90 protein-coding genes and 4 tRNA genes are annotated in these 87,039 nt (G+C 51.3%); 57 read left to right on the plus strand and 37 right to left on the minus strand.

The features are described from left to right. From AC9UG7_RS02015 to AC9UG7_RS02030, 4 genes are all read right to left on the minus strand, one after another. Positions 1 to 764, minus strand: a 764-nt coding sequence (locus AC9UG7_RS02015) for a DMT family transporter (RefSeq protein WP_509583584.1), incomplete at its 3' end; no start/stop codon positions are given. After that, positions 761 to 1,594: a thymidylate synthase gene (locus AC9UG7_RS02020; protein WP_509583585.1), complete on the minus strand. Its 834-nt coding sequence runs from the start codon at positions 1,592 to 1,594 to the stop codon at positions 761 to 763. The genes AC9UG7_RS02015 and AC9UG7_RS02020, both read right to left, overlap by 4 nt. Positions 1,595 to 1,664: 70 nt before the next feature. Then, the gene (locus AC9UG7_RS02025) at positions 1,665 to 1,958 is read right to left on the minus strand and encodes a type II toxin-antitoxin system RelE/ParE family toxin (RefSeq protein WP_509583586.1); all 294 of its coding nucleotides are present in this window, start codon (positions 1,956 to 1,958) and stop codon (positions 1,665 to 1,667) included. Next, positions 1,946 to 2,233: a CopG family ribbon-helix-helix protein gene (locus AC9UG7_RS02030; RefSeq protein WP_509583587.1), complete on the minus strand. Its 288-nt coding sequence runs from the start codon at positions 2,231 to 2,233 to the stop codon at positions 1,946 to 1,948. Before AC9UG7_RS02030 ends, AC9UG7_RS02025 begins: the two co-directional genes overlap by 13 nt. A 115-nt stretch (positions 2,234 to 2,348) precedes the next feature. On the opposite strand from AC9UG7_RS02030, the gene AC9UG7_RS02035 reads away from it, so the two are divergent. Then, positions 2,349 to 2,819 (plus strand): GNAT family N-acetyltransferase, encoded by a 471-nt coding sequence (locus AC9UG7_RS02035; RefSeq protein WP_509583588.1) that lies wholly within the window; start codon positions 2,349 to 2,351, stop codon positions 2,817 to 2,819. 263 nt (positions 2,820 to 3,082) lie between these two features. Here the strand turns inward: AC9UG7_RS02035 and AC9UG7_RS02040 are convergent, their stop codons facing one another. From AC9UG7_RS02040 to AC9UG7_RS02060, 5 genes are all read right to left on the minus strand, one after another. Further along, the gene (locus tag AC9UG7_RS02040; RefSeq protein WP_509583736.1) at positions 3,083 to 3,265 is read right to left on the minus strand and encodes a UPF0175 family protein; all 183 of its coding nucleotides are present in this window, start codon (positions 3,263 to 3,265) and stop codon (positions 3,083 to 3,085) included. A gap of 132 nt (positions 3,266 to 3,397) precedes the next feature. Beyond that, positions 3,398 to 3,790 carry a TA system VapC family ribonuclease toxin gene (locus AC9UG7_RS02045; RefSeq protein ID WP_509583589.1) on the minus strand — a complete coding sequence of 131 codons (393 nt, stop codon included), beginning with the start codon at positions 3,788 to 3,790 and terminating at the stop codon, positions 3,398 to 3,400. Beyond that, on the minus strand, positions 3,787 to 4,056 hold the full coding sequence (locus AC9UG7_RS02050; RefSeq protein ID WP_509583590.1) for a hypothetical protein: 270 nt from the start codon (positions 4,054 to 4,056) through the stop codon (positions 3,787 to 3,789). Before AC9UG7_RS02050 ends, AC9UG7_RS02045 begins: the two co-directional genes overlap by 4 nt. 27 nt (positions 4,057 to 4,083) lie before the next feature. Beyond that, positions 4,084 to 5,496: an FAD-binding oxidoreductase gene (locus AC9UG7_RS02055; protein WP_509583592.1), complete on the minus strand. Its 1,413-nt coding sequence runs from the start codon at positions 5,494 to 5,496 to the stop codon at positions 4,084 to 4,086. Further along, positions 5,493 to 5,969 carry a DUF2069 domain-containing protein gene (locus tag AC9UG7_RS02060; protein ID WP_509583594.1) on the minus strand — a complete coding sequence of 159 codons (477 nt, stop codon included), beginning with the start codon at positions 5,967 to 5,969 and terminating at the stop codon, positions 5,493 to 5,495. Before AC9UG7_RS02060 ends, AC9UG7_RS02055 begins: the two co-directional genes overlap by 4 nt. 10 nt (positions 5,970 to 5,979) lie before the next feature. Between AC9UG7_RS02060 and AC9UG7_RS02065 the strand changes: the two genes are divergently transcribed. Continuing rightward, positions 5,980 to 7,185, plus strand: a complete 1,206-nt coding sequence (locus AC9UG7_RS02065; RefSeq protein WP_509583595.1) for a YihY family inner membrane protein — start codon at positions 5,980 to 5,982, stop codon at positions 7,183 to 7,185. A 118-nt stretch (positions 7,186 to 7,303) separates the two neighbouring features. Here the strand turns inward: AC9UG7_RS02065 and AC9UG7_RS02070 are convergent, their stop codons facing one another. The 3 genes from AC9UG7_RS02070 to AC9UG7_RS02080 all read right to left on the minus strand — a co-directional run bounded on the left by AC9UG7_RS02070 (position 7,304) and on the right by AC9UG7_RS02080 (position 10,079). Further along, positions 7,304 to 8,128, minus strand: a complete 825-nt coding sequence (locus tag AC9UG7_RS02070; RefSeq protein ID WP_509583597.1) for an alpha/beta fold hydrolase — start codon at positions 8,126 to 8,128, stop codon at positions 7,304 to 7,306. Between the two features lie 11 nt (positions 8,129 to 8,139). Next, complete coding sequence (locus AC9UG7_RS02075) at positions 8,140 to 9,447, minus strand: O-acetylhomoserine aminocarboxypropyltransferase (protein WP_509583599.1); 1,308 nt, start codon at positions 9,445 to 9,447, stop codon at positions 8,140 to 8,142. 83 nt (positions 9,448 to 9,530) lie between these two features. Further along, positions 9,531 to 10,079 carry a BrnA antitoxin family protein gene (locus AC9UG7_RS02080; RefSeq protein WP_509583601.1) on the minus strand — a complete coding sequence of 183 codons (549 nt, stop codon included), beginning with the start codon at positions 10,077 to 10,079 and terminating at the stop codon, positions 9,531 to 9,533. Between the two features lie 224 nt (positions 10,080 to 10,303). Here AC9UG7_RS02080 and AC9UG7_RS02085 point away from each other — a divergent pair, with 224 nt between their 5' ends. From AC9UG7_RS02085 to AC9UG7_RS02105, 5 genes are all read left to right on the plus strand, one after another. Then, positions 10,304 to 10,759: a CBS domain-containing protein gene (locus AC9UG7_RS02085; RefSeq protein WP_509583603.1), complete on the plus strand. Its 456-nt coding sequence runs from the start codon at positions 10,304 to 10,306 to the stop codon at positions 10,757 to 10,759. 54 nt (positions 10,760 to 10,813) lie between these two features. After that, positions 10,814 to 11,914 carry a chorismate synthase gene (gene aroC, locus AC9UG7_RS02090; protein WP_509583605.1) on the plus strand — a complete coding sequence of 367 codons (1,101 nt, stop codon included), beginning with the start codon at positions 10,814 to 10,816 and terminating at the stop codon, positions 11,912 to 11,914. A 4-nt stretch (positions 11,915 to 11,918) separates the two neighbouring features. Further along, positions 11,919 to 13,112 carry an MFS transporter gene (locus tag AC9UG7_RS02095; RefSeq protein WP_509583607.1) on the plus strand — a complete coding sequence of 398 codons (1,194 nt, stop codon included), beginning with the start codon at positions 11,919 to 11,921 and terminating at the stop codon, positions 13,110 to 13,112. A gap of 88 nt (positions 13,113 to 13,200) precedes the next feature. After that, entirely contained in the window at positions 13,201 to 13,848 is a 648-nt protein-coding gene (locus AC9UG7_RS02100) for a helix-turn-helix transcriptional regulator (RefSeq protein WP_509583608.1), read from the plus strand. Continuing rightward, positions 13,841 to 15,721 (plus strand): sensor histidine kinase, encoded by a 1,881-nt coding sequence (locus tag AC9UG7_RS02105; RefSeq protein WP_509583610.1) that lies wholly within the window; start codon positions 13,841 to 13,843, stop codon positions 15,719 to 15,721. The genes AC9UG7_RS02100 and AC9UG7_RS02105 overlap by 8 nt, the downstream gene beginning before the upstream one ends. Before the next feature lie 8 nt (positions 15,722 to 15,729). On the opposite strand, the gene murI is transcribed toward AC9UG7_RS02105, so the two are convergent. The 3 genes from murI to AC9UG7_RS02120 all read right to left on the minus strand — a co-directional run bounded on the left by murI (position 15,730) and on the right by AC9UG7_RS02120 (position 18,825). Further along, positions 15,730 to 16,554: a glutamate racemase gene (murI, locus tag AC9UG7_RS02110; RefSeq protein WP_509583612.1), complete on the minus strand. Its 825-nt coding sequence runs from the start codon at positions 16,552 to 16,554 to the stop codon at positions 15,730 to 15,732. A gap of 64 nt (positions 16,555 to 16,618) precedes the next feature. Further along, positions 16,619 to 18,181: a fumarate hydratase gene (locus tag AC9UG7_RS02115; protein ID WP_509583614.1), complete on the minus strand. Its 1,563-nt coding sequence runs from the start codon at positions 18,179 to 18,181 to the stop codon at positions 16,619 to 16,621. Between the two features lie 23 nt (positions 18,182 to 18,204). After that, on the minus strand, positions 18,205 to 18,825 hold the full coding sequence (locus tag AC9UG7_RS02120; RefSeq protein WP_509583616.1) for a TIGR00645 family protein: 621 nt from the start codon (positions 18,823 to 18,825) through the stop codon (positions 18,205 to 18,207). Positions 18,826 to 18,992: 167 nt separating this feature from the next. On the opposite strand from AC9UG7_RS02120, the gene acs reads away from it, so the two are divergent. Further along, positions 18,993 to 20,966: an acetate--CoA ligase gene (acs, locus tag AC9UG7_RS02125; protein WP_509583618.1), complete on the plus strand. Its 1,974-nt coding sequence runs from the start codon at positions 18,993 to 18,995 to the stop codon at positions 20,964 to 20,966. Between the two features lie 78 nt (positions 20,967 to 21,044). Here acs and AC9UG7_RS02130 read toward each other — a convergent pair whose 3' ends face one another. From AC9UG7_RS02130 to ilvD, 3 genes are all read right to left on the minus strand, one after another. After that, positions 21,045 to 21,215 (minus strand): hypothetical protein, encoded by a 171-nt coding sequence (locus AC9UG7_RS02130; protein ID WP_509583620.1) that lies wholly within the window; start codon positions 21,213 to 21,215, stop codon positions 21,045 to 21,047. A gap of 293 nt (positions 21,216 to 21,508) precedes the next feature. Further along, positions 21,509 to 21,814 (minus strand): c-type cytochrome, encoded by a 306-nt coding sequence (locus tag AC9UG7_RS02135; protein ID WP_509583622.1) that lies wholly within the window; start codon positions 21,812 to 21,814, stop codon positions 21,509 to 21,511. A gap of 24 nt (positions 21,815 to 21,838) precedes the next feature. Continuing rightward, on the minus strand, positions 21,839 to 23,533 hold the full coding sequence (ilvD, locus tag AC9UG7_RS02140; RefSeq protein ID WP_509583624.1) for a dihydroxy-acid dehydratase: 1,695 nt from the start codon (positions 23,531 to 23,533) through the stop codon (positions 21,839 to 21,841). Between the two features lie 115 nt (positions 23,534 to 23,648). Between ilvD and lgt the strand changes: the two genes are divergently transcribed. Then, positions 23,649 to 24,461 carry a prolipoprotein diacylglyceryl transferase gene (gene lgt / locus AC9UG7_RS02145; protein ID WP_509583738.1) on the plus strand — a complete coding sequence of 271 codons (813 nt, stop codon included), beginning with the start codon at positions 23,649 to 23,651 and terminating at the stop codon, positions 24,459 to 24,461. Between the two features lie 57 nt (positions 24,462 to 24,518). After that, complete coding sequence (locus AC9UG7_RS02150; protein ID WP_509583626.1) at positions 24,519 to 26,069, plus strand: malonate--CoA ligase; 1,551 nt, start codon at positions 24,519 to 24,521, stop codon at positions 26,067 to 26,069. 28 nt (positions 26,070 to 26,097) lie between these two features. Here AC9UG7_RS02150 and AC9UG7_RS02155 read toward each other — a convergent pair whose 3' ends face one another. Then, positions 26,098 to 27,261: a lytic murein transglycosylase gene (locus tag AC9UG7_RS02155; RefSeq protein ID WP_509583628.1), complete on the minus strand. Its 1,164-nt coding sequence runs from the start codon at positions 27,259 to 27,261 to the stop codon at positions 26,098 to 26,100. Positions 27,262 to 27,327: 66 nt separating this feature from the next. Here AC9UG7_RS02155 and AC9UG7_RS02160 point away from each other — a divergent pair, with 66 nt between their 5' ends. From AC9UG7_RS02160 to AC9UG7_RS02180, 5 genes are all read left to right on the plus strand, one after another. Continuing rightward, on the plus strand, positions 27,328 to 28,590 hold the full coding sequence (locus AC9UG7_RS02160) for a mechanosensitive ion channel family protein (protein ID WP_509583630.1): 1,263 nt from the start codon (positions 27,328 to 27,330) through the stop codon (positions 28,588 to 28,590). Between the two features lie 173 nt (positions 28,591 to 28,763). Next, complete coding sequence (locus AC9UG7_RS02165) at positions 28,764 to 29,513, plus strand: electron transfer flavoprotein subunit beta/FixA family protein (RefSeq protein WP_509583632.1); 750 nt, start codon at positions 28,764 to 28,766, stop codon at positions 29,511 to 29,513. Between the two features lies 1 nt (position 29,514). Further along, positions 29,515 to 30,444: an electron transfer flavoprotein subunit alpha/FixB family protein gene (locus AC9UG7_RS02170; protein ID WP_509583633.1), complete on the plus strand. Its 930-nt coding sequence runs from the start codon at positions 29,515 to 29,517 to the stop codon at positions 30,442 to 30,444. 59 nt (positions 30,445 to 30,503) lie between these two features. Beyond that, the gene (locus AC9UG7_RS02175; protein ID WP_509583635.1) at positions 30,504 to 32,297 is read left to right on the plus strand and encodes an acyl-CoA dehydrogenase; all 1,794 of its coding nucleotides are present in this window, start codon (positions 30,504 to 30,506) and stop codon (positions 32,295 to 32,297) included. A gap of 55 nt (positions 32,298 to 32,352) precedes the next feature. After that, a complete protein-coding gene (locus AC9UG7_RS02180; RefSeq protein ID WP_509583637.1) occupies positions 32,353 to 33,309 on the plus strand; it encodes an NAD(P)H-dependent flavin oxidoreductase in 957 nt (318 codons plus the stop codon). Between the two features lie 63 nt (positions 33,310 to 33,372). Here AC9UG7_RS02180 and ppnP read toward each other — a convergent pair whose 3' ends face one another. From ppnP to AC9UG7_RS02195, 3 genes are all read right to left on the minus strand, one after another. After that, positions 33,373 to 33,690, minus strand: coding sequence for a pyrimidine/purine nucleoside phosphorylase (gene ppnP, locus AC9UG7_RS02185; RefSeq protein ID WP_509583639.1), 318 nt, complete (start codon positions 33,688 to 33,690; stop codon positions 33,373 to 33,375). 3 nt (positions 33,691 to 33,693) lie between these two features. Continuing rightward, the gene (locus AC9UG7_RS02190; RefSeq protein WP_509583641.1) at positions 33,694 to 34,995 is read right to left on the minus strand and encodes an argininosuccinate synthase; all 1,302 of its coding nucleotides are present in this window, start codon (positions 34,993 to 34,995) and stop codon (positions 33,694 to 33,696) included. 96 nt (positions 34,996 to 35,091) lie between these two features. Beyond that, positions 35,092 to 35,640 (minus strand): glycine zipper 2TM domain-containing protein, encoded by a 549-nt coding sequence (locus AC9UG7_RS02195; protein WP_509583643.1) that lies wholly within the window; start codon positions 35,638 to 35,640, stop codon positions 35,092 to 35,094. Between the two features lie 94 nt (positions 35,641 to 35,734). Between AC9UG7_RS02195 and folC the strand changes: the two genes are divergently transcribed. The 12 genes from folC (at position 35,735) to AC9UG7_RS02255 (ending at position 45,978) form a co-directional block, all read left to right on the plus strand. Then, positions 35,735 to 37,021 (plus strand): bifunctional tetrahydrofolate synthase/dihydrofolate synthase, encoded by a 1,287-nt coding sequence (folC, locus tag AC9UG7_RS02200; RefSeq protein WP_509583645.1) that lies wholly within the window; start codon positions 35,735 to 35,737, stop codon positions 37,019 to 37,021. Between the two features lie 8 nt (positions 37,022 to 37,029). Continuing rightward, the gene (locus AC9UG7_RS02205) at positions 37,030 to 37,746 is read left to right on the plus strand and encodes an SPOR domain-containing protein (RefSeq protein ID WP_509583647.1); all 717 of its coding nucleotides are present in this window, start codon (positions 37,030 to 37,032) and stop codon (positions 37,744 to 37,746) included. A gap of 3 nt (positions 37,747 to 37,749) precedes the next feature. After that, positions 37,750 to 38,232, plus strand: a complete 483-nt coding sequence (locus AC9UG7_RS02210) for a CvpA family protein (protein WP_509583648.1) — start codon at positions 37,750 to 37,752, stop codon at positions 38,230 to 38,232. Continuing rightward, positions 38,232 to 39,746, plus strand: coding sequence for an amidophosphoribosyltransferase (gene purF, locus AC9UG7_RS02215; RefSeq protein ID WP_509583740.1), 1,515 nt, complete (start codon positions 38,232 to 38,234; stop codon positions 39,744 to 39,746). The genes AC9UG7_RS02210 and purF overlap by 1 nt, the downstream gene beginning before the upstream one ends. 8 nt (positions 39,747 to 39,754) lie before the next feature. Then, complete coding sequence (locus tag AC9UG7_RS02220) at positions 39,755 to 40,966, plus strand: O-succinylhomoserine sulfhydrylase (RefSeq protein ID WP_509583650.1); 1,212 nt, start codon at positions 39,755 to 39,757, stop codon at positions 40,964 to 40,966. 13 nt (positions 40,967 to 40,979) lie between these two features. Then, positions 40,980 to 42,359, plus strand: coding sequence for a glutamate--tRNA ligase (gene gltX / locus AC9UG7_RS02225; protein WP_509583652.1), 1,380 nt, complete (start codon positions 40,980 to 40,982; stop codon positions 42,357 to 42,359). 40 nt (positions 42,360 to 42,399) lie between these two features. Continuing rightward, a tRNA-Ala gene (locus AC9UG7_RS02230) sits at positions 42,400 to 42,475 on the plus strand. A gap of 23 nt (positions 42,476 to 42,498) precedes the next feature. Continuing rightward, positions 42,499 to 42,574 (plus strand) — tRNA-Glu (locus AC9UG7_RS02235). Positions 42,575 to 42,623: 49 nt separating this feature from the next. After that, positions 42,624 to 42,700, plus strand: a tRNA-Asp gene (locus AC9UG7_RS02240). A 94-nt stretch (positions 42,701 to 42,794) separates the two neighbouring features. Beyond that, positions 42,795 to 43,886, plus strand: coding sequence for a BMP family ABC transporter substrate-binding protein (locus AC9UG7_RS02245; RefSeq protein WP_509583654.1), 1,092 nt, complete (start codon positions 42,795 to 42,797; stop codon positions 43,884 to 43,886). Between the two features lie 54 nt (positions 43,887 to 43,940). Next, entirely contained in the window at positions 43,941 to 44,510 is a 570-nt protein-coding gene (dcd, locus tag AC9UG7_RS02250; protein ID WP_509583656.1) for a dCTP deaminase, read from the plus strand. 61 nt (positions 44,511 to 44,571) lie between these two features. Continuing rightward, positions 44,572 to 45,978, plus strand: coding sequence for a DEAD/DEAH box helicase (locus AC9UG7_RS02255; protein WP_509583657.1), 1,407 nt, complete (start codon positions 44,572 to 44,574; stop codon positions 45,976 to 45,978). On the opposite strand, the gene AC9UG7_RS02260 is transcribed toward AC9UG7_RS02255, so the two are convergent. Continuing rightward, on the minus strand, positions 45,975 to 46,823 hold the full coding sequence (locus AC9UG7_RS02260; RefSeq protein WP_509583659.1) for a symmetrical bis(5'-nucleosyl)-tetraphosphatase: 849 nt from the start codon (positions 46,821 to 46,823) through the stop codon (positions 45,975 to 45,977). The genes AC9UG7_RS02255 and AC9UG7_RS02260 overlap by 4 nt on opposite strands. A 37-nt stretch (positions 46,824 to 46,860) precedes the next feature. Here AC9UG7_RS02260 and AC9UG7_RS02265 point away from each other — a divergent pair, with 37 nt between their 5' ends. Continuing rightward, on the plus strand, positions 46,861 to 48,204 hold the full coding sequence (locus tag AC9UG7_RS02265) for a hemolysin family protein (RefSeq protein WP_509583661.1): 1,344 nt from the start codon (positions 46,861 to 46,863) through the stop codon (positions 48,202 to 48,204). Between the two features lie 8 nt (positions 48,205 to 48,212). On the opposite strand, the gene AC9UG7_RS02270 is transcribed toward AC9UG7_RS02265, so the two are convergent. The 8 genes from AC9UG7_RS02270 to ybiB form a co-directional block, all read right to left on the minus strand. Further along, complete coding sequence (locus tag AC9UG7_RS02270) at positions 48,213 to 49,541, minus strand: hypothetical protein (protein WP_509583663.1); 1,329 nt, start codon at positions 49,539 to 49,541, stop codon at positions 48,213 to 48,215. A gap of 65 nt (positions 49,542 to 49,606) precedes the next feature. After that, the gene (locus AC9UG7_RS02275) at positions 49,607 to 50,521 is read right to left on the minus strand and encodes a cobalamin B12-binding domain-containing protein (protein ID WP_509583664.1); all 915 of its coding nucleotides are present in this window, start codon (positions 50,519 to 50,521) and stop codon (positions 49,607 to 49,609) included. 198 nt (positions 50,522 to 50,719) lie between these two features. Next, positions 50,720 to 50,989 carry a hypothetical protein gene (locus AC9UG7_RS02280; RefSeq protein WP_509583666.1) on the minus strand — a complete coding sequence of 90 codons (270 nt, stop codon included), beginning with the start codon at positions 50,987 to 50,989 and terminating at the stop codon, positions 50,720 to 50,722. A gap of 402 nt (positions 50,990 to 51,391) precedes the next feature. Then, positions 51,392 to 52,396, minus strand: a complete 1,005-nt coding sequence (locus AC9UG7_RS02285) for a class 1 fructose-bisphosphatase (protein WP_509583668.1) — start codon at positions 52,394 to 52,396, stop codon at positions 51,392 to 51,394. Positions 52,397 to 52,399: 3 nt separating this feature from the next. Beyond that, positions 52,400 to 55,051 (minus strand): aminopeptidase N, encoded by a 2,652-nt coding sequence (gene pepN / locus AC9UG7_RS02290; RefSeq protein WP_509583670.1) that lies wholly within the window; start codon positions 55,049 to 55,051, stop codon positions 52,400 to 52,402. A 31-nt stretch (positions 55,052 to 55,082) separates the two neighbouring features. Next, positions 55,083 to 56,187 (minus strand): peptide chain release factor 2 gene (gene prfB / locus AC9UG7_RS02295; RefSeq protein ID WP_509583671.1). Its coding sequence is split into 2 segments (ribosomal slippage): positions 55,083 to 56,105 and positions 56,107 to 56,187, totalling 1,104 coding nucleotides; the frame shifts between segments, so codons are not numbered across the junction. Between the two features lie 63 nt (positions 56,188 to 56,250). Beyond that, the gene (gene cobA, locus AC9UG7_RS02300; RefSeq protein WP_509583673.1) at positions 56,251 to 57,060 is read right to left on the minus strand and encodes a uroporphyrinogen-III C-methyltransferase; all 810 of its coding nucleotides are present in this window, start codon (positions 57,058 to 57,060) and stop codon (positions 56,251 to 56,253) included. Between the two features lie 2 nt (positions 57,061 to 57,062). Then, positions 57,063 to 57,983, minus strand: a complete 921-nt coding sequence (gene ybiB, locus AC9UG7_RS02305; protein WP_509583675.1) for a DNA-binding protein YbiB — start codon at positions 57,981 to 57,983, stop codon at positions 57,063 to 57,065. Positions 57,984 to 58,053: 70 nt separating this feature from the next. Between ybiB and tsaD the strand changes: the two genes are divergently transcribed. The 22 genes from tsaD to AC9UG7_RS02415 all read left to right on the plus strand — a co-directional run bounded on the left by tsaD (position 58,054) and on the right by AC9UG7_RS02415 (position 79,261). Beyond that, on the plus strand, positions 58,054 to 59,106 hold the full coding sequence (gene tsaD / locus AC9UG7_RS02310; RefSeq protein ID WP_509583676.1) for a tRNA (adenosine(37)-N6)-threonylcarbamoyltransferase complex transferase subunit TsaD: 1,053 nt from the start codon (positions 58,054 to 58,056) through the stop codon (positions 59,104 to 59,106). Next, positions 59,100 to 60,281 (plus strand): pyridoxal phosphate-dependent aminotransferase, encoded by a 1,182-nt coding sequence (locus tag AC9UG7_RS02315; protein WP_509583742.1) that lies wholly within the window; start codon positions 59,100 to 59,102, stop codon positions 60,279 to 60,281. Before tsaD ends, AC9UG7_RS02315 begins: the two co-directional genes overlap by 7 nt. A gap of 87 nt (positions 60,282 to 60,368) precedes the next feature. Beyond that, on the plus strand, positions 60,369 to 60,632 hold the full coding sequence (gene rpsO, locus AC9UG7_RS02320; protein WP_509583678.1) for a 30S ribosomal protein S15: 264 nt from the start codon (positions 60,369 to 60,371) through the stop codon (positions 60,630 to 60,632). Positions 60,633 to 60,834: 202 nt separating this feature from the next. Then, the gene (gene pnp / locus AC9UG7_RS02325) at positions 60,835 to 62,970 is read left to right on the plus strand and encodes a polyribonucleotide nucleotidyltransferase (RefSeq protein WP_509583680.1); all 2,136 of its coding nucleotides are present in this window, start codon (positions 60,835 to 60,837) and stop codon (positions 62,968 to 62,970) included. A gap of 6 nt (positions 62,971 to 62,976) precedes the next feature. After that, complete coding sequence (tpiA, locus tag AC9UG7_RS02330) at positions 62,977 to 63,723, plus strand: triose-phosphate isomerase (RefSeq protein ID WP_509583682.1); 747 nt, start codon at positions 62,977 to 62,979, stop codon at positions 63,721 to 63,723. A 16-nt stretch (positions 63,724 to 63,739) separates the two neighbouring features. Further along, on the plus strand, positions 63,740 to 64,156 hold the full coding sequence (secG, locus tag AC9UG7_RS02335; RefSeq protein ID WP_509583684.1) for a preprotein translocase subunit SecG: 417 nt from the start codon (positions 63,740 to 63,742) through the stop codon (positions 64,154 to 64,156). A 101-nt stretch (positions 64,157 to 64,257) separates the two neighbouring features. Continuing rightward, positions 64,258 to 64,342, plus strand: a tRNA-Leu gene (locus AC9UG7_RS02340). Positions 64,343 to 64,418: 76 nt separating this feature from the next. Beyond that, entirely contained in the window at positions 64,419 to 64,778 is a 360-nt protein-coding gene (locus AC9UG7_RS02345; RefSeq protein WP_509583686.1) for an NADH-quinone oxidoreductase subunit A, read from the plus strand. A gap of 3 nt (positions 64,779 to 64,781) precedes the next feature. Then, the gene (locus AC9UG7_RS02350; RefSeq protein ID WP_509583688.1) at positions 64,782 to 65,258 is read left to right on the plus strand and encodes a NuoB/complex I 20 kDa subunit family protein; all 477 of its coding nucleotides are present in this window, start codon (positions 64,782 to 64,784) and stop codon (positions 65,256 to 65,258) included. Positions 65,259 to 65,270: 12 nt separating this feature from the next. Continuing rightward, complete coding sequence (locus AC9UG7_RS02355) at positions 65,271 to 65,888, plus strand: NADH-quinone oxidoreductase subunit C (RefSeq protein ID WP_509583689.1); 618 nt, start codon at positions 65,271 to 65,273, stop codon at positions 65,886 to 65,888. Between the two features lie 2 nt (positions 65,889 to 65,890). Then, entirely contained in the window at positions 65,891 to 67,144 is a 1,254-nt protein-coding gene (locus AC9UG7_RS02360) for an NADH-quinone oxidoreductase subunit D (RefSeq protein ID WP_509583691.1), read from the plus strand. Continuing rightward, on the plus strand, positions 67,141 to 67,650 hold the full coding sequence (locus tag AC9UG7_RS02365; RefSeq protein ID WP_509583693.1) for an NADH-quinone oxidoreductase subunit NuoE family protein: 510 nt from the start codon (positions 67,141 to 67,143) through the stop codon (positions 67,648 to 67,650). The genes AC9UG7_RS02360 and AC9UG7_RS02365 overlap by 4 nt, the downstream gene beginning before the upstream one ends. Then, positions 67,647 to 69,017 (plus strand): NADH-quinone oxidoreductase subunit NuoF, encoded by a 1,371-nt coding sequence (nuoF, locus tag AC9UG7_RS02370; RefSeq protein WP_509583695.1) that lies wholly within the window; start codon positions 67,647 to 67,649, stop codon positions 69,015 to 69,017. Before AC9UG7_RS02365 ends, nuoF begins: the two co-directional genes overlap by 4 nt. Further along, complete coding sequence (gene nuoG, locus AC9UG7_RS02375) at positions 69,010 to 71,109, plus strand: NADH-quinone oxidoreductase subunit NuoG (protein ID WP_509583697.1); 2,100 nt, start codon at positions 69,010 to 69,012, stop codon at positions 71,107 to 71,109. The genes nuoF and nuoG overlap by 8 nt, the downstream gene beginning before the upstream one ends. Further along, complete coding sequence (gene nuoH / locus AC9UG7_RS02380) at positions 71,102 to 72,184, plus strand: NADH-quinone oxidoreductase subunit NuoH (protein ID WP_509583744.1); 1,083 nt, start codon at positions 71,102 to 71,104, stop codon at positions 72,182 to 72,184. The genes nuoG and nuoH overlap by 8 nt, the downstream gene beginning before the upstream one ends. Before the next feature lie 13 nt (positions 72,185 to 72,197). After that, positions 72,198 to 72,719 carry an NADH-quinone oxidoreductase subunit NuoI gene (nuoI, locus tag AC9UG7_RS02385; RefSeq protein ID WP_509583699.1) on the plus strand — a complete coding sequence of 174 codons (522 nt, stop codon included), beginning with the start codon at positions 72,198 to 72,200 and terminating at the stop codon, positions 72,717 to 72,719. A gap of 20 nt (positions 72,720 to 72,739) precedes the next feature. Next, positions 72,740 to 73,381, plus strand: a complete 642-nt coding sequence (locus AC9UG7_RS02390) for an NADH-quinone oxidoreductase subunit J (RefSeq protein ID WP_509583700.1) — start codon at positions 72,740 to 72,742, stop codon at positions 73,379 to 73,381. Next, complete coding sequence (gene nuoK, locus AC9UG7_RS02395) at positions 73,378 to 73,686, plus strand: NADH-quinone oxidoreductase subunit NuoK (protein WP_509583702.1); 309 nt, start codon at positions 73,378 to 73,380, stop codon at positions 73,684 to 73,686. Before AC9UG7_RS02390 ends, nuoK begins: the two co-directional genes overlap by 4 nt. 14 nt (positions 73,687 to 73,700) lie before the next feature. After that, a complete protein-coding gene (gene nuoL, locus AC9UG7_RS02400; protein WP_509583704.1) occupies positions 73,701 to 75,707 on the plus strand; it encodes an NADH-quinone oxidoreductase subunit L in 2,007 nt (668 codons plus the stop codon). 43 nt (positions 75,708 to 75,750) lie between these two features. Next, the gene (locus tag AC9UG7_RS02405; protein ID WP_509583706.1) at positions 75,751 to 77,229 is read left to right on the plus strand and encodes an NADH-quinone oxidoreductase subunit M; all 1,479 of its coding nucleotides are present in this window, start codon (positions 75,751 to 75,753) and stop codon (positions 77,227 to 77,229) included. A gap of 34 nt (positions 77,230 to 77,263) precedes the next feature. Further along, positions 77,264 to 78,751 carry an NADH-quinone oxidoreductase subunit NuoN gene (gene nuoN, locus AC9UG7_RS02410; RefSeq protein WP_509583707.1) on the plus strand — a complete coding sequence of 496 codons (1,488 nt, stop codon included), beginning with the start codon at positions 77,264 to 77,266 and terminating at the stop codon, positions 78,749 to 78,751. Positions 78,752 to 78,778: 27 nt separating this feature from the next. After that, on the plus strand, positions 78,779 to 79,261 hold the full coding sequence (locus tag AC9UG7_RS02415; RefSeq protein WP_509583709.1) for a DUF1178 family protein: 483 nt from the start codon (positions 78,779 to 78,781) through the stop codon (positions 79,259 to 79,261). A 92-nt stretch (positions 79,262 to 79,353) separates the two neighbouring features. Here the strand turns inward: AC9UG7_RS02415 and AC9UG7_RS02420 are convergent, their stop codons facing one another. The 3 genes from AC9UG7_RS02420 to AC9UG7_RS02430 all read right to left on the minus strand — a co-directional run bounded on the left by AC9UG7_RS02420 (position 79,354) and on the right by AC9UG7_RS02430 (position 82,152). Then, positions 79,354 to 79,497, minus strand: coding sequence for a hypothetical protein (locus AC9UG7_RS02420; protein WP_509583711.1), 144 nt, complete (start codon positions 79,495 to 79,497; stop codon positions 79,354 to 79,356). A gap of 51 nt (positions 79,498 to 79,548) precedes the next feature. Further along, positions 79,549 to 80,187 (minus strand): NAD(P)H-dependent oxidoreductase, encoded by a 639-nt coding sequence (locus AC9UG7_RS02425; protein ID WP_509583713.1) that lies wholly within the window; start codon positions 80,185 to 80,187, stop codon positions 79,549 to 79,551. A gap of 129 nt (positions 80,188 to 80,316) precedes the next feature. Further along, a complete protein-coding gene (locus tag AC9UG7_RS02430; RefSeq protein WP_509583715.1) occupies positions 80,317 to 82,152 on the minus strand; it encodes a glutamine--tRNA ligase/YqeY domain fusion protein in 1,836 nt (611 codons plus the stop codon). Between the two features lie 90 nt (positions 82,153 to 82,242). Between AC9UG7_RS02430 and AC9UG7_RS02435 the strand changes: the two genes are divergently transcribed. Then, a complete protein-coding gene (locus AC9UG7_RS02435) occupies positions 82,243 to 82,494 on the plus strand; it encodes an antitoxin (protein ID WP_509583717.1) in 252 nt (83 codons plus the stop codon). After that, the gene (locus tag AC9UG7_RS02440) at positions 82,491 to 82,895 is read left to right on the plus strand and encodes a type II toxin-antitoxin system VapC family toxin (RefSeq protein WP_509583719.1); all 405 of its coding nucleotides are present in this window, start codon (positions 82,491 to 82,493) and stop codon (positions 82,893 to 82,895) included. Before AC9UG7_RS02435 ends, AC9UG7_RS02440 begins: the two co-directional genes overlap by 4 nt. A gap of 43 nt (positions 82,896 to 82,938) precedes the next feature. On the opposite strand, the gene AC9UG7_RS02445 is transcribed toward AC9UG7_RS02440, so the two are convergent. Then, positions 82,939 to 83,427: a 2TM domain-containing protein gene (locus tag AC9UG7_RS02445; RefSeq protein WP_509583721.1), complete on the minus strand. Its 489-nt coding sequence runs from the start codon at positions 83,425 to 83,427 to the stop codon at positions 82,939 to 82,941. A 177-nt stretch (positions 83,428 to 83,604) separates the two neighbouring features. Here AC9UG7_RS02445 and AC9UG7_RS02450 point away from each other — a divergent pair, with 177 nt between their 5' ends. From AC9UG7_RS02450 to AC9UG7_RS02470, 5 genes are all read left to right on the plus strand, one after another. Further along, entirely contained in the window at positions 83,605 to 83,886 is a 282-nt protein-coding gene (locus AC9UG7_RS02450; protein ID WP_509583723.1) for a type II toxin-antitoxin system RelB/DinJ family antitoxin, read from the plus strand. Continuing rightward, positions 83,864 to 84,178: a type II toxin-antitoxin system YafQ family toxin gene (locus AC9UG7_RS02455; protein ID WP_509583724.1), complete on the plus strand. Its 315-nt coding sequence runs from the start codon at positions 83,864 to 83,866 to the stop codon at positions 84,176 to 84,178. The genes AC9UG7_RS02450 and AC9UG7_RS02455 overlap by 23 nt, the downstream gene beginning before the upstream one ends. Positions 84,179 to 84,247: 69 nt before the next feature. Further along, positions 84,248 to 84,517, plus strand: a complete 270-nt coding sequence (locus tag AC9UG7_RS02460; RefSeq protein ID WP_509583726.1) for a type II toxin-antitoxin system Phd/YefM family antitoxin — start codon at positions 84,248 to 84,250, stop codon at positions 84,515 to 84,517. Between the two features lie 6 nt (positions 84,518 to 84,523). Further along, a complete protein-coding gene (locus AC9UG7_RS02465) occupies positions 84,524 to 84,838 on the plus strand; it encodes a CcdB family protein (RefSeq protein ID WP_509583728.1) in 315 nt (104 codons plus the stop codon). 55 nt (positions 84,839 to 84,893) lie between these two features. After that, positions 84,894 to 85,745, plus strand: coding sequence for an undecaprenyl-diphosphate phosphatase (locus AC9UG7_RS02470; protein WP_509583730.1), 852 nt, complete (start codon positions 84,894 to 84,896; stop codon positions 85,743 to 85,745). A 6-nt stretch (positions 85,746 to 85,751) separates the two neighbouring features. Here the strand turns inward: AC9UG7_RS02470 and AC9UG7_RS02475 are convergent, their stop codons facing one another. Together AC9UG7_RS02475 and AC9UG7_RS02480 are read right to left on the minus strand one after the other, a co-directional pair. Continuing rightward, positions 85,752 to 86,513 carry an alpha/beta hydrolase gene (locus tag AC9UG7_RS02475; protein WP_509583732.1) on the minus strand — a complete coding sequence of 254 codons (762 nt, stop codon included), beginning with the start codon at positions 86,511 to 86,513 and terminating at the stop codon, positions 85,752 to 85,754. 103 nt (positions 86,514 to 86,616) lie between these two features. Next, on the minus strand, positions 86,617 to 87,039 hold a 423-nt coding region (locus AC9UG7_RS02480; RefSeq protein ID WP_509583734.1), incomplete at its 5' end, for a MutS-related protein.

The following is an 87,039-nucleotide window of genomic DNA, read 5'->3' on the forward strand; positions in this document are numbered from 1 at the left end:
ACGGCCATGATGCTCATGGCGCTGGTCGCAGGCGGCAGGTCCCGCGCCATGCCAAACCAAATGATTTGTGCAAAGCCGTAATTCACAAAAACCGCATATACCAAACTGCCCCAGGCCATGGGAGAAATTTGCCACGTCGGCCAAGTCTCGGTCGCTGAGGCTAAGAGCAAAATCACCGGACTGCTGAGCAACATCATCCACGCCGTCAGAGATTGCACAGGCAGGGTGAAACGGATACGCCGCATCCAAAGCGTGCCTATCGCCCAACTGATGGCACCAAGCTCCATCCACACAATGCCCATGGGCTTGCCTTGCAAAGCAGTGATTTCATGCGAGATGAGAAGCCCTATACCCAGCAGCGCTGCAATGACCGCGATGACGATGCGTTTGTTCAGTTGTTGTCCCATGAACAACACGCCAAACACCACGGTCCACACCGGAAACATGAAGCCTAATATTGACGCGCGTCCAGCAGGCAAAGCCAGCACGCCCAATATAGACAAGGTGTGCCACAAAAAAATATTCGGTATGGCGAGTAGCACGATGTCGCGCCATTCGCGCGGCGTGGCAGGCCATAAACGCAAACCACGGGTTCGAAAATAAAACATCAGCCACAGTGAAGCCAGACCCATGGTGATGCCTCGCACATACAGCGCGGGCAGTTCGCGCACCGCGATTTTCATCATCGGCCAGTTGATGCCCCACATCAAGGTTAAGCCCACCAGCGCGATCAGTTGCGCGCGTGTGATGTGCGGTGTTTTCAAACCGCCACCGGCGCTTTAATGGCCGGGTGACATTGGTAGTCACGCACCTCGAAGTCTTCGAACTCATAATCGAAGATAGATGCCGGTTTGCGCTTGATGTGAAGCGTTGGAGCGGGGAAAGCTGAGCGGGTCAACTGCAATTCCACTTGTTCGTGGTGGTTGCTATAGATATGGCAGTCGCCACCGGTCCAGATGAAGTCGCCGACTTCCAGGTCGCATTGCTGCGCCACCATGTGGGTCAAAAGCGCATAGCTGGCGATGTTGAAAGGCACGCCCAAAAAGATGTCTGCGCTGCGCTGGTAAAGCTGGCAACTGAGTTGGCCTTTGCCGCCTGGGGTAGTGGGTGGTGCCACGTAAAACTGAAAAAACGCGTGGCAAGGCATGAGCGCCATCTTGGACAACTCGGCCACATTCCAAGCGCTGACGATGATGCGTCGCGAATCGGGGTTGGTTTTGAGCGTGTGAATCACATCGCTGATCTGGTCGATGTGTTGGCCATCAGGTGTCGGCCAGCTACGCCACTGCACACCATACACCGGACCCAAGTCGCCGTCGGCGCGGGCCCATTCGTCCCAAATCGTGCAGCCACGCTCGGTCAGCCAGTTGTTGTTGCTCGAACCGGTGAGAAACCACAGCAGCTCGATGATGATGGATTTCAGGTGAACTTTTTTGGTGGTGACCAGCGGAAAACCTTGGCGCAAATCGAAACGCATTTGGTGCCCGAACACGCTGCGCGTGCCAGTGCCGGTGCGGTCGGATTTTTCGACCCCGTGCGTGTACACGTGGCGCATGAAATCTTCGTAGGGGGTGGGGATGGTGGCGGAAGTCATGGGGAGAGTTTAAAGCGGAGCTTCATGGCGCACTCAATCACGAATGAGGACCTGATACCTGAAGATTGGCCTAGTTGAAGTCATCTTCTTTTTGGTGTTTGATTCGGGCAATCAAGATATCGTCGCCGGGAAGGTGCCTGAATCTGGCTATGTAGCCGCTGCTGCCAAAATCAATGATGGCTTCGCGCAAGTAAATTCTGCCTTCTACAGGGCGGAATCTTTCCGGCATGACAGCAATTTTTGTGAGCGCATCACGAATGACAGCAATGGCTCGCTTTGCGACATCTTTGTCTTGTGTAGCCAGGAAGTCATGAAGCCGTTGCAGGTCTGCGATGGCTTGTGCAGAGTACTTTACGGATGGCATACCGGCGGGGGGAGTTCTTTATCCGATCCCCATGAATCTAACCAGGCCATGACTTCATCCTGGGTGGCGTGCAAACCGGTTTCGTCAAAATGTTTGATAGCTGCATCACAGCTTTCATGCCATGCGTGAGCGCGTTCTTGTTGTTCGATTAGCTGAAGAATCGCCTCGGTGGCAAGCGCATGAGGGCTGCGCTTTTGGCGCAGGGCGATGGCTTTGAGTTTTTCCCGCGCGGTCACATCCAAACGGATGGACATCGGTACAGTGGTTGAAGTCATGGTGTTTGGATCTGGCCGGTTACTTTGTAGTGCAAAGTATGGTAACCCACTACATGAAAGTCAAGTTCAATTTGAATTAATTAAAAATAGCTCATAATAAGAAATGGTAAAAAAAATGGACACCACACTTATTCGACAGGCTAACCTTGCTGATCTTGATGCTGTGTCAGTTTTATTTGATGCGTATAGACAGTTTTATCAACAAGCGCCTGACCTAAAACTCGCCAAACAATTCATTGAGCAGCGTATGCGCCGTTCGGAATCAGTGATTTTGTTGGTTCTTGACAGTACGCAACACGCCATCGGGTTTTGTCAGCTTTACCCTACTTTTTGCTCCGTAGAAGCCATTGACATTTATGTCTTGTATGACTTGTTTGTCTTACCTAGTGCAAGGCGTTCAGGTGCCGGCAAAAAGCTATTGCAAGCCGCTGAGCAGATTGCTTTGGAGAACGGCAAGTCCAGGATGGATCTAAGCACTGCGAAAAACAATAGCCCGGCTCAAGCTGCATATGAAGCTTTGGGTTGGGTGAGGGATGAGGTTTTTTTCACCTACAGCAAATATGTGCTTCAAGGCGAATTTTTTTAGCGTTAGCGGTGGTTCTCTGCTGCGTGCGACGCCGATGACTTACTGAAATCACAAGAGCTTCAAGGCATTGTGCAAACTGCAGGAAAAGACTGGTCGGTTAAGTTGTTGCTTGGCATTGGACACATTCCTTTGACCTTGGACCCTGTGGCGTTGAAAGCGGTGGTTGAACAGGTCACACATTGACAGAATCAACGCTCACCCACATTGCGAAGCACGGTCGAGTCCATCGACGATGGCAAGCCCTATCAACAGGCTTGCATCGCTTATGAAGTAGCGAGCCATTGATCCAAAGTTTCCATGTCGCGTGTGACTTCGTGGGCTTCGTGTGTGATCACTGGAATGCCAAGTCTGGATACGTGGGTGATGAAGTTAGCCATGGGCATTTGCGCCATGCGAGCGCCCCGTGCCAGTGACAAACCGTCATCTCGAAATAAAGCCGTTGCCAGTGCTGCACGTGCACCGGGTTCGGATAAAAGTTTTCCAGACTACAGGCCGATCATCACGGCGTCCGGCCTGATCTGCTCATGCCCATTGATTTAAGCCAATCGCATCAAATGTTTATTCTCAGCGCCCGTTGCCTATTTCACAGATATGCCTTGGTCCAAGGTGACAAGACAAGCCTGCTGACGCACCGCGAGTGCCAGCAAATAAGCATCAGTGATGTCCGCAGGGCGCAGCACTTGCTGCCAATCAATGGCGTTTGCATCTAGGGGGTTGATGCCATTCGCCCAGAACTCGTGCATGGGGTGACGCATGGCTTGCTGCAAACCGGCGACCACGGTCTGCATAGGCAAACGGTTGGGGTAGCTGGGTTGCGACATGATGCGTACACAGCCGTTCAAAGTGATGGGGCAACTGGCCCAGCCTGCTGTGTGGGTTGACAGCCATTGGCTGCACAAGCGATGGTGAACATGGTTGGCATCCAGCAATGCAATCAACACACTGGTGTCGAGCAAGGCCCGCAGTTTCATTCGCCTATGTCGTCGCGTATGGCACGCACCATGTCGCTGGTGACGATGTGTTGTCCAAGAGATGTCAGTGGCACAAAACCGTAAACCGCTGGCGGTTCCATGGCAACAACAGATGAAGAATGGGCTTGTGCAGGATCTGCCAAACCGAGTTGAATAGCTCGGCGCATGGTGTCGGAAATGATGCGTCCGGCTGTGGTTTGGCCGGCTTTGGCCAAGGACTTGGCAGCAGCCAGAATGTCATCGTCAAGGTCTAAGGTGGTACGCATGACGGCATTGTATCTGATGCATTCGCATCAGCGCATCAGCAGCCGCCCTGGATTCATCAGGTTGTGCGGGTCCAAAGCTTGTTTGATGCTGTGCATCAGTTGCAGCGCCACCGGGTCTTTGTACTGCGGCAGGCTATCGACTTTCAAACGGCCTATGCCATGCTCGGCGCTGACCGATCCGCCAAACGACATGACGGCTTCGTAAACCATGTGGTTCACCGCATGCTCATGAGTCTTTAAAAATTCTGCGGCATCTGCGCCTTCAGGGCATTGGATGTTGTAGTGCAAATTGCCGTCGCCCAAGTGCCCGAAATTCACCACACGAATGCCGGGCAATGCATTTGCCAAAGCCGCATCGGTTTGTTTCACAAACTCGGCTATCGCTGACACGGGCAGCGAAATATCGTGTTTGATGTTCAGACCTTCGGCTGCTTGCGCCGATGAAATGCTTTCCCGCACTTGCCAGAGTTCGAGCGACTGCGCCAAGCTTTGCGCTATCACCACATCGTTGGCGACATTCTTTTCAAGTGCCGCGCCCAGCAGTTGTTCCAGGCGTTGTTCGGCATGTGCTTCGGATTCGGTGTCGCTGAATTCCAGCAGCACGCAGTAGGGCGCATCTTGCCAAAGTGGCACTTGCAGAGCAGGGAAATGCCTGGCTACCAAGCCCAGCGATATGTGAGACATCATCTCAAAACCTGTCAGTCCCGCACCAAGTTGTTGCTGCGCCATGCCCATCAAATCAATCGCAGCTTGCACGTTAGGCACAGCCGCCCAGGCCATACGTTGCGCCGCCGGTTTGGGAAACAGTTTCATGCTGGCGGCGGTGATGATGCCCAGCGTGCCTTCGCTGCCAATGAACAAATGCCGCAAGTCGTAGCCGGTGTTGTCTTTGCGCAAGCCACTTAAGCCCGCCCACACATCGCCTTGCGCGGTCACCACTTCAAGCCCCAGACAAAGGTCGCGCGTATTGCCGTAACGCAGTACTTGCGTGCCGCCCGCGTTGCTGGCCAGGTTACCGCCTAGCGTACAACTGCCTTCGGATGCCAAGCTGAGCGCAAACAAAAAACCTGCTTGGTCTGCAGCTTGTTGCACGTGTTGAAGAATGCAACCGGCATCTGCGGTGAGGGTGGCATTTGCCGGATCGATGTGGCGCACTTGGTTCATGCGTTGTAAGTTGATCACCACTTCGCGTCCCGAGGTGTCGGGCGTAGATCCCATCACCAGACCTGTATTGCCGCCTTGCGGAACCATGGCTGCACCGGCAGCCGCACATGATTTAACGACGGCAGATACTTCAGCGGTGCTGCCCGGTCGCACCACGCACAAAGCTCGCCCGTGCTCGCGGCCGCGCCAGTCGCGCTCGTAAGCCGACAAGCCTTCGCCTGTGAGTACATTGCTATCGCCACAAACAAGGCGCAAGCTGTCTATCAACTTGTTCATGGTTTGTGGGCTTCTGATGAGGATGCCAAACCAGACACTGGAGCTGATGCATCCGCTGGTTGGCTTTGTTCTGTTTCAAGCTGCTTTGCCAATGCCGCATGCTGTAAACGCCACCTCACGTGCATGGCACTGGCGGCAAACAAAACCAAACACAAACCCACTTCAATCGCTGCATACATGTTGCTGGGCCAGCGGTCGCCGTTCCAGCGGATCACACCTTCAGCGAAATACAACCACACCACCAAGGTGACCCAACGGTAGGTGTACATGCGGTTTTTCAGCAAACCTGCCAATGGCAAACACAAAGGCAAGGCTTTGAGCACCAGCCAAGAGCCGCCCGGCCGCAAAGGTGCCAGCCACAGCTCCCAGGCGAGCGATAAAACAATCAGGCCGAGCAGGCTGCCCACCGCCAATAGACGGGTGAGTTGCGCGTGTCGGTGCGCGAGGGAAGTTGGGGTGTTGTTCAATGGCATGATATAGACCATGATTGTCACGCATATCTCAAACTTTGTGAGCCGGTTGCGGCAGTTTCCCTGGCGTCAAACGGCACGTCGCCTGGGTCAACGGTTTACCGAGGACCGCCTGGGTCAAACAGCTGGCGCTTTGACATTCACCACCACCATTGCGCTGGTGCCATTGATTACCGTGGCATTGGCCGTGATCACAGCATTTCCTTTGTTCGACCAGTTTCAAAACGTGTTGCAGCGTTGGCTGATCGAGAGTTTGATTCCAGACACCATTTCTCGGCAGGTACTGGGTTATTTGACGCAATTCACCACCAAGGCCAGTCGACTTGGCGTAGTGAGTTTCGCGGCGCTGATGTTCTCAGCCTTGGCGCTGGTATTCACTATCGACCGCAGTCTGAACGCTATTTGGCGCGTCAATAAAACCAGACCTTGGGGGCAGCGGGTCTTGCTGTATTGGGGAGCACTCACGCTGGGACCGATACTGGTGGCTGCTGGATTAGTGACCATGGCCTCGGTTATTTTGTGGACTGGCGGCTCACTGCGAAGCCAGAGTCCAGCCATGAAGCAAGCCTTAGATGTCCTCGAGTTTGTATTGTTGTGGGGAGGTATTTCGGCGCTTTATCGCTTTGTGCCCAATACCCATGTGCCATGGCGCCAAGTGCTGGTTGGCAGCTTGGGTACCACGCTGGTGATGGAGATTGCACGCAGTCTTCTCACTTGGTATTTAGCGCGAATGTCCACGTTTTCTCTGGTCTACGGTGCTTTTGCCACGGTGCCGATTTTGCTAGTGTGGATATACATGACATGGTCGATTGTCTTGCTGGGTGCAGTGCTGGTGGCAAGTTGGACGGGCTTGACCATGGGCCATGTGCGAGATCCGCAATTGCCGGGTGCTGATTTTCAATTGGCGCTGGACACTTTGCGCGAACTCAACAACTCCCGGGTGGGGAAAAGTTATGGCGCAGGTTTGCGTGAACTCTCTGTGCGTTTGAACGCTGATCCGTTACAAATGCAGCAGGTGTTAGAGCAACTGCAACAACTGGATTGGGTTGGCTTGTTGAATGAGGACAATGCAGGCAAAGCTCCGCGTTATGTATTGCTGGTGGATGCAAATTCCGTGTTGGTAGAGCCCTTGATGACCCAACTTCTCTTGGCAGATCAACCGGGCAGCAAGGCAGTGCATCAACAATGGCGCGATCGTGTGTTGGCAGACTTCATATAAGCGGATTGCTGCATGATGAAACAGAAATTCACGAGTACCTGTGTAGGCTCATGCATGCGGGACTAGGCGGACGTCGCTGAATCCATTAGTTATTTTTTATACGCATGCATGTAGGGCTCTAGGCGGACATCGCCGAATCCATTAAAAATTTCTTCATCGCATCCAGTGTTTCATCCGGCGACTCGCTCATCTGGTGGTGACCGTTAGGAATCATCACCACTTTCAATGCAATGCCGTTGTCTTTGGCATATTTGATCAAAGGCTGCGCCCCTTTGGGTGTGGTCATTTGATCGGCGTCACCCAAGACCATCAACACTGGACACTTCACCGCCGCCATGGCTTGCAAGCCTTGGTCATAGCTGTTGCAAGCGTTAAAACCTGTGTGAAAAACATTCACGCTGGCGTTGCTGGCCAATACCCGCCGACCCAAGGCCAGGCTGGCGCCAAACACCCAACTGCCCGCACCTGATGGGGGCGACAAGGTGGCGCGTGAAAAAACATTTGTCATATGCAAGGCTTTTTCTGGCGCGTCACGCGATGCATCGAGTAAACCTTGTGAGACGTGCATCGGGTAAGCGGTTCCAACCATGGCCAAATGCGTGACACGCTCGCCCAACTCTGCCGCTGCTTGCAAGCAAATCAGTGAGCCGAAACTGTGGCCTGCCAATGCAGCGTGTTTGATCTCCATGGCATCCAATAAATCTTTAACAAAGGCTGCGCCCTCTTGGACAGTGGCTGGCGGTGCGCCTGCGCTTTTGCAATGGCCGGGCAAGTCCACCGCTAAGACGTTCCAGCCATGGTGTGCGAGGTATCTGCTTTGCAGCAGCCACACGCTGTGGTCGCACAACACGCCGTGCACCAGCACGACCGTGGGTTGCGCCGGGTTGAAATCCTTGCCGCCGGTGTAGGCGTAACTGCGGTGACCGTTCACATCGATGTACATGGTGTGCTCCTTTAAGCGGCTTTTTCAGCGGCACGCAAGGCACGCTTTAAGTCATCGATCAAATCGGCCGGGTCTTCCAGACCCACCGATAAACGGATGGTGCCCGCGCCAATGCCTGCAGACGCCAACGCCTCGTCGCTCATACGGAAATGCGTGGTGCTGGCCGGGTGAATCACCAGCGATTTGCTGTCACCCACATTGGCCAAATGGCTGAAGAGTTTCAATGCCTCGATGAAAGCGCGGCCTTGGGCTCGCGTACCTTTGATGTCAAAGCTGAATACCGAGCCCGCACCGCGCGCACCGCCGCGCAACAGTTTTTGTGCCAATGCGTGACTGGGGTGGCTTTCCATCAACGGGTGACCGACGCGCGAGACCAAAGGATGCTCCGCTAAAAACTCAACGATTTTTTCGGTGTTGGCCAGATGCCTTTCCATGCGCAACGGTAGCGTTTCCATGCCTTGCAAAATCAACCACGCCGAGTGCGGACTGAGACACGCGCCGAAGTCTCGCAAACCCTCGCGTCTTGCGCGAAGTAAAAATGCGCCTACCGTGCTTTCCTCGGAAAACACCATGTTGTGAAAGCCTTCGTAGCGCTCGGTCAGCTCAGGAAATTTGCCGCTTTTCTCCCAGTCGAAAGAACCGCCGTCGACCACCACGCCGCCTATCACCGTGCCGTGACCGCTTAAAAATTTGGTCGCCGAGTGGTACAGCAAGTCAGCGCCAAGCGACAAGGGTTGCAACAAATAAGGCGTGGACAGCGTTGCATCCACCAGCAAGGGCACACCGTGTTCATGTGCGATTTGCGAAACCAAGGGAATGTCCAGCACATCCAAGCCCGGGTTACCCACGGTCTCGCCGAACAACAACTTGGTATTGGGGCGTATGGCGGCACGCCAAGCATCGATGTCATTCGGATGAACAAACGTGGTTTCAATGCCGAAGCGGCGCATGGTGAAGTGCAACAAATTGTGCGAACCGCCATACAAGGCCGAACTGGCGACGATGTGCGAGCCCGTACCCATCAGCGTGGCCACGCTCAAGTGCAGCGCAGCTTGACCGCTGGCCGTGGCGATGGCGCCTATGCCGCCTTCAAGTGCCGCAATGCGTTGCTCGAACACCGCGGTGGTGGGGTTACTGATACGACTGTAGACATGACCCGCACGCTCTAGGTTGAACAGTGAGGCCGCCTGGTCAGAAGACTCAAAGACAAACGACGTGGTCAAGTGGATAGGAACAGCGCGCGCGCCCGTGGCAGGGTCGGGCTGGCTGCCGGCGTGCAAGGCCAGCGTGTCGAAATGGGGATCGGCGTATCCGGGCATGGAAACCTCAGGCTAGGGTGGAGGTGGTGATTGTGGGGGAAACTCCTGCTGCCAAAATTTTCCCAATGACAGCCTGTCAATGGTCAGAAGCTGTGTGTCGCTAGCCACTCACGCAAAGCCAGATTCATCCGCGTTTGCCAACCGCGTCCCGATTGTTTGAATTGCTCAACAATGTCTGCATCTAAACGCAGATTGATATGGCTTTTGGTGGCAGGTAAGGGAGGACGTCCGCGTTTGGGCGTCAGCAAGTGTTCAGCCGCGTTGTGGCCTAACAAATCAGGCAGCACTTCTTTAGCCGGACGAGCACGGTTGAACCACGCCGCATCTGCTTGCGGGTTATCTCTGTCGGTTAGTTCAGCTTGAGGTTTGGGTGACATATTTTTTCTTTCTCGTTGATTGGCTCTTCTCAGGCTGATGACATGAATCAACTCCGCTCGCAAAGTAAACACCAGCATATACAACTTCATACCAATGAACCCCAGCGCTTGGTAGCGCTTTTCTGCATAGTCATGGCAGATATCTTCAGCGATCAATGATGTTTCCCATTCAAATTCACTGACCAATTCAAAACTCAATCCCCGGAGAGCCATGTTTTTTTCTGACTTTGCAGGATCGTATGAAAAATGACTCAATTATTGTACCCACAATATATCGTATGACTAGCCAAGTTGAGCTTGTCTTTGAAGTTTTGTGTAAAAGGTGTTTCAGGTAAAGCTTTAAAAATGTGAAGCAGTTACGTCTTAGGCGCTGAAAAAAACACCTTCATGTCTATCCGCGTTGATCAACGGTGGTCGCTAATACTTTTCTGAGCTATATTGAAACCATAACTTGCAAGACAAGCCACTGGAGACAGCCCATGAAAGTCAGCGATATTTTGCGTACCAAGGGCAATGCGCTCTACACCATCGCGCCATTGGTGCCATTGGCAGAGGCAGTGAAAATGATGGCAGAGCATGACCTTGGTTCTATTCTGGTGATGGACCACGGGGATTTGGTTGGCATTCTCACGTTTCGCGAAGTGATTCTGGCGCTCAACAGCAATGGCGGTCATTTGGGCAACACCACGGTGCGCGGCGCCATGGACGACCACCCGCTCACCTGCTCTCCTGACACCGAACTGGACGAGGTGCGTCGCATGATGCTCGAACGCCATGCGCGGTATTTGCCGGTGATGAGTAACCGTCAATTGATGGGCGTGGTCAGCTTTTACGACGTGGCCAAGGCGGTGGTGGACAGCCAAAATTTCGAGAACCAAATGCTCAAAGCCTATATACGCGACTGGCCGCAGGAGCAGGGTAGCAATCCGAATTAGACCTTCATTGTCCGCTTCATTCCCTGAGCCGGCCCCTCATGGATAATCCCACATATGAGCGGAAACACCTTAGGCACCTTATTCGCAGTCACCAACTTCGGTGAATCCCACGGCCCGGCCATAGGCTGCGTCATCGACGGCTGTCCGCCCGGCATGGCTTTGTGCGAGGCCGACATACAGCATGATCTGGATCGCCGCCGTCCCGGCACCAGTCGCCATGTCACCCAGCGCCAAGAACCCGATCAAGTGCAAATTCTGAGCGGCGTTTACCAAGGCGTGACCACCGGCGCTCCCATCGCACTGTTGATTCAAAACACTGACCAACGCAGCCAAGACTACGGCGATATTTTGCAAACCTTCCGCCCAGGCCACGCTGACTACACCTATTTGCAAAAGTACGGCGTGCGCGACCCGCGCGGCGGTGGGCGTTCCTCCGCTCGCCTGACCGCACCCACAGTCGCTGCTGGAGCTGTTGCTAAAAAATGGTTGCTGGAGAAATTCGGCACCACCTTCAAAGGCTGCATGACGCAACTTGGTGAACACGCCATAGGCTTTGAAGATTGGGCGCATGTGCCACACAACCCGTTTTATGCACCTGTTGCGGATGTGTCGCATTTGGAAACCTACATGGACAGTTTGCGTAAAGCGGGCGACTCCTGCGGCGCGCGCATCCGCGTGGTGGCGCAACACATGCCGGTCGGTTTGGGTCAACCCATTTACGACCGCTTGGACGCAGACATTGCTTTTGCCATGATGGGCTTGAACGCAGTCAAGGGCGTAGAAATAGGCGCGGGTTTTGCCAGCGTGGTACAGAGCGGTTCCACCCACGGCGACAGCCTCACGCCAGAGGGTTTCATTGGTAACAACGCGGGTGGCGTCTTGGGCGGCATCAGTACCGGTCAAGACTTGGAGGTCAGCATTGCGATCAAGCCGACCAGTTCTATCATGACGCCGCGAGACACCATCAATAGCGATGGCACGGCCACACAGGTGCAAACCAAAGGTCGCCACGATCCCTGCGTCGGCATACGCGCCACACCGATTGCCGAGGCCTTGCTGGCGCTGGTGGTCATGGATCATGCTTTGCGTCACCGTGCCCAATGCGGCGATGTGGTGATGCCTTTGTCGCCTATCCCTGCGCAACGCGGCGCTTAATGCCATGACCATGGACACAGCGCCGCGTGCCACGCGGCGACAACTGGTGCCGTTCGCCGCTTTGTCGGCCAGTTACTTCGCTCATATCGGTTTTTTCAATCCTTACTTGCCGCTGTGGCTCAAGCATTTAGGCCTGAGCCTATGGATGATCGGTTTGCTTACGTCCATGCAAGCGGTCACGCGTGTGTTCGCGCCTTATATCTGGGGTTGGTTGAGCGACCGTAACGGTGCGCGCGTGCCTTTGATGCGTTGGTGCTCGGGCATGGCTTTGTTGTGTTCCTTTGGATTGTTGTTTCACCCGTCACCCTGGTGGCTGGCAGCGGTGTTGTTTGGCATGTTCATACACACCAGCGCCATGATGCCCATGAGTGAAGCCGCCATGGCGCATCTGGTGAGTCACATGGGGACCTTGGATGTGCGCCGTTACGGGCGCATACGCTTGTGGGGCTCGGTCGGTTTCTTGGTCACGGTGTTTATCTCTGGCGCGTGGTTTGAAGCCCAGGGCATGTCCGGTTTTCCTTACTGGGCGGTGTTGACTTTATTGGCTGTCAACATCAGCACTTGGACATTGCCCGACAAGCGCGAGTCGGTGGTGCAGGTTCAAGGGCAAGCCGGTTTCTGGCAAGTTTTGCGTCAACCGCAGAGCTTGTGGTTTTTTGCAACATTGTTTTTTCATGTGTTGTCGCATGTGTCCATTTACACATTCTTTTCGCTGTATTTGGATGAATTGGGGTACGGTAAAGACATGATAGGCATACTGTGGGCGGTATCAGTCATTGTGGAGATCATGGGCTTTTTCTCGCAAAGTAAGTGGCTGCATTGGTTGAGCTTGCCGACATGGCTGTGCGTATGTACTGGCTTGATGGTGTTGCGCATGGGCTTGACCGCGTTTTATGCGCCACTGCTACCGGTATTGTTGCTGGCGCAGTGTCTGCACGTGTTTACTTTTGCGGTGCAACACACTGTGTGTATTGCATGGTTATCCAAACATTTCCCCGGAAGATTGCGCGGCAGGGGACAGGCTTTGTACGCCGTCATCGGCTACGGTTTCACCGGTGTCACAGGCGCTTTAGGCGGTGCAGCGCTCAGTACGCGTTTCGGTTTGCAACAAGTGTTTGTCATGGGCATACCGGTGGCTTTGCTGGCTTTGCTGTGTGCTGTCAAACTGCGTTCGGTTTCTCTTATGAAACCTCATTGATCTACAGCCGCATAAATATTCAGATTTATAAAAACTAACTTGCAGTTTCGTTGAATTTTTGTCACTCTCACCTGAAGGAGAGTGACGCATGACTTCCCCTTGTATTTTGATCATTGAAGACCACCCGATGATGGTCAACGCGTTGTCTATCAGCTTGCAACATATTTTGCCAGGTGCTTTGTGTTTGCATGCCAACAGTCAAGCGCAAGGACTTGCGTTGTTAGCACAGCATCCTGAATTGGCGTTGGTATTGTTGGATTTGAACTTGCCTGATTCACAAGGGATCGAGACCTTGCATGTGTTTTGTCAGGCACGTCCCCTCGGGGCCATGATGGTTTTTTCCATGGTGGATGACCACGATATTGAAAGCGTTTGTTTAGCTAACCACGTCTTGTATGTGCACAAGTCCCAACCTGTCTCCCTATTGGTGGAGGCGGCTTTACACGCACTGGCCTTGCCTCCGCCCCCAACAGGTCATCATGCATCTACAGCCTTATCAGCAAGGGAAGCTGAGCCGCAGCCTTTGTACTTGTTATCAGATCGGCAACTGCGCGTATTGTCAGAATTGGCCCGTGGAAAAACCAGCCGTGAAATTGCGCAGCAACTGGGTATAGAAGAAAGCACAGTACGGACTCACTTGAATGTGATTTACCAGCGATTGGATGTTAAAAATAAAACGCAGGCTTCGTCGATGTATTGGCGGTGGTCGCACGCGCTTGGTATGCCAAATGACTAAGCATTTTGTGTATGTCAGTCATGGCTTGTGTATGTGTATCGCTGCAGGCTTGCTGTGGGTGCTTGATGCCGCGGCTGAAACTGTGGTGTCACCATGGTTGTGGCAGCAATTGCGAATCGTTCCTGACGCCTTACCCGGTCTCACACCTGAGCAGGCATGGGAACGCAGTCTAGGCCCAGATGCCTTGCAACTCACGCATGCACATCAACCAGTGGCACCGGCCAACAGCGCCCCGTATTGGGCCGCTTGGCGCATGAGTCAAGAGGACGCGAACCGCTTGCCACTGTGGTTGAGTCTGCAGGCGCCCACGCAAGAAAACAGTGAACTCTGGTTGCGTTTCAATGGGGGCGAATGGCGACGCCAAGATCAGTTGCATGAAACCACCAACTTCGGCTGGGGCAGCGGACAGTTATTTCCCACATGGCCTATTTATGACACCAGTTACAGACAGATCGATTTATTGGTGCGCATACAAAGTGTGAATCGGGTGCAATTTCCTTTGATATTACAAACACCACAAGCATTCATGCAGCAACATTTGAAATTGTGTTTGTTCATTGGCGTTGTGATGGCCGCCCCCATGTTGATGGTGTTTTATGCGCTGACTTTTCTGCCGGTTTTGCGATCCAAGACCTTGATGCTTTTCATTCTTTTTGCGCTGCTTGAATGGGTGGCTGCAGCCTGGATCAGTGGGCTGATGAGTTTGCTATGGCCGGGTATCAGTCGAGTTCAAAACGCACGGCTTGGGTGTGTTGCTTATGGTTTGTTGTTCGGTGTCAGCACTTACCATGCGCAAGCATTTTTAAATACAGCTTTGCATTACCCAGCTCTACACAAAGGCTTACATATGGCGGCGGCCAGTTGGTGGATGACGCTGGCAACGTGTTTGTGGCTGTATCCCAATGAAATCAGATGGATACTTTTACTTGGCGGTAATGTCCACGCCTTCATCATGCTTTTCGTCAGTGTGTGGCATTTTCATCGTCAACCTGGCTTTAAACGCGCCGTATTTGTGTCGGTCTGGGTGGTTTATTTACTGGGCATGCTCATTTATTGGTTATTTCGCTTTTTAGAGTGGCCATTGGCCACAACCTTGGGCACGCATTTTGTGCAAGGCGCTGTGGTCACCAGTATGTTGGGCTGGTGTGCTTGCATGCAGGTCCTGCGTGAACGGGATACGTTGCGCATCCATATGCACCTGACGCGTGAACGCAGCCGCTGGTTTGCAGCGGCGCACCACGATTTATGGCAGCCGATGCAAAGTTTGCTTTTGTACGCCAAAGCCTTGGTACAAGCGGACCCAGACAAAAGACTTAAATTGCTCAGTGGCATGCAATTGGCCAGTCAGTCGATCGATGACTTCATGTCGCACTTGCGGTTTTGGTCTGAGGGGTCAAAGTCAAATGGGAGTAATTTGCAAAAGCTGCAAGACATGCCCATCGATGACATATTGCGGCCACTGGTCAACGAAATGCGTTTACTCTCAGAGCAACAACAGGTGATGCTGCGATTCCGTTCTTCGACCTACAAAGTACGCGTCAATTCAATAGAAGTCATTCGAATGGTGCGCAATCTTTTGACGAATGCCATGCGGTACACAGGTTCTGGCGGCAGTGTATTGCTTGGCTGTCGTCGCAAATCTGATTGTGTATGGGTTTGGTGCATGGACAATGGCGTGGGCATGTCAGAAAAGCAACTCGAAGACGCTGTTGAAGCGTTCACACGCTTTGATCAGACTGAAAGTGCGATGCGTCATTTGGGATTGGGTTTGTACAGTTTCAGGCAGTTGGCGCAGCAAATGCATTTAGAGGTGGTCTTGCGAAGTACACCCGGCAAAGGAACCATGATTGGTTTTGGCTTGCCATTGGCTTGAACTCAAATTCAAACTTGGGTCACTGGTTGTGTCAAATCAAGCCATACCTTGGCTGCAATTTGCAGATTGAGCGTGTCACCCGTTGCCAGCAATTGAAGTGAGGGTGCGTGGGAGGTTGCCAGTAATTGGCGGGCTTGCAGCACCTGCTGAACGTGTTTTGCCACCGGTAAGCCTGTGTCAATCAAAGTCACATCCGGGCCAAGCAGCGCAGTAAGTGGTGTCTTAGCAAAAGGATAGTGGGTACAACCCAGCACCAGTGTGTCTATGTGTCCTGGCGCAGTTCCAAATGTGCCCATTTTTTCAAGGTATTTGCTGCACAAGCTTTGCACCGCACTGTCATCTGCTTGTTGCCATTGCTGTTCAATCGCATCGGCCAGACCTTCGCAGGCTTGCAGGACAAATTCAGCTTGGTTTTGCAGGCCGTGGTGTAGATCTAAAAATTTGGCGCTGTTCAATGTCGCCGCTGTGGCGATGACGCCAATTTTTTTGGTACGACTGGCCATGGCCGCAGGTTTGATCGCGGGTTCAACACCAAAAACTGGCAGGCTAGGATTTTCTTGGCGCAACACTTGGATGGCTAAAGCAGTTGCTGTGTTGCAAGCCACGACCAATGCTTTGATGTGATGTTGACTTTTCAAAATGCTTAAAACTTCTTGGGCACGTTGCAACACGAATGCCTCGTCACGTTCACCATAGGGTGCATGAGCGCTGTCAGCCAAATACACAAACGCTTCTTGCGGCATTTGGTTTTGCAGTGCATGAAGAATACTTAAGCCCCCGACACCGCTGTCAAACACACCGATGGGTAAGTCGGTGACAGCATGGGTATTCATGTGGTCAGTCCGAGCTTGTCTTGAACCATCCATTCAACCGCTTGTTGGAGGTGGGGGCAGTGTTTCATGCGTCAGATGAAACGCTTTTGACTGAGATGCCTTTGAATTCGCCGCTGGCGATGCGCTTGGACCATTCGGCCGGGCCGGTGATATGCGCGCTGGTACCACCTGCGTCCACCGCTACGGTGACCGGCATATCGACCACATCGAATTCATAAATGGCTTCCATGCCCAAGTCTGCAAAGCCCACCACCTTGGCGTGTTTGATGGCTTTAGACACGAGGTAGGCCGCGCCGCCGACCGCCATCAAATATGCCGACTTGTGTTTTTGTATGGCTTCGATGGCGGTGGGACCGCGCTCGGCCTTGCCGACCATGGCGATCAAACCGGTTTGCGCGAGCATCATCTCGGTGAATTTGTCCATGCGTGTAGCGGTGGTGGGACCAGCGGGGCCGACGGCTTCATCGCCCACTGGGTCGACCGGGCCGACGTAGTAAATCACGCGGTTGGTGAAATCCACGGGGAGTGGCTCGCCTTTGGCCAGCATGTCTTGAATACGTTTGTGGGCGGCGTCGCGTCCGGTGAGCATCTTGCCATTGAGCAGCAATGTTTGACCAGGTTTCCATGCGGCTACTTGTTCGCGGGTCAAGTGGTTCAAATCGACGCGTTGGCTTTTTTGGGTGTCTGGCATCCAATCGACTTTAGGCCAACTGTCCAGTGACGGCGGGTCTAGGTACACAGGGCCGCTACCGTCCATCACAAAATGCGCATGGCGTGTCGCGGCGCAATTCGGGATCATGGCCACCGGTTTGCTGGCTGCATGCGTCGGGTACATCTTGATTTTGATGTCGAGCACGGTGGTCAAACCGCCCAGGCCTTGAGCGCCAATACCTAAGGCGTTGACTTTGTCGTAAAGCTCGAGTCGCAGTTCTTCGGTCGGCGTCAGCTTCTCGCCTTTGGAAGACTTGGCTTGCAACTCGTACATGTCGAGGTCGTCCATCAAACTCTCTTTGGCCATCAGCATGGCTTTTTCAGCGGTGCCGCCAATGCCTATGCCCAGCATGCCCGGCGGGCACCACCCCGCGCCCATGGTGGGCACAGTTTTGAGCACCCAGTCCACCAAACTGTCGCTGGGATTGAGCATGACCATCTTGGATTTGTTTTCGCTGCCGCCGCCTTTGGCTGCAACCGTCACCTCCAGCTTATTGCCGGGTACCAGTTCGGTGAAGATGACAGCCGGTGTGTTGTCGCCTGTGTTCTTACGCGCGAACTGAGGGTCAGCAACTACGCTGGCACGCAAACGGTTGTCCGTGTGGTTGTAGGCGCGACGCACGCCTTCGTTGATGGCGTCGTCCAAGCTGCCGGAGAAACCTTCAAAGCGCACGCCCATGCCGACTTTGAGAAACACATTCACGATGCCGGTGTCCTGACAAATAGGGCGGTGGCCGGTGGCGCTCATTTTGCTGTTGGTCAAGATTTGCGCAATCGCATCCTTGGCCGCAGCGCTTTGCTCGCGTTCATAGGCGCGCGCCAGATGCGAGATGTAATCCGCAGGATGGTAATAGCTGATGTATTGCAAAGCGGCTGCAACGGATTCAATCAAATCGTTTGGGGTGATGTGGCTCATGGGTGTCTATCGCTTGGTGGGTTTCAGTGTTCTGCGTGTTCGTGCTCGATGGCACGGGTTTCATTCAGCAGCTTATCGGTGTAGGCAATGGCCATGGCGCTGAATAAAAAAGTGATGTGAATAATGGTTTGCCAGATCAATACTTTTTCTTCATAGTTGGCGGCATTGATAAAAGTTTTCAGCAAATGGATAGAGGAGATGCCGATGATGGCCATGGCCAGCTTGACTTTCAGCACAGACGCATTCACATGACTCAGCCATTCAGGTTGGTCAGGATGCTGCTCGAGGTACATCCGCGAGACAAAGGTTTCGTAGCCGCCGACGATGACCATGATCAACAGGTTGGAGATCATCACCACGTCGATCAAGGCCAACACCACCAGCATGATGATGGTTTCATTTAGTCCGGTCAGCTCGCCCTCGGTTTTGTAACCAATGCCATTCACCAAAGCCTGCAAAGCGGTCTGGCTGCCAAAGGCAGCTTCAAGCAAATGCACTAACTCCACCCAGAAATGGAAAGCATAGACCGCTTGTGCAGCGATCAGACCCAGATAAAGCGGAAGTTGCAACCAGCGACTGGAGAAAATAGCACGGGACAGCAGCGAGCTGTGGCGAGTTTTGGTGGCTTTGTCTTGCGTTGACATGGTGAATACTTTCCGAGAGAAAGAGGAAGCTCTAATGAGTGATTCTAGGGAATGCGCATTACCTCATCGCGTAAGCTTCAAGCCAGTCAGTAGCATGTAAGAGCCATGCACGACAGTCCTGCCCAAGCAGAGTCGCACAGCGGCCATTCAATACCAGGAGACAAACCATGAGCCACGACCACATATTGCCGGTGTTCGCACCGCCCGCCACATTCGCCAAGCAAGCCGCCGTTTCCGGCATGGATGCTTATCACGCTCTTGTCAAACATGCTGAAGAAGACTACGAAGGCTTTTGGGCCGCGCAGGCCAAACGTTTGCTGCATTGGCAAACCCCATTCACCCGATCGTTGAACCAAGACAAGGCACCGTTCTTTACTTGGTTTGAAGACGGGCGCTTAAACGCCTCCTACAACTGTCTGGACCGCAATGTCGAGCGCGGCCTAGGAGATAAAACCGCCATTATTTTTGAGGCCGATGGCGGGGAAGTCTCGCGCACAACCTATTCGCAGTTATTGGCACGCACCTGCCAAATTGCCAATGCGATGAAGTCATTGGGCGTCGTCAAAGGGGACCGCGTCATCATTTACATCTCTATGTCTGTAGACGGCGTCGCCGCCATGCAAGCCTGTGCACGTATCGGTGCTACACACTCGGTGGTATTCGGTGGTTTTTCTGCACAAAGTTTGCGTGACCGGATCGAGGACACCGGCGCCAAACTCGTCATCACCGCCGATCACCAATTACGCGGCGGCAAGCAACTGCCTTTGAAATCTATCGTCGATGAAGCGTTGAAGCTCGGTGGTTGCGACAGCATCCAACATGTGCTGGTGGCCAAGCGCTCAGGCGCCGACATCACCATGCATGCCGGTCGCGATCTGTGGTTGTCCGATGTGGCAGACAAGCAAGCCACCACCTGTACACCCGAGTGGGTTGAGGCGGAACACCCGTTGTTCTTGTTGTATACGTCTGGGTCTACTGGCAAACCCAAAGGTGTGCAACACAGCACCGGTGGTTATCTGATGCATGCCGCCCTCACCACCGAGTGGACATTTGACTTGAAGGCCGACGACGTGTTTTGGTGTACCGCCGACATCGGGTGGGTGACAGGCCACACCTATATTGCCTATGGACCGCTGGCTTTGGGCGGCACACAAATTGTGTTTGAAGGCGTACCCACGTTTCCCGATGCAGGCCGCTTTTGGAAAATGATCCAAGACCACAAGGTCAGCATTTTTTACACGGCACCGACAGCAATTCGCTCGCTCATCAAGGCGGCAGAAGGCAATGAAGCCGTGCATCCTGCGCGTTACGACCTCAACAGTTTGCGATTGCTGGGCTCAGTCGGTGAACCCATCAACCCCGCCGCTTGGGAGTGGTACCACAAGCACGTAGGTGGCAGCCGTTGCCCTATCGTCGATACTTTCTGGCAAACCGAAACGGGCGGTCACATGATCACACCCTTGCCAGGTGCCACGCACTTGGTGCCTGGTTCATGCACACTGCCGTTTCCCGGTATCCAAGCCGCCATTGTTGACGAGACCGGCAAAGATGTGCCTAACGGACAAGCCGGTATTTTGGTGGTGAAAAAGCCTTGGCCGTCGATGATTCGCACCATTTGGGGTGACCCTGAGCGATTCAAGAAAAGTTATTTCCCAGATGACTTCCAAGGTAAATACTATTTAGCGGGGGACGGTGCGATCCGCGATGCACACACGGGCAACTTCACCATCACAGGCCGTATTGACGATGTATTGAACGTATCAGGTCATCGCATGGGCACCATGGAGATCGAATCTGCACTGGTCAGTTGCACGGAGTTGGTGGCAGAAGCCGCGGTGGTTGGTCGACCAGACGACACCACGGGTGAGGCGATTTGTGCGTTTGTGGTGTTGAAACGTGCACGCCCGACGGGGGATGAGGCCAAGCAAATTGCCAAAATTTTGCGCGACCATGTGGGCAAGGAAATTGGCCCGATTGCCAAGCCCAAAGATATTCGTTTCGGCGATAACCTTCCAAAGACGCGTTCTGGCAAGATCATGCGACGCTTATTGCGTTCCATTGCCAAGGGGGAGGAGATCACGCAGGATGTGTCCACTTTGGAAAATCCAGCGATATTGACGCAGTTGTCTGAGAGCGTTTGATTTCCTGCCCTTTCGCTAGAAAAAAACGCCCCCTCCTGTTCGGCCTTCAGTGGTTTATTTGGTTCAAGCTCCATTTCCTTAACTGTACAAATGCAGTCGAAGAAAAACTTTGTGCAGATCAACGGCATGGCGGGCGGGCCGACGCGAACGTTGCCGTAGGCGGTGAGCGGCGACCGAACCGGCATGGCGTGAGTACATCTCGTGAATAAAAGACACGCTCAGGCCGACCCATTTGTTAGGGGTTGGCATTCGTGCAGTTTTAAAGACACGCTGAGGCCGACCCATCCGGTGCGATTTTTTTCTGCGCTGTCGCTCGAAAAAAACGCCCCCTCCTGTTCGGCCTGAGAGGATGGTTTGGCTTGAGTGCTGTTTTGTTGTTGAAGTGGATTTGTTTATCGAATCACAGAAATGCAGTCGGAGAAAAACTTTGTGCAGATCAACGGCATGGCATAAACACATCTATGAAAAAACAAAAACTGGCTTGCTATGACAGGCAAAAAAAGAGCAACCGAAGTTGCTCTTAGGATGAGCGCTAAAAAAACTTACTTGAGACCCAGAATCCAAGTCGCCAGTTTTTTGGATTCCGCTTCATTGACCTGCGGGTTGGCAGGCATGGGATTCGAGCCCCAAACACCACCACCACCAGCGCGCACTTTGGCTGCAAGCATATCCACAGCCTCCTTGTTGCCGGCGTATTTTTTAGCCACTTGCTTGAATGCAGGACCCACCACTTGGGTATTCACCGAATGACATCCCAAACAATTTTTTGTACCCGCCAACTTTTCATCTGCAAAAGCTGATGGATTCAAGCAAGCAGCAAACAAAGTGGCCATCAACACACGTTTCATTTTCAAATCCTTGTGAAAAAAAGATCAGAATAAATCAAGCACAGCACCCTTGCTGGCGGTACTGGCATTGTGTGCAAATTTGGCTTGCACGCCACGCGTATAACGCGGGGCAGGTGCTTTCCACAAAGCGCGACGCTTTTCAATTTCTGCATCAGGCACGTTCAGTTCCAAAAGCAGTTGGTGGGCATCAATCGTGATACTGTCTCCTTCATGGATTAACGCAATCGTGCCACCAACAGCGGCTTCTGGTGCCACATGACCCACTACCATGCCCCAGGTGCCGCCTGAAAAACGACCATCGGTGATCAAACCAACGGTTTCACCCAAGCCTGCGCCGATCAGCGCACTGGTTGGTGCCAGCATCTCGGGCATGCCCGGGCCGCCTTTGGGGCCAAGGTAGCGCAACACCATCACGTCCCCCGCTTTGATCTTTCCATCCAGCACGGCTTTGAGAGCCGATTGCTCATCGTCAAACACACGTGCAGGTCCGGTAATCACCGGGTTTTTTAGCCCTGAGATTTTCGCAACACAGCCTTCGGGCGATAAATTGCCTTTCAAAATGGCAAGATGGCCCTCTGTGTACATGGGCTTGTCGATGGGGCGGATCACGTCTTGGTCTGCGCGGGGCGTGTCTGGCACGTCGGCCAAATTCTCGGCCACAGTTTGGCCTGTGATGGTCATACAGTCGCCATGCAGCAAACCGGCTTTGAGCAAAATTTTCATCACCTGAGGAATACCGCCAGCTTTATGGAGGTCGACAGCCAGGTATTTACCGCTGGGCTTTAAGTCGCAAATCACGGGCACTTTCTTGCGCATACGCTCAAAATCGTCGATGCTCCAATCCACTTGTGCGGCGTGGGAAATGGCAAGAAAGTGCAACACAGCATTGGTGGAGCCGCCTGTGGCCATGATCACGGCGACGGCGTTTTCAATGGCTTTTTTGGTCACGATATCGCGCGGCTTCAAGTCTTTTTTGATCGCTTCGACCAATACCTTGGCAGCGGCTTTGGCGGAATTTTGGGTTTCATCGTGTGGATTTGCCATGGTGGACGAATAAGGCAAAGACAATCCCAGAGCTTCAAACGATGAGGACATGGTGTTCGCGGTGTACATACCGCCACAGGAGCCGGTGCCGGGAATGGCACGCATTTCAATTTCACGCAGATCTGCGTCACTGAGTTTGCCCGCAGCGTTTTCGCCAACAGCTTCAAACACGCTGACGATATTCAAGTCTTTGCCCTTGTAACTACCCGGCAATATGGTGCCGCCGTAGACGTAAATGGCTGGCACATTGGCGCGCAACATACCCATCATGCCGCCTGGCATGTTTTTATCGCAACCTCCGACCACCAGTACGCCGTCCATCCACTGACCGCCGACACAGGTCTCAATACAGTCAGAAATCACTTCGCGGCTGACCAAGGAATATTTCATGCCTTCGGTGCCCATGGACATACCGTCGGAAATAGTGGGCGTTCCGAAAATTTGAGCGTTGCCGCCGGCTTCCTCAATGCCTGCTACGGCAGCGTCAGCCAGTTTTTGTAAGCCACTGTTACACGGTGTGATCGTGGAGTGACCGTTGGCCACACCAACCATGGGTTTGACGAAATCACTCTCTTGGTAGCCCATGGCGTAGTACATAGAGCGGTTGGGCGCGCGAGACTTGCCCTCGGTGATATTGGCAGAACGGTGATTGATTTTGATCGGTGAGGTAGCCATGGCTGTTCCATTGGTGAAAAAAGACAAGGTACAGAGTTTAGCCTCGGCAACTTCAGCGTGGTTAGGGTCGTTGACAGATCCGCAGACAGTTCCCTGTTTGAAGCACAATCTGGGCATGCTGATACATCCCCAATTTGACCCTGTCGCCCTGTCACTAGGCCCTGTTTCCATCCATTGGTATGGTGTTACCTACTTGGTTGCGTTTCTACTTTTTGTGCTGTTGGCACGCTTGAGATTGCAGCATCAACCTTATGCTTCGCTCGCCCAACAAGGCATTTGGTCGAACCAGGATATCGACGATTTAATGACCTATGGCGTATTGGGTGTGGTGCTGGGTGGGCGCTTGGGTTATTGCCTGTTTTACAAACCGGGTTATTACGCTGCGCATCCTTTGGAGATCGCATTTATTTGGCAAGGTGGCATGAGCTTTCACGGCGGCATGCTCGGTGTCATCAGTGCCATGGCATTGGCTGCTTGGCGGCGTCAACGCCCATGGTTGGAAATCACTGACTTCATCGCGCCCTGTGTTCCCACAGGCTTGGCTGCGGGTCGAGTGGGCAATTTCATCAATGGGGAGCTGTGGGGCAGGGCCGCATCGGCTGATTTGCCCTGGGCCATGGTGTTTGCGCAAAGCGGTTCCGATGTGCCACGGCATCCCTCGCAGATCTACCAATTCTTACTCGAAGGTTTATTGTTGTTTGTGGTGTTGTGGTTTCTCGCACGCAAGCCAAGACCTACCGGTTGGATATCTGGTGCATTTTTGATCGGGTATGGCTTGCTACGTTTCACGGCAGAGTATTTTCGTGAGCCAGATGCCCATTTGGGCTTGTTGTCCTTGGGCTTGTCCATGGGGCAATGGCTGTGTTTGCCCATGTTGATTGCAGGCTTGGGTTTGATGGTGTGGTCAGTGCGCCATTCCGATCATTGACATGGCTGTGTTCAGTCACGAGCCTATAACCACAACGTCAAACTGATTTTCCACCCCATGATGAATGCCAATTTATACAGCGCACTTAGGCAAGGTTTTCCTCAAGACCTGACGCAGATTGCGATTGAAACCGATGAGGGTCTGGCTTACAGCTGGAGTGATTTAGAGCGCGGCAGTGCCATGCTGGCCAATTGGATCCATAGCTTGCACTTACCTGCTGCGTCGCGCGTGGCGGTGCAGGTAGAAAAATCCGTGGAAATGCTGATGCTTTATTTGGCCTGTTTACGCAGCGGCCATGTTTTCTTGCCATTGAATCCAGCCTACCAACAAAGCGAAATCGCTTACTTTATTGACAACGCAGAACCCGCACTGGTGGTTTGCACGCCAGCTCATTTCGGGTGGGTCAGCAAAATTGCATTTCAGTCTGGCACGCGTTACGTGGTCACCCTCGACGATCAACGCGGCGGCAGTTTGCTCGATCGCGCTGCGCATCACAGTGACGTACACACGCCGGTGCAGACTGCGCCGCAAGATATGGCTGCCATCATTTACACCAGTGGCACCACAGGGCGCAGTAAAGGCGCGATGTTGAGTCACGCCAATTTGCTGAGCAATGCGCTGGTGTTGAAAGACTATTGGTGCTGGCAAAGCGCGGATGTGCTCATCCACGCCCTTCCTATTTTTCATGTACATGGCTTGTTTGTGGCTATCCATGGTGCATTGCTTAGCGGCAGCAAGATGCTGTGGCACAGCCGTTTTGATCCACAACGCGTGCTGGCTGACTTGCCGCGTGCTAGCGTGTTGATGGGTGTACCCACTTTCTACACCCGGCTGCTGGCGCAGCCTGAATTGAACGCACAGGTTTGCGCCAACATGCGATTATTTATTTCAGGCTCTGCCCCGATGTTGGCGGACACCTTCGATCGTTGGCAACAGCAAACCGGCCATACAGTGCTTGAACGTTATGGCATGAGCGAAACCGTGATGTTGACGTCCAATCCTTTCAAGCCCGACGAACGCTATGGGGGTCTGTCAGCGCGGGTAGGGGCAAGTGTGGGTTTTCCGTTGCCGGGAGTGAATTTGCGCATCACAGGTGACGACGGCACTGAGTTGGCGCGAGGTGAGGTCGGCAGCATTCAAGTCAAAGGACCGAATGTGTTTGCAGGGTACTGGCGCATGCCCGAAAAAAATGCGCAAGAATTTACAAAAGATGGTTTCTTCATCACTGGTGATATGGGCAGCATGGATGCAAGCGGGTATGTGCGTATCGTAGGGCGCAGCAAGGACTTGATCATCAGTGGTGGATTGAACGTGTATCCTGCTGAAATTGAAGATGCATTCAACCATCTGCCAGGTGTGGCAGAAAGTGCTGTGGTCGGTGTGCCGCATGCAGATTTCGGTGAAGTCGGCGTGGCATTTGTCTTGGCCAAACCGGGGGCAGATTTACAGCCTTTGCAACTGTTGGCTGCGCTCAAAGCCAAACTGGCAAATTTCAAAGTCCCTAAACATTGCCATATCGTGGATGAGTTGCCGCGCAACGCCATGGGTAAGGTGCAGAAAAACGTGTTGCGCGAGTTGGCTGTGAAATTGGCCACTGACCCCAATTAACTGATAGGTGTCAGAGCAGTGAGCGTTTTTACTTCAGTGTTGCCAAGGCATTTTCTACAGCCAGTCCGAGTTCAATGACCGCCAGTGCATAGTAACTGCTGCGGTTGTAGCGGGTGATGACAAAAAAATTCTCTGTGCCTGCAACGTAAGAGGGCGCTTCATTGGCATTGTGCAATTGCACCAAGGCCAAAGGGCCACTGAAGAGTTTGCCTTCATCCGCCAAAAGTGCTTGCTTGTCTGCCAAATGCGCGGCAGACCAAGACGGCACGATGTCGGGTGCCAGCAAGGCAGCCAAGTCTGACTCGCTGACTGCTTGCACATCCACTGCAAAATGGGTGGGCATGCCCGGTTGCCAGCCGAAGTTTTTGAAATAGTTGGCGACCGAGCCAATAGCATCTGCTGCGCTATTTCTCAAATCGATACGACCGTCTCCATCAAAGTCAACCGCAAATTTAGCAACACTCGAGGGCATGAATTGCGGCCAACCGCTGGCACCGGCATAACTACCGAGCACAGGTTTGTTTGCAGGTTGTGTACGTTGTTGCTTTAAAAAATAGCCTAACTCATCTTGAAAAAAAGCTTGTCGTTCGGCGCCTTGGGGGTGCCCTTTGGGAAAATTCAAACTCAGGGTACTCAATGCGTCAATCAGCTTGTACTTTCCCTGATGCTCTCCGTAAAAAGTCTCCACGCCCAAAATACCAACGATATAACGGGGTTCCACCCCAGTTTGTGCAAACGCACGATCGAGTTGCAACGTGTGTTCGCGCCAGAAACGAACACCGGCTTGGATACGGGTTTCTGTCAGAAAGCGTGCGCGGTAAGCCTGCCAATTTTTGACTTGCGGGGAAGAGGGAGGCATCACCAATGGCAGGATTTGTGGCAACACATGTGCCCCGGCAATTTGTTGTTGTACGTAAAGTGGCGGCAGCTGGTGCTTTTGCGCAATCTCTAGTGCTAATTGGTGAACTTCCATGCTGTTGCCAAATGCCTTGCCAACGATCACTTTGCTGGCTTTTGCAGCGCTGGCTTTTTTCTTGTGAGGGACAGTGGGTTTTTGACGTGCTGGCGTGGCAGATGGTGAGGCGGATGCAGCGTGAAGCGATTGAAAGGCAAGCAGGCATTGCATCAACAGGAGAGCGAAAATAATCATCGCCAAATTGCGGGTGAAGTTTATGTAGGCTGTGGTTTTCATCATCCTCAAGTGTAGCCAAGGCCTGTACAGTCAGCAGTATGCAAGCGTGTTAAGCTGGTTTTTGACATGGAAAATTTCGATTTACTCATCTCTCATTGGCTGCAAGACGGCCTTCCTAGCGGTGTTCTACAAGAGGTCGCCTACCTGAGCGCAGTGATGTTGACGGCGTGGGCAGTTGCTTGGGCGCTGGGAAGACAGATCAAGTCCGAATCTGTGCTTTTCGCTACCCGCGTTGTTGACGGATTGATGTTTCCCTCGTTGGCATTATTTCTGGCTTATTTTGCGCAAGTGCTCTTACTCAAGCATCAAAGCCTGGTGCTGTTCAAGTTGGCTATTCCTGTCTTGTTGTCATTGGCCTTGATTCGTTTATGCGCCCGAGTATTGATGGCAGTATTCCCCAGTTCGCATGTGGCTGCATTGACTGAACGATTGATTTCATGGTTGGTTTGGGGAATAGCTGTTTTGTGGATCACTGACCTATTGCCATTGGTGGTCAACGAGATGGAGCAAATCCATTTGAATTTTGGCAAAGTGCGGTTGGATTTACGAACCTTGTTCGAAGGAATCTTCTCATCAGGTCTGGTGTTGGTACTCAGTCTTTGGTTGTCCGCCGCCATTGAGCAGCGTGTGCTTAGCCAGACAGTGAACGATCTGTCCATGCGAAAAGTGGCTGCGAATGTATTGCGGGCTGTGTTGTTGCTTGTCGGCTTGTTGTTGGCTTTGTCTGCTGTCGGTGTGGATTTAACCGCGTTGTCAGTACTGGGCGGTGCGTTAGGTGTGGGTTTGGGGCTGGGTTTGCAAAAACTCGCTGCCAATTACGTCAGTGGTTTTGTCGTGCTGGTCGAACGCTCGGTTCGCATAGGAGACCATATCCGCGTCGATGACGTCGAAGGTCAGGTCATCGATATCAAAACCCGATACACACTGATACGCGACCAAAATGGCCGTGAATCCATTATTCCCAATGAGCTGCTGATCACTCAAAGGGTGGACAATTTTTCCTTGTCCGATGCTGCCGTTGCCTGGCAAACCACGCTCACCGTTGCCACCGATAGTCAAGTCTCGCAGGTTCAGCACATCTTATGTGAAGCCTTGCGCACAGTGGACGAAGTGAACGCCGAACCTGCTGCGCAGGTATTTTTCAAGCGTTTCAGCGCAGATGGATTGGAATTTACGCTGCAGTTCTGGGTGACCGACAGACTCCAATCACGCCTGTCCATCCTCTCCAAAGTGAATGCTGCCGCCTGGACAGCACTTCAAAACAATAGCATCCAATTGCCTGCCCCCAGAACTATCGCACTGCCTGTTTCGCCTACACCAGATTCATAGTTAACACCCAAACTGTTGTTTCTATTGAAATAAGTGACTAATTCAGTTGGGCTTAAGGTTAAAAAAGCACGACCGTTCACAAATAGCTTGTGATTCGTCTAGAATGACGTGCACGTCAACTTACACATCCTCGTAAGCATGACTCTCTTATCTTTATTTCTTGGAGCAAACCCATGAAGGCATTGGTCGCCGTCAAGCGCGTGGTGGATTACAACGTCAAAGTTCGGGTCAAGTCTGACCAGACTGGCGTTGACATAGCCAACGTCAAAATGAGCATGAACCCGTTTGATGAAATCGCTGTGGAAGAGGCGGTTCGTTTAAAAGAAAAGGGCGTACTGACCGAAGTCGTTGTTGTTTCTTGCGGTGTGACCCAATGCCAAGAAACCTTGCGCACCGCCATGGCCATTGGCGCAGACCGTGGAATTTTGGTGGAAACCAATGAAGAACTCCAGCCATTGGCTGTGGCCAAACTGCTCAAAGCATTGGCAGACAAAGAGCAGCCTGGCATGGTTATCTTGGGCAAGCAAGCGATTGACGACGACTGCAACCAAACCGGTCAAATGTTGGCCGCATTGACTGACTGGCCACAAGCCACGTTTGCTTCTAAAGTGGAGCTGGTCGATGGTCACCTGCATGTCACTCGTGAAGTTGACGGCGGTTTAGAGACCCTAAAGCTTTCATTGCCTGCGGTCGTCACCACCGACTTGCGACTGAACGAGCCGCGCTATGTGACATTGCCCAACATCATGAAGGCCAAGAAAAAACAAATCGATATTTTCAAGCCTGAAGATTTGGGTGTGGATGTCACGCCACGCATCAAGACCTTGAAGGTCAGCGAACCACCCAAACGTAGCGCCGGAATCAAAGTCGCCGATGTAGCCGCTTTGGTGGACAAACTGAAAAACGAAGCAAAGGTGATTTGACATGGCCTCTTTAGTGATTGCAGAACACGACAACCAGAGCCTGAAACCGGCAACCTTGAATACAGTCACCGCCGCCATTGCGTGCGGTGGCGAAGTACATTTGCTGGTGGCTGGCAAAAACGCAACTGTTGCTGCACAAGCAGCATCACACATCAGCGGTGTTGCCAAAGTGTTGCACGCCGAAGCCGATGTCTTCGAGCATGGACTGGCTGAACACATGGCTGCGCAAATATTGGCACTGTCTTCAGCCTACAGCCATATTTTGTTTGCCGCGACTGCCAGCGGTAAAAACATCGCCCCGCGCGTGGCCGCCAAACTTGACGTGGCTCAAGTCAGCGACATCACGCGTGTGGACAGTCCCGACACCTTCGAGCGTCCCATTTATGCGGGTAATGCCATGGCCACTGTGCAAGCCACCGATGCGACCAAAGTTATCACCGTACGAACCACTGGTTTTGACGCTGCTGCCACGGGTTCAAGTGCACCAGTAGAAGTTATTCAAGCCACTACTGCGGACGCGAAAAGCCAGTTCATGGGCAGTGAAATCGCGAAAAATGATCGGCCTGAACTGACTGCGGCCAAAATCATTGTCTCGGGCGGTCGCGCGCTCGGTAGCGCCGAAAAATTCAATGAAGTCATCACGCCTTTGGCTGACAAACTTGGCGCTGCCATGGGAGCCAGTCGCGCGGCGGTGGACGCAGGTTATGCGCCCAATGATTGGCAGGTGGGACAAACCGGCAAGATTGTCGCGCCTCAGTTGTACGTGGCTTGCGGCATCAGCGGAGCTATCCAACATTTGGCTGGGATGAAGGACAGCAAAGTCATTGTTGCCATCAACAAAGACCCAGAAGCACCGATCTTCAGCGTGGCCGACTATGGACTGGAAGCTGATTTATTCGTGGCAGTGCCCGAATTGGTCTCCGCTCTTTAAACGCTAACTGCCAAGGCACTGCTAGGTGCCTTTTTTCTTTCAGATTTTGGAGACTGACCGTGAGCTATATCGCACCTGTGAAAGACATGCTTTTCAATATGCAGCATCTGGCCGGCATCGACCACATAGCTGCGATGCCAGGGTTTGAAGACGCCGGTCTGGAAACCGCCCAAGCAGTATTGGAAGAATGCGCGCGTTTCAACCAAGATGTGGTAGCCCCACTGAACTGGGAAAGCGACAAACACCCTTCCAGTTTGACAAACGGTCACGTGACGACAGCGCCTGGCTTTAAGCAAGCCTACAAACAGTATTCCGAAGGCGGTTGGCAAGGTTTGCAACACCCCCTCGACTGTGGCGGTCAGGGCTTGCCCAAAACGATCGGTGCGGCTTGCGTGGAAATGTTGAACGCGGCCAGCCTGAGTTTTGCGCTGTGCCCGTTGTTAACCGATGGCGCCATTGAGGCCTTGTTGACCGCAGGCAGCGATGAGCTCAAATCTACTTACTTGAATAAATTGGTCAGCGGCGAATGGACAGGCACTATGAACCTGACCGAACCGCAAGCTGGTTCCGATTTGTCATTGGTGCGCTCGCGTGCCGAGCCTCAAGCCGATGGTACTTACAAAGTGTTTGGCACCAAGATTTACATCACCTATGGTGAACACGACATGGCTGACAACATCGTGCACCTGGTGTTGGCGCGCGTCAGTGGCGCACCCGAGGGCATCAAAGGCATCAGCTTGTTTGTGGTGCCCAAGTTCATGGTGAACAAAGATGGCTCTTTGGGCGCACGAAACGATGTGCATTGTGTGAGTATTGAACACAAACTCGGCATCAAGGCCAGCCCGACAGCAGTGCTGCAATACGGCGACCACGGCGGTGCTGTGGGTTTTCTGGTGGGCCAGGAAAACCGTGGATTGGAATACATGTTCATCATGATGAATGCTGCGCGTTATGCGGTCGGCGTACAAGGCATAGCAATAGCCGATCGTGCCTACCAAAAAGCGGTTCAATATGCGCGTGAACGGGTGCAAAGCCGTCCGGTTGATGGTTCGATCAAAGCGTCTGCACCCATCATTCACCATCCCGATGTGCGCCGTATGCTGATGACCATGCGTGCTTACGCGGAAGGTTGCCGCGCCATGGCCAGTGTGGCTGCTGCGGCTTATGACGCGGCGCATCATCACGCAGATGCAGATACGCGCAAACAAAACGAGGCTGTCTACGAATACTTGGTTCCGTTGGTCAAAGGTTTCAGCACCGAAATGAGTTTAGAAGTCACGTCGCTCGGTGTGCAAGTTCACGGTGGCATGGGATTTATCGAAGAAACAGGTGCCGCTCAGTATTACCGAGACGCAAAAATTCTGACCATCTACGAGGGCACCACTGCCATTCAAGCCAATGATTTGGTGGGACGTAAAACCGCCCGTGATGGCGGGCAGACCCCTAAGGCACTGGCGGCTCAAATGGAAAAGACCGAAGCGGCATTGCTTCAAATTGGTTCTGCCGATGCCAAAGCGATGGCACATCGCTTGACCGCTGCTCGCGGGGCATTCCTGGATGTGGTGAATTTCATTGTGGATGCTGCAGCCACAGACCCTAATGCGGCCTACGCAGGCAGCGTGCCTTATCTGATGCTGGCAGGCAATGTGGTGGCAGGCTGGCAGTTGGCACGCAGTTATGTGGCCGCCCACCAAGCGCTTGCGGCGGGAGAAACCGATACCGACTTTATGAAAGCCAAAATGGTGACTGCTCGGTTTTATGCAGACCACATTTTGAGCAAATCTTCATCTGTGCGCGACGGCATTGTCGAAGGCGCGCACAGCGTGACCGCTATGGCCTTGGAAGCTTTTTAACCCTGGGTCTTTTTACTCAAACAAAATTTTCCTCTTGCATTGAAAAGGCCTCGACATGTCTCAATTACCTGCTATTTTCTCAACAATGACTTTACCGGTCATTGCATCTCCACTGTTCATCATCAGCAACCCCAAAACCGTTATCGCCCAATGTATCCATGGCGTAGTTGGCTCTATGCCATCGCTTAATGCTCGCCCTATTTCCCAATTGGATGAATGGTTGGCAGAAATTACCGAGGCGCTGGCAGCCCATGACAAAGCGCATCCCGAGCAGCCTGCTGCACCATTTGCCATCAACCAAATTGTTCACAAAAGTAACGAACGTTTGGAAGAAGACATGGCGCTGTGTGTCAAATACAAAGTGCCGCTGATCATCACTTCACTGGGTGCCCGCGAGGAAATCAACCAAGCGGCTCACAGTTACGGCGGTTTGGTAATGCATGACATTATTAACAATAAGTTTGCGCATAAAGCCATCGAAAAAGGTGCAGATGGGTTGATCGCAGTGGCCACTGGTGCGGGCGGACACGCGGGAGTAAAAAATCCGTTTGCCTTGATCCAAGAAATTCGCCAATGGTTTGATGGCCCTTTGGCACTGAGCGGTTCCATTGCAAATGGCGGCGCTATTTTGGCATCGTTGGCCATGGGTGCTGACTTCGCTTATATTGGTTCAGCCTTCATCGCGACAGAGGAAGCCCGTGCCAGTGATGAATACAAACAATGCATTGTCACTAGCAATTCTGACGACATCGTCTACAGCAATTTATTCACTGGCGTGCATGGCAATTATCTGGCGCCATCCATTCGCAAGGCTGGCATGGATCCAGACAACCTGCCTGAGAGTGACCCGAGCAAAATGAATTTTGCGGGTGACAAGACCAAAGCTTGGAAAGACATATGGGGATGTGGTCAAGGTATTGGAGTGATTGATAAAGTTCAATCTACAGCGGAATTGATCGCGCAATTTAAACGTGAATTTGAAGCAGCAAAAAAGCGTGTGTTGACTGCTTGATTCCCAAATAACAGTAAAGCCACCCCTGTGATTCAATAGGGTGGCTTTATGGGGGCGATGGGTTCAGCCGAAATGACAGATGTAGTGGTAGCTATCTGCCACCTTGATCTCGAAAGATGAATCGGCGTTGATGCTGAATTTGTCACCCGGGCCGCTGTGCTGCCATGCATCTGAGCCGGCCAATTTGTATTCACAAGCCCCAGCGACACATTCCATGATTTCAGGTGCGGCGGTGTTGAAAGTAAGGTGTGAGGGCAACACCACGCCGACCGATTTTTTCTCGCCATTGGGCATGACGATGGCATGACTCACACATTTACCGTCGAAAAAGACATTGGCTTTGGTGGCAATGCTTACGTTTTGGATATGCTCTGTGGTCATTTCTCAGGCCTTTTTCTTTGCAGCGGTTTGACGTGCAACTGCCTTGGCAGTGCGTTCGTTTTTGAGATTGCCTGCAATGCGCATTCGTAATGCATTCAGCTTGATAAAGCCCCCGGCATCGGCTTGGTTGTAGGCGCCTCCATCATCGTCAAACGTGGCGATGCGTGTATCGAACAAGCTGTCAGTTTTACTCTCACGGCCTACGCACATGATGGTGCCCTTGTAGAGCTTTAAGCGAACTTTGCCATTGGCTGTCGCTTGTGAAGCGTCGATCAAACCTTGCAACAACTCACGCTCGGGGCTGAACCAGTAACCGTTGTAAACCAGGCGTGCGTAACGCGGCATCAGGTCTTCTTTGAGCGCAAGCACTTCGCGATCCAAAGTGATGGATTCGATAGCGCGGTGACCCGACAGCAAAATGGTGCCGCCAGGGGTTTCATAGCAGCCTCTGCTTTTCATACCCACGTAGCGGTTTTCAACTTTGTCCAAACGCCCGATACCGTGTTTACCGCCCAAAGTATTCAAGTGGGTCAGCACTTTGGCAGGACTCATGCGTACACCGTCTATCGCCACTACATCGCCGTGTTTGTAGGTAAGTTCAATCACCTGCGGTTTGTTGGGTGCTTTTTCAGGGCTGACTGTCAGGCGCCACATGCTGTCGTCAGGCGCATAGTTGGGATCTTCCAGAATGCCGCCTTCGTAACTGATGTGAAGCAGGTTGGCATCCATTGAATAGGGCGGAGGACCTTTGCGTTTTGCGCCATCAACCGGTATGCCATGTTGGTCTGCATAGCGCATAAGTTTTTCGCGCGACAGCAAATCCCATTCACGCCACGGCGCAATGATTTTCACGTTGGGCATCAATGCGTACGCACCCAATTCAAACCGAACCTGATCGTTGCCTTTGCCGGTTGCGCCGTGACTGATGGCGTCTGCTTTTGTTTTGCGAGCAATCTCAACCAATCGTTTGGCAATCAGGGGACGGGCGATGGAGGTGCCCAGCAAATACTCCCCTTCATAAAGTGCGTTAGCGCGAAACATGGGGAAAACAAAATCACGCACAAATTCTTCGCGTAAATCTTCAATGAAGATATTCGATGGCTTGATGCCCATTTTGATCGCTTTGGCGCGAGCGGGTTCAATTTCTTCACCTTGCCCGATGTCGGCAGTAAAGGTGACAACTTCACAGTGGTATTCGTCTTGTAGCCATTTGAGAATGATGGAGGTATCCAAACCGCCCGAATAAGCAAGCACCACGCGTTGCGGTGTTTGAGAGACATCTGATTTTGTGGTGTTTTTACGCATGAAACATACCGATTAAGAGCAAAGGCGGGATTCTAGGCTATGGAATGGGAACAAAAAAGCCGCTGATAACAGCGGCCTAGGCTTGGGCTTGATTGTTTATTGAACGTAGGGAGGCGCAGAACCGGGAGGGGGAACTGCATTGCCAACAGGCGGGGGCGGCGGGTAAATGTAATTTTGGTTGCTCGACACCATAGGGGTGATTTGTAATCGAACAGTGGGACCCGGGTCTTGCGGCATTTGCACGTTGTATTGTTTGCCTGCAAATTCGTAGGTCACGTTGTAGGCGACAGTACGGTTTTCGTAAAAACTTTGGGTACTGCAGGTTTGCACGTTTTTCACCTCGGCAGATGGAGCGCCTTCGATTCTGTCACCGAGGATCGCGCCGCCAAACATGCCTATGGCAGTACCCAATCCATCGCGGCCAATCGCATGACCCACGGTTCCACCCGCAATCGCTCCCATAATCGCACCAGCACCTGATTTTTGTGGCTGCGTGGTCACTTGTTGCTGTGAACAGACTTGACGAGGAACAGCTACCTGATGCACGATGGGAATAGAGGAGATGACGCGTCCGATTTCTTGAGATTGGGCATTGCAACTAATACCTACAGCGAACAGACCAACAGCACTGATCAATTTATGCATGAATTTCTCCGGTGATTGAGACCAATATCGAGTTTAACGATAAGACCACCCCTTTAGTTGACAGGGTATGGCTTGATTAGGTGACAATCTTCCTATGAATTTAGACGATTGGTTAAGCCATTGTGAGCGCTTGCACCCGCAAACCATTGATATGGGGCTTGAGCGTGTATCCAAGGTGGCAAGCGCTATGGATTTACGTTTTCATTTTCCGGTCATCACCGTCGCTGGCACCAACGGCAAAGGCTCTACCTGTGCCATGTTGGAATCTATTTACCGTCAATCCGGCTATAAAACTGGCATGTATACCTCGCCGCACCTGGTGTATTTTCAGGAGCGATGTCGGATTCAGGGCCAGCCGGTGGCGTCTGATGAGTTGGTGAAGCACTTTGAAAAAGTCGAACAAGCCAGGGGCGGTATCAGTCTGAGTTATTTCGAATTCACCAGTTTGGCATTGTTCAGCGCTCTCTCACATGCTGATTTGGATGTGGTCGTGCTGGAGGTGGGACTTGGCGGGCGGTTGGATGCAGTGAATGTGATCGATACCGATTGTGCAGTGATCACCAGTATTGACTTGGATCACACCGAGCTATTGGGTCCAGACCGTGAAAGCATTGGGTTTGAAAAAGCAGGCATTATTCGTGCAAATAAGCCTGTCGTCATCAGCGACCCTTCACCGCCCGAGTCTGTGTTGTCGCATGCAAGCACATTGAACGCGGATGTCTGGCGGGTGACGCAGGATGTGCAATTCTCAGGCGACGCACAGCAGTGGACTTGGAAGGCACGTGGCCGCACCTACAGCGGCTTGGCCTATCCTGCTTTGCGAGGTGCCAATCAATTGTTGAATGCTGCCGGTGTTTTGTCGGTGATGGAGGCTTTGCGACAACAACTCCCGGTGACTGCGCAAGCCATACGTGCAGGTTTGTCCAATGTGCAATGGCCTGGCCGATTTCAAATTTTGCCAGGGCAACCAGCTATTGTGTTGGACGTAGCGCACAACCCGCATGCAGCGTCTGCACTGGCGCACAATCTGGACGCCATGGGTTTTTACCCACGCACCCATGCGGTAGTGGGTGCAATGGCTGACAAAGATTTAACTGGTTTGTTAAAGCGCCTGCTTCCGTTGGTTGAATGCTGGTACTTTTGTGATCTGCCCACACCACGTGCCGCAACTGCCATTGAATTGAGGAACACTTGGCAGACGTTGTCACCATTAGCTTCTGCCACAGCCCATCTGTTTACAGGGCCACACCAAGCCTTGTCACAGGCGCTAGCGGCGGCTGACCCCGCTGATAGAATTATCGTTTTTGGTTCGTTCTTCACTGTTGGCGGCGTTTTGCAGCATGGCATTCATGGCCGTCTACCCGCTTATTTACCCACCTGAACCTGCTCATGGCCTTTTTCAAGTCCCGCACCCAAACCAACGCCTCTGCTGATGCTGTCAAGGATGATGCCCAAAGCATGGACAGTTTGCGCAAACAGGCCAGACACAGATTGATAGGTGCTACTGTGCTGGTGGTCATTGCGGTGGTGGGGTTCCCCATCGTTTTTGATACCAAGCCCCGGGATATGGCCTCGGACATTCGGATTGACATGCCTGAGCGAGATGCCGTGCGACCCACGCAACCCCCTCAAGCTCCCGTACCCGACAAAGCCGCCTTGTCTCAACCCCCGATTTCGGAGACTGTGTCAGGCACGGAGCAACTGGTCGAGCCAGACAGCAAAAAAGCTCCCAAGCTGGCTGCTGCCGCGGATGACAACCATGCAGTAGAAGGTAAATTGGTTGACAAATCAGTCAAATCTGAAACTCCCAAAACAACGACTCCAACGCCTGTTGAGACTGCAAGCACCACCAAACCTGTCAGTAAAGAAAAAGCTGCTGACCGTTTCATTGTTCAATTTGGCGCGTATTCAGACGAAAACAAGATCAAGGACGTCCGCGCCAAAATTGAAAAAGCGGGTGTCAAGACTTATACAAATGTGGCCCAGACCAGCGAAGGTAAACGAACCCGCGTGCGAGCTGGTCCATTCACCACGCTTGAAGAGGCTCAAAAAGCTGTCAATAAAACCAAATCACTGCAACTGAATGCAGTGATCTTGACACTTTGATGAATGAATACGGTTGATTGGGTTTTACTGGTTTTGCTGATGCTCTCTGGACTGCTGGGGGTTTGGCGAGGCGTCGTCAAGGAAGTGTTTTCTGTATTGGCTTGGATCGTCGGGTTTATTTTGTCTGGCAGATTCGCTGCAGACGCAAGCCAATGGTTACCGCTTTCATGGGCTCAAGGTTTGCGAGTGGCTTGTACATGGGTCCTTATTTTTTTATGTGTTTTGCTGGTGATGACTTTATTAGCTAACTTGATCAAACAACTGCTCTCCTTTGCCGGGCTTGGTTTGATTGACAGGTTATTGGGTGGTGTTTTTGGTCTGTTGCGTGCCGCTGTCATGTTATTGGCAATCACTTTGTTGGTGGGTTTGACACCCTTGAAGTTCAATCTGGAATGGATGGGTTCTCGTGTTGCACAAACTGTTCATTTGTTGCTTGTGTATCTCAAACCGGTGTTGCCGGTGCAATTGGAAAGGTTGGTGACTTGATGTGCGGCATTGTGGGTGTTGTCAGTCAGTCCCATGTGAACCAGTTGATCTACGACGCTTTGCTGTTGTTACAGCATCGTGGACAAGACGCGGCGGGAATCGTCACGCAATTGGATCAAAAGTTTTTCATGCAAAAAGCCAAGGGCATGGTGCGTGATGTGTTTCGCACGAGAAACATGCGTGCCTTGCCTGGCAATATCGGCTTGGGTCAGGTGCGTTACCCGACTGCTGGCAACGCGTACAGCGAAGAGGAGGCGCAGCCTTTTTATGTGAACGCGCCATTTGGTTTGGTGATGGTGCACAACGGCAATCTCACCAACGCACAAGTACTCAAAGCCGAACTTTTTTCAACCGATCATCGACACATCAACACAGAGAGCGACTCAGAAGTGTTGCTCAACGTACTGGCGCATGAGTTAGAAAAAACCACACGTGGCATCACTTTGGCCGCGACTGATGTGTTTGCAGCAGTCAGCGGTGTGCATCTGCGCATCAAGGGCTCTTATGCGGTTGTCGCGATGATTGCGGGTCATGGTTTGCTAGCGTTTCGCGATCCTTTCGGTATTCGACCTTTATGTTTAGGGCAAGGTACTGACGGCACCTGGATGGTGGGTAGTGAATCAGTGGCGCTGGAAGGCACGGGTCACGCCTTTGTCCGTGATGTGGCGCCAGGGGAAGCGGTGTTTATCGACATGCAAGGTCAGTTACATGCCCATCAATGTGCAGCTAAGCCACAACTCATGCCCTGCATATTCGAGTATGTTTACCTCGCCCGTCCCGACTCGACCATGGACGGTATTTCTGTGTACCAAGCCCGTTTGAACTTGGGTGAAACTTTGGCCAAGCGGGTGGTCTCCACCGTGCCACCTTCTGACATTGATGTGGTCATACCGATTCCAGAATCAAGCCGACCCAGCGCAATGCAGTTGGCCCATTTACTGGGTAAGCCTTACCGCGAGGGGTTTGTCAAAAATCGATATGTGGGCCGCACGTTCATCATGCCGGGGCAGGCAGTGCGTAAGCGCTCAGTGCGCCAGAAACTTAACGTCATCGTCAGCGAATTCAAGGATAGAAACGTGTTGTTGGTCGACGACTCCATTGTTCGCGGCACCACCAGTCGTGAAATTGTACAAATGGCGCGTGACGCTGGAGCCCGCAAGGTCTACCTTGCCAGCGCCGCGCCACCGGTACGTTTTCCGAATGTTTATGGGATTGACATGCCAACTTCAGAGGAGCTGGTGGCCTACGGCCGAAGTGTGGAGCAAGTGCGTGAACTGATTGGATGCGATGCGCTGATTTACCAAGACATTGCTCCTATGCTTGAAGCTGTTGCTCGTGCAGCTTTACCAGGCTCACCAGGTATTCAAGGTTTTGATGCTTCATGTTTTGACGGTATTTACATTACCGGAGATGTCAGCAGCGAGGATATTTCGCGCATGAGTCAGCAGCGTATCGGCTCAGAGGAAGACAATGCTGACCATTCCCGCTTGGCTTTGCCTAATGCCCATGTTTAATATGCACCATGACTGATCACACACAGCCCGATTCTTTACACCTTGAAACCTTGGCGGTTCGTTTGGCCGTTGAAAAAAGCCAATACGGTGAAAACTCCGAGGCTTTGTACCTGACGAGTGGTTATGTACAACCATCTGCGCAGGCATCTGCTGACCGTTTTTCAGGCGATGAGGACGGGTATACCTATGGACGAGCGGGTAATCCTACTGTCAGTAGTTTTGAGATGCGACTTGCCGCACTAGAGGGAACGCAAGCGGCCATTGCAACATCCAGCGGTATGTCTGCTATTACTTTGATGTTGTTCAGCCTGCTTAAATCCGGGGATCATGTGGTGTACTCACAATCTATGTTTGGTTCAACCATCAAGCTGATCGGAACTGAGTTTGCCCGTTTCGGTGTGGCATCAACCATGGTGTCCCAAACCGATTTGGCAGCTTGGAAGGCTGCTATTCAACCCAACACCAAACTGTTGTTTGCAGAAACGCCAACCAACCCCTTGACTGATGTGTGTGACATTGCAGCATTGGCTGACTTGGCTCACAACGCAGGTGCCTTATTGGCTGTCGACAATTGTTTTGCAACGCCTATTTTGCAACGCCCAGTAGAAATGGGAACAGATATTGTGATGCATTCAGGCACCAAGTACCTGGATGGGCAAGGCCGTGTGATGGCGGGTGCCTTGTGTGCCAGTCACACGTTGGTGAATGAACAATTTTTGCCAATGATGAAAAACAGTGGTATGGTCTTGGCACCTTTCAATGCTTGGGTGGTACTCAAAGGCTTGGAAACATTAGACATTCGCATGCGGGCGCAAAGCGCGCGCGCCCATGAACTTGCTGTTTGGTTAGAACAGCATCCCGAGGTGTCGCGTGTTTATTACCCCGGATTAAAAAGCCATGAACAACATGCTTTGGCATTGCAGCAGATGTCAGGCATGGGCGGCGCGGTGCTGTCATTCGATATCAAGGCAAAAGACCCCATACAAGCCCGAGCACGTGCGTTTCATGTGCTCGACAGTTTGCACACATTGTCGCTGTGTACCAATTTGGGCGATACCAAAACGTTATTAACGCATCCAGCCAGTACATCGCACGGCAAGTTAAGCGAAAACCAGAGACAAGCCGCTGGCATAGGCCAAGGATTGATTCGCGTCGCCGTAGGCTTGGAGCATATTGAAGACATGAAGACCGATTTACTTCGCGGTTTGCAGACTATTTAAGTTGATTGATGAAATGACCACACGCACACGATTTGCGCCTTCGCCTACTGGCTTTATTCATCTGGGTAATATTCGCTCCGCACTGTATCCATGGGCGTTTGCGCGCGCCACTGGAGGAAAATTTATTTTGCGTATTGAAGATACCGATGTCGAACGCTCTTCGCAAGCAGCTGTTGATGTGATTTTGCAAGGCATGGCGTGGTTGGGTCTCCATCACGATGAAGGCCCGTTTTATCAAATGCAGCGTATGGATCGTTACAAACAAGTGCTGGCGCAATTGCAAGATAAAGGCTTTGTATACCCTTGCTACATGAGCGTGGCCGAACTTGATGCCTTGCGTGACAAGCAAATGGCGGCGAAAGAAAAACCTCGATACGATGGTACCTGGCGTCCCGAGCAGGGCAAAACTTTGCCACCCGTACCCGTTGGTGTGCAACCCGTTTTACGCTTTAAAACACCGCTCAGCGGCACAGTGACTTGGGACGATAAGGTCAAAAGTCATATTTCCATCAGCAACACTGAGCTTGATGACTTGGTGATTGCGCGACCCGACGGCACACCCACTTACAACTTTTGCGTGGTGGTTGACGATATAGACATGGCTATCACCCATGTGATTCGCGGTGATGACCATATCAACAACACGCCCAGACAAATCCATATTTTTCAAGCGCTTGGCCATACGCCACCCGTCTATGCGCATTTACCGACCGTGTTGAATGAGCAGGGTGAAAAACTCAGCAAGCGCAACGGCGCCAAACCAGTGACGCAATTTCGCGATGAAGGCTTCTTGCCTGAGGCCATGGTGAATTACCTGGCGCGTCTGGGTTGGAGCCACGGCGACGATGAAATTTTCAGTCCTGAACAATTCGTGCAATGGTTTACTCTGGATCATTTGGGTAAGAGTGCGGCGCAGTTTGACGAAGCCAAATTGCGCTGGGTGAATGCCCAGCATTTGAAAGCCATGACCGGTGATGCTTTAGCCGTGCGGGTGCAACTTCACTTGCAGGCCATCGGAATCAGCCCAGACGAACGCCTCTCGGCCATGTGCGATGTGTTCAAAGACCGATGCGATACCACCGTCGCGCTGGCAGATTGGGTACAACGCTTTTATCAACCGGTACAAGCCAGTGCCGAAGACTTGGCGCTACATGTGACGGATGAGGTGCGTCCTGCTTTAAATGCGCTAGCTGAAGGCTTAAAGACAATTGACTGGGACAAAACTGCGATTGCCGGTGTGATCAAACAAGTATTGCAGTCACACGAATTAAAAATTCCCCAACTGGCCATGCCAGCCAGGGTTTTGCTGTTGGGTACGCCGCAGACTCCGTCCTTAGATGCGGTTATTTCTTTGTTCCGAAGAGAAGATGCGATTTCTCTCCTCAATGTATGAAAAAATTATCTGGTTATAATCTAAGACTCGATATTTGCCAGGGGGTATAGCTCAGCTGGGAGAGCGCTTGCATGGCATGCAAGAGGTCAGCGGTTCGATCCCGCTTACCTCCACCATAATATCGGGAAGTCCAGGATTTGACCCTATCGTCTAGAGGCCTAGGACATCACCCTTTCACGGTGAGTACCGGGGTTCGAATCCCCGTAGGGTCGCCAAGTTTGTAGCACTTGGTTTTGGCACAAGCCGAAACAAAGCTATCTACCAGGAGTGGTAGTTCAGTTGGTTAGAATACCGGCCTGTCACGCCGGGGGTCGCGGGTTCGAGTCCCGTCCACTCCGCCATTTTGAAAACGCGCTTGAAAGCGCGTTTTTTTTGTCCTGATCGCTTCACCGCCATCAGTTTTCCACCCTGCAAAGGGTCATGTCGAGGAACACCATGTACAAAAACCTCATCGCAGCGCTGTGTGCGCTTGCCATGTTTTCAACCCCCGCTTTCAGTCAGCAAAAAGCACCAATCACCGATCCTTTGAAGGTCGGCTTTGTCTATGTCACGCCGCGCTTGCCCGCGGGCTGGGTACATCAACATGAACTCGGGCGGCTATCGTTGGAAGAGGCCATGAAAAAGCGTGGCTTGCCCCTAAAAACCCAGTTTGTGGAAAACGTGCCAGAAGGCGCAGACGCAGAGCGGGTCATCAGAGACATGGCCCAACAAGGCTATGGCCTCATCATCACCCCCAGTTTTGGCTATATGGAGCCAACACTCAAAGTGGCGGCAGATTTTCCTCAAGTGAAATTCGAGTCAATCACTGGTTATAAAACGGCTGTAAACGTCTCTACTGCCAACGCGCGGTATTACGAAGGTCGGTTTCTCGCAGGCATAGCTGCAGGGCGCGTCAGCAAAACTGGCATTGCCGGGTATGTGGCGGCTTTTCCTATTCCTGAAGTGATTCAAGGCATCAATGCATTTACCTTAGGCATGCGATCAGTCAACCCCAATGCCATAGTGAAATTGATTTGGGTTGACACGTGGTTTGACCCTGCGCGTGAGCGTGAGGCTGCCATGACGTTGATGAACCAGAAAGTCGACGTGCTTTCTTTTCATACAGCTTCAGATGCGGTGATGGTGGCGGCGCAAGAGCGCGGAAAAATGGCCATTGCGTACCACTCTGACATGCGTCAAGTGGCACCGCAGGCGCAGTTGCTGGCTATCACTCATCACTGGGGAAACTATTACAGTCAGCGTGCCGCAGATGTTATTTTGGGAAGGTGGCAAAGCACCCAAACTTGGGGTGGTGTGCGTGATGGCATGATCAAGGTGGAAGGCTTTGGTCCACGCCTGCCCAAGCGGGTTCAAAATGAATTGGCCAGGTTGCAACGCGCCGTCGCTAAAGGCAGTCTGCAGCCTTTCACGGGTCCGGTTTTTGATAACCAGGACGGTGTCGTACTGGCACAGGGGCAGACCATGACCGATGAGCAAATATTGAAAATGCATTTTTTGGTGCGTGGTGTGGTGGGCTCTTTGCCCTGAGAGGCTGGCCATACTGCCCAACTACAATCCCGTATCTTTGCAAAAGGCAGTCTCATGAGCATCAAGAGCGACAAGTGGATACGCCGTATGGCCGAGCAGCACGGCATGATAGAACCGTTCGAACCAGGCCAGATTCGGCTGAATGCCGCAGGCGAAAAAATCGTCAGTTACGGCACCAGCAGTTATGGGTATGACATACGTTGCGCACCTGAATTTAAGGTGTTCACCAATATTTACAGCACTGTGGTCGACCCCAAAAACTTTGACGAAAAAAGTTTTGTGGATATGCATTCTGATGTTTGCATTATTCCGCCCAACAGCTTTGCGCTGGCGCGCACCTTGGAATATTTTCGTATCCCGCGCAATGTGCTCACCATTTGTTTGGGCAAAAGCACCTATGCACGTTGCGGCATCATTGTTAACGTCACGCCGTTCGAACCCGAATGGGAAGGCTATGTGACGCTGGAGTTCTCTAATACCACGCCTTTACCAGCCAAAATTTATGCCGGTGAAGGTTGTGCGCAGGTACTGTTTTTTGAAAGCGACGAGGTTTGCGAAACCAGCTATAAGGACCGTGGCGGCAAATACCAGGGCCAAGTTGGCGTCACTCTCCCCAAGGCTTGAAAAACCTTGTTTTAAGGCTTTTGAGCCCTGTATGCGCATGGTGCGACAATAGACACCAATTATGAATTCATTCTCGCAACTGCAGTTGGCACCCAATTTGGCGAAAGCTGTCGCCGAAATGGGATACGAATCTATGACGCCTATACAGGCGCAGGCTATTCCTGTGGTCTTATCCGGACAAGATGTGATGGGTGCAGCCCAGACAGGGACTGGTAAAACCGCTGCCTTTTCGCTGCCCCTATTGCAACGCATGCTCAAGCATGAAAACAGTTCAACATCTCCTGCAAGGCATCCCGTGCGTGCATTGGTCTTGTTGCCCACGCGTGAACTTGCTGACCAAGTAGCGCAACAGGTCAAGATGTACGCCAAATACACGCAACTGCGTTGCGCAGTGGTGTTCGGCGGTATGGACATGAAGCCACAAACCCTGGAGTTGAAAAAAGGGGTAGAGGTGCTGGTGGCCACGCCGGGTCGTTTGCTGGACCACATCGAAGCCAAAACCGCAGTGCTGAATCAAGTTGAATATGTGGTGTTGGATGAAGCCGACCGCATGCTCGATATCGGTTTTCTGCCCGACCTGCAACGCATACTGAGTTATTTACCTAAGCAACGCACTACCTTGTTGTTCTCGGCCACGTTCTCGCCTGAGATCAAACGCTTGGCCTCGAGTTATTTGCAAAATCCCGTCACCATCGAAGTTGCGCGGCCCAATCAAACGGCATCCACTGTCACACAATTGTTTTTCAGCGTGCCTGATGATGACAAACGCCGTGCCTTGAAACAAATTGTCAAACAACGCGGCATTTCTCAAGCCTTTGTGTTTGTCAACAGCAAACTAGGTTGTGCCAGACTGGCTCGCTCACTTGAACGTGAAGGATTGAAAACCACAGCTCTGCACGGAGACAAAAGTCAAGACGAACGTTTAAAAGCGCTAGAAGCGTTTAAAAAAGGCGAGGTCGATTTGCTGGTGTGTACCGATGTAGCGGCTCGAGGTTTAGACATCAAAGACGTGCCGGCGGTGTTTAACTTTGATATTCCTTACAACGCTGAAGACTACATTCACCGTATTGGCCGAACAGGGCGGGCAGGTGCTGAAGGGCTGGCGGTCAGTTTTGCGTCCCCCACAGATACGCGCTTGGTCACTGATATAGAAAAATTGACCAAGCAGAAAATTGAATTGCAAGCGTTTGAGTTCGAAGACGACCGACCCGCGGGGCGAATAAATACGGGGCGTCGTCATTGGAATGAAGATGATGCAGACAATGACAAACCAGTAACTCGCAGTCGCTTTGTTCCACCAGCCAAAGTGCATGATCCATTTTTTGACAAACCCTATGAAGCCAGTTCTGAGCCAGTCGTCTCATCCGCCTCAGTAGATCAGGTTTTGTCTAATGGACGCAGCATATCGCCCAATATCAAACCTAAGCGCAATATCGCAGCTTTATTCAAGACAACTGAATCTAGCTAAATGGTGTGTGCCGTTGTATCGCATTGCACTTTGATACGTTCTCTTGTGCCACTAGCGGTATCAATACGCATCGCACTTAAGCACCCGCCCCAAACACAACCGGTGTCTAATTCAATCATGTCATGCCGGTTCAAGGCACTGAGAGATGACCAATGACCAAATGCGATGGCGGTGTCTTTGGTTTGCCTTTGTGTAACCTCAAACCAAGGCAGGTATCCAGCAGGCGCAAATGCAGCATCGCGGTGGTGCGCGAATTCCATTTCCCCTTCGGGTGTACAAAATCGACAGCGTGTTAAGCCATTGACGATCACACGCAATCTGTCGTACCCACTCAAATTATCATCCCAACTGTTGGGTTGATTGCCATACAAATGCGTCATAAATGCCGACCAATTCGGGCCTTGCAATACGGATTCAACCTCCGCTGCCAAGGACAGTGTTTGTATCAAAGTCCATTGGGGCAAGACTGCAGCGTGCACCATCAAAACATTGGCTTCATACAGAGCCAGTGATTGAAAGCGAAGCCATTCAACCAATGCATCGCAATCCGGTGCGTTCAGTACATCCTCTACGGTGTCCCCTTTTTTGAGAGTGGATATTTTTAAGTACAAAGAAAGCAAATGGAAATCATGGTTCCCCAACAAGCATTTAACGCTGTTGCCCAAGTTGCGTAAGCGACGCAAAACGGCCAGATTGTCCGGCCCCCGGTTGACCAGGTCTCCAAGTAAATACAAAGTATCTCGACTCGGCGAGAATTGAATCTTGTCGAGTAATCGCCCAAGCGCTTGGTCACAACCCTGAACATCACCAATCAAGTACATTGCCATGGCATGATTGTCGTTCATTCAACATTCAACTTTGCGAAAGCCTAATCACCCATTTATGGATATCTTGCTGATTTTTTTGTTGACATTATTTAACGCCATTTTTGCGATGTCAGAAATGGCGCTGGCATCCAGTCGCAAAGCTGTATTGATGGCCATGGCAGAGGAAAAATTGACAGGCGCGCAGGCAGCCTTGGATTTACTAAGGCGGCCCACTGAATTTTTATCGACTATTCAAATCGGCATAACTACGCTGGGCGTATTGAATGGCATTATCGGAGAGGCCGCCTTCAGTGAGAGTGTGGCTGATTGGTTCATCGATGCCGGTGCCACGGATGTATTGGCAGGTGTATTGGCAACCATTTTGGTGGTGACATTGATCACACTCAATACCATTTTGTTTGGCGAATTGGTGCCCAAACGTATGGGTCAGATATACCCAGAGACTGCCGCTCGATTTACCGCACCATTGATGTTGGCACTGTCATGGATGGCCAGGCCATTAGTTAAAGCCTTGTCATTGAGCACAGCCACTGTTCTTCGATTGATGCGCATAGATTTGCAAAAGGTCAGGCAAGTGACTGAAGAGGAAATTACCGCCAGTTTGGTAGAGGGCGTAGACGCAGGTTTGATTGAGCAACACGAACACCAAATGGTGAAAAATGTTTTTCACCTGGATGAAAGAAGCCTTGTTTCTTTGATGGTACCTAGGACAGATATTGTTTGGATGCAAAGCGATTGGAATATTCAGCAAGCACTTCAACATATTGAACCGCACGCCGCACATTCTTGGTACCCGCTTTGCAGAAACGGCCTGGATGAAGTCATTGGAATGATCAGTATGGCTAATATGCTGCATCACTATGACAGCCAGTCTTCGCTGGAAGAATGGGCCGAACCTGCTGTTTTTGTCCCCGAAACATTGACAGGCTTGGACTTGCTTGATCAGTTCCGAAGCCCTCACCAGGTGGGTGAGATGAAACACCATGTGAGAAGTACCCGTATGGTTTTGGTGGTAGACGAGTATGGTGTCGTACAAGGTTTGCTGACACCACGTGATCTCTTGGAAGCCATCACGGGGGAGTTGGTGCAAACCACATCGCCGCAGGATGCGTGGGCGGTACAGCGCGAAGACGGCAGTTGGCTACTGGATGGATTGATGCCCGTTCAAGAGTTGAAATCAAGGCTTGAAATTGAAGAGTTACCTATGCAGGAAAAGGGTATATACAACACCTTGGCCGGTTTGATCATGCTACTCGTGGGCAATTTACCCAAAGAGGGCGAAGTTATTCATTCCATGGGTTGGAAATTTGAAGTGGTTGACATGGATGGACGCCGCATCGATAAAGTGCTGGCTATTCATGTAGGTGTGCCAGAGGATAAGTCTGACTTGACTGGCTGATAAATCAATCAGGATTTGGGCGTGAACTTCTTTTCTTCTAATTCATCCAAAATGTGATTGATGCCAGAAACACTTTTACGAAGTGCATCGATTCGACCGTGGAATTCTTCTTGCCTTTTTTCGTGTTCCAATTTTCTTTCGGCATTTGTGGGGATGTGATGCGCATGAACAGCAGTATGCTGCGTGCTTGCTTCTTGCCCAGGAGATGAAGCTTTTTCCAGAGAAGTTGTATCCGTTTGCTGGTTCACTGAAGAATCAATGATGTGGGCTGTCGGCTTGGGGCCATCTTTTAAATATCTGGTAGTGTCAGGCAATAATTCGATATGGTCATGTACATGCGCTTTGTCAGTGCTTGCCTCATGGCTCTCGAAAACATCATCAGCTATGCCTTGCTGATTATTTTGGTATGAAGGATTGTCAACACCTTGTGTGTTATCGGTGAACCCCTCATCCAGTGTCCCTTGGTGGTTGTCGGAGAGAGTTGAGTCAGCAAGCGCTTGTGTATTGTCATGGATGGACGCTTGATCAATGCTTGCCAAGTTATCAGTCAGTTTGTCTTTAGGCAAGCTTTGCAAGTTATCGTGAACATCAGCATCTGGAACAGATTGCTGATTTTGTGAATAACTTTCTCCATTGATTGCAGCAGAATGGTCATGTAGCGCAGAGGCTGCTTGTCCTGATACTTGATCTTTCAGCGAGCCGTTGTTGATGCTTGCAGTATTGTCACGGGTTTTGTCAGGGCTCACACCTTGTATCTTGGAGTCATGAAATGCGTCATCTAGCTGTTGTAGATTTGCTTTTTGATGATCTGCGTCGATCGCCTGTAAGTTGTTGTCTGTCAAAGATTCAGTTTCCACCGCAAACCGATCTTTGAGAGCATCAGTGGTAGGTTCGCCAGCCAAACGATCCTTCAATGTATCTTCTTTGAGCATCAGCCCATCATTGGCTGATAAATGGTCACTGTCAGGAATCAATGCTTTATTGACACCATCTTTATCCTCATGGACCTGTTGCAGATTTCTTATTTCATCACTTGGGTCTTCGCTGAATATATTTTGAGCTGCATCTTCTGCAGTTTCTTGAATCAATCCATCTTCACCATGACTGACTTCATGTTGAAAATCTGCTGACTGATTGACGTCGTTCAGGCGTTCGTTTTGTACGCCCGATTCTGACTCGTGATTGGCGTCAAAAAAGTTGTATGTTTTTTGCGTGGCATTTATTTCATCGTTCGCAACGATATCACTGCGCCGCGCCTTTGCACTGTTCGAACCTTCGGGCACTTCGACAGAAAACGGCTTGCTGCTTCTGATTATGGGTGGTGGGTTAGTTGCCATGGGCTCAGTTTAACCCTAGCAGTCTGGCTTTCTCTAAAACGAGAAGTTAGTAATTTAATTTACTTTTAAGCGGTTAACAGGGTTTTTGCAAGAATGACTGCTTCAGGCGCGTGGGTAGAAAATCCGTCTGCGCCAGTATTTTTCAATAAATCGCTGTCTAAAGTGACCGCGCGGCCTCCCAAGATCACTCGTGTATTGGGATTGAGTGCGGCAGATTTGATGGTCTTCACCAATGCAGGCAGGCCTGGTAGTTGTTCGGCCAAAGCCACTGACAGACCAATCACGTCAAACCACTCTCTGCGAAGTGTTTGTAGCAAATCTTGTTCGGTAGACGCTAGTTCCATGACCACATGCCAACCATCATTGCGAAAAAATTCACTGACAATGCTCAGACCTAATATATGCATGGAACCAGGTGCGCAAGCCAGCAGTATTCGTTTGATCTCGCCAGCTGCTTGGGGGGAGTTTTGATTCCTATAGCCCAGATTGCGCGTTACTTGGTGCATTCTCATCAAGCCTTCGGTCACCGCGGTGAAATCCATTTTGTCTTCCTCCCATTGCGTGCCTAACCATCTGGCCGCGGGAGTGATCAAGTCCATGAAGATACTTTCGATAGAAACCTCTTGGTCGAGAAAAGCAGTGACAAACTCAAGAGGCTTATCAGCATCATTGCCGATACAAGCCAGACAAAATGTTTCGATTTCATCTGAAGTAAATTCTTTTGAATGGGTTGTGGCTACCTGATCAAGAGCCAGAGTAGCTGGGTGTGCATCAATCAGACTGGGAATGATTTGCGCTTCAATGACAGAGAGAATGGACTTAAAGCAACTGGCTTCGGAGGAGATGTCCAGTGCGTCAGTAAATTGTTCTTGCTTTCGATGGTTGGCGCCATTTAAAAGCGCGGATAAAACAATCCCAGAAAAATGATTGAGTTTGGGAAAGGTTTGAATATTGATTAAATGTGAGATGCTTAAACCCATGAATCGCTCCTAATGTAGAAAAGCGTCTGACTGATTTATTTTTACAACCTGAATGTATTTTGACTGTAATTCAGTCGCTTTGCCAGCCTTGCAAGGGTAAATCCCCAGCAAATAGTTAAACAGAGCCGTGATTACTCAGGGTTTACCTTGTTTTTAGCGCCATGCACATTTTTTTGAACAGGAAAGTCCAGCCCTTGATCAGCGCGGTTTTTTCAAATCTACCGCAGAGATGAAATCTTTGCGTTTGACTTCGTCGCTTTTCATGGCTTGCTGAATCTGACGTACCAATAGCATTTTGGTGTCTTGTTGCATGCTTGCTGCACGAAGGCGTATGTAAATGGATTTGGCTTTGTTTTTGTCATAGTCTGCTTCAAGCAGCGCTTGAGCCCATAACCCGTCGCGTATCACACCATCCTGCATTTCCCGCAATACCATCGCGTTGATGAGTTCACTGGTTTGGTTAGCCATAGTTACTTTCTGTGAAAATTAATGTGTGGTTTTAATTATCAAGCATTCATCGAGAAAGTCAGGCTTTCGCAACGATATTATTCATAGCCAGGGGCGAATGTGCCCTTTTTATTTGATGGATTTCAGGCATATTTTTTGAGTTTCAGTGGAAAAAATCTTGTAGCAAAAACTTTTTTGATTTTTAAGTTGAGCCATGCAGAGGTTCTTTAAATCTTGTTCACCGATCGTATAACAAAAAGATTTTTGATTGGTTTCTGTCGCGTAGCAATAATTTTTTTTATCGTTGTCTTGAATGGACTTGCACCCGCTTTCCTCGGCTTGAACGTTAAAAGTCAAAATAATGGCAATATAAAAAAGAATTTTCATCACGTCTACCTTTGATGATGGATGACAAAAAACACATTAACTTCTGCTTTGATGCATGGATGTGACCCGCTCCACCTCATTTTTGGAGCCGAGAAATACGCTGACTCGTTGGTGCAATTGCGTGGGGTGAATATCGAGAATACGTTCAACACCATTGGTAGCCATGCCACCCGCTTGCTCGATCAACCAGCTCATAGGATTTGCTTCATACATCAATCTCAACTTGCCAGGTTTGTCCGGTTCGCGCTTGTCCCAAGGGTACATGAATACACCCCCGCGCGTCAGTATGCGGTGAACATCGGCAACCATGCTGGCGACCCAGCGCATATTGAAATCTTTACCTCGTGGTCCTGCACTACCTGATAAGCATTCGGCAATATAGTCTGTGACTGGTTGATCCCAATGTCGCATATTGCTCATATTGATTGAAAATTCACGCGTATCCGCCGGAATATTCACGCTTTCTTGCGTCAATACAAAAGACCCTTGTTCCCTGTCTAGGGTAAACATGACAACGCCGTCGCCAACAGTCAAGACCAAACTGGTTTGCGGGCCATACACACAGTATCCAGCTGCCACTTGTGCATGCCCTGGTTGTAAGAAATCAGCTTCGCTGACATTGTCGCTGTGTTCGGGTTTTTTCAAAACGCTGAAAATAGTTCCAATACTGACATTCACATCGATGTTGCTTGAGCCATCCAAGGGGTCAAACAACAACAAGTATTCACCTTGGGGATAACGGTTGGGCACCACATAAATACTGTCCATTTCCTCAGAAGCCATGGCCGCAAGATGCCCACCCCATTCATTGGCTTCAATCAGTACTTCATTGGCGATGATGTCGAGTTTTTTTTGTACTTCACCCTGCACATTTTCAGATTGAGCAGAACCAAGCACGCCGCCTAAGGCCCCTTTGTTGACTGAATGACTGATGCTTTTACAAGCGCGAGCCACTACTTCAAGCAGTAATCGAAGCTCGGGTGGTATGTGGTTTTTGGCACGTTGTTGTTCAACCAGATAACGGGACAATGAAGTAGCCATGTTTTATTCCTGGGTAGCAGAATCAATCACTTCGCGCACATCTGCGCTTAAATCATCTTTGGCTGCCACACGTCGGATAGCTTCATGAGCAGCGCTGCGATAGGGTTCAACCAACTTGCGCCAGCGATCCAGTGCTCTGGCAAGGCGCGCAGCCACTTGCGGATTAAAGCTGTCTAGTTCCAGCACACGCTCGCTCCAGAACACATAGCCGGATGCGTCTTTGCGGTGAAATGCAGCTGGATTACTGCAATAGCTGGAAATCAGACTACGGGCTCGATTGGGATTGCGGATTTGAAAATCAGGATCTTGCATCAATTGACGAACACGTGCGAGCACATGACCGTTGTGATCACAAGCTGAAGCCTGACACGCAAACCACTTGTCCATGACCAAGTCTTCGTTTTTGAACTGTTGGCGAAATAACGACAGCGCATCTTCAGACAACGCATGATTGATACCAATCAGGGCTAGCAGCGCATGCATTCGCTCTGTCATGTTGTGCGCTTGCTTGAAAGTAAGCAATGCTTGTTGCGCCCATTGCTCTTGCCGCAACACATGTCCTGCCAGGCAGAGGTAATTCAATGCCAACCCGCTTAAGCTTCGGCAACCGCTAGAAACTGCATCAGCTGAGTATGCGCCCTTTACTTGGTAATGCACGAAAGCCCAATGCCAATCATCCACCAATTCAATGGCAATTTGCTGACGCACGGCTTCGCGCACTTGATGAATTTTTTGCGGGTCAACGCTGTCAGATTGTTCGGCAATATATGTTTCACTTGGTGGCGTTAAGACCAATTCTTTGAAGGCGGCATCGAGTTGAGGATGACGCAGAATATGGCGAAGTCCTTCGATCAATTCCGGCGACAGCAGTTGGTCTGACAGATGTTCTGTGTTTATTGCCTGCAAAGCCGCTGACATAAACAACCTTTGGGCTGATTCCCAGCGGTTGAATGGATCAGTGTCGTGCCCTAAAAGGACCAGCAATTGTGCTTCGCTGTATTCGTAATGAAGTTGCACAGGGGCACTGAAGCCTCGCAACAGTGAGGGTATGACAGGTTCTTTGATGCCTTCAATCACCAATGTTTGCTGGGCTTGGTTCAAGACGATTAACTGATCTTCTAGAACAACTTGACCAGCGTTGTTCAATAATCCCAATCGAATGGGTATGAGAAAGGGCTCTTTTAAAATTTGTCCAGGTGTGGTGGGGCATGACTGTTGAAAATGCAGCGAAAGGCGGTCATGGGCGGTGTCGTGCTCCAGATGAACCACTACCTGCGGTGTCCCTGCTTGGGAGTACCAACGCTTGAATACTTGAAGTTGTTTATGTAATTCTGTGGTCGGGTTGGCATCGGCAATTGCTTGAACAAAATCGTCGCAAGTCACAGCCTGCCCATCATGTCTTTGAAAATACAACTTCATGCCCATGGCAAAGCCAGCACGACCGACCAAGGTTTGCATCATCCGAACAACTTCTGCGCCCTTTTCATAAATGGTGACGGTATAGAAATTGTTGATTTCCATGTAACTGTCGGGCCTGACAGGGTGCGCCATGGGACCAGCATCTTCTGCGAATTGCATGGTGCGTAACAACCGCACGTCTTCTATGCGTTTGACAGCCCGGGCAGATTCAGATCCAGACAAGTCCTGGCTGAACTCTTGGTCACGAAACACAGTCAAACCTTCTTTGAGGGAAAGTTGAAACCAGTCTCTACAAGTGATGCGGTTTCCAGTCCAGTTGTGAAAATACTCATGACCCACAACGCTTTCAATGTTCGCGTAATCCAGATCGGTGGCGGTGGAGGGGCTGGCCAAAACAAACTTGGTATTGAATATATTCAATCCTTTGTTTTCCATTGCGCCCATGTTGAAGTCAGAGGTCGCGACCACCATGAAGCGCTCCAAATCCAGACTCAGGCCAAAACGCGCCTCGTCCCATGCAATGCTGGCCATCAGTGAATGCATGGCGTGATCTGTTTTATCCAAATCCCCAGAGCGCACATAAATTTGCAATAAATGCTCTTTGCCATGACGCGTTGTGATGCGTTGTTCGCGACACACTAACTTGCCAGCCACCAAGGCAAATAAGTAGGAGGGCTTACGGTGCGGGTCTACCCATTTTGCAAAATGACGCCCATCCTCCATATCGCCGTGTTCAACCAAATTGCCATTGGACAAAAGTACCGGGTAATCGGTTTTGCTGGCTCTGAGAGTGACGCTATACAAAGACATCACATCAGGTCTGTCCAAAAAATAACTGATGCGTCTGAAACCCTGTGCTTCACATTGCGTGAAGAAAGAGCCTTGACTGACATACAAACCACTTAACTGCGTATTTTTCGAGGGATGACAAGTAGTGAAAATTTCCAGCTTGAATACTTCGGTGTCTTGGGGCAGATTTTCTAAAACCAGTTGATCACCTTCCATCTTGAATGAAGTGCCCTGGCCGTTGACCAATACGCGGGAGAGATTTAACTCTTCTCCATCAAGCTTTAAGGCTTGCAATGCCACATCCGGATTGCGACGTATGTGCATGGTGTTGAGCACACGCGTTTTGAGAGGGTCAAGGTCAAACACCAAATCGACACTGTCGATCCAAAAGCCGGGTGGTTGGTAGTCTTGACGCCGAGTGATCACAGCCTGGCCTTCACGAAACATGGGAAATCTCCGTTGTCATATTCAAAGTTGCTCAAACACCTTGTTTGAGCGATGCTTCAATAAAAGTATCTAGATCACCGTCTAGAACCTTTTGGGTATTGCTGATTTCTACATTGGTACGCAAATCCTTGATGCGACTCTGGTCAAGTACATAACTGCGTATTTGGTGGCCCCAGCCAACATCGGTTTTCGTGTCTTCAAGTTTTTGCTGCGCTTCCATGCGTTTGCGCATTTCAAAATCGTACAAGCGAGAGCGCAGGCGTTTCCAGGCAACATCGCGGTTGCTGTGCTGACTGCGTCCGTCCTGGCACTGAACCACGATACCGGTGGGTATGTGCGTCAGGCGTACAGCTGAATCGGTTTTGTTGATGTGTTGACCACCCGCGCCACTGGCACGGAAAGTGTCGGTGCGTACATCCGCTGGGTTGATGTCGATTTCAATCGAATCATCAATTTCGGGATAGACAAAAATACTTGCAAAACTGGTGTGTCGTCCGCCTGCAGAATCGAAAGGCGATTTGCGCACGAGTCTATGTACGCCAGTTTCTGTTCGCAGTAACCCGAATGCATATTCGCCCTCTATCTTCAATGTGGCGCCTTTGATGCCTGCCACATCGCCAGGGGACTCGTCTTCCAGCGTGGCTTTAAAGCCTTTGCGTTCAGCATATTTCAGGTACTGGCGCAGCAACACACTGGCCCAATCGCAGGCTTCGGTTCCACCAGCACCTGCTTGTATATCTAAAAACGCATTGAGTGGATCAGCCGGGTTGTTGAACATGCGGCGGAATTCAAGTTTTTCAATTTCAGCTTGTATACGCTGTGTATCTTCTTCAATGGTGATCAAACCGGCATCGTCGTTGTCGGCTTTGCTCATCTCAAAGAGCTCAGTGTTGTCATCTATCTCTTGATGAAGTCGGCTAATCACCAGCACGATATCGTCCAAGGATTTTTTTTCCTTGCCCAGTTCCTGTGCCTTCTTGGGGTCATTCCATACCGCAGGGTCTTCCAGCGATGCGTTAACTGTTCTCAGTCGCTCCGATTTGACATCGTAGTCAAAGATACCCCCGAAGGTCGAGGGTGCGGGCCCCAAGGTCGACCAATAAATTGCCAATGGTATTGATACGTTCTGCTTCCATGTGTAGCCTCAAAATACGTGAATAAGCACAGATTATCCTCTGAGCGCCATGGACGCCACTGAATTAACCGGCCAGCGCTTGCTCAGGTGGGTAATTGGCGGAGAGGTTACGCAGGCCAAGCAATACGTTGCCAATGATGATGATGGCTGGGCTGGTCAGTTTTTCTTCGGTAAAAACGGCATTTAATTGTGCAAGGTCTGTACAAACATGGCGTTGTGAAGGCAAACTGGCGTTTTGCACCACCGCTACCGGCGTGTCGGGGGAGAGGCCTACGAGTAAGCCCTGTTGCAACTGCTCAGCTGTTTGCACACCCATATAAATCACCAACGTCAATTGGCAATCATTGGCGGTGCGCGCGATCTGCGCCCAATTGACCGCAGGCATTGAACTAGGGTGCTGTGCCATGGATGCATGACCAGTGATGAATACCACCCCATGGGCATGGGCCCTGTGGGTCAGTGCAATTCCAAGGTCATGCGCTGCAGCCAAAGCGGCGGTGATGCCGTTGACCACAACAACCTCTATGCCTTGCGCTTGTAAATAGGTTTGTTCCTCACCAGCCCTGCCAAAAATCAAAGGATCACCGCCCTTGAGGCGAACCACAGTTTCGCCCGCCAAGGCTTCTTGGGCCATGAGCTTTTCGATAAATGCCTGCGGCGTTGAGCGGCAACCCCCACGTTTGCCGACATGAATAATGCGTACGTTTTTATCCGCATGCTTGAGTACATCGGGATGTACCAAATCATCAACGAGCAAGACGCTGGCAGACTGAATAGCTTTCACAGCCTTGAGGGTAAGCAAATCAGGGTCGCCAGGCCCGGCACCTACCAAGGTAACTTTGGCGCGTGAATTGGGAGGCAAGCAATGGGACATGGTCAGTTTGATGAAGTCATGGAAGAGGCAAGGTCAATCAGACGTTGAACTTGTGCCTCTATGGGTGCGGGAATCGTTGAGGGATCATCAAGCATTGCTTGAATAAATCTGGCATTTTCAGTTGCACTCATGCTGAATGGTAGGTTTGGAAAATGAACATCAACATCTGCTTGAGGCTCGTGTGTGTCGACAAGTTGACCACCTTGTAAGCGAATATCTTGACGCATACGTCGGGGGTCAGCCACCGGTTCTCCCTCTGTGCCCCGCAGCAACATAGCGTTTGCTTTTGCATTTTGCAGCGTCTTCAGCATGGTAATTTCATATTCAGGATGGGTATAACTGGCCACAAGCAATGCGGGACCCGTCACGGGATTCAACATTTTCACCAGACTGTGGGCTGAATTGCGCAATCCAATGGTGCGACGTACTTGCAAAAGTCGCCACAATCCTGGCAAGATCACGTCAATCGGAACATAAACCACTTCATTATTTTTCAATGGACGAACGTGTTGCAAGGCAGCCATGCCCAGCGCTTGCATCACTTGCGCACATGAAACCCTTGTGTCTTCAGTATTTCCACCGTGGACGATCACGCGCAGACCTTGCTTGGCTAAAAGCAAAGCGAGTAAAGGCGTGAGCAAGGGCAAACGTCTGGCCCCGTTGTAACTGGGAAGCACAACGATCGGTTGCGGGCTTTCGTTGATAAACCGTGTCATGCGAGCATCCATGGCATCCAAAAAACCAGCCATTTCATCGGCAGATTCGCCTTTGACGCGCATGGCTATGCAAAATGCACCGACTTCCAGGTCTGTCAAATAGCCGTCCAGCAGTTGTCCAAATAAATCGCTAGCCTGTTCGCGCGATAAATCTCGGGCGTTGTGCTTGCCACGTCCGATTTCTTTGATGTATTGGCTGATACTCATCCCCGCATTGTGGAACAAGCTTGATGACTTTCAGTTATGAAGCGAATGAGCCAAGGCTAAACTCCCCGACATGTGGATATTGGGTATTGAATCTTCTTGTGATGAAACCGGCGTGGCCTTGGTGCGCGCAGATGCAGACAAAGCGCTGCCAGTGCTGTTGGCGCAGGCTTTGCATACGCAAGCCGCGATGCACGAGGCCTATGGCGGCGTGGTGCCTGAACTCGCCAGCCGCGACCATATCCGACGGGTGCTGCCGCTGATTAAACAAGTCATGCATAGCTCAGGCGTCGGTTTGCCGCAGCTGGATGTGATTGCCTACACGCGTGGCCCAGGACTTGCCGGTGCGCTGCTGGTAGGCGCAGGAACGGCGTGCGCTTTGGCCGCTAGCTTGGGTAAGCCTGTGATGGGTATTCATCATTTAGAAGGGCACTTGTTGTCGCCTTTTCTCAGTGTGGATCCGCCGTCTTTTCCATTCGTCGCTTTGCTGGTGTCTGGGGGGCATACCCAATTGATGAAGGTGGACGAGGTTGGCAGTTATGAACTATTGGGTGAAACCATTGACGACGCCGCGGGTGAAGCATTTGACAAATCGGCCAAGCTCATGGGCCTGGGCTACCCCGGTGGACCTGCGCTGTCGGCGATCGCAGCACATGGCAACGCTCAGGCGTTTGCCTTGCCTAGGCCTTTATTGAACCAACCGAACCTTGATTTTTCTTTTGCGGGTTTAAAAACCGCGGTCTTGACGCAATCGCAGAAATTGGGCGCAGACTTGGAAAATCGCAAGGCGGACTTGGCTGCATCCACGCAAGCAGCCATTGTCGATGTGCTGGTGAAAAAATCGGTGAAAGCCCTGAAGCAAACCGGACTGAAAACACTGGTGGTCGCCGGTGGTGTGGGTGCCAATCGCGCTTTGCGCGAAATGTTGCAGGCCGATTGCGGCAAGATCGGCGCAAGGGTGCACTACCCCGAGCCAGATTTGTGCACCGATAACGGCGCCATGATCGCTATGGCAGCGGCCATGCGATTAAAGGCCGGGGTTGAAAGGCCCTCAACAAACTATGCGTTTGATGTGCTGCCGCGCTGGCCATTGGCACAAAATCCCGTTCAATTGACGCCATCCTAAACACTGCAAACACCATGCGCCAAGCCATTCTCGATTTACAAGCCTCCCGCATCCGTGATGTGGCCAATGCCGGTATAGGGCGCGCAGATGTGCTGGCCTTTTGGTTCGGTGAGAGTGATGAGGTCAGCCCGGACTTTATTCGGCAAGCGGCTATTGACTCTTTGCAGCAAGGTGAAACTTTTTATGCCCACAACCTAGGATTGCCCGAGTTACGCCAAGCAATTTCAAAGCAGATGCAGCAGCGTCATGGCGCGGAAATAGGTGCGAATCGAGTCGCTGTGACTTCCGGTGGCGTCAATGCGCTGATGTTGGCTATGCAAGCCCTTGTCGACCCTGGCGATCAAGTGGTTGTGATCACTCCAGTATGGCCCAACCTGACATCGCAACCTCTGATTTTGGGCGCACAACTGCGTACGCTGTGTTTGCAGCCGCAGCAAGGTCGGTGGAATTTGCCCATGCAGGAATTGCTTGAGGCTGTCACATCCCAAACAAAGTTATTGGTGATCAATTCGCCTAACAACCCGACTGGCTGGACCCTTAGCCGCGCAGAACAGCAAACCATCCTCGCACATTGCCGTCGAACTGGCACGTGGATTCTGGCGGATGAAGTGTATGAAAACTTGTATTACCTGCCGTCTGACAACCACTGCGCCCCCAGTTTTTTGGATATAGCTTCACCTGAAGACCGCTTAGTGGTGGCGCACAGCTTTTCCAAAAGTTTTTTGATGACAGGTTGGCGTTTAGGGTGGTTGGTCATGCCTGTTCAAATGACCGAACACATGGGCAAATTGATCGAATTCAACACCTCATGTGCCAGCGTCTTTGTGCAACGTGCTGGCGTGACGGCAATGTTACGCGCTGGCGAAATTGTGCCCTCTGTGGTGACGCAAATGTTGGCGTGTCGAAACCGATTATTTGCCGAATTGAGCGATATCCCTGGCTTGGAGTTGGCAATACCTGATGGCGGTATGTACGCTTTTTTCAGTATCCCAGGCCTCATTGACGATGTGCAGACCGCCAAGCAACTGGTTGCCCAAGCCGGGCTGGGATTGGCGCCGGGCAGCGCGTTTGCTCCCGAGGCGCAAGGTTGGCTGCGCTGGTGTTTTGCGTCAAAAGATCAGGACAGGCTGGGTGAAGGTGCAGAACGCATGAGACGATGGTTGGGCAAGCTATAATTGACAGGCTTGACCATTTTGGTTTCAAGTTCACGCCATCTGGCATTTCCGGCTGTTGGCGCATGTCAAATTTTTTGGAAAAACACCATGACAACATTAAACAAAGCCGAGGTCGTCAAGGCCAACGCACGTTCAGCCAACGACACTGGCAGTCCCGAAGTGCAAGTCGCGATTTTGACTGCACGCATCAATGAACTGACCCCCCATTTCAAAACACACGCCAAGGATCACCATGGCCGCCGTGGTTTGTTGCGTATGGTCAGCCGTCGACGCAAATTGCTCGACTACCTCAAATCCAAAGATGCAGATCGCTACACAGCGCTGATCGCCAAATTGGGTTTGCGCAAGTAACACCCTTTCTCATGCAACGCCTGAGCCTTCACTCAGGCGTTGGTTCATGGGGCAGGGCGCAGGCAAAGCAACTGATTCAGAGCGAAGCTGTGTCATTCCAAAAAAAGCAATGCATTTTTTTGGAATGGCATCGTGTTCTGACAGAGACTTTGGGCTTTTATGAAGTGGCCTTCACTTCTTCTATTCTGTTCAGGAATTCAACATGTCTTTATTCAACAAAGTAACCAAGACTTTCCAGTGGGGCCAACACACGGTCACCATGGAAACCGGCGAAATTGCACGCCAGTCCGGCGGCGCAGTGCTGGTCAATATCGACGACACCGTGGTGTTAGCCACTGTTGTGGGCTCTAAAAACTCCAAACCCGGGCAAGACTTTTTTCCATTGACTGTCGACTACATTGAGAAGACCTATGCCGCAGGCAAAATTCCCGGCAGCTTTTTCAAACGTGAAGCTAAACCCAGCGAGCACGAGACGCTGACCAGTCGCTTGATCGATCGTCCGATTCGTCCGCTTTTTCCCGAAGGCTTTTACAACGATGTGCATGTCGTTGTTCACACCATATCTCTCAACCCTGAAGTGGATGCCGATATCGCAGCCATGATCGGTGTATCTGCGGCTTTATGCATTTCAGGTATCCCATTCAACGGCCCCATAGGTGCCGCCCGCGTCGGCTACATCAACGGCGAGTACGTGCTCAACCCCGGTCAAACACAGCGCAAAGACAGCGTGTTGGAGTTGGTGGTTGCTGGTACTGAGGCCGCAGTTCTGATGGTCGAGTCCGAAGCATTGCAAATGTCTGAAGAAGTCATGCTCGGTGCTGTTGTGTTCGGTCACGAACAAAGCCGCATCGCCATCAACGCCATCCACGAACTGGTGCGCGACGCGGGCAAGCCTGTGTGGGACTGGCAGCCGCCTGCCAAGGACGAGCCTTTGATCGCCAAGGTCGCGGCATTGGCTGATGACAAGCTGTCAGCCGCCTACCAAATCCGCAATAAACAAAGCAGAACCCAAGCCTGCCGCGAAGCTTATGCAGCAGTCATGGAAGGTCTCAAAGCCGATGGTGTGGAGTTCGATAGCGTCAAGGTCGAGAGCATGTTGTTCGATATCGAAGCGCGAATCGTTCGCAGCCAAATTTTGGCTGGCGAACCGCGTATTGACGGCCGCGACACACGCACCGTGCGTCCTATCGAAATCCGCAACAGTGTGCTGCCACGCACCCACGGTTCGGCTTTGTTCACGCGCGGTGAAACCCAGGCACTGGTGATCACCACGCTGGGTACCGAACGCGATGCCCAGCGCATTGATGCGCTTGCTGGTGAGTTCGAAGACCGCTTCATGTTTCACTACAACATGCCCCCGTTCGCCACTGGCGAAGTCGGCCGTATGGGTAGCACCAAGCGTCGTGAAATCGGTCACGGCCGCTTGGCCAAACGTGCGCTTGCCGCTTGTTTGCCCACCAAAGAAGAGTTCCCCTACACCATGCGTGTGGTGTCTGAAATCACCGAGTCCAACGGTTCGTCCTCCATGGCTTCGGTTTGTGGCGGATGTTTGTCTTTGATGGACGCCGGTGTGCCGATGAAAGCTCACGTGGCTGGAATTGCCATGGGTTTGATCAAAGACGGTAACCGCTTTGCGGTGTTGACCGACATTTTGGGTGATGAAGATCACCTCGGCGACATGGACTTCAAAGTGGCCGGTACCACCAACGGTATCACGGCCTTACAAATGGACATCAAAATCCAGGGCATCACACAGGAAATCATGCAAGTCGCTTTGGCACAAGCCAAAGAAGCGCGTATGCACATTTTGGGCAAGATGCAAGACGCTATGGGTGAAGCCAAGACCGAGGTCAGCAACTTTGCGCCTAAGCTTTACACGATGAAGATCAACCCCGAGAAAATCAGGGACGTGATCGGCAAAGGCGGCGCAGTTATCCGTGCGCTGACTGAAGAAACAGGCTGCCAAATCAATATTGAGGAAGACGGCACCATCACCATTGCCGCCACTGATGGGGCCAAGGCCGACGAAGCCAAACGTCGCATTCAGGAAATCACTGCTGAAGTGGAAATTGGCAAAGTCTATGAAGGTCCGATCACCAAGATTCTTGACTTCGGTGCACTGGTGAATTTGTTGCCTGGTAAAGATGGTTTATTACACATCAGTCAGATCAGCCACGAGCGCATTGCCAAGGTGACAGATGTACTCGCTGAAGGCCAAATCGTGCGTGTCAAAGTGCTGGAGACCGATGAAAAAGGACGCATTAAGTTGTCAATGAAGGCTTTGCTCGACCGTCCTGAAGCGCCTGCTCACGACGAAGAGCAACCTCATCAGGAGTGATCCAGCGTGAGCAGCAAACTGATCGTAGGTAACTGGAAAATGAATGGCAGCCTGGCTGCCAATCAGGATCTTGTGCGTGCGGTGATGGCCGGTTTGTCTGCATCGTCTTGCAATGTCGTTGTGTGCGCGCCTTCGGTGTATTTGTCTCAATTGCAGCAACTCGCAACTGGATCAGCCTTGCTATGGGGTGCGCAAGATGTGTCAGCCTTCGAGCAAGGCGCCTACACAGGCGAGTTGTCAGCCGCGATGTTGCGCGAGTTCGGTGTGCGGTACGCCATCGTGGGTCACTCCGAACGTCGCCAATACCATGGCGAGACTGACGCTGTCGTAGCGACCAAAGCACAACGCGCCTTGGCTGCAGGTATCACTCCGATTGTGTGTGTGGGTGAAACTTTGGCCGAGCGCGAAGCCGGCCACACGGAAGATGTCGTGAAACGCCAACTGGCCGCAGTGATTCATACCAACGGTCATTGCATCAGTGAAATTGTGGTGGCGTATGAGCCCGTTTGGGCCATAGGCACCGGCAAGACCGCCAGTCCTGAGCAAGCGCAACAGGTTCATGCTTTGTTGCGCGGCCAGTTGAATGCGGCGAGCGCCCATCCAGAGCGCATCGCTTTGCTATACGGGGGCAGCATGAACGCTGCCAACGCGGCCAGTTTACTGGCGCAAAAAGATATTGATGGAGGGCTCATTGGTGGCGCCTCCCTCAAGCCAGTCGATTTTTTATCCATTGTTGCTGCGGCTTCGCACTGACATTCACGGAGTATTCATGAGTACGCTTCTTAATTTACTGCTGTTGGTTCAAATTTTGTCCGCTTTGGCCATGATCGGTTTGATTCTTGTTCAACATGGCAAAGGCGCCGACATGGGCGCAGCTTTCGGCAGTGGCAACTCTGGCAGTTTGTTCGGCGCATCCGGTGGCGCGAACTTCTTGTCACGCACTACTTCTGTGTTGGCTGCTGTTTTCTTTGTCTGCACCTTATTTCTGGCTTATTTTGGAAATTTGCGACCCACGGGCAACGACAGCGTACTTGAGCGAACTGCATTACCGGTCACGGTTCCTGCGACTGCAGGGGATCAAATTCCTGGGTCAACACCAGCGCCCGCGACAGCCAACCAGGCAGAACAAACACCTGCACCTGTTGCACCCGTGACCCCGCCAGCATCACAAATTCCAGCGAAATAACCAGGTCGTCAAATTTCAATCTACGCCTAGAGGTTGACGTTTTTTAAGGTTAAGATCACATGGATTACTGAGTGGTAATGCTTGGTAAAAAAGTAAACATTGCCGTCGTGGTGAAATTGGTAGACACGCTATCTTGAGGGGGTAGTGGCGAAAGCTGTGCGAGTTCGAGTCTCGCCGACGGCACCATCAGATTCCGCTGTCATCGTCTTGTCAGCACAATGTATGAAGCTGTTTAGATAATGACCTGCACACAGAGTATCCAATGAGCCTAGAGCAGTATCTTCCTGTTTTTTTATTCATTATGGTCGGTTTACTTGTTGGCGTTGCGCCTCAGTTGATCGGTGCAATTCTTGGCCCTCACAAACCTGACGCGGCTAAAAATTCCCCTTACGAATGTGGTTTTGAGGCATTTGACGATGCGCGTATGAAGTTCGATGTCCGCTATTACCTGGTCGCCATTCTTTTTATATTGTTTGATTTGGAAATTGCTTTTTTATTTCCTTGGGCGGTGTCTCTCAAAGAAATCGGTTTGACAGGGTTTGTGGCCATGATGATTTTTCTCGCCATTTTGGTGGTCGGTTTTGTCTACGAGTGGAAAAAGGGAGCCCTTGACTGGGAATGACACATGTCACTTGAAGGTGTTTTCAAAGAAGGCTTTATCACTACGTCTTATGACTCGGTGGTGAACTGGGCCAAAACAGGGTCACTTTGGCCCATGACTTTCGGTTTGGCCTGCTGCGCCGTCGAAATGATGCACGCTGGTGCGGCACGTTATGACATTGATCGCTTTGGCATGTTGTTCCGTCCAAGTCCGCGTCAATCTGATTTGATGATTGTGGCTGGCACTTTATGCAACAAGATGGCGCCCGCTTTGCGCAAGGTATACGACCAGATGTCTGAACCGCGCTGGGTTTTATCCATGGGGTCTTGTGCCAATGGTGGCGGCTATTACCACTACAGTTACTCGGTGGTGCGCGGTTGTGACCGGATCGTGCCTGTCGATGTGTATGTACCAGGTTGCCCGCCCACTGCCGAGGCTTTGCTCTACGGCATATTGCAATTGCAAACCAAGATTCGCCGTGAAAACACAATTGCACGTTGAATGTCACTATTTATGAGCATCACAGTTTCCATTGATACCTTGCAGTCTGCTCTCAAGCATGTACTGGGTGAGCGAATTCAAAAAATCGAGTTGGCTCTGGGCGAGTTGACGTTGACGGTGAAGGATGCTGACTATGCATCTGTGGCCTTGCAGTTGCGCGATCACCCTGAACTTGCCTTCGAACAATTGCTTGATTTGTGTGGCATGGATTACTCTGCCTATAAGGACGGCGCGCACTCTGTGTTCACAGATGCACCGCGTTATGCTGTGGTTTGTCACCTGCTGTCATTGACGCACAACTGGCGCTTGCGCTTGCGCGTTCATGCTACCGACGAGGAGATGCCACAGGTAGATTCGATCAATGGCATTTGGAGTTCAGCCAATTGGTTCGAGCGGGAAGCCTTTGACCTGTTTGGTATTTTGTTCAGAGACCATGAAGATCTTCGCCGCCTGCTGACTGACTACGGATTCATCGGCCATCCATTTCGCAAAGATTTCCCCACGTCAGGACATGTTGAAATGCGTTACGACGCAGAGCAAAAACGCGTTATTTACCAACCTGTCACCATTGAGCCCCGCGAGATCACGCCGCGCATCATCCGTGAAGACAACTACGGCGGATTGCACTAGCCATGGCTGATATTAAAAATTACACATTGAATTTAGGGCCGCAACATCCTGCAGCGCACGGGGTGTTGAGATTGGTGCTGGAACTTGATGGCGAAGTGGTTCAGCGTGCAGATCCGCATATAGGCTTGTTACACCGTGCCACTGAAAAGTTGGCAGAGAGTAAAACCTATATCCAATCGCTGCCTTACATGGACCGACTGGATTACGTGTCCATGATGTGCAACGAACACGCTTATTGCCTTGCAATAGAAAAGCTCATGGGTCTTGATGTTCCCCTGCGTGCGCAATACATACGTGTCATGTTCGCTGAGATCACCCGCATGCTCAACCATTTGTTGTGGTTAGGTGCGCACGGCTTTGACTGTGGCGCGATGAATATTTTGATTTATTGTTTCCGCGAACGTGAAGATTTGTACGATATGTACGAAGCAGTTTCCGGCGCACGTATGCATGCAGCGTATTTTCGACCCGGCGGCGTTTACCGCGATTTGCCTGACAAAATGCCGCAATACCAGGTTAGCAAAATCAAAAATGCGCGCGCGATTTCCCGCTTGAATGAAAACCGGCAAGGCTCGCTGCTCGACTTTATCGATGATTTCACCCAGCGTTTTCCTAAATACGTTGACGAGTATGAAACCTTACTGACGGACAACCGTATCTGGAAACAGCGCACCGTCGGCATAGGCGTTGTCACACCCGAGCGTGCCAAAAATCTAGGGTTCACCGGACCTATGTTGCGCGGGTCTGGCATCGCTTGGGATTTGCGTAAGCAACAACCTTATGACGTTTACGATCAAATGGATTTTGATGTGCCTGTGGGCTTGACCGGAGACTGTTACGACCGCTATCTGGTCCGCGTTGCAGAGCTTCGCCAGTCCAATCGCATCATCAGTCAATGTGTCAAGTGGTTGCGCAACAACCCAGGCCCTGTGATCACCGATAACCACAAAGTAGCACCGCCTAGCCGTGAGTCAATGAAGACCAGCATGGAAGAACTGATTCACCATTTCAAATTGTTCACCGAAGGTTTTCACGTGCCTGAGGGCGAGGCTTATGCTGCGGTAGAGCATCCCAAAGGCGAATTCGGCATTTACTTGGTCAGCGACGGGGCCAACAAACCCTACCGTTTGAAAATTCGTCCTCCTGGTTTTGCACATCTGGCGGCCATGGACGAGATGACACGCGGCCATATGATTTCAGACACGGTTGCCATCATCGGCACCATGGATATTGTGTTCGGGGAAATTGACCGATGAATCCAATCGCTTCCCATTTTTCGCCACAGACCATGCAGCGTTTTCAACACGAGTTGAACAAATACCCGACAGACCAAAAACAGTCTGCTGTGATTGCCTGTCTGGCCATACTTCAGGATGAAAATGGCTTCGTCACTGCTGAGCAAGAAAAAGCCTTGGCCACAGTGCTGGAGATGCCATACATGGCAGTCCACGAAGTTTTTACTTTCTACAACATGTTCAACCAAAAGCCGGTCGGGCAGTTCAAAATCAATGTGTGTACCAATTTACCTTGCCAGCTTCGTGGCGGTCAACAGGCCTTAGAGCATTTATGCCATCAATTGGATATCGAAGTGGGCGAAACCACTGCCGACGGTAAATTCACACTTCAACCAGGTGAATGCATGGGTGCTTGTGCGGACGCACCGGTTTTATTGGTCAACGACCGCAGCATGTGCAGTTTCATGAGCCATGACAAACTCGATCAACTGATTGACGGCCTGTCACAGGCGGAGGCAAAGCCATGAATGTTCAGCAACTGTTGTCGCAATTTCAGGCCAAAGGTCTGGAAAGTTGTTTCCACGGACGGCATATCAATCCGCAAATTTATGACGGCTTGAATGGCCGAAACTGGTCATTGAATGACTATATTTCGCGCGGTGGGTACCAAGCTTTGCGAACCATTCTCGGCTTGGATGGTCAAGCAGCATGGACGCAAGATCAGGTGATTGCTTGCTTGAAAGAGTCTGGCCTGCGTGGTCGCGGTGGCGCCGGATTCCCCACTGGCTTGAAGTGGAGCTTCATGCCACGTTTATTCAATGGTCAAAAATACCTGGTGTGCAATTCGGACGAAGGCGAACCAGGTACATGCAAAGACCGCGATATTTTGGAATTCAACCCGCATATCGTCATTGAAGGCATGGCGATTGCTGCCTACGCCATGGGCATCACTGTTGGCTACAACTACATACACGGCGAAATATTTCAAACCTACGAACGCTTTGAAGTTGCATTGGTCGAAGCGCGTAATGCTGGTTTCTTGGGAGACCGCATACAAGGCAGCGACTTCAGTTTTCAATTGCATGCAGCGCATGGTTTCGGTGCCTATATTTGCGGCGAAGAAACTGCCTTGCTTGAATCATTAGAAGGTAAAAAAGGCCAACCACGTTTCAAGCCGCCGTTTCCCGCCAGCTTTGGTGTGTATGGCAAACCGACCACCATCAACAACACCGAAACCTTTGCTGCAGTGCCGTGGATCATCAGAAACGGCGGCGCTGCTTACTTGGCTTGCGGTAAACCGAACAACGGCGGCACCAAGATTTTTTCTGTGAGTGGTGATGTGGCCTTGCCAGGTAATTACGAAGTCCCTATGGGTACCCCTTTCTCGAAATTACTCGAACTCGCTGGTGGCGTGCAAGGTGGTGCGTTGAAAGCGGTGATTCCTGGCGGTTCCTCCGCGCCGGTATTACCTGCTTCGGTCATGATGGACATCACCATGGATTACGACGCCATTGCCAAGGCAGGTTCTATGCTCGGTTCCGGCGCTGTCATTGTCATGAATGACACCCGTTGCATGGTGAAAAGCCTACAGCGTTTGTCTGCGTTTTATATGCATGAATCTTGTGGTCAATGCACGCCCTGCCGTGAAGGTACGGGCTGGTTGTCTCGCATGGTCGACCGCATTGAAAATGGACACGGTAAACCCTCAGACATGGATTTGTTGGACAGCGTGGCAGAAAACATCATGGGTCGCACCATTTGCGCATTGGGGGACGCTGCAGCTATGCCTGTGCGCGGCATGCTCAAGCACTTCCGCGCCGAATTTGAACACCACATCACGCACAAGACCTGTATGGTCTCGTCGCATGCACCTGCAGGTCAGCACCATGATTGAAATACAGATTGACGGTAAGTCCGTGCAAGTGGCTGAAGGCAGCGTGGTCATACAAGCGGCAGAGCAGGCAGGCACGTTTATTCCGCATTTTTGTTACCACCGCAAACTCAGCATCGCCGCTAATTGCCGCATGTGCTTGGTTGATATCGAAAAAGCACCCAAGCCCATGCCGGCATGTGCCACGCCAGTCACCCAAGGCATGGTGGTGCACACCAAATCAGAACGTGCCATCAAAGCGCAAAAATCGGTGATGGAATTTCTGTTAATCAATCATCCGCTCGATTGCCCCATTTGCGATCAAGGCGGTGAATGCCAGTTACAGGATTTAGCCGTTGGTTATGGCGGCAGTGCTTCTCGTTACGAAGAAGAAAAGCGTGTGGTGTTTCACAAAGATGTGGGGCCGCTCATCAGCATGGAAGAAATGAGCCGTTGCATCCATTGCACGCGTTGCGTGCGTTTTGGTCAAGAGATTGCGGGCAACATGGAACTGGGAATGTCGCACCGAGGTGAACATTCTGAAATTGAGGCTTTTGTTGGCGAAACTGTCGACTCTGAACTGTCGGGCAACATGATCGATATTTGCCCGGTGGGCGCGCTCACAAGCAAGCCCTTTCGCTACCAGGCGCGCACCTGGGAACTCAGTCGTCGCAAATCGATCAGTCCCCATGACGCTACGGGAGCCAATCTGATACTGCAGGTGAAAAACAACCGCGTAATGCGCGTGGTACCGCTTGAAAATGAAGAAGTCAATGAATGCTGGATCGCCGACCGCGACCGCTTCAGTTACGAAGCCTTAAACAGCGACGATCGATTGACGCAACCTATGTTGAAACAGAACGGTCAATGGGTCACGGTAGATTGGTCTACCGCGCTTGAATACATTGCCAACGGCATTCAACATATCAAGGCTGACCATGGTGCGTCCGCGTTGGCTTGCTTAGCCAGTCCCCACAGTACCCTTGAAGAGTTGTACTTGGCAACGCAATTCATGCGTGCACTGGGCAGCGACAACATAGACAGTCGATTGCGTGCAGCCGATTTTCAACATGATGGCAAGGTGCGTTGGTTGGGTACTTCTGTGGCATCACTGTCTACGCTCAACCGAGCATTGATCATCGGATCAAACATTCGCAAGGATCACCCCTTGCTGGCGCAACGTATTCGTCAGGCTGTGCGCCGTGGCGCCAAAGTGCATGCATTGAATGCACGTCATGAAGACTGGGCCATGCCATTGGCTGAAGTCTTGGTGTCAGACAGCGGCGTCTGGGTTCAAGCCTTGGCCGATATCGCTGCAGCAGTTGCACAACAAAAGAATGTGCAAGCGCCAGTATCTGCTAACGCTTCAAATGAAGTGGCACAAGCTATTGCCGTTTCTTTGTTGTCTGGCGAACGCAAGGCAGTGTTGCTTGGCAACGCGGCGGCGCATCACCCCAAAGCGTCGAGTTTGCTTGCGTTGGCCAATTTCATAGCCGAACATACCGGGGCCAGTGTGGGTTATCTGGGTGAAGCGGCAAATACGGTGGGTGCTCAGCTGGTGTCTGCGCGTCCTTTGCAAGGCGGCTTGAATGCATCACAAATGCTGCAAGCTTCAACATTGAAAGCCATGTTGTTGTTGAACACCGAGCCTTCTGATGATTGCGCTGTCACTTCACATAACTTAGCCAATGTAGACATGGTTGTGACCCTGTCACCGTTCAAAACCAATCTCGACATCAGTGATGTCTTATTGCCGATATCACCCTTCACAGAAACCGCAGGTACGTTTGTCAATACCGAAGGGCGTGCGCAAAGTTTCCACGGTGTCGTCAAGCCATTGGGTGAAACACGACCTGCCTGGAAAGTATTGCGCGTATTGGGCAGCATGATGAAGTTACCTGGTTTCACCATGGAAACCATTGAAGAAGTTCGCGCTTTAGCCTTACCCCCCAACTTGACGTCGCATTTATCTAACGCAACGCATGCCAAGATAGATCTGACACCTGCATCACAGGCGCCAGTGACGGCTGCTATTTACCAACTCGACGGTCTGGTGCGCCGATCGCATGCGCTACAGCAAACGGCAGATGCTAACGATGGCCGCATCCATGGTTGATACCTTGTTTCATCTGGGCGCAAACCTGATCGCTGATGCATGGTGGGTCAATCTTGCTTGGCCGGTGATTTGGATATTGATGAAAATTGTGGCGGTTGTATTGCCTTTATTGGGTTGCGTGGCGTATTTGACTTTGTGGGAACGCAAGGCTATTGGATTCACACAAATTCGTCTGGGACCCAACCGAACAGGGCCCGCTGGTTTACTGCAACCTATTGCAGACGCATTAAAAATTTTGACCAAGGAAATTATTCTTCCTACCAAGGCCAGTTCTGGTCTTTTCTTTCTCGGGCCTGTGATGACCATCATGCCGGTCATGGCTGCTTGGGCGGTGATACCTTTCGGACCAGAAGTTGTATTGGCCGATGTCAATGCTGGATTACTGTTTCTCATGGCCATCACATCGCTAGAGGTCTACGGCATCATCATCGCGGGATGGTCATCCAATTCCAAATACGCATTTCTAGGCGCTTTGCGTGCATCTTCGCAAATGGTCAGTTATGAAATCGCCATGGGGTTTTGTTTGGTGGTGGTTCTGATGGTGTCAGGCAGTTTGAATATGACTGACATAGTGATGGGGCAGGGTAAGGGCATGTTTGCCAGCCAAGGTCTGGGCTTTTTGTCTTGGAACTGGTTGCCCTTGTTGCCCATATTTGTCGTTTACTTCATTGCCAGTCTGGCCGAAACCAATCGCCATCCTTTTGATGTGGTTGAAGGTGAATCCGAAATTGTCGCTGGCCACATGATTGAATATTCGGGTATGTCGTTTGCCTTGTTCTTTCTCGGCGAATACGCCAATATGATTTTGGTGTCCACCATAGCCGTACTGATGTTTCTAGGCGGTTGGTTGCCGCCTGTTGATTCGGTCTTTCTTGCTTGGGTACCGGGTTGGATTTGGTTGGCTGTCAAAATATTCGTCGTAGTCACCATGTTTCTGTGGGTGCGTGCCACCTTCCCACGCTTTCGTTACGATCAAATCATGCGTCTGGGTTGGAAAATATTTATACCAGTGACACTGGTCTGGTTGGTGATCATTGGCGCTTGGATGCAAACTCCTTGGAACATCTGGACTTGATGCAAATACAACTATGAGAACGTATGCTTCCACCACCACCCCAGCACCATTTTCTTGGGCAGACTTTTTCTCTAGCTTTTTGTTGCTTGAGTTCTTCAAAGGTTTTGCCATCACCGGTAAATATATGTTTGCCCGCAAGATCACGGTGCAATTTCCGGAAGAAAAAACACCTCTAAGTCCCCGTTTTCGCGGCCTGCACGCGCTCAGGCGTTATGACAATGGTGAAGAGCGTTGCATCGCCTGCAAACTGTGCGAGGCGGTGTGTCCTGCCATGGCTATCACCATTGAATCCGATGTGCGTGAGGATGGATCACGCCGCACCACGCGTTATGACATTGATTTGACCAAATGTATTTTTTGCGGCTTTTGCGAAGAAAGCTGTCCAGTGGACTCGATTGTGGAAACACATATTTTTGAGTACCACGGCGAAAAACGCGGCGATTTGTATTTCACCAAAGAAATGCTGTTGGCTGTAGGTGACAAATACGAACCGCAGATTGCGGCGCATAAGGCAGCCGATGCCAAATACCGCTAACAACAGGGACTGATAAGCACATGGAAGTCAAGTCAGCGCTTTTCTATCTTTTCTCGGCAGTGATGTTGTTTGCCGCGCTTCGGGTCATCACCGCACGCAACCCTGTGCACGCCGCTTTGTATTTGGTGCTGGCATTCTTCCAAGCCTCAGGTATTTGGATGCTGCTCAAGGCAGAGTTTTTATCTATCACCTTGGTGCTGGTGTACGTCGGTGCGGTGATGGTGTTGTTCCTCTTCGTGGTGATGATGATAGATATCAACATGGACGAACTCAAGCGGGGTTTTTGGAACCACTTTCCACTGGCTGCTTCTATTGGTACCGTGTTGGCGTTGGAGTTGGCTTCTGTATTGCTTGGCGGTTTCCGAAGTGTTCCTGCTGTGACAGAAAATCCATTGGCTGGAGCTACGCCATTTTCTAACACCAAAGAATTGGGACAAGTTTTATATACCCATTTTTTATATCCACTAGAAATTGCGGCAGTGATCTTGCTGGTAGCGATAGTCGCTGCGATTGCATTGACCATGCGTGAGCGCAAGGACAGTAAAGCACAAAACCCTGGCGATCAAGTCCGAGTCAAAGCATCTGATCGGCTTCGCATGGTCAAAATGGAGCCGGTGCACCAAACCCTTGTTGCTCCGCAAGCGGAGGAACCAAAACCATGAATATCACTCTGGGGCATTACCTCACGCTGGGTGCTGTGCTGTTTGCGCTGTCAGTGATAGGGATTTTTTTGAATCGTAAAAATTTGATTGTGTTGTTGATGGCGATTGAATTGATGCTGTTGGCAGTCAATACCAACTTTGTGGCTTTCTCGCATTACCTGGGCGATATGCAAGGCCAGATATTTGTTTTCTTCATTCTGACTGTGGCTGCAGCTGAATCGGCCATTGGTTTGGCCATACTTGTGCTGTTGTTTCGCAACCGATCAAGCGTCAATGTCGACGAGCTCAATAGCCTCAAAGGTTGACCCTGTTACATACCATGAGCCAATCTATACAAACCTCGACACTGATTACTGTTGCTTTGGCCCCTTTGGCGGGCTCACTGTTAGCGGGTATTTGGGGCACTCAACTTGGTGGCGCAGGGCTGGGTCGTCGCTGGTCACATAGCTTGACTATTTTGGGTGTTTTCATTTCTTTTGTGTTGTCAGTGCTGACATTGCAAGACGTGGTGGTTGACGGTGCTCGCTTCAATCAAACGCTGTACACCTGGATGGAGGTCGGCGGACTGAAGATGGAGATCGGTTTCATGGTCGATGGCCTGACCGCCATGATGATGTGCGTCGTCAGTTTCGTGTCGCTGATGGTGCACATCTACACCATCGGATACATGGAAGAGGACGAGGGCTACAACCGTTTCTTTGCCTATATTTCTTTGTTTACTTTCGCCATGTTGATGTTGGTGATGAGCAACAACATGCTGCAACTGTTCTTCGGTTGGGAAGCGGTCGGACTGGTGTCTTACCTGTTGATCGGTTTCTGGTTCAACAAGCCCAGTGCAGTGTTTGCCAATATGAAAGCCTTTCTCGTTAACCGCGTGGGGGACTTTGGTTTTATTCTTGGTATCGGGTTGATTGCTGCTTATGCTGGCACATTAAATTACACAGAGGTGTTTGCTAAGACATCCGAGTTGGCTGTGTTGTCCCTGCCCGGCACAGATTGGATGCTGGTCACCGTCATCTGTATTTGTTTGTTCGTTGGAGCGATGGGCAAATCGGCGCAATTTCCTTTGCATGTCTGGTTACCCGATTCCATGGAAGGCCCAACGCCTATTTCTGCGCTAATTCATGCAGCCACCATGGTCACGGCCGGTATCTTTATGGTCGCGCGCATGTCGCCCTTGTTCGAGTTGTCTGATACAGCATTGAATTTGGTGCTCATCGTGGGTTCCATCACCGCTTTGTTCATGGGCTTTTTGGGAATCGTGCAAAACGACATCAAACGAGTGGTTGCTTATTCCACCTTGTCCCAATTGGGGTACATGACTGTTGCACTTGGCGCATCCGCATACTCAGTGGCTGTGTTTCATTTGATGACGCATGCATTTTTCAAAGCCTTGCTGTTCCTCGCAGCCGGCTCAGTCATCATGGGTGTACACCATAACCAGGACATTCGCTACATGGGTGGATTGCGCAAATACATGCCCATCACTTGGCTGACCTCTTTATTAGGTTCATTGGCTCTCATTGGCACACCGTTTTTTTCAGGTTTTTATTCCAAAGACAGCATCATTGAGGCTGTGGCTGCCAGCCATTTACCCGCTGCGCAATGGGCACATTTTGCGGTGCTGGCTGGTGTGTTTGTCACTGCGTTTTACTCGTTTCGCATGTACTTTCTGGTGTTCCATGGTAAAGAGCGTTTTGATCATGATCCCCATGCCCACCACGATAGCCACGGGCATTCACACACACCGCATGAATCGCCTTGGGTGGTGACCTTGCCACTGGTTTTATTGGCCATTCCTTCGGTCGGGATCGGCTATCTCACTATGGATGACATGTTGTTCGGTGATTTCTTCAGCGATGCCATTCGTGTGAATGCTGTAGCTCATCCAGCCATGACTGAATTGCGTGAAGCATTCCATAGCCCATGGGCAATGGCGGAACATGCACTCACGTCTGTTCCTTTTGGTTTGGCAATGGCTGGGGTATTGACTGCTTTTTATATGTACATGGTTCATCCTGCAGTTCCCGCTTTCATTCAACGTCGTTTGTCACCCCTGCATTCGTTATTGATGAATAAATATTTCCTGGATGATTTCAATGAAAAGATTCTTGCGCGTGGAACACGTTGGCTGGCGACAGGATTGTGGAAGGGCGGGGACCAAGGTGTGATTGATGGTTGGATTGTCAACGGTTCTTGGCATGTGATTGCCAAATGTGCCTCTATGGCTCGCCGTTTGCAAACTGGTTTTCTATACCACTACGCTTTGATGATGATCTTGGGTATGTTTGGTCTTGTGACCTGGTTTGTATGGATTCACCATTGAATTTTGATATGTCATCACTTACACATTCACTCAGAGAGATGCCATGGAAATGCTGAGCCTGGCTATTTGGACACCGATAGTCTTCGGCTTACTGCTGCTGACCTTGGGGCGTGATGAGCATGCCAATGCAGTCCGCTGGTTTGCACTGACGGGTGCCATCGTCAGTTTTTTAATGACCCTGCCTTTGTACGCGCAGTTTGATATATCAACATCGGCTATGCAGTTTGTAGAAAACCTGTCTTGGATAGATCGCTTCAATGTGAAATACCATCTTGGAATTGACGGTATATCTTTGTGGTTTGTATTGCTGACGTCCTTCATCACTGTGGTCGTCATCATCGCTGGATGGGAAGTGATAACCGAGCGAGTGAACCAATACATGGGTGCTTTTCTCGTGCTCAGTGGTCTGATGATCGGTGTTTTTTGTGCGCTTGACGGCATGCTTTTTTATGTGTTTTTTGAAGCCACACTGATCCCCATGTATTTAATCATTGGTATTTGGGGCGGACCGAACAAAATATACGCAGCATTTAAATTCTTTTTGTACACCTTGCTTGGCTCGCTACTGATGTTGGTGGCCCTGATTTATTTGTACATAGCGTCCGAAGGAAGCTTTGATTTGGCCACTTGGCAGCAATTACCGTTGGCTGCCACGCCGCAGACTTTGTTGTTCTTTGCATTCTTTGCGGCTTTCGCGGTCAAGGTGCCCATGTGGCCAGTCCATACCTGGTTGCCGGATGTGCACGTTGAGGCTCCCACCGGTGGTTCTGCGGTGCTCGCTGCCATCATGCTGAAACTGGGTGCCTATGGTTTTCTCAGATTTTCATTACCGATTGCGCCAGATGCAGCGCATGAATGGGCGTGGTTGATGCTGGCCCTGTCATCGATCGCTGTTGTGTATGTCGGCTTGGTCGCTATCGTTCAACAGGACATGAAAAAGCTGGTGGCTTACTCCTCTGTCGCGCACATGGGTTTTGTCACCATTGGTTTTTTTATCTTCAGCGAACTCGGCGTCAGCGGCGGCATTATTCAAATGATTGCGCACGGATTTGTATCCGCGGCCATGTTTCTTTGCATTGGCGTACTTTATGACCGCGTGCACTCGCGTGAAATCGCCAGTTACGGCGGTGTAGTCAACACCATGCCTAAGTTTGCTGCATTTGCCTTGCTGTTTGCCATGGCCAATTGCGGCTTGCCGGGCACTGCAGGTTTTGTGGGCGAGTGGATGGTCATTCTTGCGGCTGTGAAATTCAATTTCTGGCTCGGTATGTTGTCTGCATCAGCTTTGGTTTTTGGTGCTGCCTACACCTTATGGATGGTCAAGCGTGTTTACTTAGGGCCTGTTGTGAATGACGATGTCAAAGCGCTGAAAGACATCAACGCCCGTGAATTTTTGATGTTGAGTTTGCTGGCTGCGGCGGTATTGTGGATGGGCATCTACCCCAAACCTTTCACTGATGTGATGAATGCATCGGTCACGCAGTTATTGGCACATGTTGCCATGGGTAAATTACCGCTATGAATACACAAACCACACCACCGCTGGGAAGTCGACCATGATGAATAACTTCAACTGGATGACTGCTTATCCTGAAATATTCTTGCTTGTGATGGCATGTGTCATCACACTGGTCGACTTAGGTGTCACATCTGCCCGAAGAAATTTGACCTATGTTTTAACTCTGCTGACTTTGGGCGTGGTCGCAGTGCTTCAAGCTTTTTACGCTTCTACGGGTGAGACAGTGTATGGGTTTGGCCATATGGTGGTGTCTGATGCCATGGGCAATTGGTTGAAATGCTTTGCGTGTGTGGCCATGATGATGACCTTGGTATACAGCAGACCGTACGCCGCAGACAGAAAAATGCTTGAAGGCGGAGAATTATTCATTCTGAGTTTGTTCTCGCTGTTAGGTATGTTTGTCATGATCTCAGGCAATAACTTTTTGGTCCTGTATTTGGGACTTGAGTTGTTGACCTTGTCTAGCTATGCCTTAGTTGCTTTGCGCAGAGACAATGGCAACGCCACCGAGGCCGCCATGAAATATTTTGTCTTGGGCGCACTGGCCAGCGGTTTTCTTTTGTATGGTTTATCCATGATGTACGGCGCGACCGGAACACTGGATCTCACCTCTATATTTCAGGCGACCTCCACGGGGCATATCAAACATCAAGTGCTGGTGCTTGGGGTGGTGTTTGTGGTTTGTGGGATTGCTTTCAAATTGGGCGCAGCCCCTTTTCATATGTGGGTGCCGGATGTATACCAAGGCGCACCTACTGCCGTGACCTTGATGATTGCAGGCGCGCCTAAATTGGCAGCTTTTGCCATGATGATGCGACTTTTGGTGGATGGTATGTTGCCATTGGCCATTGACTGGCAACAGATGTTGATGGTTCTGGCCGTCTTGTCTTTGTTGGTTGGAAATGTCACTGCTATTGCGCAAACCAATCTCAAACGCATGTTGGCTTTTTCAACTATTTCACAGATGGGTTTTGTTTTGATAGGCATGCTTTCAGGCGTGACCAACGGCAACACTTTGTCGGCAGCAAATGCTTACAGTTCTGCCATGTTCTACATGATCAGTTATGTATTGACAACCCTGGGCGTGTTTGGCGTCATGCTTTTACTGGCACGCGAAGGCTTTGAGAGTGAAGAAATTTCAGACTTGTCAGGCTTGAATCAGCGCAGCCCACTGTTTGCTGCAGTCATGGCCATCTGCCTTTTTTCTTTGGCAGGTGTCCCGCCATTGGTAGGTTTCTTTGCCAAGTTGTCTGTGTTGCAGGCCCTGATTGCTTCAGAGCAAATAAGTGCGCTCATGCTCGCGATATTTGCTGTCATGATGTCGTTGATCGGTGCTTTTTATTATTTGCGTGTGATCAAGGTCATGTACTTTGACCCTCCACTGACTGCGTCCACAGTGTCAGCAGAAAAGCATGTCAAAGCCGTGTTGGCCATCAACGGGGTCATGGTGTTGGTCCTAGGCTTACTTCCCGGAGGATTGATGTCCTTATGCGCTGTAGCGGTAGTCAAAGCACTAGGCACCTGATTTTCATTGCTTGGTCATAATGCGTTTATGAAAGTCCTCAACCTGCTTTGTCAGCACCAACACCCTTTTGAAGGTTGGTTTGCTTCGGAAGATGACTATCAGTCACAACGCTTGCGCGATTTGGTGGAGTGTCCTGTATGCGGAGATAACACTATTCACAAAATGCCAAGTGCACCTAGGCTCAATCTGCTTACGTCCAGAATAGAAACACCGCCCTCTGATACCAAAGGGAGCATTCCTCCTGTTGCCACAGAAACGACTGAAACTTCATTGAGTGTGCCTCCTCAAGCCCAAGTGGCTTGGCTGCAAATGGTTCAGCAAGTGATTGCAAATACCGAAGATGTGGGACAAAGTTTTGCTGAAGAAGCCCGAAAAATGCACTACGGTGAAGCCGAGGAGCGAAATATTCGCGGCCAAGTCTCTGCTGAAGAAGGACAGGCTTTATTAGAAGAGGGCATACCAGTGATGCCACTGCCCATGCCCGCCGCGCTTAAAGGATCTGTGCATTGAGCCTTAGGCTGATCTATCGCTACCAATTAATTGCCGATACGTGTGGCGTTGAAAAATCAGCCCTCTGAGAACCGCCTAGAACTGACAAGGGCTTATTTATTTTTCAACTTGCCGCGCGGCGCAACAAAAGTCACTGGAGCGCTAGGCCTGTCACCAGGCACGATCACCTTGGGTGGTGATGTATCTTTTTTCGGTTTCTTCGCCATTTTGTTGCTGCGTTGTTCACCTTTAGCCATGTCATTCTCCTGATGTGTATGTTGCTGCGCGGATGAATCTCAGCATTTTGCCTACTTTACTTCAGTCACAAATGCAGATGAGGGGCGACGAACTTTGACCAGTTTTTCCAGCCAGTCCTGTCCACTCAATCGGTACCCCAAAGGCATGATAGCGACACTGCGAAGCCCTTTGGCATTCAAATTCAAAATGGTATCCACGGCCTCAGGCTCAAAGCCCTCCATGGGCGTGCAATCGACTTGTTCAAATGCAGCTGCGATCAAACTCGCGCCCAATGCAATATAGGCTTGTCTAGCGGCGTGCTCGAAATTTTCTTGGGCTGAGCGCGATGGATAGTTTTTCAGCAACATTTGTCTGTAGTTTTCCCAGCCCTCATTGGTGCCGCCTCGCATAGAAACATTCAAGTCAAACATGTGATTGATACGCTCGGGTGTGTAATTGTCCCAAGCAGCAAATACCAACAGATGAGAGCCATCTGAGACTTGCGATTGTTTGTGTGCCACAGCTTGAATGCGTGAACGAACTTCTGAGTTACTCACCACAATGACCTCGTAAGGTTGCAGTCCGCTGGAGCTGGGTGCTAACCTGGCAGCTTCTACGATTCGATCAACTTTGTCTTGCGCAACCACTTTGCTGGGATCCATTTTTTTGGTGGCATAACGCCACTGCAATAGGTCTAATAGTTGTGACATCTGAATTTCCAAAAAGTTTGATTATCACAGGCGTACTTGAGGTGGGAAGCGTGCAGTGAACCCATGTGACATAGAGAAAAAATATGAATAGGCTGAGCTCGGTTAGCTCAATGTGTTTTGGAAATAAATTCAAGAACCCCAGCTGTCTTTCAAACCGACCGCCCGGTTGAATACCAAGTGTCCGGGGCGGTGATCCACGCGGTCAGCCACAAAATAGCCCATGCGTTCGAATTGAAATTTATCGTCTGCTTTGGCATTTGACAATGACGGCTCGACATAGGCAGTGGTGGTTTTCAGACTGTGGGGATTGAGTACGCTCAGAAAATCGCGTCCGCCTGCGTCTGGGTGTTCTTCGCTGAACAAACGGTCATACAAACGCACCTCGGCTTGTAAACCATCAACCACGCCTACCCAAGTAATCACACCTTTGGCCTTGACGCTGTCAGCGCCTGATGTACCGCTCTTGGTATCTGCAAAAACAGTGGCATGAACTTCAGTGACTGCGCCGTGGTGATCTTTCAAACAACCAGTGCATTGGATGATGAAACCGCCTTTGAGTCGCACCACCGAGCCTGGGGTGATGCTGCCATCTGCGTTGGTCAACGGCGGGCTCAGGCGCTTATAGCCTTTGGGCGGTAATTCTGCAAAGTCATCGCGTTCGATCCATACCTCTTTGCCAATAGAAAAATGACGTGCTGCGATTTCTTGTTGGCTGTCGTGCGAATATGGCAAGGCGGGCAGGGTACAGGGCTCTAAATGGCCAGCGCCAAATGCTTCGTCCCAATTGGAGAGCACCAGTTTGACGGGATCGAGCACAGCCATGGCGCGGTGGGCTTTGAGTTCCAAGTCTTCGCGCAAACAGCCCTCTAAGGTGCTGTAGTCAATCCAACTGTCGCTTTTGGTCACGCCTATGCGTTCGGCAAACAGGCGCAGGCTCTCAGGCGTGTAGCCGCGGCGGCGCAGGCCAACGATGGTGGGCATGCGCGGGTCGTCCCATCCGCTGACTTTGCCTTCATTCACCAATTGCGCCAACTTGCGTTTGCTGGTGATGACATAGGTGAGGTTGAGGCGTGCAAATTCGTACTGTTTGGGTGAGGGCGCAGCCAGAAGACCTTCTTCGCACAAGCGTTCCATCAGCCAGTCGTAAAACGGACGTTGGTCCTCGAACTCCAAGGTGCAAATGCTGTGCGTGATTTGCTCCAGCGCGTCTTCTATCGGGTGGGCAAAGGTGTACATCGGGTAGATGCACCAGCGGTCACCCGTGTGGTGGTGGGTGGCGCGGCGGATGCGGTAGATGGCCGGGTCGCGCATATTGATGTTGGGAGAGGCCATGTCGATCTTGGCACGCAGCACAGCAGCCCCATCGGCCAACTTGCCATCGCGCATCTCGCGAAAGCGGGCGAGGTTTTCAGCAGGGGTGCGGCTGCGAAACGGGCTGTTCACGCCGGGCTTGCCAAAGTCGCCTCGGTTGTTGCGCATCTCTTCAGGTGTTTGTTCATCCACATAGGCGTGGCCGGCTTCGATCAAGTGTTCGGCAGCACGGTACATGAAGTCAAAATAGTCACTGGCTTGGTAGGGCTTGTCGTTGCCCGGCTGGCTCCAGCTGAAGCCCAGCCACTTCACCGCGTCGATGATGGCGTTGACGTATTCGGTGTCTTCTTTTTCGGGGTTGGTGTCGTCAAAGCGCAGGTGGCACACGCCGCCGTACTCTTGGGCGAGGCCAAAGTTGATGCAAATGCTTTTGGCGTGGCCCACATGCAAATAGCCATTGGGTTCGGGCGGAAAGCGGGTGCGAATTTTGGCGGGGTCTGGCTCGCCCTTGGCGTGGTGGGCTGCGTCTCCTGGGCTGCCCGCCCAGAGGCGGCTGGCATATGTGCCTTTGTCCAAATCGGCTTGGATGATCTGGCGCAGGAAGTTGCTGATTTTGTGTTCTTCGGGTGTGGCAGGGGAGGCGGGTTTGGTCATACGAGGATTTTAGGCTTGCAGCGATGCATAGTTGACAAGCAATAATACGGTATGTATCATGAGATATACCAAAAGGATACAAGCTACACCATGTCTTCTACCGCCAAAATTTTTACCACCGGCCGCAGCCAAGCCGTACGCTTGCCATTGGAGTTCAGGTTTGACGTGGCTGAAGTGTTCATTCGCCACGACCCCACCACGGGCGATGTGGTGTTGTCTCGCAAGCCCAGCGACTGGCAGGGTTTGCTGGATGCTGTGGCTTTGAATGCCAACAAAGACCTGTTGATTGAGCGCCGCCAAACCAGCGCTCGCCGCGATCCATTCGACACGAGCAAGAAATGACCCAGCGCTACTTGCTGGACACCAATGTCATCAGCCACATCATGCAGGGGCGGGACGCCAAACTGCTTGCGCGTTTAGCCAAATTGCCCATGGGTCAGGTGGCTATCTCCAGTGTGACTTTGTCTGAAATTGAATATGGCATTCAGCGCAGAGGGCAGCCCATGGCATTGCGAAATGCCCTGACCCAAGTGCTTTTGCACATGGATGTGTTGCCATGGGATTCGACTGCCGCCACCTGCTATGGCGAACTGTGCAGCAGTTTGGAATCGCAAGGCATCAACCTCAGCGACTTTGACATGATGATCGCGGCCCATGCGGTGGCTTTGAAGGCCACCTTGGTCAGTCGGGACAAGGCATTTGCAAACATTCCAAAGCAGCGTTTGAAGCTGGAAGTTTGGTAGTTTTGTGTTGTTGATTGAATCAAAGCCGCCCTAGCCATTCATGTCAAAGTTTCCGTCCTAAGCGTTTTTCCACTTGTTGTTTTTCCCAATCTGCACCCAATGGACTGAAGCGCTCAAACACAATCAAGCTGTGCATCAACAAACCCAGCGCCCAACCCAGCGCTGGATAAAAAGCCCAGTAGTAACCAATATCTTGCCAAATATTCAGGGCAAAAAGAGCAGGAATGATGATCAGGTATTGCATCAAGTGGATGTAAAACCCCTTGAGTTTGCGTACATGGTTGAAAGCCAGCATCTCTTCGTGGCTGATGCCAGGGCTGGTGGGGGCGAGGGTGTCGTTGGCGGTGCTCATACCGGTCCTTTGCAGTTGTGAAAAGTCGATTTCAAAAACGGCTGCCAAGGACTTCAAAGATTCGGTACTCGCGTCTTGTCCTTTTTCAAGGCGTTGAATGGTGCGCACACTCAGGCCGCTGAGGTCTGCCAGTTGTTGTTGTGACCAACCGCGTTGCAGTCTTAATTTTTGAATCAACATGAAATCTCCTGGGTTGCCGAACTGCTTAATTTAGGACTCTTCTGGGTTGTTGAACACGTCAGGAGTACGACAAAGGACTGACACAGGGGTGACGGCCATGACTTTACCCATGGACCGAACAATCTTGACAACATCTCATTTGAGATACAAAATTCATCTAGACAAGCAGGAGTCCCAATGACCGCACAAACTTCCATGCTCCACATCCGTGTGGACGACGACATCAAAGAACAGGCGACTGTGGCCTTGTCGGCCATGGGGCTAACCATGTCCGAAGCTGTACGTTTGTTTTTGCGCCGAGTAGTCATAGACCAAGCTTTTCCCCTGGAACTCAAAGTACCCAACTCAGACACATTGGCTGCGATGGAAGAGTCCCGCGCCATGATGGCTGATCGAAGTGCCAGATTCAAAACGTCTGATCAATTGTTTGCTGATCTTGAAAAAAACAGCAGCCAGTAAGCGTACAAATTTACCTCGTGCTTGCGACTTCACCAAGATGTTTCTGAAGGACTGGCAGCGCTTGTCGCACTCGGGTCGTTATGACATGGTGCGTCTGAAAGAGGCCATGTTGTTATTGATTGCAAATGCTGCACCGCTGGGGCCAGAACGGCAAGACCATCCCCTGAAGGGCGACTGGTCAGACCACCGCGAATGTCATATTGGCGGAGATTTTTTATTGATATACCAAGCCTATGATGAAGCGATCACCTTTGTGCGGGCGGGTACACATTCAGAGTTGTTCAGTGTCTAAACAATGCGCGTACTCAATATTGTCATTTTCCTCCGCTTTAGCTAAAATGGCTAATCCTTAGGAGTTGCCATGCATATCACCGCCACCGAAGCCAAAAACAGATTTGGCAGCATTTGCGCTCAAGCCAAGAAAGGGCCTGTATTTGTTGAAAAAGCAGGGCAAGTTGACACCGTCATTCTGTCGGTCGATCAATACCGAGTCTTGCAAGCCGGCCAAAATACAGCAAGCTTGGCGAAGCGCAAGCAGCAATTTGAATCTGAGTTCGCCGAATGGATCACTGCCCAAAACGCGTGGGTTGAAACCCACGGCATCCCTGGCGCCGATTTACGTCCTTGGTAAACCGCTATGGCGCAATTTGACGTCTACCCCAATCCTAGCGAGAGTGCCGATAAAGGCATTCCCTTTGTGGTGGTGTTGCAAAGCGATTTGCTCAATGCCTTAGCGACACGCCTTGTGATGCCCTTGGCCACTCTAGAGTTTGCTGACAAAGTCCCTGAAAAGCTATGCCCTTCAGTGATGGTGAATGGCCAAAAGCTTCGCGCATTGGCGCACTATGCTGCCCCTGTGCCGGTGCGAAGCTTGCGTCAAATGGTGGGTAACTTATCGTCTCAATCGCATTTGCTGATTGCCGCTATGGATGTGGTGTTATCGGGTGTTTGACCCATATAAACAAGGGTTGCTTAGAATCAACCTCAATTAATCAATAGGATACGCTGTGGATTTGATGTTGCTTTTGAAAGCCGCCGTGATGGGCATAGTCGAGGGTTTGACCGAGTTTTTGCCCATTTCCTCCACAGGTCATTTGATACTTGCGGGTGCTTTGATCGGCTTTGACGATGAGAAAGCCAAATTGTTTGACATTGCCATTCAGACCGGCGCCATATTTGCAGTGGTGCTGGTGTTCTGGGAAAAAATCCGCAGCACCGTGATGGCCTTGCCGTCACAAAGAATGGCCAGACGTTTCGCTATTAATGTGTTGATCGGATTTTTACCCGCTGTGGTGCTGGGCTTGTTGTTCGGTAAAGCCATCAAAGCGCATTTGTTCATACCCACGGTGGTTGCCAGTACTTTCATCATCGGTGGTTTAGTGATTTTGTGGGTCGAGCGCTGGGGCAGAAAACCTTTACATGATGGTCATCCTGACGATCACGTGCGTATCGTGAATGTGGAGTCCATGTCGCCCTTGGACGCACTCAAAGTCGGTCTGGTGCAATGTTTAGCCATGGTGCCCGGCACCAGCCGCAGCGGGGTCACCATCATCGGCGGCATGTTGCTGGGGCTGTCGCGCAAAGCCGCCACCGAGTTTTCTTTTTACCTGGCCAGTCCCACCTTGATAGGTGCGGGTGTTTACAGCTTGTACAAGGAACGTGCCTTGCTCAGTGTGAGCGATGTACCAATGTTCGCAGTCGGCCTGGTGTTTTCATTCATCAGTGCCTGGTTATGCGTACGTTGGCTTTTGCGTTACATATCTACACATAATTTCGTGCCGTTTGCCTGGTACCGCATCGCCTTTGGCGCTGTGGTGTTGATCAGTTCATACCAAGGCTGGATAGTTTGGCAGCCTTGATGCAAGTTATTTCGTCGCTTTGAGACTGAGCATATTCAAAATACATGCCTCAATGGCTGCCGCAGTCACATAGGGCTTCTCCATAGGCACGAGATGGGTGCCGTCAATCATTATCATGCGGCCTTTGGTGATTTTTTGCGTGAAATCGGTGCCCGCTAATCGCATTTCTCTTGAGTGACGTGCCGCCACCAGACTGACCGGACAAGCCAGCGGGTACTTTTTCAGCAAGCGCTCCAAGTTGTGCGGCACGCTGTTGTAGATTTGTGTTTCTATGTGGCGGTCAAAACTCAATAAACGTTGCACACCTTGTGCTGTGCGTTCTTCGTGCGTGCCGTGTGTCACATAGTAGTTCAATACTTGTGGGTCCCAACTGGCAAACACTTTCTTAGACAGGAAATGGGCGTGTACCTCTTCCAGGGAAGACCATGTATGGCGTCGCTTTTGACTGATGGCCCCTGGTGAAAACTTTCTCGTCAACGACAGTGATTTGGAAAGTTGCAAAGCCCTGGCCCGCAGCCCACCAAGAGCAGGTGCATCCACCATGACCACCGCATGCGCGAGATGCGGAAATTGGGCTGCCAGCATCAGACTCAGCATGCCACCCAATGAGTGACCGACCAATACCACCGGACCGCTGTGCGCAGCTATCAAAGGTTTGGCGAACGCATGAATTTCTTCCACCAAATGCGGCCAGTTACTGGTGACCGGGTAAGCCGGGTTGTGACCGATTTTTTCCAGCGCCTGCACTTGCATACCGCGTCGGCGCAAATCGTTCAGAATCAGGTTTTAGGTACTGGCCGGAAAACTGTTGCCATGGAAAAAAAGCACCAGCGGTTGTCCGGCAGGTGTATCAGGATAAAGAGTCATTCAATCAATCAAGTAATTTTTTAAGCGCGTACAAAGCATCCAACGCCTCGCGAGGACTCAAGGTATCCGGGTTTATGTGCGCGAGTTTGGCTTGCAAGGGCGAGGGGCCGGTATCAATGGCTTCAGGCGGTTCGGCGAACAAATCGACTTGCGCGCGCGAGTTTTGTGCATCTGTTTCTAGAGCGGCCAACGCATGCTTGGCATGGTTTAACACACTCGCTGGCATGCCTGCTAAACGCGCCACTTGTATGCCGTAACTGCGGCTGGCCGGGCCGGGTTGTATCTCGTGCAAAAACACAATATCGTTGCCGCTCTCAGCCGCACTGACATGCACATTCACCGCTGAGCGGTGCGAGGCGGCAAATTCGGTCAATTCAAAATAATGCGTGGCGAACAAACTGTAGGACTGGGATTTGTCGTGCAGGTA

Origin of the sequence: Limnohabitans sp. (assembly GCF_046052765.1) — a bacterium.
GTDB lineage: Bacteria > Pseudomonadota > Gammaproteobacteria > Burkholderiales > Burkholderiaceae_C > Limnohabitans.

Bases quoted from the DNA above. Each gene is read 5' to 3' on its own strand.
- AC9UG7_RS02020 (WP_509583585.1), bottom strand. From the start codon at position 1,594: ATGACTTCCGCCACCATCCCCACCCCCTACGAAGATTTCATGCGCCAC.
- AC9UG7_RS02025 (WP_509583586.1), bottom strand. From the start codon at position 1,958: ATGCCATCCGTAAAGTACTCTGCACAAGCCATCGCAGACCTGCAACGG.
- AC9UG7_RS02030 (WP_509583587.1), bottom strand. From the start codon at position 2,233: ATGACTTCAACCACTGTACCGATGTCCATCCGTTTGGATGTGACCGCG.
- AC9UG7_RS02035 (WP_509583588.1), top strand. From the start codon at position 2,349: ATGGACACCACACTTATTCGACAGGCTAACCTTGCTGATCTTGATGCT.
- AC9UG7_RS02045 (WP_509583589.1), bottom strand. From the start codon at position 3,790: ATGAAACTGCGGGCCTTGCTCGACACCAGTGTGTTGATTGCATTGCTG.
- AC9UG7_RS02050 (WP_509583590.1), bottom strand. From the start codon at position 4,056: ATGCGTACCACCTTAGACCTTGACGATGACATTCTGGCTGCTGCCAAG.
- AC9UG7_RS02055 (WP_509583592.1), bottom strand. From the start codon at position 5,496: ATGAACAAGTTGATAGACAGCTTGCGCCTTGTTTGTGGCGATAGCAAT.
- AC9UG7_RS02060 (WP_509583594.1), bottom strand. From the start codon at position 5,969: ATGCCATTGAACAACACCCCAACTTCCCTCGCGCACCGACACGCGCAA.
- AC9UG7_RS02065 (WP_509583595.1), top strand. From the start codon at position 5,980: ATGATTGTCACGCATATCTCAAACTTTGTGAGCCGGTTGCGGCAGTTT.
- AC9UG7_RS02070 (WP_509583597.1), bottom strand. From the start codon at position 8,128: ATGTACATCGATGTGAACGGTCACCGCAGTTACGCCTACACCGGCGGC.
- AC9UG7_RS02075 (WP_509583599.1), bottom strand. From the start codon at position 9,447: ATGCCCGGATACGCCGATCCCCATTTCGACACGCTGGCCTTGCACGCC.
- AC9UG7_RS02085 (WP_509583603.1), top strand. From the start codon at position 10,304: ATGAAAGTCAGCGATATTTTGCGTACCAAGGGCAATGCGCTCTACACC.
- aroC (WP_509583605.1), top strand. From the start codon at position 10,814: ATGAGCGGAAACACCTTAGGCACCTTATTCGCAGTCACCAACTTCGGT.
- AC9UG7_RS02095 (WP_509583607.1), top strand. From the start codon at position 11,919: ATGACCATGGACACAGCGCCGCGTGCCACGCGGCGACAACTGGTGCCG.
- AC9UG7_RS02100 (WP_509583608.1), top strand. From the start codon at position 13,201: ATGACTTCCCCTTGTATTTTGATCATTGAAGACCACCCGATGATGGTC.
- AC9UG7_RS02105 (WP_509583610.1), top strand. From the start codon at position 13,841: ATGACTAAGCATTTTGTGTATGTCAGTCATGGCTTGTGTATGTGTATC.
- murI (WP_509583612.1), bottom strand. From the start codon at position 16,554: ATGAATACCCATGCTGTCACCGACTTACCCATCGGTGTGTTTGACAGC.
- AC9UG7_RS02115 (WP_509583614.1), bottom strand. From the start codon at position 18,181: ATGAGCCACATCACCCCAAACGATTTGATTGAATCCGTTGCAGCCGCT.
- AC9UG7_RS02120 (WP_509583616.1), bottom strand. From the start codon at position 18,825: ATGTCAACGCAAGACAAAGCCACCAAAACTCGCCACAGCTCGCTGCTG.
- acs (WP_509583618.1), top strand. From the start codon at position 18,993: ATGAGCCACGACCACATATTGCCGGTGTTCGCACCGCCCGCCACATTC.
- AC9UG7_RS02130 (WP_509583620.1), bottom strand. From the start codon at position 21,215: ATGCCAACCCCTAACAAATGGGTCGGCCTGAGCGTGTCTTTTATTCAC.
- AC9UG7_RS02135 (WP_509583622.1), bottom strand. From the start codon at position 21,814: ATGAAACGTGTGTTGATGGCCACTTTGTTTGCTGCTTGCTTGAATCCA.
- ilvD (WP_509583624.1), bottom strand. From the start codon at position 23,533: ATGGCTACCTCACCGATCAAAATCAATCACCGTTCTGCCAATATCACC.
- lgt (WP_509583738.1), top strand. From the start codon at position 23,649: ATGCTGATACATCCCCAATTTGACCCTGTCGCCCTGTCACTAGGCCCT.
- AC9UG7_RS02150 (WP_509583626.1), top strand. From the start codon at position 24,519: ATGATGAATGCCAATTTATACAGCGCACTTAGGCAAGGTTTTCCTCAA.
- AC9UG7_RS02155 (WP_509583628.1), bottom strand. From the start codon at position 27,261: ATGAAAACCACAGCCTACATAAACTTCACCCGCAATTTGGCGATGATT.
- AC9UG7_RS02160 (WP_509583630.1), top strand. From the start codon at position 27,328: ATGGAAAATTTCGATTTACTCATCTCTCATTGGCTGCAAGACGGCCTT.
- AC9UG7_RS02165 (WP_509583632.1), top strand. From the start codon at position 28,764: ATGAAGGCATTGGTCGCCGTCAAGCGCGTGGTGGATTACAACGTCAAA.
- AC9UG7_RS02170 (WP_509583633.1), top strand. From the start codon at position 29,515: ATGGCCTCTTTAGTGATTGCAGAACACGACAACCAGAGCCTGAAACCG.
- AC9UG7_RS02180 (WP_509583637.1), top strand. From the start codon at position 32,353: ATGTCTCAATTACCTGCTATTTTCTCAACAATGACTTTACCGGTCATT.
- ppnP (WP_509583639.1), bottom strand. From the start codon at position 33,690: ATGACCACAGAGCATATCCAAAACGTAAGCATTGCCACCAAAGCCAAT.
- AC9UG7_RS02190 (WP_509583641.1), bottom strand. From the start codon at position 34,995: ATGCGTAAAAACACCACAAAATCAGATGTCTCTCAAACACCGCAACGC.
- AC9UG7_RS02195 (WP_509583643.1), bottom strand. From the start codon at position 35,640: ATGCATAAATTGATCAGTGCTGTTGGTCTGTTCGCTGTAGGTATTAGT.
- folC (WP_509583645.1), top strand. From the start codon at position 35,735: ATGAATTTAGACGATTGGTTAAGCCATTGTGAGCGCTTGCACCCGCAA.
- AC9UG7_RS02205 (WP_509583647.1), top strand. From the start codon at position 37,030: ATGGCCTTTTTCAAGTCCCGCACCCAAACCAACGCCTCTGCTGATGCT.
- AC9UG7_RS02210 (WP_509583648.1), top strand. From the start codon at position 37,750: ATGAATACGGTTGATTGGGTTTTACTGGTTTTGCTGATGCTCTCTGGA.
- purF (WP_509583740.1), top strand. From the start codon at position 38,232: ATGTGCGGCATTGTGGGTGTTGTCAGTCAGTCCCATGTGAACCAGTTG.
- AC9UG7_RS02220 (WP_509583650.1), top strand. From the start codon at position 39,755: ATGACTGATCACACACAGCCCGATTCTTTACACCTTGAAACCTTGGCG.
- gltX (WP_509583652.1), top strand. From the start codon at position 40,980: ATGACCACACGCACACGATTTGCGCCTTCGCCTACTGGCTTTATTCAT.
- AC9UG7_RS02245 (WP_509583654.1), top strand. From the start codon at position 42,795: ATGTACAAAAACCTCATCGCAGCGCTGTGTGCGCTTGCCATGTTTTCA.
- dcd (WP_509583656.1), top strand. From the start codon at position 43,941: ATGAGCATCAAGAGCGACAAGTGGATACGCCGTATGGCCGAGCAGCAC.
- AC9UG7_RS02255 (WP_509583657.1), top strand. From the start codon at position 44,572: ATGAATTCATTCTCGCAACTGCAGTTGGCACCCAATTTGGCGAAAGCT.
- AC9UG7_RS02260 (WP_509583659.1), bottom strand. From the start codon at position 46,823: ATGAACGACAATCATGCCATGGCAATGTACTTGATTGGTGATGTTCAG.
- AC9UG7_RS02265 (WP_509583661.1), top strand. From the start codon at position 46,861: ATGGATATCTTGCTGATTTTTTTGTTGACATTATTTAACGCCATTTTT.
- AC9UG7_RS02270 (WP_509583663.1), bottom strand. From the start codon at position 49,541: ATGGCAACTAACCCACCACCCATAATCAGAAGCAGCAAGCCGTTTTCT.
- AC9UG7_RS02275 (WP_509583664.1), bottom strand. From the start codon at position 50,521: ATGGGTTTAAGCATCTCACATTTAATCAATATTCAAACCTTTCCCAAA.
- AC9UG7_RS02280 (WP_509583666.1), bottom strand. From the start codon at position 50,989: ATGGCTAACCAAACCAGTGAACTCATCAACGCGATGGTATTGCGGGAA.
- AC9UG7_RS02285 (WP_509583668.1), bottom strand. From the start codon at position 52,396: ATGGCTACTTCATTGTCCCGTTATCTGGTTGAACAACAACGTGCCAAA.
- pepN (WP_509583670.1), bottom strand. From the start codon at position 55,051: ATGTTTCGTGAAGGCCAGGCTGTGATCACTCGGCGTCAAGACTACCAA.
- cobA (WP_509583673.1), bottom strand. From the start codon at position 57,060: ATGTCCCATTGCTTGCCTCCCAATTCACGCGCCAAAGTTACCTTGGTA.
- ybiB (WP_509583675.1), bottom strand. From the start codon at position 57,983: ATGAGTATCAGCCAATACATCAAAGAAATCGGACGTGGCAAGCACAAC.
- tsaD (WP_509583676.1), top strand. From the start codon at position 58,054: ATGTGGATATTGGGTATTGAATCTTCTTGTGATGAAACCGGCGTGGCC.
- rpsO (WP_509583678.1), top strand. From the start codon at position 60,369: ATGACAACATTAAACAAAGCCGAGGTCGTCAAGGCCAACGCACGTTCA.
- pnp (WP_509583680.1), top strand. From the start codon at position 60,835: ATGTCTTTATTCAACAAAGTAACCAAGACTTTCCAGTGGGGCCAACAC.
- secG (WP_509583684.1), top strand. From the start codon at position 63,740: ATGAGTACGCTTCTTAATTTACTGCTGTTGGTTCAAATTTTGTCCGCT.
- AC9UG7_RS02345 (WP_509583686.1), top strand. From the start codon at position 64,419: ATGAGCCTAGAGCAGTATCTTCCTGTTTTTTTATTCATTATGGTCGGT.
- AC9UG7_RS02350 (WP_509583688.1), top strand. From the start codon at position 64,782: ATGTCACTTGAAGGTGTTTTCAAAGAAGGCTTTATCACTACGTCTTAT.
- AC9UG7_RS02355 (WP_509583689.1), top strand. From the start codon at position 65,271: ATGAGCATCACAGTTTCCATTGATACCTTGCAGTCTGCTCTCAAGCAT.
- AC9UG7_RS02360 (WP_509583691.1), top strand. From the start codon at position 65,891: ATGGCTGATATTAAAAATTACACATTGAATTTAGGGCCGCAACATCCT.
- AC9UG7_RS02365 (WP_509583693.1), top strand. From the start codon at position 67,141: ATGAATCCAATCGCTTCCCATTTTTCGCCACAGACCATGCAGCGTTTT.
- nuoF (WP_509583695.1), top strand. From the start codon at position 67,647: ATGAATGTTCAGCAACTGTTGTCGCAATTTCAGGCCAAAGGTCTGGAA.
- nuoG (WP_509583697.1), top strand. From the start codon at position 69,010: ATGATTGAAATACAGATTGACGGTAAGTCCGTGCAAGTGGCTGAAGGC.
- nuoH (WP_509583744.1), top strand. From the start codon at position 71,102: ATGGTTGATACCTTGTTTCATCTGGGCGCAAACCTGATCGCTGATGCA.
- nuoI (WP_509583699.1), top strand. From the start codon at position 72,198: ATGAGAACGTATGCTTCCACCACCACCCCAGCACCATTTTCTTGGGCA.
- AC9UG7_RS02390 (WP_509583700.1), top strand. From the start codon at position 72,740: ATGGAAGTCAAGTCAGCGCTTTTCTATCTTTTCTCGGCAGTGATGTTG.
- nuoK (WP_509583702.1), top strand. From the start codon at position 73,378: ATGAATATCACTCTGGGGCATTACCTCACGCTGGGTGCTGTGCTGTTT.
- nuoL (WP_509583704.1), top strand. From the start codon at position 73,701: ATGAGCCAATCTATACAAACCTCGACACTGATTACTGTTGCTTTGGCC.
- AC9UG7_RS02405 (WP_509583706.1), top strand. From the start codon at position 75,751: ATGGAAATGCTGAGCCTGGCTATTTGGACACCGATAGTCTTCGGCTTA.
- nuoN (WP_509583707.1), top strand. From the start codon at position 77,264: ATGATGAATAACTTCAACTGGATGACTGCTTATCCTGAAATATTCTTG.
- AC9UG7_RS02415 (WP_509583709.1), top strand. From the start codon at position 78,779: ATGAAAGTCCTCAACCTGCTTTGTCAGCACCAACACCCTTTTGAAGGT.
- AC9UG7_RS02420 (WP_509583711.1), bottom strand. From the start codon at position 79,497: ATGGCTAAAGGTGAACAACGCAGCAACAAAATGGCGAAGAAACCGAAA.
- AC9UG7_RS02425 (WP_509583713.1), bottom strand. From the start codon at position 80,187: ATGTCACAACTATTAGACCTATTGCAGTGGCGTTATGCCACCAAAAAA.
- AC9UG7_RS02430 (WP_509583715.1), bottom strand. From the start codon at position 82,152: ATGACCAAACCCGCCTCCCCTGCCACACCCGAAGAACACAAAATCAGC.
- AC9UG7_RS02435 (WP_509583717.1), top strand. From the start codon at position 82,243: ATGTCTTCTACCGCCAAAATTTTTACCACCGGCCGCAGCCAAGCCGTA.
- AC9UG7_RS02440 (WP_509583719.1), top strand. From the start codon at position 82,491: ATGACCCAGCGCTACTTGCTGGACACCAATGTCATCAGCCACATCATG.
- AC9UG7_RS02445 (WP_509583721.1), bottom strand. From the start codon at position 83,427: ATGTTGATTCAAAAATTAAGACTGCAACGCGGTTGGTCACAACAACAA.
- AC9UG7_RS02450 (WP_509583723.1), top strand. From the start codon at position 83,605: ATGACCGCACAAACTTCCATGCTCCACATCCGTGTGGACGACGACATC.
- AC9UG7_RS02460 (WP_509583726.1), top strand. From the start codon at position 84,248: ATGCATATCACCGCCACCGAAGCCAAAAACAGATTTGGCAGCATTTGC.
- AC9UG7_RS02465 (WP_509583728.1), top strand. From the start codon at position 84,524: ATGGCGCAATTTGACGTCTACCCCAATCCTAGCGAGAGTGCCGATAAA.